Here is an 84,501-nt window from a genome sequence, read left to right on the forward strand (position 1 = left end):
CCGAGGGCGATGCCCCCTCCCCCGACTACAACGTGGCGCCCACCAAGCAGGTGCTCGCCGTCGTCGAGCGCCACCCGCGCGACGACGAGGGCAACCCGGACCCGGACGTCCTGGAGCGCAGCATCCGCGTGATGCGCTGGGGCCTGGTGCCCCACTGGGCCAAGGACCTGTCCGGCGCGGCGAAGATGATCAACGCGCGGGCGGAGAGCGTGCTGGACAAGCCCGCCTACCGCGACTCGGCCGCCAAGCGGCGCTGTCTCATCCCGGCCGACGGCTGGTACGAGTGGCAGCCCGGCGAGGGCCGCAAGCAGCCGTACTTCATCAACCCCGGCGACGGGTCGAGCCTGGCGATGGCGGGCATCTGGTCGGTGTGGTGGCAGCAGGACGGTGACGAGCGCAAGCCGATCATCACCTGCGCCGTGCTCACCACCGACGCCATCGGCGAGATGACCCAGGTCCACCACCGGATGCCGCTGGTGCTGCCGCCCGACCGCTGGCACGACTGGCTCGACCCCGACAGCGCCGACCCGAAGTCGCTGCTCACCCCCGACCTGGACCTGGTGAACTCCTTCGAGCTGCGGCCGGTGTCGATGAAGGTCAACAGCATCAAGAACAACGACCCCTCGCTCGTGGAACGCGTGTCGCTGACCGAGGACCAGGCGCCCGAGCCCACCCTGTTCGAGCTGAAATGACCTCTCGGATCGAGCTGAAATGACCTCTCGGACCGTCCAGACGCCGTACGGCCCGGCGCGGGCCGAGCTGCACTGCGCCCCCGAGGGCCGGGCGGGCCTGCTGCTCGGGCACGGCGCCGGCGGCGGCATCGCGGCGCCGGACCTGGTGGCCGCGACCCGGGCGGCGGTGGACGCGGGCGTGCACGTGGCCCTGGTCGAGCAGCCCTACCGGGTGGCCGGCCGCCGCGCCCCCGCGCCCGCGAAGCAGCTGGACGCGGCGTGGCTGGCGGTGGCCGAGGACCTGGGCGAGACGTGGTTCGACGAGGTGCCGCTGCTGTTCGGCGGCCGGTCGTCGGGGGCGCGGGTGGCGTGCCGGACGGCGGCGGAGGGGCAGGCCGTGGCGGTGCTGTGCCTGGCGTTCCCCGTGCACCCGCCGGGCAAGCCGGAGAAGTCCCGGCTGGACGAGCTGGAGGGCGTCGAGGTGCCGGCGCTGGTCGTGCAGGGCGAGACCGACCCGTTCGGCCGGCCCGATCCGGCGCACCACCGGGAGGTGGTGCTGTTGAAGGGCGACCACAACCTCAAGGCCGACCTGGAGGGCGTCGGGCGGGCCGTGGGCGAGTGGCTGGACCGGATCCTGCGCCCGCTGGGCTGAACTCGGGCTTGGGCGGTTCCAGGTGGCGCTCTGGTTTCAGGCGGCGATGTCCGCCACGACCGCCTGGGTGAGCTTGACCAGCTCGTCCGGCGCGATCTCGACCTCCAGCCCGCGGCGGCCCGCGGAGCAGTAGATGGTGTCGAAGCCGCGCGCGGACGCGTCCAGGACCAGCGGCAGGCGCTTCTTCTGCCCGAGCGGCGAGATGCCGCCCGCGACGTAGCCGGTCGCCCGTTCCGCCGCCGCGACCTCGGCCATCCTGGCCTTCTTGCCGCCGACGGCCGCCGCCAGCGCCTTGAGGTCCAGCTGGCCCGTGACGGGAACCACACCCACGGCCAGCTTGCCGTCCACCTCGGCCACCAGCGTCTTGAACACCCGTTCGGGTGCGATGCCCAGCGCCTCGGCGGCTTCCAGCCCGTACGACTCGTGGCGGGGGTCGTGGTCGTAGGCGTGCAGCTTGTGAGCCACCTTCTGCTTGTCCAGCAACGCGGTGGCGGGCGTGCCACGTCCGGCCATGAGCGCGGACCCTAGCGGATCACCGGTCGGGAATGTCGGCGCGCGGGCGCGCGTTGTGGCTGGCGTGGCAACCGAGGTGATGGAACAGCAGGTCAGCAGGCCCGTCGGGGCGCGACCGCCGCGTGGCTCGGCTCACTGCCGTCCGGGCGACCGCCGCGTATCCTCGAACGCGTCCCAGACAGCTTCGACCACCAAGAGGTGGGAAGGGAGCGCGGTGCCAGCCACGCGAACGCAGGACACGCCCACGGACGAGACCACGGCCGAGCGTGCGGCGAGGTTCGAACGCGACGCGATGCCGCTGCTCGACCAGCTGTACTCGGCGGCCCTGCGGATGACCCGCAACCCGGCGGACGCCGAGGACCTGGTCCAGGAGACCTACCTCAAGGCCTACGCGGCCTTCGCGTCCTTCTCGGAAGGCACGAACCTCAAAGCCTGGCTGTACCGCATCCTGACGAACACCTACATCAACGGGTACCGCAAGAAGCAGCGCCAGCCGGTCCAGCAGCCCACCGACGAGATCACGGACTGGCAGCTGGCGCAGGCCGAGAGCCACACGTCCACCGGCCTGCGCTCGGCCGAGATGGACGCGATGGACCGCCTGCCCGACTCGGACGTCAAGGAAGCCCTCCAGCGGCTCCCGGAGGAGTTCCGCATCGCGGTGTACCTGGCGGACGTCGAAGGCTTCGCCTACAAGGAGATCGCAGACATCATGGGCACCCCGATCGGCACCGTGATGTCCCGGTTGCACCGGGGCCGCAGGCAGCTTCGCGACCAGTTGGCCGACGTCGCCCGGGAGCGCGGCTTCCTCCGCGGCGCCCAGCAGGAGGTGGCGGGTCGATGAGCTGCGGCGAACCGCACGAGACGGACTGCTCCGAGGTCCTGTCCGAGGTCTGGCTGTTCCTGGACCACGAGTGCGACCAGAAGCGGCGCGAGCTGCTCCAGACGCACCTGGAGGAGTGCCACCCGTGCTTGGAGGAGTACGGGATCGAGGAGCACCTCAAGGCCCTGCTGGCGAAGAAGTGCGGGGGTGAGCACGCGCCGGAGGAGCTGAAACGCCGGCTGCGGGCCCGGATCCGCCAGACGACCTCCGACGGGCGGGTGGACGTGTCGTTGGACGCGTCGCTGGACGTCGAGGTCGTGCGCAAGGCCGACGCCTGAGGTCCTGACGACGTTCTGAGGACGTTCTGAGACGTTCTGAGAACGGCGAAGGCCCCGGAGCGGGTGCTCCGGGGCCTTCGCGCACGCCAGGTGAAAATCAGGCGTTGGGGCGCTTCCCGTGGTTGGCGCCGCCCTTCTTGCGGTCGCGGCGCTTGCGGGCACGCTTCGACATGGGGATCTCCTCGTAGCTCAGACTGCCTGGACACAGTGTCTCACCCGGTCACCCGCACCGGCCGCGGGGCCTGGACCGTGGTTGGATTGGGACTGCCGAACGCCGCTGCCGGGAAAGGGGTAGAGCTGTCCACGCTCACCGACCTGCTGGCCGAACACACCAAGCTCTCGGGTTCGGCCGTCGACCACCTCCAGCTCGTGGTGGCCGAGTGGCAGCTGCTGTCCGACCTGTCCTTCGCCGACTTCCTGCTGTGGGTGCCGCTGGACGACACCACGTTCCTGTGCGTCGCCCAGGCCCGTCCGACGACCGCGCCCACGGCGCACCCCGAGGACGTGGTGGGCAGCACGGTGGACGTCGAGGAGCACCCGCAGCTGCGCCGCGCCATGACCGAGTCGCGCATCTGCCGCGAGGAGGACCCGCGCTGGCACCTGGGCGTCCCGGTGCGCCGCGAGGCCATCCCGGTGCGCCTGGGCCGCGAGGTCATCGCGGTGCTCAGCCGGAACACGAACCTGGCCGTGCCCCGCGTGCCGAGCCCGCTGGAGATCTCCTACCTGGGCAGCGCCGCGGACCTGTGCCAGATGATCTCCGACGGCACGTTCCCCACCACCGAACCGTCGCCGGACGTGCACACCAGCCCCCGGGTCGGCGACGGCCTGATCCGCCTGGACGCCTCCGGCGCGGTGGTGTTCGCGAGCCCCAACGCGCTGAGCGCCTACCACCGCATGGGCCACGCGTCCGACCTGGTGGGCGTGCACCTGGCGCCGTTGACCCGGTCGCTGATCGGTGACCCGTTCGACGCCACGGAGGTCGCCCAACGCATCCGCATGGCGTTGGACGGGCAGTCCAGCATGCGCATCGAGGCGGAGAGCCGGCGTGGCGCGGCGGTGCTGTTCCGGGCGTTGCCGTTGCGGCCGAGGGGGTCGGCGGCGGGCGCGCTGGTGCTGTGTCGGGACGTGACGGAGGTGCGCCGGCGGGACCGGGCTCTGCTGTCCAAGGACGCCACGATCCGCGAAATCCACCACCGGGTGAAGAACAACCTCCAGACCGTCGCCGCGCTCCTGCGCCTCCAGAGCCGCCGGACCAGCAGCGAGGAGGCCCGCGAGGCGCTGGCGGAGTCGGTGCGGCGGGTCACGTCCATCGCGATGGTGCACGAGACGCTGTCCATGTCCGTGGACGAGCGGGTCGACCTGGATGACGTGGTGGACAAGGTCATCCCGATGATGTCGGACGTGGCCGCCACCGAGTCCCAGGTGGTGGTGCGTCGGGAGGGGCCGTTCGGGATCGTGCCGGCCGAGTTGGCGACGCCGTTGGTGATGGTGTTGACCGAGCTCGTGCAGAACGCGTTCGAGCACGCTTACGCCGCTGGTCAGCGGGGTGAGGTGGTTGTGCATGCGGAGCGGTCGGCCAAGTACCTGGACGTGGTGATCTCGGATGACGGCAAGGGGTTGCCGCCGGGGTTTTCGTTGGAGCGGACGGATCGGCTCGGGTTGCAGATCGTGCGGACGCTTGTTGAGTCGGAGTTGCGAGGGAGTCTCAGCTTGCGGCGGCGCCCCAAGGGGGGAACGGAAGCTGTGCTGCGCGTCCCTCTTCGGCCTCGGCGCTGACGCTCTTGGGGCGCTTCGCTTCTCTGGACGCCCTTCCTGTGGCTGGCAGCTACGCGGAGCGCCTGCGGCGCGAAGAGCGCGCCTGCGCCCCCCTCCGCGCCACAGCCGCCCGCCACGCCGCACACCGCAGCCGCACACCGCACCGCAGCCGCCCGCTGCACCGCAGGCGCACAGTCCGCGCCACAGCCGCACGCCGCCCTCGGTGCGCAGCTGCCCGTCGCCCCGCCGTGCGGCTGTGGCGCGAGGGTGTGGGGTGTGGCTGTGGCGCGGTGGGGAGCGGGGCCGGCGGGCTGGTGGGTGGTTAGGCGGTGGTTAGTACCCCGCAAGGGGCGCTGTGAGGGCGGCGTTAGACTTGGGGCCGTGCACACGTGACGACCTACCTCAGCGGAGTCACGTGGTCATGCGGGAGGGTGTGCAACACAACGAAAGAGCCCGACACCTGGCACGGTGTCGGGCTCTTTCTTCAGGTGCTTGTGCGCAGGGCGCTCAGGCGTTGCTGCGGGCCCGGGTCCGGGCGTTGCGGCGCTTGAGGGCGCGGCGCTCGTCTTCGCTCATCCCGCCCCACACGCCGGCGTCCTGGCCGCTCTCGAGCGCCCACGCGAGGCAGTCCGAGACGACAGGGCAACGGCGGCAGACGGTCTTCGCCTCGGCGATCTGGAGCAGCGCGGGCCCACTGTTCCCCACGGGGAAGAACAGCTCGGGGTCCTCGTCGCGGCAGATCGCGCGGTGGCGCCAGTCCATTGGAACTACTCCTCAGCTAGGCGCGCGCGTCAAGGCGCGCCGGTCGTCAGCGGTCGGTTTTTGGGGTGCTTGTGAATGCTTTCACGAACGGCCCGGATGTCAAGGGGTTAGCGCTGACCCGGTGGCCGAACTCACCCGAAAGATCGACTGAGTTCATCCAGGCTTTCACTCTTGAGTGTCTACGCAGGCCACGACATCGCGGATGGGTAGCGACACGGTTACACCACGGTCACACAGCAGTGGTCACACGGCAACCGTGAGCGCCTTCGGCACCGACGTGAACTCCACCTCGGTGCAGAGGCCGAGCAGGTCCCCGTCCACCTGGAGGTTGACCGGCACCCGACTCGTCACCCGGACGAACCCGACGTCGTCGCGACGCAGCAGGTTCCCGCCCTTGGGGTTCCCATCGGTGGCCAAAAGATGCGTCACATACCGGGCGATCGTCGGCAGACCCAATCCGTGCAGGGCGAACACGCCCAGACCGCCGTCGAACGACGTGCTCGGGTTGAGGCGGATCGCCTTGTCGCCCAAGTACGTCCACGGGTCGGTGTTCGACACGAAAGCGAGTCGAACGCCTTCGAAGGGCTCCTCGTCCGGGATGTGCACGGTGAGGTTCGCCGGGCGCCGGCGCTGGGTGACGTAGCTGGCGAACGCCGCGCGCACGTACAGGGCGGGGGAGGCCTCGCGGCCCTTGGCGCGTTGCGCCTCGACGCCGGCGACGACGTCGGCGTCCCAGCCGACGCCCGCGTTGAAGGTGAACCAGCGGTCGTGCGGCTCGTCCGCGCCGGACCTGGCCGAGGAGACGTGCCCCAGGCCGACCTTGCGGCTCGTGCCGTGCTCGATGGCCTGGAGGAGGCGGTAGGTGGCCTCGACGGGGTCGCGCGGCAGCCCCAGCGCGCCGGCGAAGACGTTGGCCGACCCGCCGGGCACGACGCCCAGCATCGGCACGCCCGGCCGCACGCCGTCGCGCAGCATGCCGTTGACGACCTCGTTCACGGTGCCGTCGCCGCCGTGCGCCACGACCAGGTCGTACGCGTCCAGCACGGCCTGCGCCGCGGCGTCCGCCGCGTGCCCGCGGTAGGTCGTCTCGACGATGTCGAGCTTCACATCGCTGGCCAGTGCGTGCGCCAGCACGTCCCGGCCGGCAGGCGTGGTCGCCGTCGCCTGCGGGTTGACCACCAGTAGTGCGCGCACTAGAGCAGAGTAGGACAGCGCGTGACCTGGGACAGATCGCGCGTCACCCGGTAGGAGTGTTCTGAGCGCACGGAAGTGGTCTACATCTCCTTTCCGCCAACTCTGCGGTTGCCCACCGACAAGTGCACCCCGGCCCGACCGCCGGCTTGCCGAAAGAGCTGCGTCGATCTTCGCCCCCGCGGCGGTCGAACGGGACTCGCCAACCGGGTGGCCTACGATGCGTGACGAGTACGCACGGTGAGGAAAGGCCCAGCGTGACGAAGCAAGAGCAGGTCCCGCGCGCGGTGCGCGGCGCAGGTGTGCTGACCGCGCTCCAGGGTCTCGCCGGGGTGGTCTTCACGGTGGCGCTGGTGGTGCGGGCGTTCAGCGCGCCGGAGGCGGGGAACGTGCTCGGCGAGGCCGCGTACTTCGCCGTGTTGAGCGCGGGTGTGCTCGCGGCGGGCGTCGGGCTGGTGCTGGGCAAGCACTGGGCGCGGACGCCGTCGGTCGTGGTGCAGCTGCTGCTGCTCGGCGTCGCCTGGTACATGTACGGGCCGTCGGGGCGGCAGCTGTGGGGCGCGCTGCTCGGGCTGTACGTGGTCGTGGTGCTGGTGATGCTGTTCAGCAACCCCGTGCGGCGTTGGGCTCTGGGCCTGGACGAGGACTGAGCGCGGCCATTCGGACCCAGACCATCGGCTGGGCGTCGGCCAACGATCGGCGGGTGTTACCAGTCACTCCAACGAGTGACGCTGTGAGTGGTGATATCACCACTCCCTGCGTTCGTTGAGGTGACGAATCGATGCGACTGAACCGCGCCCTGTCCGCGGTGGTCGGAGCCGCTACCGCGCTCCTGTCCGCACTCGCCCTGACCACCCTCGCCCCGGCCGCCGCACAGGCCGAGGACGTCCAGCCCTACATCATCGGCGGCGGCTACGCGAACAACGCCCCCTGGGCCGCCCGCCTGTTCCGCAACGGCCAGCAGAACTGCTCCGCCACGATCATCGCCCCGCAGTGGGTCCTGACCGCCCAGCACTGCGTGGCCAGCTCCGGCACGTACAGCTTCCGGATCGGCAGCCTGGACCAGACCACCGGCGGCACCCTGGCCACCGCCACCCGGATCATCCAGCACCCGTCGGCCGACCTCGCGCTCGCGCAGCTCGACCGGTCCGTCTCGGGCACCTACGCCCCGCTGGGCACCACCACGGCCGTCCAGGTCGGCCAGACCGTCCAGCTCTACGGCTGGGGCGCGACCTGCACCAACCAGCCCGAGATCAACTGCCAGTCCCGCTACCTCAAGTACGCCAACACGCGCGTGACCTCGGTCAACGGCCGTGACTACCGCGGCGGCATCGCGATCTCGGTGTCCCGCATCGACGGCATCGCGGCGGGCGGCGACTCGGGCGGCCCGATGTTCGCCACCAGCCCGGTCGACGGCCGGTACTACCAGGTGGGCGTCGCCTCGACGAGTGACCGCTCCACCCGCTCGAACTACACCGCCGTCACCCGCTACCGCGACTGGATCCGGTCCTACGCCGGCGTGTGACGAAACGGCTCTCCGGCCGAGGGGGTTGACCCCCTTCCCCTGCATCGCCCCCTCGGCCGGGGCACCACCTGGTTTGGATTTCGAGCGGTTCACCAGTCACAATCACCCTGCGTGTTCACGTTTGGCGGATGGACACGAACGGAGTAGCCCGGATACGGTTCGGCGGGCTTTCACGCGCTCCGGCAGCGGCAGGGTGAGGTGTGCGGTGCAGAACCCCCCGGGGAGGGAGTCGGCGAACGACGCCGAGCGCCCCAACGTGGCCAGGCTGTACGACTACTACCTCGGCGGCGCGCACAACTTCGCGGTGGACCGCGAGTTCGCGGAGCAGTCCATGAAGGTCATCCCGACCGCCGAGATGGTCCAGCACACCCGAGCGTTCCTGCGCCGCGCCGTCCGCGTGTGCGTGGCCGCGGGCATCCGCCAGTTCCTCGACCTCGGCTCGGGCATCCCCACCGCGGGCAACGTCCACGAGGTCGCCCAGCAGGTCGACCCGACGTGCCGAGTGGTGTACGTCGACAACGAGCCCGTCACCGCCGCCCACGGCCGCACCATGCTGCGCGACAACCCCAACGTGGCGATGGCCGAGGCGGACCTGCGCGACCCGGACGCCGTGCTGGCCTCACCGGAGGCGAAGGCGCTGCTGGACCTGTCCGAGCCGGTGGCCGTGCTGATGGTGGCGATCCTGCCGTACTTGAGGGACGAGGACCGCCCGGCCGAGCTCGTCGCCCGCTACCGGGAGGCGATGGCGCCCGGCAGCTACCTGGTGGTCAGCCACCTGACGGCGGACGTGCAGCCGGAGATGGTGGAGAAGCTGGTCGCGGTGGCGGCCGAGACGATGACCCCGATCATGGCCCGGTCCAAGGCCGAGATCGAACCGCTGCTGGCGGGCTTCGACCTGCTCGAACCCGGGCTGGTGCTGGCCACCCGGTGGCGCGGGGAGAGCGCCGCCGAGTCCGGCGCGGAGACGGTGAGCTACGGGGCGGTCGGCGTCCGCCGCTGACCTGCGGTGCTGCCCTGCCTTGCGCCGGACCTCCCGGTGTGGCGGGAGGTCCGGCGCGCGCCTTGTGCAGGCCCGGATCAGGCCGCAGCGGGGCCCTGGTAGCGGGCGTCGCCGAAGGCCAGGATCGGGTAGCCGATGATCCCGAACAGCCACAGGCCGAAGAACCCGAACGCGCCGCTCTTGCCGAACGACTTGGCGACGTCCAGCGACACGATGATCGAGACGATCAGGTTGACGAACGGGATGATCATCAGGATCAGCCACCAGCCCGGCCGTCCGGCGACCTTGAGCAGCACGTAGATGTTGTAGAACGGGATGATCGCCGCCCAGCCGGGCTGACCGGCCTTGGCGAACACCTTCCACATCGCCGCGATCATGAACACCGCGATCGCGAGGCTGATGATGATGGGGACAACACCCACGGAGGCGTCGGTCTGGTTCACCTTCGGAACTTCCTTCCGGCCGACCGCGGCAAGGGCAGGGTCTGCCCCATCGGGGGTCCGCAGCCGGTCACGGCGCGGGACGATGTCAAGGCCTCGTCAAGTTCGTACGGGAAACCGGATTGTGTTCGCCGTTTCGTGAGGGTTTCGAGATCAGCCGTCGACTTTTCCGAGGTCGGTGAGGGCCTGGTCGGTGAGGCGGTAGACGGTCCACTCGTCCATCGGGATCGCGCCGAGCGACTTGTAGAAGCCGATCGCGGGGGCGTTCCAGTCCAGGACCGACCACTCCAGCCGCTGGTAGCCGTTGGCGACGCACTCCTGCGCCAGGGCCTGGAGCAGCGCCTTGCCCAGGCCGCCGCCGCGCTGGGTCGGCTGGACGTAGAGGTCCTCCAGGTAGATGCCGTGCGTGCCGCGCCAAGTGGAGAAGTTCAGGAACCACAACGCCATGCCGACCACACGACCGTCCACTTCGGCCACGTGCCCGAACAGGGCGGGGTTGTCCCGGAAGAGCGCGGTGTGGAGCTGGTCGACGGTCAGCCGGCACTCGTGGCGGGCGCGCTCGTACTCGGCGAGTTCCTCGGCCAGGCCGACCATCGCCGGCACGTCCTCGGGCCGCGCGCGGCGGATGCGGTCGTCAGTCACCGTCGACCTCCCAGGCGGGCACGTTCAGGCGGCGCACCTGAGGGTCGCCGCGTTCGTCACCGAGCACGGTCAGCCCGGCCGGGTCGAGTCCGAAGTGGACGCCCTCGCTGGGCGGCAGGTTCAACCAGGTGGCGATGAGCACCCGGCTGAAGTGCCCGTGCCCGATCAACACCACGTCCCCGCCCGGCAACGCCCGCTTGGCGCGCTCCAGCACACCGATCGCGCGCTTCTGGACGTCACCGTGGCTCTCGCCGTTCGGGATGGTGTGGCTCCACACCGTCCAGCCGGGGACGGTCTCCCGGATCTGGGGCGTGGTGAGCCCTTCGTAGTCGCCGTAGTCCCACTCGGCGAGCTCCTCGGTGCGCCCAGCCTCGAGCCCGGCCAACTGAGCAGTCCGCCAAGCCCGCTCCCGCGGACTCGACAACACCAACGCCGGCGGCAGATCCGTCCCCCGCAACCGCGCCAACACCGCCCCAGCCCGCCGAGCCTGCTGCTCCCCTTCGGGCGTGAGCGGAACATCAGTCCGCCCAGTGTGCCTCCCGCTCTGAGACCACTCGGTCTGACCATGCCGCAACAGGTACACGTGGGAACTCACGCATCCGATCGTAATGCGACCGCCATGAGGTCGCTGTTGCCGAAGATCACACGCGGTTACCGTCACAGCGTGCGCGACATCCTGGAGAGCGTTTTACGCCTGCAACCCGAGTGGAGCTCGACCAACACCCCCGCGATGCAGCGGCGAGGCGAACTCGTGCGACGCGGCGTCGCCGGCTGGCTCAGCGAGCGGGTGGAGAGGATCAACCGAACGCTGCCGACACCCATCGACGACCTTCAAGTGGAGGCCCGCGACGCGACCGGGCTCAAGAGCGAGATCCCGTGGGCGCGTGTCTACTCGGCGGGTCGCTCGCCGTCCGCCACCAAGGGTTGGTACCTCGTTTACCTCTTCGACGCGCCAGGTACGAAGGTCTACCTCTCGCTGATGCAGGGAACCACGCAATGGCTCAACGGCGAGTTCCGAGCACGTCCCCAGGCGGATCTCCGGTTGCAGGTGGACTGGGTGCGCAACGCACTCGCGAAGGAGTTGAGCGTCCGTTTCGCGGAGTTCGACGACATCGCTCTCCGGGCACGGAAATCGCAACTCGGCCCGGCTTATGAGGCTGGCAGTGTCGCGGCGTTCGAATACACCCTCGACGCGCTGCCCAACGAGACCGAGCTGGAGAGTGATCTGGCCTACATGCTCGCTGTGCTCAGCGACCTCTACGAGCGTCTCGACACCGCGATCGACCTGCCAGGGGCGGTGGCGCCCGAGGTTGCGGACGCGGTCGTCGTCGGAGATCGGGCGGCGGGGCGGCGGAGGAGTGGGCAGGGGTTGCGGCTCAATGCCGCGGAGCGGGTCGCGATCGAGCGGCGGGCGGTGGAACTGGCGGTCGAGCACCTGAACGGGCTCGGGTACCGGGTGAAGGACGTCGGTGCGATCGAGTCCTACGACCTGGACGCGCGGCGCGGGGACGAGCACCTGTTCGTCGAGGTCAAGGGGACGACGAGCACGTGGGGCGAAGACAGCGAGATCATCCTCACCCGCAACGAGGTCGAGCTGCACCAACGCGAGTACCCCAACACCATGCTCGTCGTGGTCAGCTCCATCCAGCTCGACCGCAGTGGCGATCCACCGACGGCCCAGGGTGGCATCCTGCACGCTGTGCACCCTTGGCAGCTTGATCCCGACCGCCTCATCGCCATCACCTACCGCTACCCAGCAGGCCCGGACGTGACCGCGTGAACGTCGAAGCGATCACCGCGAGGCTGGCAGTCCGGTTCGGCCCGGAGGTCGCCGAGTGGTGTGCGGCAGCACCCGCGTTGACCGCTCGGGTCTCCTCGCAGTGGGGGCTGGAGGTGGGTGACCTCATCGACGACGGTGGGTCTTCGGTGGTGCTGCGGTGCACGTGGACCGATGGGACGCCGGCGATTCTGAAGCTCACTCCCGACCAGGGCTTCCTCGCGTCCCAGGCCGAGATGTTGCGGTCGCTGGCCCCGTCCGGGCGGGTGCCGGCGGTATTCGCGGTGGCGGAGGAGGCGATCGTGCTGGAGGCCGTGGTGCCCGGCACCGAGGCGTCGCCGACGCCGGAGCAGTGGGGCGAGTTGGTGAAGGCGCTGCACTCCGTCCCACCGCCACCGGACCTGACCCGCACGCTCCGCGGTCGGGTGGAGGAGTTCGTCGTGCGCATCGGCCGCCGGGCGGCGGAACCCGCCATCGCGGCCCGCGTGTCGCCGGAGTTGTGGGACCGGACCGTGGCGCGGTGCCGGGCGCTGCTCGACTCACCTACCCGGGAGGTCCTGCTGCACGGCGACCTGCACCCGGGCAACGTCCTCGACGGCGGCGCGCTGGGGTTGGTGGCGATCGACCCCAAGACGTGCGTGGGCGACCCGTGCTTCGACGCGATGGACTACGTGGTCGAGGGTGCGGGGAAGGAGGGGGTCGAGGTGCGGTGCGCGGCGGTGGCGGAGGCGTGCGGGCTGGATCCGGAGCGGCTGCTGGAGTGGTCGCGGGTGAACGCCACCCTGGCGGCGATCGGGCGGTTGACCTGGGGAGACGGGTCGGAGGAGGAGCTGGCGGAACTGCTCGCGTTCGCCCGGTGACCCCCGGCTCAGGCGCCACCCGACCTGATCGTGAGCTGCACGGTCCTCGGGTTGGCGGTGACGTGGAACTCCTGGAGCGCCCACCGGTCGATGAACTCACCGACCTCCGGCGGGAGGGAGAGGCGGACGGGCCGGCGCGAGTGGCGGGCTTCGACGAGCCTGGCTACCTCGACCGGTAACACCGTGTGCACGTCATGCTGGACCTCAAGGTAGGGCAGGAGCAGCAGCAGGCGCAGCGGCGTCAGCGGCCCGACGCTGAGCTGGTAGTCGAGCCGGTCGGGCGGGTCGTCGTGCCACGGGCCGTGCGGCAGCCAGGGCAGCTCCGCGTCCAGCAGCACCCCGACGTCGAGCTCGGGCTCGTCCTCCAGCAGCATCCGCTCGGCGAAGCTCGTCGAGGGCGGCGCCACCTCGTACAGGACCCGGGGGCCGAACTCCCGGACGACGTCGGCGAGCGGTCCCCTGCCGTACAGGATGGTGGCCCACGGCTCCGGGCGGCGCACCGGGTCGCCGGGCAGGTCGGCGCGCAGGTCCCACCGGACCAGCTCCGCCGTCGTCCCCTCTTGGGCGGCGACCGCCCGGTCGAGCACCGCCCGCGCGGCCCGGCGGATCGTGGGCAGGTTCTCCGGCAGGCTGTCGTCGAAGAGGTCGTAGACCGGGTTCACCAGGTCCTGCCAGTCCGGGCCGGCGGCGGGCGTGAGCGAGCTGTAGTAGCCGAACACCCGGTGCCGGCCGACGACGGCCGCCGCCACCGTGCGCCGGGTGATCGCCGCGGTGACGTCCGGGACCGGCTGCACGAAGCCGAGCGCGGTGGCGGCGAAGGAGCGCGCCGCGTCGTCATCGGCGGACAGCGCCATCCGCAACAGGTCGCTCGCGCCCTCGTCCTTGCGCTGTTCGTAGAGCTGGAGGGCGAGCTGGCAGACGATCTCACTGCGTCGCCGCTGCATGAAGTGGTGCAGGGCGTTCCACAGCTCTTCCGTGGTGTCGTTGGTCCGCACCAGGTGCTCGGCGGCGAAGTACTCCATGAAGGTGCGGTGGGTGAACCCGTAGAGCGACTCCACGCCGTCGGAGCCGGTGTCGGTGAGGATCCACGGGCGACCGGTGCAGAAGGTGACGAAGTCCTCGGCGTTGTCGGCGGCGTCGTCCGGGTCGAACCCCTTGTCCATCAGGTAGCGGGTGAGGACGACGACGATCCGGCCCCGCCCCCAGGCGGCGCCGGAGTTGCCCGCGGTGAGCTGCTTCCAGGCGAGGAAGCCGACGGCGCTGCGCAGGCGACCGCGGAACTGCGTGGCCGTCTGGAGACCCCGCTGCCGGTCCCAGCGGTCGAACAGCAGGATGGCGCACTTCTCGTACACCTGGGCGAGGTTCGTCGGGATGTAGCGCTCGCTGGAGTACATGGCGCACAGCAGCGCCAGGAGCAGCGGGTTCGCGCGCAGCTCGGCGATGGCCTCGCTCTCGGCGAGGAACGACTCGGCGAGCGGGCTGCGTTCGGACTCCGGGGTCGAGTCGTCGAGGGCGAACCACTTGACGGCGTACTCGGCGACCTGCCCGTCCGCGAATTCCTCGATCGTGCGCGTGGTGAAGAGGTCGTGGGCCAGCGGGGCGTCGTCGTAGCCGATCTTGCGGGCGGTGACGATCAGGGGCACGGACGGGTGAAGTCGCGCGAAGCCCTCGATGAGCTTCGCGAACCGCCGGCGCAGCTCGGGGTCGACCAGTTCGTCGACACCGTCGAGCAGCACGACCGCGCGTCCGTTCCCGAGCAGGTACTCCACCGCGTCCTTCGGCGGCGGCAGGTTGTACGGCTCGGAGCACAGCTTCTTCAGGTAGCGGGTCAGCTCCTGGCCGCCTTCGCGGAAGGAGTCGGTGTGGTCGCGCAAGGTCAGCAGGAACGGCACCCGCCCGTCCTGGGCACTGGCGATTTCGTAGGCGAGTTTCGCGACCAACGTGGATTTCCCGGCACCCGGATCGCCCAGGACGACCGTGCGCCGTCCAGCGAGGGCCAGTTCCTCGAGCCCTTGCAGCGAGGGTTCCACGTAGAGCTTCGAATAGGGGACGGAACGGCTGATGCCCAGGTGGGGCATGCGCATGTCGCTGTGCATCTTCGCGATCAGGCCGCGCAGCCGGTCGGCGAACCGGTGCAGCTTGGCCACGGAGCCGACCCGGGACAACAGCCGGGTGTTGTTCACCGCCGCGGCGGCCAAGTGCCCCACCGTCGCCGCGGTGACGGGGTCGACGGCCGCCTTGGTCTTGTCCCGCACCTCGGACTCGACCGCGATGGTCAACGCGTCGAAGGTCAGGTCGGCGCCGGTGGTGAGCACGGCGGCGTCGAGGTGGGGCATGGCGTGGCGGAGGCCGAGCCGGATCTCCTCGCGCAGCGTCGGCCCGATCTCGTCGGGGCGCTGGTCGTTGAGGAGGCGCCACAGCGCCATCTGGTGGGCGATCTCCTCGAAGTCCGGCGAGGTGAGGTAGTGCGCCAACGCCTGGGCTTCGGCGGAGGTCAGTTCGAGCACGAACGCGTCCGCGACAGCAGCAGCCGTAACCGCCCTGCTCCGGTCCCGCACCTGCGCCACCCGCACGCGGTGCCGAGTCCCCTCGAACAGCTTCTTGCCCACGGTGGCAGCGGCACGGCCGGCAGCGGCCTCCAGGCCCGACATTTCACGGATGGTAGCGGCACCGGATGCGGGATCGCCCTGGTTCGCGGCGAGCCCGATCAGCCGACGAATCCTCGCAGCGCACACCTACGGGTGGCGGTGCTCATGTACCTCAAGGCGCCGCCGTTGGGGAAAGACGCTGCTCCCATCGCGCTGAGGATCATGCAGCGCACTATGGAGTCGACCTTGGCCGGCGTGATTCCCGTGGTACTGGATGGGCGGCGTGGAAAGCTGTTCGAGGTGCCGCAGCGGGGAGACCTGGCGCGGTTCGACCCGCTTGACGGCGACCGAAGACGAAGAACGGCGCTGACCAGACGGAGGAGTTTCCGCTGGTCAGCGCCGTTGTCGCGCAGGGGTCAGGCCGCGGCCTTCGTCTCCCAGAAGATCTTGTCGATCTGGGCGATCAGGTCGAGCAGCTCCTGGCCCTTCGCCGGGTCCATTGAACCCTTGGTGCCGGCGGCGCCCGCGGCCTTCGTGGCGCGGTTGAAGAGGTCGTGCAGCTCGGGGTACTTCTCGAAGTGCGGCGGCTTGAAGTAGTCGGTCCACAGGACCCACAGGTGGTGCTTGACCAACTCGCTGCGCTGCTCCTTGATCAGGATCGCGCGCTCGCGGAACTCGGGGTCCTCGTTGGCCTGGTACTTCTCCTGGACCGCCTTGATCGACTCCGCCTCGATCCGGGCCTGCGCCGGGTCGTAGACACCGCACGGGAGGTCGCAGTGCGCGGTGGCCTCCAGTAGCGGGCGGCGGAGAATGCGCGACAGCAGTCGCATTGTTCCTCCCTGACAGTGGATGCTCCGACGTGCCGAACCCTACTCCGGGGCCTCGGACCGAGCAGGTGGAGGTGATCGTTGGCACGCGCCGAACCCAGGCCGTTGCCGCTGGTGCGGGTGACCGGGCCGTCGATGTACCCGACCCTCCGGACGGGGGACGTGGTGGTCCTCGAAGCCTCCCGACCGCCCCGGGTGAACGATCTTGTGCTGGTCAGGTGGCCTGCGCGGCCCGGGCAGCTGTCGGTCAAGCGGGCGATCAGGACCGACGGGGACGGCTGGCACGTCGAGGGGGACAACCCGTTCGCGTCTACGGACTCGCGCACGTTGGGCGCGGCCGAGGTGCTCGGGGTGATCCGGTTCCGGCTCTGGCCGCGCCCCCGGAGGCTGCGTTAGGAGCGCAGCTTCGCGTACCAAGCCGTGCACTCCTCATAAGAGGGGAGCAGGCCGGAAGCAAGAGCCTCGTCGAGGGAGGGGGCGGCGGCGTCCTTCGGGGAGAGGACCGGAGTAACGTCCGCCGGCCACGGCAGGTCCAGGGTCAGCGGGTGGAGGGCGCGTTCGGCCTTGGGGTTGTAGCCCTCCGTGCACAGGTACGACGTGACGGTCCCGTCCTCCAGCGCCATCAGTGCGTGCCCCAGGCCCTCGGGCACGTACACCGAGTTGAACCGCTCCGGCGACAGCTCCACGGCGTCCCACTGCCCGAACGTCGGCGACCCCACGCGGATGTCCACGATCACGTCCAGCAGCCGCCCGCGCGGGCAGTGCACGTACTTGGCCTGGCCGGGCGGCACGTCGGCGTAGTGCACCCCGCGCACGACCCCGCGCCGGGACTCGCTGTGGTTGGTCTGCGCGACCCGCAGCGGGTGGCCGACCGCCTCGACGAACGCCGTCTCCTGGAACGGGGCGACGAACAGCCCGCGCTCGTCCGGGAACACCGATGGGGTGAACTCGAAAACGCCTGGAATTTTCAGCTCGCGTGCCTGCATGGCGCTCACCCTAGGAGATCGGAGGTCTTGACCGATCCTGCCTGGGAAAACCGACCGGTCGGTGCAGAAAACCGGACGTACGTTCTCCTATATGCCCTCTGACCTGCGGAAAAACTGTGATCCCCGCCGCAGACACGATCGGCCGGCGCTGTCATAGTTGCCCGCACCGCCCGCCCAGGGCCGCCGTGCAGACCGCGCGGACCGGCTCGCAGCCAGGCCCCGAAGATCCGCGTGACAACGCCGGTCCCGGTGCGCCGAAGCAACTCGCGCACCGCAGGAGGGACTCCCGTGACCGCATTGAACGACCTACCCCAAAACGAGCAGACGCTGACTTCGCAACTGACCGACGAAGAGATCTTCCGGGCCCACGAGGGCGGCAAGCTGGGCGTGGGTGTGACCGCTTCGCTCGCCGACCCGCGCGCCCTGTCCATCGCCTACACCCCGGGCGTCGCCCGGGTGAGCCGCGCGATCGCCGAGGACGCCTCGCTGGCCGCCAAGTACACCTGGGCGCACCGCCTGGTCGCCGTGGTCAGCGACGGCACCGCCGTCCTCGGCCTGGGCGACATCGGCGCGAGCGCCTCGCTGCCGGTCATGGAGGGCAAGGCGGCGCTGTTCAAGACCTTCGGCGGCCTCGACTCGATCCCCCTGGTGCTGGACACCACGGACGTGGACGAGATCGTGGAGACGCTGGTCCGGCTGCGCCCGTCGTTCGGCGCGGTGAACCTGGAGGACGTCGCCGCCCCGCGCTGCTTCGAGCTGGAGCGGCGGCTGATCGAGGCCCTCGACGTGCCGGTCATGCACGACGACCAGCACGGCACCGCCGTCGTCGTCCTGGCCGCGCTGCGCGGTGCGAACACCGTGCTGGACAAGGACATCGCGAACCAGCGGGTGGTCATCTCCGGCGCCGGCGCGGCGGGCGTGGCGTGCGCGAAGATCCTGCTCGCGGCCGGCATCGGCGAGGTCACCGTGGTCGACTCGCGCGGCATCGTGCACACCGGGCGCGCGGGCCTGAACCCGGTCAAGGAGGAGTTGGCCGCGGTCACCAACGGCTCCGGCCTGCGCGGCGGCATCGCGGACGCGCTGCGCGGCGCGGACGTGTTCGTCGGCGTGTCCTCCTCCCGGGTCGAGGAGGAGCTGATCGCGAGCATGGCGGGCGACTCGATCGTGTTCGCGCTGTCCAACCCCGACCCGGAGGTCCACCCGGACGTCGCCGGGCGGCACGCGGCGATCGTCGCCACCGGGCGCAGCGACTTCCCCAACCAGATCAACAACGTCCTCGCGTTCCCCGGCATCTTCCGGGGCGCCCTGGACGCGGGCGCGAAGCGGATCACCGAGGGCATGAAGCTGGCCGCCGCCGACGCCATCGCGGCGGTCGCCTCCGACGACCTCGCGGCCGACCGGATCGTGCCCAGCGCGCTGGACCCGCGGGTCGGACCCGAAGTCGCCGCGGCCGTGGCCTTGGCAGCTCGACAGGACGGAGTAGCCTGACGTCGGAGTCGGAGTTGGGAGACCTCCGGCCGCATCCGCCCGTTCGGCTCAACGGACCAGCGAAACCACGAACGTATTGTTTCGTTAGCCCGAAGAGGGGTGGGCGATGACGCTCCGAAGCGATACCGTCCCTCTCCTCGGGTGAATATTGCCCGCGGAGGGGGACGCCGTATTCGGGTGCGGTCCGGGCCGGTTCATCCCTGCCGTTGTCACGGGAAGGTGGGACCGTGCCCAAGCGGGTTGGACTGGACACTGCACGTCCCGCGCCACCGGTCGCGCTGGACGGTGTCCCACTCACCGAGGGTCCCTCACTCCTGGTAGACCCCAAGGGTGTCGTCATGCGGGCCAACGACGCCGTCGCGGCGCTCGCGAAAGCGCGTTCCGCGGGCGACCTGGTCGGCCGCGCCCTGGGTGAACTCCTCGTCGGCACCGCCCCGGACCTGCGGCTGAGCCAGTCCGACGGCGGTCTGCTGCCGGTCCGCGTGGTGCGCAGCGCCGTGCCGGGCACCGGTCTGCACGCCGTGCTGCTGGTCGACGTCTCCGACCTGGCCAAGGCCGCCGACGAGCTGCGCGACGAGCAGCGGCGGCTGCGCACCGTGCAGCGGGTCGCCCAGATCGGCTCGTGGGAGTACGACCCGACCACCGGCGTCACCGTCTGGTCGGAGTCGCACTACGAGATGCTCGGGCTCAAGCCGGGCGAGGTCACGCCGGGCGCGCAGGCCGTGCTGGACGTCGTGCACCCCGACGACTACGACATGGTCGCGGGCTACTGGGCCAACCGCGAGCTGGACGGCAACCCGATCGACATCGTCTACCGGATCGTCCGGCCCGGCGGCGACCTGCGCTGGATCCGGGGCGTCGCCGAGGCCAAGCTGAGAGCCGACGGCCGGACCCAGTTCATCACCGGCTACATCCGGGACATCACCTCCCAGCTCACCACCGACCGCGCCCTGGAGACCGAGCGGGGCAGGCTGCTGGAGGCGCAGCGCATCGCGCGCATCGGCAGCTGGAGCTACGAGATGCCCACCAAGGCCGTGCACCGCAGCGAGGTGCTGCTGGAGATGTACGCCGACCTGGGCATCGCGCCCGACAGCGACCTGTTCTGCGGGGTGCACCCCGAGGACCGGCCCGAGCTGGAGTCCCTGCGCCGCGAGCTGCTGCACGCCAAGGACGACCAGCCGTTCGAGGCCGAGGTGCGCAGCGAGTTCGGCGACCGCGTCTACATCTGCCGCGCGCGGGCCGAGTTCGAGTCCGGCCGGATCGTCCGCGTGCACGGCACCATCCAGGACGTCACCGAGGCCCGCGCGCTGGAGCGCCAGCTGCGCGACGACCGCCGCCGCCTCGCCGACGCGCAGCGCGCCGCCCAGCTGGGCGTGTGGGAGTGGAACCTCCAGACCGGCGACGTCGTGTGGTCGGACATGCTGGCCGACCTGTTCGGCGTGCCGCGCGACGAGCACACCCGCTATCAGACCTACCTCGACCTCGTGCACCCCGACGACCGCGGCTGGGTGGACGAGCTGTGGCAGCAGCTCGCGACCGACCAGGTGCCGGTGCAGTGCGAGCACCGGATCATGCGCCGCGACGGCAAGGTCCGCGTGTTCCGCAGCCACGGCGTGGTCGTGCAGGGTCCGGACGGCAGGCCGCTGGCCGTGGGCACCGCGCAGGACATCACCGAGCAGCGCGCCGCCGAGACCCGGATGAAGCGCTCCAGCCAGCGCTTCGCCGACCTGGTGCAGCTCACCCCGGTCGGCATCGGCCTGTTCGACGAGGCCGAGCGGCTGGTGGACGCCAACGACGCCCTGTGCGACCTGCTCGGCATCGACCTGGAGCAGCTGCGCGGCATGACCGCGGCGCAGATGACCCACCCCGACGACCAGGAGAACCGGCTGCACTCGGTGAGCCGCATGACCCAGATGGGCGCGGACCGGGTGCACAAGATCCCGCAGCGCATCCTGGTCCGGCCCGACGGTGAGCGGGTCTACTGCGAGCTGCACATCGCGTTGTCCGTGCAGGACGACGGCCGCCGGTTCTGGCTGACGGTCTTCCAGGACATCACCGAGCGCCGCCGCACCGCCGAGGCCCTGCGCCACCAGGCCACGCACGACGAGCTGACCGGTCTGCCGAACCGGGCGCTGGTCAAGGAGATGCTGACGACCCTGCTGGATTCCGAGGACCGCTCGCAGGTCGCGGTGTTGTTCTGCGACATCGACAACTTCAAGCGGGTCAACGACTCCCTGGGCCACGACGCCGGTGACGAGCTGCTCGTGGCGCTGGCGCGGCGGTTGGAAGGCGGCCTTCCCGAGGGCTGCACGGCGGCTCGTTTGTCCGGTGACGAGTACGTGATCATCTGCGAGAACCTGGACAAGGTCGGCGGCGTGGACGCGCTGGCCACCAAGGTCGCCGGGTTGCTGCGCACGGCCGTTCCGGTGCACGGGCAGCTGGTGCGGGTGTCGGCGTCGATAGGCGCCGCTGTCCCCAACGGGTCCCGTGCGACCGGCAACGACTTGCTGCGGTTTGCCGACGCGGCGATGTTCGAGGCCAAGCGGTCCGGTGCGGGTCGGGTGTCGCTGGCGTCGGCGGCGTTGATCGCCTCCGCCGACCGGCAGGTCCACCTGGAGGGCCAGCTGCGGGACGCGTTGGCGCACGACGGTTTGGCACTGCACTTCCAGCCCGTGGTGGGCGTGGACGGGTCGGTGCAGACCGCCGAGGCTCTGGTGCGCTGGCCGCACCCGGATCGCGGGCTGCTGCCGCCGGACATCTTCCTGCCGGTGGCCGAGCAGGGCGACCTGCTGCGCGAGCTGGACCGGTGGGTGCTGCGCACGGCGTTGAAGGAAGCCGCGACCTGGCCCGCGCCCAACGACCAGCCGGTGTCGGTGGCCGTGAACCTGGCCGGGTTGGTGCCAGGTGACCCGGAATTCGTGGACATCGTGGCCAACGCGATCGCCGAGGCCGGCATCCCGTGGGACCGGGTGGTCCTCGAACTGGTCGAGACCGCGCTGGTGGACCTGCCCTCGCGGGTGCGGCAGTCGATGGACGAGCTGGTCGGGCGCGGCATCCGGTTCGCCGTCGACGACTTCGGCACCGGCTACTCGTCGTTGGCCCGGTTGAAGGACCTGCCCGCGCAGATCATCAAGGTGGACCGGCGTTTCGTGTCCGGTGTCGGCAACGACTCGTCGGACTTCGCGGTCGCTCGGGCCGTGGTGGACATGGCGCGGGCGATGGGCCGCAAGTGCGTGGCGGAGGGCGTGGAGACCGCGACCCAGTTCCACGTGCTGCGCGGTGTCGGCGTGGACGCGTACCAGGGCTGGCTGTTCTCCAGGCCCGTGCCGCCCAAGGAATTCCGCGCTGTGCTGGCACTTGGTCCATTGCACATCCCCAGGGCCGGCTGATCCGCAATACTCCCCGGCGGTACCTGAAGGGGAGACTTGTGGAACCGGAACGGATGATCGCCGACCTGGAGGCGCGGGCGACCGACCTGGCGCGCCGGTCGGAGGAGATGCAGCAGCAGATCCAGCAGACGTCGGCGACCCTGCGCTCGCCGGACGGGGCGGTGACCGTGACGGTCGCGCCCAACGGGTCGTTGCAGCACATCGAGTTCTCACCGCGCGTGGGGGACTTCTCGCACGTCCAGCTCGGCCAGGTGGTGATGACGACCGTGCGGCGAGCGCAGGCCCAGGCCGCGTCGCAGGTGGCGGCCATCGTCGAGCCGGAGTTCGGCGGCACGGAGGCGATGGACTTCCTGACCTCGTTCATCCCGCAGGTGGAGGAAGAACCGCCACCGCCCGCGCCGACCGAGGAGGGCAGCGTCCTGCGCGACACCGGCTGGGGCGCTGGGCCGTCATCCGGCTGGGGCACACCACCTCCACGACCGGCCCGTCCTGCGCGGCCTTCGGCACCCGATGACGACGACTTCGGGGGGTCGGTGCTGCGATGAGCGGGTTCAAGGTGCAGGCCACGCAGTTGCGCACGTTCGCCGGTGGGCAGCAGGGGCGGCAGGGGGAGATCGAGGCGGTGGCGAACAGCGTCGCTGCCGTCGACCTGGGCGGTGACACGTTCGGGCAGCTGCTCCAGTTCTTCGCCGGCGATGCTCAGGAGGCAGCGGCGCAGACCGTCGAGGCGATCAAGGCTTTGGCGGCGGCGCACGGCCAGGCTGCCGACGACACGATCCTGACGGCAGTGGACTACGAGAACGTCGAGGACGGCAACCAGCAGACCTTCAGCGGGGGTGCGTGATGGCAGACGGACTTCTGACCGGGTTCGCCACCGGCGACGACGCGGGCTTCTGGGCACCCGACAACTTCGCGGGGGCAGGGCCGGCCGAATCGGTCGTCCAGTTGGCCGACTCCTTGAAGCGCGCCGGTGAGGGCGACTTCGCCGAGATCGGCATGAACTTCGCCGCCGCGGGCCTCGACGTGCTGAGTGCGGCGATCGACCCGCTGGGCACCCTGGCCACGGCGGGCATCGGGTGGCTCATCGAGCACATCAGCTTCCTGCGCGAACCACTGGACTGGCTCGCCGGCAACAGCGACAAGATCAAGGCCGCGGTCGCGACGTGGAACAAGGCCGCCCTGGAGTTGGACCGCATCGCGCAGGACCAGCACAACGCGGTCGAGACGCAGGTCAGCGGCTGGGAGCAGGGCGCGGCCGACAGGTTCCGCGCGAGCCAGGGACGACTCGTCGGCGAGACGCTGGCCATGAGCCGGGCGTGCGTCGGCGTGGCCGAGCAGGTCGCCACGGCGGGCACGATCACGGCCGCCGTGCGAGGCATGATCCGCGACCTGATCGCCATGTTCATCTGGGAGGTCATCCGGAACGCGGTCATCGCGCTGGCGTCGTCGTGGGTGAGCTTCGGCAGTTCGCTGGCGGCGTTCGCAGCGTGGACCGTCGGCCGGGCCGCGGTGCTGCTGGGCAAGATCACCAAGCAGCTCGCGAAGCTGATGCGCCTGGTCATGCGGATCGCCGGCAGGCTGAAGGGCCTGTTCGCGAAGGTCGGCGACATGCTCAAGGGCTTGGCCCGGTTCGGCAAGGGCGGGCGCGGCGCGGGCGGTGTCACGCGGGCGGCCGACGCGCCGGCGGCACCCCGGTTCCAGGGCCTGGACGACGCGGCCAAGCGGATGGAGGACTGGGGCAACTCCCGGCCGTCGCTCGCGGACGCGGGCAACAAGGCCAAGGAGGGGTTCCGGGAGTTCGGCACCGGCTACCGCGACGCCGGCAACACGTGGAACAAGATGACCGAGCGCGCCACGCTGCCGGGCGCCAACCAGTACCAGGGCGCGGCCGACGCCTACGCGCCGTTCAAGCCCATCACCCGCCCCGACGGCACCAGCGTGTCGCCGCACTCCGTGCCCGACGTCATGGGCGGCGGGTTCCAGACCAAGATGGGCGCCGACATCCTGCGCGAGACGTCCAAGCAGGACGAGTTGGAGAGCGAGGGCGTGCCGAAGGAGCAGCGGGGCACCTTCAAGCGGATGACGGGACACCTGGACGGATGAGCCGGAAGGGCTATGTCGCCATCGCTGCCGTCTCGCTGTTCTTGTCGATGGCTTATGCGTTCCTGTACGACTCCACGCTGCCGGCCTGGCTGTTGATCGTCCTGTTCCTGATCGGGTTCTGCGGGGTCCTGTACCCCCTGTTGCGGCTGCGGCCCGTGTCGTTGTTCCTGGCCATCCCCGTCTTGACCGCCGTGTACAGCCTGACCCTCGTCTACGGCCCGCCGGTGTGGTTCTCGCAGTTCGCCGAGGTGCGTGCGGATTGCGACGTGGTCGACTCGAGGCAGGTGAAACGGACGAAGAGCCCGAACTACACGGTCCTGGTCATCGAGTGCGGTGATCGCCGCGTCGATTACAGGCCCACGGAGCAGGCCTGGTGGCACGTCGGCAAGGTGGGCGAGAAGACCTCGATGGCGTTCGACCGGACCGGTCTGATGAAACCAGTGCACCCGTCGACCTTCGCCTCGCCGGGGATCGGGTGGCTGGCGGTGCCGGGCGCGGCGGTGTTGGGACTCGCGTTCATCGGCTTCGTGGCGGTCTGGTCGCGGAAGAAGGCGGCTGCTCAGCCCCACCGAGAGGGCGAGGCGTCCAACCAGGCGGAACTGGAGAAACGATGAGCGGGGACGTGAGGTCGCGCCGGGCGCTGTGGGGATGGCTGCTCGCGCTGTCGCTGGTCTGCCTGCTCCTCGCCGGGTTCCTCTACACGGTGGCGAGCGCGTGGACGCTGCTCTTCATCCCCCTGGGCTTGGGCGGAGTGGTCCTGTTCGCCGTGGCGTCGGCGAAGCTGCGGCCGGGAGCCAAGGCGCTGTTCATCGTCGCGTTGTTCGCAGGGATCCTGGTGATGGGCGCGTCGCTGTTCACCGCCCGCTCGGTCTGGCTCTCGGCCTTCGGCGAGCAGCGGCAGTGCGACCTGGCGGTGCGCGAGTACCAGGAACCGAAGCGCGCCAACCGCACCTTCACCGACTACACCCTCACCTGCGGCGACCTCAAGCCGCAGTGGGACGTGCCGGAGAACCTCGTGGTCAAGGCCGGCCCGCGCACGATGGTGGTCGACCCGACGGGCTTGGTGCAGGCGGCGCCGACCGAGGAGGTCTCCGCCGGGCGCAACTGGGGTTTCGCCGGGGTGGCGTTGGTCGGCTTGGTGTACGTGCTGCTGGTGGTGTTGGTGCCGGTGCGGAGTGAGCGTCAGCCCCACTGAGCCGGAGGTGGTGGGGCGAGGCCGGGTTGGGGTGGGGCGAGGCCGGGTTGGGGTGGGCTGTTGCGGCGGCTTGCTCGGCCTACCGCCGGGAGGGCGGCGATGACGGTGGGGATCAGCCACGCGAAGACGCAGACGGCCGGCACCAGCACCCAGGCGCTCATGCCGAACGACAGGATGCGGATGCACGCGTAGATGTAGTAGATGGTGCACAACGCGCCCAGTGCGACCAAACCCCAGCGGACGCCCGGCACGCGGAACACCTGGACCAGCGCCAGGAGCAGCACCACGGACGCGATGATCATGGAGATGGTGATCGCGAAGTCGAGGTTGCGGGTGACGTGCGGGGAGACCGCGGCGCCCAGGACCGAGCTGTGGATGTGCGGGGACGGCGGTTTGCCCTCCCAGCTCAGGATGGCCGCGATGTAGGTGTAGATCACGATCGGCAGGAAGAGCAGGCCGGCCACGACGGCCGACGCGGTGCCGGGTTTGCGCGGTGGGCCTGGTTGGCCGGGGTACTGCGGCGGCATGCCCGGCATACCAGGTTGGCCCGGCATGCCTGGCATACCCGGCTGGCCCGGGAACGGGCCGGGGCCGGGCTGACCGGGGTAAGGCTGGCCGATCGGGGGTTGGCCGGTGGGAGGTTGGCCGGGGTACTGCTGGGGGTATGCGCCGCCCAGGGGTGGCTGGCCCTGGTACTGCTGGGGTGCGCCGGGGTGTGGCTGTTGTGGCCAGCCTTGGTTCGGGTTCATGTGCCGCCCTCCAGTTCCGCCCCGAAAGTTACCGGCGGCGCGCCGAAACCGAGAGGATTTCGGGTGATCTACCGCGATCAGCCGGTGGCGGACGCGCGGATCAGGGGCAGCAGGGCGGCGATCCGGTGCCTGGGTAGGTCGATCAGGCGTTCCTCCAGGTCGGCCTCCAGCCCCGGCTGGGCCGCGATGAGGTCGCGAGCCTCGCGCTTGGTGATGCGCAGCACGGTCGTCAGGGCCTCGCGCCACACGTTGCCCAGCTTGCCGTGCGCCCGCATCAGCACCTCCCGCACGGCGAGCCCACCCGCGTCCAACGTGCCCGCCAGGACCTGGTCCGCCACGACCACGCAGTGCTTGCCGTCCGGAGTGGACCGCAGGAAGCGCAGGGCGAACCTGGTGTCCACCAACGACGTCAGCTCCGCCTGACCCGCCGCGGACGACACGTTCGGGTGGTTGTTGGCCACCAGGGCGGCCATGCGGCCCGGTGAGCACGCCAGCAACGTCCGCAGCAGCCACGGACCTGGGTCGGCGGTGAGGTCGACGGCCAGGGACGCCGCGCCCTTCCCGACCGGCTCGGCCCACCCGGGCTGCCTGGGGCGGGGCGGGGGCGACGACTCCGGTCGGGGCGCGAGGTCCACCAGGGCCGCCAACGCCTCCGCGCTCGGTCCGGACGCCTCCACCGACTGGGGGCCGTGCGTGTAGATGCCGACCCGGCCCGGTGACACCGAGCGGCGGGCGGTCGGGCGGCACACGTACAGGTCGGCCGCGCTGCCGATGGCCTGGGCGCCGTCGAAGCGGTGGAACGCGGGCAGGATCGCCTCGAACACCAGCCCGAGCTTCTGCAACTCCTGCTGCACCTTCAACCCCAGCACCGGCGTCCGCTCGCTGAACCCGTACGCCAGCAGCACCCGCCCCGAGCCGGGGTCGGCCAGGCACTCCACCGCGCGACCGGCGAACAGCGCCATCCCCTCCGGCGTGTACGGCGGGTCGCTGAACACCAGGTCCGCCGACCCCTCCACGGTCGGCGGCAGCCCGAACCGGAAGTCCGCGTGCAGGGTCCGGACGCGACCGCCCGAGCGCCGCTCGACGTACTCCAGCAGCCGGTCGTCCACGTCCACGACGGTCACCTCGACGTCCGGGTCGACCGACGTCACCGCGAGCGAGGTCAGGTCGTGGTCGCCCAGGCACACCAGGGTCCGGCCGGCCAGGTCGTACTGCGAGTCCAGCCACAGCGCGCGCTTCAGCGCCGTCTCCGCGGTGGCCTGCACGTGGTCCAGCGCGGACAGCGGCGGCGGCACGTCGGCGATGTCGGCCAGCAGGGACCGCAGGTGTGCGGTGTTGCGCGACACCAGGGCGTCCACGGGGTCGCCGGGGTCCGCGTCGGCCATCAGGTCCGCGTACTCGGCCACCCGGGACGGCGTGATGCGCATCCGGTCGCCGTTGGTCTCCAGGTCCGCGTCGAGCGCTTTCAGCAACTCCTGCACGGTCCGGCGGGGCACTGCGGGCACCCGAACCAAATCGGCGAGGGTGTGCCAGTCGTCACCCAGCAGGGACAGCACGCGGCGCAGCTTGCGGGAATGCACGCCGCGGGCGTCGAGCAGAGCACGGACCAGTTCGGTTGCCACAACCGGAGCAGCCTACCGACCGGATGGTGAAACGCCGTGCCGCGGTCCGTCGAACGGGCTAGGGTTTGATGTCCGGTGGCCGAGACGCGGCCCCGCGGACCGGCAGCCACGGGGAGGACACCGGTGTGATCGAGTTCCGCGACGTGACCAAGCGGTTCGACGACGGGACCATCGCGGTGAACGGCCTGTCCCTCGTGGTCGAGGCCGGGACGATCACGGTGTTCGTCGGCCCGTCCGGCTGTGGCAAGACCACCTCGCTGCGCATGGTCAACCGCATGATCGACCCCACGTCCGGCACCGTCCTGGTGGACGGTAAGGACGTGCTGGCCGTGGACCCGCCGACGCTGCGGCGCGGCATCGGGTACGTCATCCAGCAGGCGGGCCTGTTCCCGCACCGCACGGTCCTGGACAACGTGGCCACCGTGCCGCTGCTGTCGGGCTGGTCCAAGGCGAAGGCCCGCTCGCGCGCGGCCGAGCTGCTGGAACTGGTGGGCCTGCCCGTCGAACTGGGCAAGCGCTACCCCGTGCAGCTCTCCGGCGGCCAGCAGCAGCGCGTCGGCGTGGCGCGGGCGCTGGCGGCGGACCCGCCCGTGCTGCTGATGGACGAGCCGTTCAGCGCTGTGGACCCCGTGGTGCGCGAGGGGTTGCAGGACGAGCTGCTGCGGTTGCAGGCCGAACTGGACAAGACGATCGTGTTCGTCACCCACGACATCGACGAGGCCGTGCGCATCGGCGAGAAGGTGGCGGTGTTCCGCGAGGGCGGCATCCTGGCGCAGTACGCGCCGCCCGCCGAGCTGCTCGCCCGCCCGGCCGACGACTTCGTGGCCTCCTTCGTGGGCAAGGACCGCGGCTACCGCAGCCTGTCCTTTGTGGACCCTTCCGGCGTGGAGGTGGGCACCGTGAAGACGGTGTCCGAACCGACCGCGGCCGGCGAGTGGCAGCTGGTCGTGGACCCCGACGGGCACCCGCAGGGCTGGGTCGCGCCGGACGGGGACGTGCTGCCCGGCGGCTCGCTCTACGCGGTCGGCACGCCGATCCGGGGCGCGCTGGACGCCGCGCTGTCCTCGCCGTCCGGCCTGGGCGTGGCGGTGGACGAGCACGGCCGGTACGCCGGAGTGGTCACCGCGCGGCAGGTGCTGGACGTGATCGAGAGCCGGCGCCGTGGGTGAGCTGGCCCAGTACCTCGGCGACGCGGGCACCCGCGCCGCGCTGCTGTCGATGCTGCTCGACCACGTCGTGCTCTCGTTGCTGCCGCTGGTGTTCGCGATCGTGCTGGCCGTGGTGCTGGGGCTGGTGTGCCACCGGTACCGGCGGGTCAACGGGTTCCTGGTCGGACTGTCCAACGTGGTGTACACGATCCCGTCGCTGGCGCTGTTCGCGATCATCCCGGCGGTGATCGGCACGCAGGTGCTGGACCCGGCCAACGTCGTGATCGCGCTCACCGTCTACACCACCGCACTGCTGGTGCGGCCCGTCGTGGACGCTCTGGACGCCGTGCCCGCGCACGTGACCGCCGCCGCCACCGCGATGGGTTTCCGGCCGTGGCGGCGGTTCCTGACCGTCGAGCTGCCGCTGTCCGTGCCGGTGCTCGCGGCGGGCGTGCGGGTCGGGTCGGTGAGCAACATCAGCCTGGTCAGCGTCGGCGCCCTGATCGGCACCGGCGGCCTGGGCACGCTGTTCACCGACGGGTTCCGGCAGCGTTATCTGGCGCCGATCGTCGTCGGGATCGTGCTGACCCTGGTGCTCGCGCTGGTGGTCGACCTGCTGCTGGTGGCGCTGCGCAACGCGCTCACCCCGTGGGCGAGGGCGGGGCGCGCATGATCTTCCTCGACGCGTTCGCGTGGCTGTTCGACCCGGTGAACTGGACGGGGACCAAGTCGATCCCGGTGCGCGTCGGCGTGCACCTGCTGTACTGCCTGGGCGCGGTGCTGGGCGCGAGCGCCATCGCCGTGCCGCTGGGGTTGTACGTCGGGCACACCGGGCGCGGCGGGCTGCTGCTGGTCGGCGGCAGCAACGCGCTGCGCGCGCTGCCCACGCTGGGCCTGGTGACGTTCCTGTACCTGGTCGCCGGCGGCGGGCAGGTCGGTGTGCTGATCGGCTTGATCGTGCTGGCCGTGCCGCCGATCCTCGCCGGCACGTACGCGGGCATCCAGGACGTGGACCGCGGCGTCGTGGACGCCGCCCGCGGCATGGGCATGACCGGCGCGCAACGCCTGTGGCGCGTGGAACTGCCCAACGCGCTGCCGCTGCTGGTCGGCGGCGTGCGCAACGCGACCTTGCAGGTCGTCGCGACGGCGTCGGTCGCCGCGTACGTGGGCATCGAGACGTTGGGCCGTCCGCTGCTGGACGGTCTGCGGGTCTTGGACTACGGGCAGTTCGTCGGCGGCGCGGTGCTCATCGCGCTGCTCGCGGTGCTGCTGGACGTGCTCCTGGCACTCGCGGGAAAGCTCGTCGTACCAAGGGGTTTGCGGCTGTCGGCACGCCCGAGGCGCCGCGTCAAGCAGGTCGAAGTGGGAGGAAGCACGGCATGAAGCGCACGTTGGCCGTCATCGTCGCGGCGGCTTTCGCCGTTTCCGCGTGTGGGTCGAAGGACGACCTGAGCGGAGCGAACCAGCCGTCCACCGCGGGCGAGGTCGTGGTCGGCTCCGCCGACTTCACCGAGAACAAGATCCTGGCCGAGATCTACGCCGGCGCCCTGAAGTCCACCGGCGCGAAGGTGACGGTCAAGTCCGGCATCGGCGCCCGCGAGCTGGTCGTGAAGGCGTTGCAGGACAAGTCGCTCGGCGTGGTCCCGGAGTACACCGGCAACCTGCTGAACTACTTCGACAAGTCCAACACCAAGACGGCGTCGGAAGAGGTCTACACGGCCCTCAAGTCGGCGGCCCCGTCGGGCCTGGAGGTCTTGGAGAAGTCGGCCGCGGAGGACAAGGACGTCCTGGTGGTCACCAAGGCCACCGCGGCGTCGGGCGTGAAGTCCATCGCGGACCTGGGCGAGGGCAAGTACGTCCTGGGCGCCGCCGGCGAGTGGGCGCAGCGCTGGCAGACCAAGATCAAGGACCTGTACGGCGTCACGTTCAAGGAGATCAAGACGACGGACGCCGGCGGTCCGGTGACGGTGGACGCGCTGAAGAACGGCACGGCCCAGGTGGCGAACCTGTACACGACGTCGGCGGACATCAAGGCCAACGACTTCGTGGAACTGGACGACCCGAAGAGCATGTACCCGGCGCAGAACATCGTGCCGTTGCTGCGCTCGGACGCGGTGGATGCGAAGGGTAAGGAAGCGCTGAACAAGGTGTCGAAGGCGCTGACCACGGAGAACCTGGCTGAGTTGGTGAAGAAGGTCGACATCGACAAGCAGACGATTGCCAATGTGGCTGCGGAGTTTTTGAAGACCGTGCAGCTGTAGGGTTTTGTCGGGAGAAGGCCGCCGGGCACGCGTCCGGCGGCCTTTTGCTTGCGCCGCTCAGCGGCGGTTTGCTCGACGCCGCGCAGCGGCGCTTTCGCCGCGCTCCGCGCGGCGGTGGTGTTAACCACAAGGGAGGGGCCTCGTGTTCCCCACCGTATGGCCCGCCCGAAGGGCTACCACAGATTTCCCCGGTGCAGCCGAAATTTTTGTGAGGAACGAGCAAAAAATTTAGCGGCACCCGGGAAATCTGTGGTTGGCTTTGCCGGGTCATGCGGTGGGGAACACGACGCTCCTCCCGACCCCCATCGGTGGTTCGCCCGCCGGCAGGCGCTTTTGATCTTTCGAGCGCTCCGCGCGTTCTCAAGCGCGAAGCGCGTTCGAGCTTGCGAGCGCGGAGCGCGTCCTGTTCGGACCCGCGAAGCGTGGGCTTGAGAGCGAAGCGTTGATTCTAAAGCTTGGGTTCAAGTGGTCGGAGCGACACATGAGATGATCTTGTCGACGGAAAGAGGTCGATCGCTTCATGTCGTTGTCTCCGCTGGCCCTGACCGAACGGGAAACCATCTCCCGAGAGCTCGCGCAGGGCAGGACCCACCGGTCGATCGGCCGGCTTCTCGGACGGCACCACACCGTGGTCTCCAACGAGATCGCCCGCAACGGCGGCGCGCAGGCCTACCGGGCGGTCGCCGCACACGACCGCGCCCTCGCCCAGCGCGCCCGACCCAAGCCGCGGAAACTCGTCGCCGACCGACGGCTGCGGGACTTCGTCCGCGACGGCCTGCGCGCCCGCTGGTCGCCCCGCCAGATCAGTGCCAGGCTCGCGAAACTCCATCCCGACGACCCGGGCATGCGCGTGTCACACGAGACGATCTACCAGACCCTGTACCTCCAGGCCCGCGGCGAACTCCGCCTCGAACTCGCACTCGCCCTGCGCACCGGCCGGACCAGGCGCATCAGCCCCCGCCGCACCGACAACCGCGGCCGTATCCCCGGCATGGTCTCCATCAGCGACCGCCCGAAAGAGGCCGACGACCGCGCCGTCCCCGGCTTCTGGGAAGGCGACCTCATCCTCGGCAAAGCCCACAAATCCCAGATCGCCACCCTGGTCGAACGCACCACCCGCTTCGTCATGCTCGTCCACATCCCCTACGACCGGCGCGCCGAACGCGTCGCCCACCTGCTCGCCCGCGCGATGGAGACCCTGCCCGAGTTCCTGCGCAACAGCGTCACCTGGGACCAGGGCAAAGAAATGTCGGCCCACGCCGCCTTCACCGTCCGCACCGGCATGCCCGTCTACTTCTGCGACCCCCACTCACCCTGGCAACGCGGCAGCAACGAGAACACCAACGGCCTCCTCCGCCAATACTTCCCCAAAGGCACCGACCTGTCCGTCCACACCCAGGCCGACCTCGACACCGTCGCCCACGAACTCAACAACCGCCCACGACAAACCCTCGACTGGGACACCCCCGCCGAAAAACTCAACGAACTCCTGCTCAAGCACGGTGTCGCTCCCACCACTTGAACCCAAGAAAGATTAAAAGAGCCTCGCCGGCGGGCAGGCCGCCAAGGATGACGGAAAAGAAAGGGCGGGAGCTTCTTCCGTCATCCCCGTATGGCCTGGCGGAGCCAACCACAGACTTCCCCGGGTGCCGCTAAAACTTTTTGCTCGTTCCTCGCAAAAACTTTCGGCTGCACCCGGGGAAATCTGTGGTAGCCCTTCGGGCAGGCCATACGGGGATGACGGAAGAAGCCCAGGTAGGAGGTTTGCTGCGCTAGCTACTTCGGGCGCCCTGCGGGCGCGAAGAGCGGTTGCGGTGGGGGCGGGTGGGGTGGAAGGGCTTTGGGTGGACTGGTTAGGAGTGGTGGCCGCCGATTCGGGTGGTTAGGGCGTTGGCGGTGTGGCGGACTTCTGTTGCCAGGTCTGGCCAGGTTTCGCCGCACTCGGTGTCGCATACGTGTCGGAAGGTCACCGTGATGGCTGCGATTGGGCGTTCCCCGTGGTCGAAGACCGGGGCTGCTACCGAGGCGAAGCCTGCTGTCACGTAGCCGTCTTCCACTGCCCAGCCGCGGCGGCGTTCGGTGGTGAGGAGTCTGCGGAGGGTGGGCAGGTTGTGGGGGCCTCGGCCGGTTCGGTCCACGAAGGTTGTCGTGCCTGGGAACAAGGCCCTGACCTGGGCGTCTGGTAGGTGCGCGAGCATGGCTCTGCCTGACGCCGTCAGGTGGGAAGGTAGGCGGACGCCTACGTCCGAGACGATCGTGGAGGGGCGGCGGGGTTGTTCGCGGAGTAGGTAGAGGGACTCGGCTCCGTGCAGGACGCCCAGGTGGGCGGTTCGGTCGACTGTGTCGACCAGGCGTCTGAGGAGGGGTCTGGCCAGGCGTTCCAGGGGGTCGTGGCGTAGGTAGGCCGAGCCCAGTTCGAAAGCCGCGACGCCTAGGCCGTACCTCCGCTCCTCGGGGAAGTGGGTGGCGAAGCCGGCTTCGGCCAGTTCCGAGAGCAGGTGGTACGTGGTGGACCTGGGGAGGGAGAGTTCTCGGGCCACGGCTGCTGCCGACAGGGGTCCGGGGCGGCTGGCCAGGAGGCGTAGGACGGCCAGGCCGCGGCGCAACGCCGGTACGTCGCTGCTGGTGCCCACGGAACCCATTCTCAACAAACCGGGCTCAGCGCGCATTGGAGGGGTATGACGACCAGCTTCGAGGAGTTCGTGACCGCCCAGGTCACCCCGATGCTGCGCTACGCCACCGTGCTGACCGGCGACCCGCACCTCGCCCAGGACGTGGTGCAGGAGTGCCTCCTGCGCGCGCAGCAGCGGTGGAAGCGCATCGGCGGGCTCGACGCGCCGGCGGCGTACCTGAAGCGGATGGTCACCAACGAGTTCCTCTCGTGGCGCCGCCGCCTCAAACCGCACGTGCCGCTGTCCGACGTCGATCCCGGTGTGGACGACCCGACCGACCTCTACGACGTGCGTGACGCGATGTTGCACGCCATCGGCAAGTTGCCGCGCAAGCAGCGTGCGGCGGTCGTGTTGCGCTACTACGAGGGCTACGACGACCGCGAGATCGCGACCACCCTCGGCTGTTCCCAGACCACTGTCCGCAGTCACATCTCCCGTGCGCTGTCCGCCCTGCGCACGGTCGACCGGGTGAAGGAGGCACTGTGACCGACACGGAGAGCCTGATCCGCGACGCGCTGCTGCGCCAGGCCGAGCGCACGCCGCCGCCGGGGAGCGTGCTCGCCGCGCTGCACCGGCCGCGCCGCAGCCGCAAGCCGTTGTTCCTCGCGTTGGCCACGGCCGCGACCGCGGCGGCGGTGACCGTCGCCGTGACCGCGATCCCGAACCCGGCGGCGGAGAACGCCTCGCCCGGTGCGGCGCAGTCCGAGGTGCCGACTGAGAAGCCGGCCACCACGAGTGCGCCCGCCGGGCCCGTCGGGCAGACGGTGTCGCTCGAGTACGCCGCCTCCTGGGTGCCCGAGGGCCTGTTCGAGACCAGCCGCTCGTTCTCGGAGGGCCGCATCCAGCGGATCTGGGCCAAGAACCACGGCATGACCGGCGGGTCGGTGGTGTTCGAGGTCTCGCCGCCGGGCGAGAAGCTGCCCGAAGGGGAGAGCACCACCTTCAACGGCGGACCCGCCGTGCGCACCGAGGAGAGCCTGCACTGGCAGCTCGCCGGTCGCACGCTGTCGGTGCGCGTCCAGGGGCTGGGAGACCCGGAGGCCGTGGCGCGGCGCTTCGCCGAGTCGGTCCGGCCGGACCCGGCCCGCTACACGGCGCCGCTGCGCGTGGAGGGCATGACCACGCTGAACTACCTGGTGAAGGCGGCCGACGACTGGTCGATCGGCACGGTCCTGGACCCGGGCGGGCGGAAGTACTCCGTCATGCTCGCGACCAAGAAGGTCACCCCCCTGTGGCCGGTCACCACGACCACCCCGGTCAAGGCGCTGGGCCACGACGCGGTCTACGAGGACGGCCGGTACAGCTCGCTCACGGTGACGCTGGCCCCGGACCGGCTGCTGTCGATCGGCACCCTGAAGGACGACCACGTGCCGGCCGAGGAACTGGCCGCGGTGCTCCAACAGGTGATCTTCGAGCAGGACCCGGACATGTCCTGGGTCGGCCGCTGACCCACCCCGTCTGGGATACCAGACACCATCGGCCCGCTCCGGCTCGTGCGGAGCGGGCCGTCGCGTTGTGATGGTGCACATGCAGCAACCGGTGCACCTGGGTCCGAAGCCCCTGACCCGCGAGGACGTCCACGCCGTCGCCCGCGGCGACGCGCCCGTGGCGCTCACGGACGCGGCCCGCGAGGCGGTCACCACCGCGCGGGCGCACATCGAGCGCCTGGCGACGGCCGAGAAGCCCACCTACGGCGTCTCGACCGGCTTCGGCGCGCTGGCGGTGCGGCACATCCCGCCGGACCGCCGCGCCGCCCTCCAGCAGTCCCTGGTCCGCTCGCACGCCGCGGGCGCCGGGCCGGAGGTGGAGCGCGAGGTCGTCCGCGCGCTCGTCCTGCTCCGCCTGAAAACCCTGGCCAGCGGCCACACCGGCGTCCGGCTGGAGACGGCCGAGGCGATGGCCGCCATGCTCAACGCGGGCATCACGCCGGTGGTCCACGAGTTCGGCTCGCTGGGCTGCTCGGGCGACCTGGCCCCGCTGTCCGCCGCCGCGCTCGCGCTGACCGGCGAGGGGTACGTGCGGGACGCGTCCGGCGAGCTGGTGACTGCGGGGGACGCGTTGAAGGCCGCCGGCATCACCCCGGTGAAGCTGGCCGAGAAGGAAGGGTTGGCGCTGATCAACGGCACCGACGGCATGCTGGGCATGCTGGTGCTGGCGATCAAGGACCTGCACCACCTGCTCGACGTGGCCGACCTGACCGCCGCGATGAGCGTCGAGGCCCTGCTGGGCACCGACCGCGTGTTCGCCGCCGACCTGCACGCCCTGCGCCCGCACCCCGGCCAGGGGCGCAGCGCGCAGCGGATGGCCGAGATCCTGGCGGGCTCGGAGATCATGGAGAGCCACCGCGGCCCGGACTGCACCCGAGTCCAGGACGCCTACTCGCTGCGCTGCTCGCCCCAGGTGCACGGCGCTGCGCGGGACACCGTGGCCTACGCCGAGACCGTCGCCGACCGCGAGCTGGCCTCCTCCATCGACAACCCGGTGGTGCTGCCGGACGGCCGCGTGGAGTCCAACGGCAACTTCCACGGCGCCCCTATCGCCTACGTGCTGGACTTCCTGGCCATCCCGGTCGCGGACGTGGCCAGCATCGCCGAGCGCCGCACCGACCGGATGCTGGACGTGAACCGCTCGCACGGCCTGCCGCCGTTCCTGGCGGACGACCCGGGCGTGGACTCGGGCCACATGATCGCCCAGTACACGCAGGCCGCGATCGTGTCCGAGCTCAAGCGGCTGGCCGTGCCCGCGTCCGTGGACTCGATCCCGAGCAGCGCGATGCAGGAGGACCACGTCTCGATGGGCTGGTCCGCCGCGCGCAAGCTGCGCAAGGCCGTGGACGGGCTGCGGACCGTGCTGGCCGTCGAACTGCTGACCGCCGGCCGCGCGCTGGACCTGCGCGCACCCCTCAAGCCGGCGCCGGCGACCGCCGCGGCCGTGGCCAAGCTCCGCGAGCACGTCCCGGGTCCCGGCCCGGACCGCCACCTGGCCCCCGAGATCGCCGCCGCCGAAGACCTGATCCGAAGTGGAGCCCTGTAGATGGTGCAAGCCGACCGTGGCACGCAGCTGACCGCCCAGAACTGGCAGACCGAGGCGGCGCTGCGGATGTTCCACAACAACCTGGACCCGGCCGTGGCCGAGCGCCCCGAGGACCTGGTGGTCTACGGCGGCACCGGCAAGGCCGCCCGCGACTGGCCGAGCTTCCACGCCATCAGCCGCGAGCTCGCCGCGCTCAAGGCGGACGAGACGCTGCTGGTGCAGTCCGGCCGCCCGGTGGGCGTGATGCGGACCCACGAGTGGGCGCCGCGCGTGCTGATCGCCAACTCGAACCTGGTGCCGGACTGGGCGAACTGGCCCGAGTTCCGCCGCCTGGAGGCCGAGGGCCTGACCATGTACGGCCAGATGACGGCCGGGTCGTGGATCTACATCGGCACCCAGGGCATCCTCCAGGGCACCTACGAGACCTTCGCGGCCGTGGCGCGCAAGCGGTTCGGCGGCACCCTTCGCGGAACGCTCACCGTCACCGCGGGCCTGGGCGGCATGGGCGGCGCGCAGCCGCTGGCCGTCACCATGAACGAGGGTGTCGCGCTGTGCATCGAGGTCGACCGGCAGCGTGCCGAGCGCCGCGTGGAGACCCGCTACCTGGACGAGATCGCGGACGACATCGACGACGCCATCGCCCGCTGCCTCAAGGCGAAGGCCGACGGCCGCGCGCTGTCGGTGGGCCTGATCGGCAACGCCGCCGAGGTGCTGCCCGAGCTGCTGCGCCGCGAGGTGCCGGTGGACGTCGTCACCGACCAGACCTCCGCGCACGACCCGCTGGCGTACCTGCCCAAGGGCGTGTCGGTGGAGGACTGGCACGACTACGCCGCGAAGAAGCCGGACGAGTTCACCGACCGGTCCCGCGAGTCGATGGCCGACCACGTCGAGGCGATGGTGGGCTTCCAGGACCGGGGCGCCGAGGTGTTCGACTACGGCAACTCCATCCGGGGCGAGGCCAAGCTGGGCGGCTACGAGCGGGCGTTCGACTTCCCCGGCTTCGTCCCCGCCTACATCCGGCCGCTGTTCTGCGAGGGCAAGGGTCCCTTCCGCTGGGCGGCGCTGTCCGGCGACCCGGCCGACATCGCCAAGACCGACGCGGCGATCCTGGAGCTGTTCCCCGAGAACGAGCAGCTCGCGCGGTGGATCAAGATGGCCGGCGAGCGGGTCGAGTTCCAGGGCCTGCCGGCGCGGATCTGCTGGCTGGGCTACGGCGAGCGGCACCTGGCGGGCCTGAAGTTCAACGAGATGGTGGCCTCGGGCGAGCTGTCCGCGCCGATCGTGATCGGCCGCGACCACCTCGACTGCGGGTCGGTGGCCTCGCCGTACCGGGAGACCGAGGCGATGGCCGACGGCTCCGACGCCATCGCGGACTGGCCGCTGCTCAACGCCCTGGTCAACACCGCCTCCGGCGCGACCTGGGTGTCCATCCACCACGGCGGCGGCGTCGGCATCGGCCGGTCGATCCACGCGGGCCAGGTGACGGTGGCGGACGGGACCGAGTTGGCGGCGCGGAAGATCGAGCGCGTGCTGACCAACGACCCGGGCATGGGCGTGATCCGGCACGTGGACGCGGGCTACCCGGAGGCTTCCGAGGTGGCGTCGGCGAAGGGCGTGCACATCCCGATGGCGCACCATGACTGACCTCGCGGACATCGCCGACGTCGGCCGGGACGCGCGGCGGGGCGGCTACTCGCGGCACGGGTTCGACCGGGTCGAGCTGGAGTTGCGGCAGTGGTTCACCGAGGAGGCCGGGCGGCGCGGGCTGGACGTCGTGCCCGACCGCAACGGCAACCTGTGGGCGTGGTGGGGCACGCCGGGTCCGGGCGCGGTCGTGACCGGCAGCCACCTGGACTCCGTGCCCGGCGGCGGCGCGTTCGACGGGCCGTTGGGCGTGGTGTCGGCGTTGCAGGCCGTGGACGTGCTGCGCGCTCGCGGGTTCCGGCCGTCGAAGCCGATCGCGGTCGTCGTGTTCGTCGAGGAGGAGGGCGGGCGCTTCGGCGTGGCCTGCCTCGGGTCGCGACTGATGACCGGCGCGATCTCGGCGGAGGCGGCTTGTCGGTTGACCGACCCGGACGGGGTGTCCTTCGGCGAGGCCGCGCACCAGGCCGGGTTCGACCCGTTGCGGATGGGACGGGACGACCTGGCGCTGCGCAACATCGGCCAGTTCGTGGAGCTGCACGTCGAGCAGGGGCGCGGGCTGGAGGTGCCGGTCGGGGTGGCGTCCTCGATCCTGGCGCACGGGCGGTGGCGGTTCACGTTCACCGGCGAGGGCAACCACGCCGGGGCGACCCTCATCGAGGACCGGCGTGACCCGATGCTCCCGGCGTCGCAGCTGGTGCTGGCGGCGCGGCGGGCGGCGACCGCCGGGGCGCGGGCGACCGTGGGCCGGGTCGTGCCCAATCCCGGCGGCACCAACGTGATCGCGTCCTCGGTGGACGTGTGGCTGGACGCCCGCGCCGCCGACGACGCCCGCACGCGCGAGGTCGTGGAGGCGATCACGGAAGCTGCTTCCGTTGCTGCGCGGGAGGAAGGCTGCGAGGTGCGGGTCACCGAGGAGTCGTACGGCGACACCGTGCACTTCGATGCCGCGCTGAGGGACGAGATTTCCGGTGTGCTGGGCGGGGTTCCGGCGCTGCCGACCGGGGCCGGTCACGACGCGGGCATCCTCGCCGGGCACGTCCCGACCGCGATGCTGTTCGTGCGCAACCCGACCGGCGTGAGCCACGCGCCGGCCGAGCACGCCGAACCCGACGACTGCGCGGCCGGCGTCGTCGCGCTGGCCTCGACGCTGGAGCACCTGGCGCGATGAAGAGCTTCTGGTGCGAGCGGGCGTGGCTGCCCGACGGGGTCGCGTCCCGCGTGCTGGTCCGGGCGGACCGGGGGCGGATCGTGTCCGTGTCCACTGTGGACACGATCCCGCTGGGCTGCGAACGCTTGTACGGCATGGTGTTCCCCGGGTTCGCCAACGCCCACTCGCACGCGTTCCACCGCGGTCTGCGCGGCCGGACGCACGGCGACGGCGGCACGTTCTGGACGTGGCGCGACCGCATGTACGAGCTGGCCTCGTCGTTGACGCCGGACTCGTACCTGCGGCTCGCACGGGCGGTGTACGCGGAGATGGCGGTGGCCGGCGTAACGGCGGTGGGGGAGTTCCACTACCTGCACGACGGCGGCAACGAGATGGGCGAGGCGCTGCGGCAGGCCGCCCTCGACGCCGGCATCCGCATCACCCTGTTGGACGCTTGCTACCTCGCCGGTGGCATTGGACAGCCCGTGTCCGGTGTGCAGGAGCGGTTCTCCGACGGCACTGGCGAGAAATGGGCCGCCAGGGTGTCCGACCTGCGCGAAGACGACAACACCCGGATCGGTGCGGCGATCCACTCCGTGCGCGCTGTGCCACGTGAAACGTTGTCGCTGGTAGCGGGCGCGTTCCCCGATCGGCCGCTGCACGTCCACCTGTCGGAGCAACCGGCGGAGAACGAGGCGTGCCTGGAGGCCTACGGGCTGACGCCCACGCGGCTGCTGGCCGAGGCGGGCGCGCTGTCGCCCCGGCTGACGGCCGTCCACGCCACCCATCTGTCCACTTCGGACATCGACCTGCTGGGGTCGAACGGCGTGGGCGCGTGCTTCTGCCCGACGACGGAAGCCGACCTCGCCGACGGCATCGGCCCGGCCCGTGAGCTCAAGGACGCCGGCAGCCCGCTGTCGCTGGGCAGCGACCAGCACGCGGTCGTCGACCCGCTGCTGGAGGCTCGCGGGCTGGAGCACGGCGAACGCCTGCGCACCGGGCAGCGCGGCCGGTTCGCGCCCGCGGAGCTGGTGGCGGCGCTGACCAACCACGCCGCGCTCGGCTGGGACGCCGGCCGCATCGAGGTCGGCGCGCCCGCGGACCTGGTCGCGGTGCGGCTGGACTCGGCCCGCACGGCGGGCTGCGCGGACGAGCAGGTCGTGCTGGCCGCCACCGCGTCCGACGTGTCGGTCGTGGTGTCCGGTGGCAGGGTGGTGGCTCGGAACGGGGTGCACGAGACCCTCGGCGACGTGGGCAGGCTGTTGACGGAGGCGCTGTGAGCACGCTCATCACCGGCATCGGCGAGCTGACCACCAACGACCCGGACCTGGGCCGGCTCACCGACGCCGCCTTGGTCCTGGCCGATGGCGTGGTCGCCTGGGTGGGGTCGGCGGCTTCGGCCCCGGCCGCCGACACGCGCGTGGACGTCGAGGGCCGGGCCGTGCTGCCGGGGTGGGTGGACAGCCACACGCACCTGGTGTTCGCCGGTGACCGCACCGCCGAGTTCGAGGCGCGGATGGCCGGAAAGCCTTACACCGCAGGCGGTATCGCGACGACCGTGAACGCCACCCGGGCGGCGTCGGACGACGAGCTGTCGGCGGTCATCCGGCGGCACGTGGCCGAGGCGGTCGCGCAGGGCACCACGTACGTGGAGACCAAGACCGGGTACGGCCTGACGGTGGCGGACGAGGTGCGGTCCGCGCGCATCGCGGGCGAGCACGCCGACGAGGTCACGTTCCTGGGCGCGCACCTGGTGCCGCCGGGTGCCGACCCGGATTCCTACGTGGCCCTGGTCGCCGGCGAGATGCTGGAGGCCGCCGCGCCTTTCGTGCGGTGGGCGGACGTGTTCTGCGAGCGCGGTGCGTTCGACGAAGACCAGTCCCGCACGGTCCTGAAGGCCGCCGCCGCTCGTGGTCTGGGCCTGCGCGTGCACGGCAACCAGCTCGGCGAGGGGCCGGGCGTGCGGCTGGCGGTGGAATTGGGCGCGGCCAGCGTCGACCACTGCACTTATCTGTCCACTTCGGACATCGACGCGTTGGCGGGCTCGAACACCATCGCGACCTTGCTGCCGGCGTGCGACCTGTCCACCCGCCAGTCCCTGCCGCCGGCCCGTGAGCTGCTGGACGCCGGGGCGACCGTGGCGCTGGCGAGCAACTGCAACCCGGGCAGCTCTTACACGACGTCGATGGCGTACTGCGTGACCACCGCCGTGCTCCAGATGCACATGTCGGTGGAGGAAGCCGTGTACGCGGCCACCCGTGCAGGCGCCCTGGCGTTGGACCGTTCCGACCTCGGGCACCTGGCGGTGGGCGCGCGGGCGGACGTCCACGTGCTCGACGCGCCCAGCGCGACCCACCTGGCCTACCGCCCCGGCGTGCCGTTGACGCACGCAGTGTGGCGGAAGGGAGAACGCGTCCGGTAGGCCCGACCCTCGCCGGGCCTACCGGAATGCGTCAGCGGACGATCTCGATCTCCCGCTCGTCGTACAAGGTCGACGGCTGGCCGGAGGTGTTCAGGTAGCCCCGAGCCCACGTGACGCCCTTGCGGAACGGCTCCTCGTAGGCGAGGGCGTCCAGCACGACGGTCTGGGCCTGGCCCGTGCAGGACTGGATGTTGGCTGAGTCGCCACCGCGCGCGATGGCGCCGCCGGAGCGCTGCACCAGCTCGATGCCGACGTACGCGTACTGACCCGGCGTGCACACGACCGTCACCGACACCTTGACGGCGGCTCCGCGCGCCTCCAGGGTCGCCGGCGATTCGACTCTGACCGCGCCCACCGAGGGCGACTGGGCGGCCACGTCCGCGCTGCCCGGCAGGACGGACGCGAGCACGGCCGCGCCGGCCACGGCCACCACGGCGGCGATCTTCGGGATGCTCTTCACACGATCTCCTTCTCTGGCGGATGAGGTGGAGCAGCCAGGCCGACGAACAGCCCGGCGGTCAGGAGGACGACGGGCAGGTGCCACAGGAAGTCGAACCCGCTGTGCACCACCAGCACCGCGACCGCGGCGACCGCTCCCGCCCACGGCCCGGTCGCCCGCCGCCGCACGGTGAGCACCACCGCGACCAGCACGCACGCCACCAGGCCGAGTCCGATCACGCCCAACTCGACGAGCACCTGCACGTACTCGTTGTGGACGTACCGCATGACGCGCGCATCCCCGTCCGCCCGCGTCCACACGAACAAGCCACGCCCCGGCCCGACTCCGATCACGGGGTGCGCGGCGACCAGGTCCCAGGCAGCGCCCAACGCACCCGCGCGGTCCGGCGAGGTCAACGACAGCCGCCCGGTCAGCAGCGACTCCAGGCGCGTGGCACCGAGCACCCCGGCCGCCAGCAGCCCCACCGCCAACACGGCGACCCGGACCTTCCCGCCCGCGCGCTCCAGCAGGTGGGCGCCGAACACACCCACCACGAGACCGGCCACCGCGAGCAGCACCTGTGCCGGGCGCGCGACCTGGAACGAGGGGGCCAACGCGGCCAACGCGACCAGCGCACCGACCAGCGGCGCGGCGACGTTCTTCACCACCACGCGCGGTCCGGCCGCGACACACGCCACGAGCAGCCCCACGACCAGCGCGAGCACCCCGGCCCGGCTGAGCGTCGCACCCAACCCGACCAGCAACAGGCACACGACCGAAGCGTGCTTACCGGTGACGACCGCGTACACGGCGACCGCGGCCAGCAGAGCGGCGGCGGCGTTGGGGTAGGTCAACGTCGAGGAGGCCCGCGCCAGCCCGTCGGCCACCACCGACCACGAGGGAATCCGCCACACCACGGCGACCCACCCGGTGACGGCGACCCCGACACCGATCCAGACCAGGACGTCCCCGCACAACTCCTGCCGCACCACGACGGCACCGGCGAGGAAGCACCCCACGGCGGCCACCGTCGGCAAGGCGGACCCGATGTCGCCGGCCATCCCACCCCGCACGAGCGCCCACAACGCCAACGCCCCACAAGCCGACACCAACGGCCCACGAAGGGGAGTGGTCCGAAGTGCCAGGACCAGGGCAAGACCAGCCAGAGCGCCGGACAGCACCCGTCCGGGCAGGTAGTAGCCGCCCTGGGCCACCACGGCCGCCGCGATGGCGCCGAGGAGCAGCAGGACGTGCGGCGGTAAGGCGACCTCGTCGCGGACAGCGACGCGCGCGCGAACACCCCCCATACAAGGCCCTCCCCAGCCTCGCCCCCGCCACCGGGGCAGCGGGTTGCGGGGATCGTAACCGCCAATCCGCCCGATCGGGATTCTTTGTGGACAACGGCAGGCGACGAAACGGCGGCACCTGCACCCCCTAACGTGTGCGCATGGCTTTCCGTGGTCTTCCTGGCACAGCAGAGCAATTGGCTGCGGCGGCGCGGACCTGCCCGGTGTTCGTCGCCGCTCGGACGCTCGCCGACTGGGTGGGAACCGGCCGGGACGTCACCACCCGGCTCGTCCTGAAACCCGCCGCCGCCGTCGAGGTGTGCGACCTGCTCGGCATCGAGCTGCCGTCGCGCAAGCCCCGCAGCGCCCTGGACATCCCGCCGCTCATGACGGTGTGGGCGGTGGCGGTCACCGCGGGGCTCATCGAGGTGGATCGCGGCCGTGTGCGACCCGGACCCGCCTTCGCGACCTGGGAGGAGCGGGCGGAGGACGTGCTGGAGGCCTGGACCCGGTGCGCCCAGGACGCCTTCGGCCTGGTGGACGAGATGGACGAGGACGACGTGGCCCACCTGGCCGTGCTGGCCACCCTCCACGAGAACGCGGACGCCGTCCCGCTCGACGACCTGAGCCGGTCCGTCGACGAGGTCTGCGGCCCCGATCTCTTCGCCACCGGCCGCGCGAGCGTCTCCGCGATCGCCCAGCGGCTGGCCGAGTTCGGCATCGTCGTCGCGGGGGAGGACGCCGTCGAGCCGACACCCCTCGGCCGCCACTTCACCGACGTGGTGTTCCGCCAGGGCGCGCCGGCCACCGACGTCGACGCCGAGGCGTTGATCGGCGCGGTGAGTGGTCTGCCGTCCAGGCTGGCGGTGCTGCTGTCCCGTCCGTGGCTGTCGTCCCGCGATCCCGAGGCAGCCGCCCGGGAACTGCTCGCCGTCGCCGCGCGTGCGTCCGGCGAGCGGCGGCTCACCGCCATCGTCCTGGTCGACGAGTGCGGTCCGGAGGCGGAACCCGCGTGGCGCGAGTGGGCGCGCGACGACGGCTTCGGCGCCTACGCCCGGAGCTGGTTGGCGGACGCGGCCGGTACCGAGCCGAGCGAGGACGACAAGGCGTGGCTGACGGTGGACACCGTGGTCACCGCGCTGGACGCGCTGCCGCCGGGGTTGCCCCCCGTGCTGGTGGCCGAGGCGGCGTGGGCGCAGATCGGCGGCGATCCGTCGTTGGTCGTGCCGCTGCTCGCGAAGTGCGGCCACCCGGACGCGCCCCGGCTGGTGGCACTGCTGGGCGACGCCCCGGTCGTGCGCATGGCCGCCCCGCCGCCACCGCGCCCCGATCGCGTCGGCGTCGGGTACGAGCTGGAAGTCCGCCTGCTGGAGGTGGCGAACCCGCCGGTCTGGCGGCGGCTGGAGGTCCCCGCCGGTCTCAGCCTGGGCGGGCTCCACGAGGTCGTCCAGGCTGCGATGGGCTGGGAGAACGCCCACCTGCACGAGTTCGCCCACCGCACGGGCCGCTACGGCGTGCCGGACGCCGACCTGGGGCACCAGGACGAATCGGCCGTGGCGGTGTCCCAGGTGCTCGCGGAGGTGGGGGACCGGATCGCCTACAGCTACGACTTCGGCGACGGCTGGGAGCACGACATCACGCTGAAGAAGATCGTCCCCGCCGGCGACCCGGTGTGCACCGCCGGCGAGGGCGCGTGCCCGCCGGAGGACTGCGGTGGCCCGTGGGGCTACGAGGACCTGAAGGCCACCCTCGCCGACCCGACCGCCGAAGGCCACGCCGACCTGCTCGACTGGCTGGGCCTGAGGTCGGGCGCGGACTTCGACCCGGCCCGGTTCTCCACCGAGGACGCCAACCGCGCGCTCAAGCGTCTGGCCTGACAACGCGAAAGGGGGCACCCGCCGTGGCGGGTGCCCCCTTTCGCGTGCTCGGTGCTCAGTCCTCGAAGTCGTCCTGGTCGTCGCGCGCCAGGTAGGTGGCCAGGCGTTCGACGGCCGTTTCGAACTCCGGGTTCGCGTCGACGAAGGCGCGCAGCCGGTCGGCCAGCCAGGCGAGGGTCACTTCTTCCTCGCCCCGCCGGCTCTCCAGCTCCTCGATGCCGCGATCGGTGAAGTACATCGCGGCCTACTCGAACGCCTTCGAGATCAGCTCGCGCTGCTCGACCTCGTGGACCTTCGACGAACCCGCCGACGGCGCGGCCATCGGGCGGCGGGACACGCGCTTGAGCGTGAACCGCGACGGCAGCAGCTCCGGCAGGGCCAGGCCCAGGAACGGCCACGCGCCCTGGTTGGCCGGCTCCTCCTGGACCCAGCGCAGGTCGGTCGCGTTCGGGTAGCGCTCCAGCGCCTCCGTCAGCTTCCGCGCGGGCACCGGGTAGAGCTGCTCCACGCGCACCACGGCCGTGTCGTTCAGGCCGCGCTTCTCCTGCTCCGCCAGCAGCTCGTAGTACACCTTGCCGCTGCACAGCAGGACGCGCTGCACGGCCTGCGGGTCGGCGGCGTGGGCGTCGTCGATGACCGAGTTGAAGCGGTCGTCGACGAAGTCCTCCACCGGGCTCGTCGCGGCCTTCAGGCGCAGCATCGACTTCGGGGTGAACACCACCAGCGGCCGGTTCACGCCGTCGAGGGCGTGGCGGCGCAGCAGGTGGAAGTAGTTCGCCGGGGTCGACGGCACCGCGATGGTCATCGAGCCCTCCGCGCACAGCTGGAGGAACCGCTCGATGCGGCCGGACGTGTGGTCCGGGCCCTGGCCCTCGTGGCCGTGCGGCAGCAGCAGCACGACGTCCGAGCGCTGGCCCCACTTCGCCTCACCGGACGAGATGAACTCGTCGATGATCGGCTGCGCGCCGTTGACGAAGTCGCCGAACTGCGCCTCCCACAGCACCAGCGCGTCCGGGTTGGCCACCGAGTAGCCGTACTCGAAGCCCAGCGCCGCGAACTCCGACAGCACCGAGTCGTAGACCATGAACTTGCCCTGGTCGTCGGCGAGGTGCTGCAACGGGGTGTACTCGTCGGACTTCTTGCGGTCCACCAGGGTGGCGTGCCGCTGCACGAACGTGCCGCGCCGCGAGTCCTGGCCCGCCAGGCGGACCGTGCGGCCCTCCAGCACCAGCGACCCGAACGCCAGCAGCTCGGCGAACGCCCAGTCGATGCCGCCCTCGCGGGCCATCTTCGCGCGCCGCTCCAGCACCGGCTTGACGCGCGGGTGCGGGGTGAAGCCCTCGGGCAGGTCCACGTGCGCGTCGGCGATCTTCTCGATCGTCTCGCGCGGGATGCCGGTCGGCAGCTTGTTCGGGACCTGCTGCTCGGCCTCCACCGACGGGGACGCCTTGATCGGGTGCTTCTCCAGCTCGCGCACCTCGTTGAAGACGTGCTCCAGCTGCGAGGAGAAGTCCTGGAGGGCCTTCTCGGCCTCCTCCACGGAGATGTCGCCGCGGCCGATCAGCGACTCGGTGTAGATCTTGCGCACCGAGCGCTTGGTGTCGATCACGTCGTACATCGCCGGCTGCGTCATCGAGGGGTCGTCGCCCTCGTTGTGGCCGCGGCGGCGGTAGCAGACCATGTCGATCACGACGTCCTTGTTGAACGCCTGCCGGTAGTCCACCGCCAGCTTCGCGACCCAGTAGCACGCCTCCGGGTCGTCGCCGTTCACGTGGAACACCGGCGCGCCGATCATCTTCGCCACGTCGGTCGAGTACTTCGACGAGCGCGAGTGCTCGGGCGCGGTGGTGAAGCCGACCTGGTTGTTCACCACGACGTGCACGGTGCCGCCGGTGCGGTAGCCGCGCACCAGGGCGAGGTTCAGGGTCTCGGCCACGACGCCCTGGCCGGCGAACGCGGCGTCGCCGTGCAGCGCGACCGGCAGCACGGTGAAGCCCTCGCCGCCCTTGTCCAGCATGTCCTGCTTGGCCCGGACGATGCCCTCCAGCACCGGGTCCACGGCCTCCAGGTGCGACGGGTTCGCGGTCAGCGACACCTTGGTCTCGCCGTCGCCGAACATCCGGAAGTACTTGCCCTCGGCGCCCAGGTGGTACTTCACGTCGCCGGAGCCGTGCGCCTGGCCCGGGTCGAGGTTGCCCTCGAACTCGCGGAAGATCTGCGAGATCGGCTTGCCCACGATGTTGGCCAGGACGTTGAGCCGGCCGCGGTGCGGCATGCCGATGACGACCTCGTCCAGCTCGTGCTCGGCGGCCTTGTCCAGGACGGCGTCCAGCAGCGGGATGACCGTCTCGCCGCCTTCCAGCGAGAACCGCTTCTGGCCGACGTACTTGGTCTGGAGGAACGTCTCGAACGCCTCGGCCGCGTTGAGCTTGGAGAGGATGTACTTCTGCACGGTGGCCGGCGGCTTCTCGTGCGGGACCTCGACGCGCTCCTGGATCCAGAGGCGCTCCTCCGGGTCCAGGATGTGCATGTACTCGACGCCGACCGTGCGGCAGTACGAGTTGCGCAGCACGCCCAGGATGTCGCGCAGCTTCATCCGCTCCTGGCCCGCGAACCCGCCGACCGGGAACTCCCGGTCCAGGTCCCACAGGGTCAGGCCGTGCGACAGGACGTCGAGGTCCTGGTGGCTGCGCTGGCGGTAGTTCAGCGGGTCCGTGTCGGCCATCAGGTGGCCGCGGGTGCGGAACGCGTCGATCAGCTCGATGACGCGGGCGGTCTTGTCGACCGCGCCCTCGGGGATGTCGGCGACCCAGCGGATCGGCTCGTAGGGCAGCCGCAGCGACGTGAAGACGTCGTCGTAGAAGCCGTCCTCGCCCAGCAGCAGCTGGTGGATGCGCTTGAGGAACTCGCCGGACTCGGCGCCCTGGATGATGCGGTGGTCGTAGGTGGAGGTCAGCGTGATGATCTTGCTGACGCCCATCTCGACCAGGGCCTGCTCGCTGGTGCCCTGGAAGTGGGCGGGGTACTCCATCGCGCCGACGCCGATGATCGCGCCCTGACCGGCCGTCAGGCGCGGCACCGAGTGGTTGGTGCCGATCGTGCCCGGGTTGGTCAGCGAGATCGTGGTGCCGGAGAAGTCCTCGGTGGTCAGCGAGCCGGACCGGGCCTTGCGGATGAGGTCCTCGTAGGCCTGCCAGAACTGCGTGAACGTCATGTTCTCGCAGCCCTTGATGGAGGCGACCACCAGCGAGCGGGAGCCGTCCTTGCCGGGCAGGTCGATCGCGAGACCGAAGTTGACGTGCTCGGGCGTGACCACGAACGGCTTGCCGTCGACCTCGGCGTAGTGCCGGTTCATGTTCGGGTACGCCTGGAGCGCCCGCACCACCGCGTAGCCGATCAGGTGGGTGAAGGAGACCTTCCCACCGCGGGTCCGCTTGAGGTGGTTGTTGATCACGATGCGGTTGTCGGCCAGCAGCTTCGCGGGCACGGCGCGCACACTCGTCGCGGTCGGGACGGTGAGCGACAGCTCCATGTTCTTCGCGATGGCCGCCGCCGCGCCGCGCAGCTGCTTCTGCTCCGCGCCGGCCGTGGGCTGCACCGGCGTGGCCTTGGCGGCCTGCGCGGGCGCCGGCTTCGCGGGAGCGGCCTGCTGCGGCTTGGCCGCGGGCTTCGCGGGCTGCGGCTTGGTCGCGGTGGCCGTGGGGGCCGCCGTGCCGTTGTCGGTGGCCGTGGTGGTGGTCGTGGACGCCGCCGCCGTGGCCGCGCCGTTGCCCGACCGCTGCGTCGACTTGTAGTCGGCGAAGAAGTCGTGCCAGGCCGGGTCTACGGACGACGGGTCGGCGAGGAACTGCTCGTACATCTCCTCGACCAGCCACTCATTGGGGCCGAACTGTGAAGCAGGACTGCTGCTGGACACGGCTGGCGCTCGCCTCTATCCATCTCGCTCTTGGTAATGACTCACTCATGGTCAGGCTAGTCCCCCGTCTGGTGCAGTTCATACACAGGAGGGGCCGGGCAAGGAGTGCTCGATCACAGGATCGATCCGGAGGTGGGTCACGTTATGGGTGCTTGAGCTGTTCTTGATGTATCAGCCCTGGTCCTGCTCGGGTCCGGGTGAGACCCGAAAGCTCCCGACGAGGATGCCCCACCCGGCCGGCACTTCGGGCCGCGGAGTGTCGAGCGCCACGAGTTCCCAGGACCGGCCACCGCCGGTCGGCCAGAGGTGACCGCCCAGGTACGACGATCCCGGAGATCGGGCGAACCCCTTGTGGCGCAGCTCCGCGATCGCGCCCTCCAGGTCCACCTGTTTGCACTCGTCCTGGATGTGGGTCTTGCCGTGGAACCGCGCCCCGCGGAACGTGCCGGTCCGGACCACGCAGCCGGTGAGCCCGAAGTCGAGCAACGTCGCGCCGCTGAGGTCCAGGTCGAACTCGCCGGGCCAGTGCAGCGGGTTGGGGGCCGGGATGGAATACCAGGGGCCGACGGTCGGTCGGAGTCGGGCGGTGGCGATGCGCTGGGCGGTCAGCCGGACCTCGCGTTCCTGGGTGCGCTCCCGGTGGCCGTCGTCGGTCGGGTCGGTGGGCGGGTCGTAGGGCATGCGGAGGTAGGCGCACAGCAGGTCGAGGACGGTGCGGCGGTGGGACGGGTTGCCGTCGCCGAGGCGGGCCAGGGTGTGCAGGGCGGCCAGGCGGACCGGGGCCTTGTCGGAGCCGAGCTGTTCGGCGGCCTGGGCGTACAGGTCGGTGACCCGGCGTTCGGCGGCGTCCTCGATGGTGTGCTGGTGCTCCCATCGGCGCTGGTCGAGCTCCAGTTCCTGGGTGCGCTGGCGGCGTGCGGCCAGGTAGAGCGCGAACAGCCCGCCGCCGCCCACGGCGATGCCGGAGGCGACCTTCACGGCGTCCAGGCGGGCGGTGGCGAGGTCCTTGCCGGTGAGGTTCTGATCGCCTACCCACCACCACAGCGCCAGCAGGACCGCGGTCGTGGCGAGGGCGACCAGGGTGGCGACGACGGGGACGGTCCAGCGGGGTAAGGCGCGCTTGTCGGCCATGCCGGTGATGTCGGCTGGGGGCCTCTCCGTGCTACGGCAGCCCGCTGAGCTGCTTGTTCAACGAAATGGTTGACAACGCTGGCGGGCGGTCGTACGGTTTGTTCAACCGAAAGGTTGAGTAAGGAGACGGCAGTGGAGGATCGGCTTTCGCGGGTGTTCGCGGCGCTGGCGGACCCCATCCGGCGGGACATGGTCGCCCGGCTCGCGGTGGCGGACGCGACGGTGAACGAGTTGGCCGAGCCCTACGCCGTGACCGTGCAGGCGGTGTCCAAGCACCTCAAGGTGCTGGAGGACGCCGGACTGGTCAGTCGGAGTCGACAGGCCCAGCGGAGGCCGGTGCACCTGGAAGCGGAGGTGTTCGACCTGATGACCAAGTGGATCGAGCGCTACCGGCGAGAGGCCGAGCAGCGGTACCAGCGGCTCGACGCCGTGCTCGCCGAGATGGCCGACGAACAGCAGACCCAGACCCTGGAGGAAGACGCGTCATGAGCACCACCACGCACCACGAGACCACCATCGTGGCCAACCCCGACCTGCCGACGATCGAGCTCGTCCGCGAGTTCGACGCGCCGCCCGCGGCGGTGTTCCGGGCACACGTCGAGCCCGAGCTGGTCAAGAAGTGGCTGGGCCCGCGCCGGCTGGAGATGGAGATCGACACCTGGGACGCCCGCACCGGCGGCGAGTACCGCTACGTGCACCGCGACGAGCAGGGTGAGTACCGGTTCTACGGTTCGTTCCACGAGGTCCGGCCGGGCGAGCGGATCGTGCAGACGTTCACCTGGGAGGGCTACCCGGACGGCGTCAGCCTGGACACCATGACCTTCGAGGACCTCGGGAACGGCCGCACCCGCCTGCGCGGCGTGAGCGTCTTCGACTCCAAGGAGGGCCGCGACATGGCCCTGTCCAGCGGCATGGAGGTCGGCATCAACGAGGGCTACGAGCGCCTGGACGAACTCCTGTCCACCGAGAAGTGACCACCCCCAACCCGCCCGGAGTGCCACACGGCATCCCGGGCGCGTTGGCGTGCGGTGACAGGACGCGCGAACTCACCCAGCACGCCGGGCCGCGCTGGGCTGAGGTGGGCCGGGCTAGGTCGGGCTGGGCTGAGGTGGGCCGCGCCGGGCAGGGCTGGGCCGGGCCGGGCTGGGCTGCGCCGGGCTGGGCCGGGCTGGGCTGGGCCGGGCTGGGCTGCGCCGGGCTGGGCTGCGCCGGGCTGGGCTGCGCCGGGCTGGGCTGCGCCGGGCCGGGCTGCGCCGGGCCGGGCTGCGCCGGGCCGGGCCGGGCCGGGCTGGGCTGGGCTGGGCTGGGTCGGGCTGGGCCGGGGTGCGCTGGGCCGGGGTGCGCTGGGCTAGGCCGGGCTGAGCGGCGCTGCGGCTGCGCTGGGCTGGGTTGGGGGCGCGCTGGGTTGGGCTGGGGGTGCTGCGCTGGGGCGGGGTGGGCTGGGGCGGGGAGTTAGCGGGTTGGGGTGGGTTGGGGGGTGGTTGTGCTGTGGGACCACAGGCGGGCGTAGGGGCCGTTGGCTGCTAGTAGTTCCTCGTGGGTGCCCTGTTCTGCGATGCGGCCCTCGGAGAGCACGACGATTCGGTCTGCCCTGGCCGCTGTGGCCAGGCGGTGGGCCACGACGAAGGTTGTTCGGGAACCCGCAAGGTGGTCGCCGGCGGCCAGGACCGCCGACTCCGTTGATGGGTCCAGTGCGGCCGTTGCCTCGTCGAGCAGGAGCAGGGACGGCTGGACCAGTTCGGCTCGGGCCAAGGCGATGAGTTGGCGTTGGCCGGCTGACAGGTTCTGGCCACGTTCGCCCACCTGCTGGTGGAACGCCGACGGCAGGGCGGCCACGGTTGGCAGGGCGCCGACCGAGCGCACGGCTCGCTCCACCTCCGCGCGCGACGCCTCGGGCCGGCCGTAGGCCACGTTCTCGGCCACGTCGCCGCCGAACAGGTGTGCCTCCTGCGGCACCACGCCCAGGTGTCGCCGGAACTGGCCCAGGTCGTAGGAGCGGAGGTCCACGCCGTCCACCAGCACCTGGCCCTCGGTCACGTCGTAGAACCGCGCCACCAGCTTGACCAGCGTGGACTTGCCCGCGCCCGTCTCGCCCACCAGGGCCACGGTCTCGCCGGGGGACACGTGCAGGGACACCCGGTCCAGCGCGGGCCGGGACGTGCCGGGGTAGGTGAACGTGACGTCCCGCAGTTCCACCTCGCCGTGCAGCACCGGCACCGGAACCGGCGAAGGGGCGGGCGGCACGCTGGTCGGGGTGCGCAGCAGGTCGCCGATCCGGCTCAGGCCCACGCGGGCCTGCTGGTAGCCGTCGAACACGCCCGACAGCTGGTACAGCGGCGCGAAGAACAAGCCCAGGTACAGCACGAACGCCAGCAGCACGCCCGGCGACAGCGTCCCCTCGGCCACCCGGTACGCCCCCACCACCAGGATCGCCGCCTGCGCCACCCCCGACAGCAGCGCCAGGAACGGGAAGTAGGTCGCGATGTACCGCTGCGCCCGGATGCGGGACCGCCGGTAGGCGTCGCTGCGCTCCGCGAACGCCTCCGCCGACCGCGCCTCCCGCGTGTACGCCTGCGACACCCGCAACCCGGACACGTTCTCCTGGAGGTCGGCGTTCACCGCGCTGATCCGCTCCCGCGCCTGCGCGTACGCCCGGGACGACAGCCGCTGGAAGATCACCGTGGCCACGGTCAGGATCGGCAGCACGGCCAGCGCCACCAGTGCCAGCGACGGGTCGGTCACCACCAGCGCCACCGCGATGCCCACCACGGTCAGCACGCTGATCACGAACGTGGTCAGCCCGGTCTGGAGGAAGCTCGACAGCGCGTCGACGTCCGTGGTCATCCTGGTCATGATCCGGCCGGCCATCTCGCGCTCGTAGTAGTCCAGCCCCAGCCGTTGGAGGTGCGCGTAGCTGCGCACCCGCAGCAGGTACAGCAGCCGCTCGCCGACCCGGGACGTGACCACCGCGCCCGCCGCCGACGACAGCCACCCCAGCCCGACCAGGACCAGCCCGATCCCGGCCGCGAGCCACAGCCGCCCGGCGTCCTGCCCGAGCACGCCCTGGTCCACGCCCAGCCGGACCAGGTTGGGCAGCAGGATCGCCAGCGCCGAGTCGACCGTCAGCAGCCCGCCCACGCCGAGCATCGCCCACCGCACCGGCCGCAGCAGGGTCCGCAGCCGGAACCCGGGATCGGGGGCGCGTGGGTCCTCGCCGTGCAGCTCCGGTGTCTCCGTGGCGGGCGGCAGCGCGTGCACCCGTTCCATCAGCTCCGGTGTCGGCGGTGTGCCGCCGAGCAGCGCCGACGTGCTCCGGCCACCGCGCGTCCCCTTGGGGACAGCCGCCCCGGAGGTCCGGTTCACCGCTCGCACGACCAGCTCGTCCTCGTCCTCCTCCGACGACGGCCACAGCTCCGGTGTCACGCCGTCCGGACCGGGCTCGAGCGCCGCGTCCGCCCGCGGGTCGACCTGCTCGATCGCCTCCCCGGGACCGGCCAGCAGCTCCCGGTACAGCGCGCACCGCTCGTGCAGCTCGGCGTGCGTGCCCACGTCGACCACCCCGCCGGCGTCCAGCACCGCGATCCGGTCGGCCAGCGCCAGCGACGACCGCCGGTGCGCGATCACGATCGTCGTCCGCGAGGCCGTGACCTGCGCCAACGTGTGGTGGATCGCCGCCTCCGTAGCCGCGTCCACCGCCGAGGTCGCGTCGTCGAGCACCAACACCCGCGGATCGGACAGCAACGCCCGCGCCAGCGCCACGCGCTGCCGCTGCCCGCCGGACAGCGTCAGGCCGCGCTCGCCCACCACAGTGTCGTACCCGTTCGGCAGCGCCGAGATGAACTCGTGCGCCTCGGCCGCCCGCGCCGCCGCCTCGACCTGCTCGTCGGACGCGTCCGGCAGCCCGTAGGCGATGTTGGCCCGCACGGTGTCGGAGAACAGGAACGCCTCCTCGAACACCACCCCGACCGCCCGCCGCAGCGACTCCAGCCGCACCTGCCGGACGTCGACCCCACCGACCCGGATCGCGCCCTCGTGCACGTCGTAGAACCGGGGCAGCAGCAGCGACACCGTCGACTTGCCCGACCCCGCCGTGCCCACCACGGCCAGCGTCTCGCCCGGCGCGACCTTCAGCGACACCTCGGACAGCACCGGCTCGCTGCGCGTGTACCCGAACGTCACCTCGTCCAGCTCCACCGACACCGGCCCGTCCGGCACCTCGGCGGACCCGTCCACCACGTCCGGCTGCGAGTCGATCAGCTCGTACACCCGCTCCACGCCCGCGCGGGCCAGCTGGGCGGTCACCATCAGGCTGGACAGCAGCCGGGTCGGCCCGACCAGGTTGGCCACGTAGGTCGCGAACGCCAGGAACGTGCCCAACGACACGTCGCCGCGCAGCGCCAGCCACCCGCCCAGCGCCAGCACCGCCACCTGCCCGACGAACGGCAGCGCCGTCAGCGTCGCGGTCGGCTTGGACGTGAGCCGCGCGGCCCGCATCCGCTCCGCGAACAGCACCCCGGCCCGTTCCTCCAGCCGGGCGACCTCGCGCTCCTCCTGCCCGAAGCCCTTCACCACCCGCACGCCGGTGACGGTCTCCTCGACGTGCTGCGCCACGTCCGCCGCCCGCTGCTGCGCCGACCACGTGGCCGGGAACAGCGTGAGCCGGCTGCGCCCCGCGACCAGCGCGACCGCCGGCACCACCACCAGCGCGATCACCGTGAGCAGCGGCGACAGCCAGAACATCGCCACCAGCGCCGCCACCGCGAACACGACCGTGCCGAACGCCAGCGGTGTCATCGACAGCAGGCTGTTGACCAGCTGGAGGTCGGTGATCGACCGGGACACCACCTGCCCGGTGCGCAACGCGTCCTGCTTCGGCCCGTCCAGCCGCTGCACGGCGTGGAACACCGCCTGCCGCAGGTCGTGCTGCACGTCCACGGCCAGCCGCCCGCCCAGGAACCGCCGCACGAACGCCGTGCCGAACGTGAGCAGCTCCAGGCCGACCAGGAGCGCGGCCAACCAGCCCAGGCGGGCCGTCTGGCCGGCCATCGCGTCGTCCACCGCGACCTTGATCAGCAGCGGGCCGACCGCCTGGAGACCCACCCCGACGACGGCGGCCAGCACCGACCACACCACGAGCGCCCGGTGTTTCCAGCAGGCGGTGGCGAGGCGTCTGATCCAGCCCTGGGTCTCGTTCACGAAACCAACACTAGGTCGGACCACGCGAGGCCGCGTCGGCCTGTCGCGCCGCGTTTCCCGCCGATCACGTTCTTCGATCGGCGGGAAACGCGGCGCGATGGGCCGACTTTCAGGCGGCCGAGCCGACCCGACGGAGTCGGGTCAATTCAACACAGCCATAAGCCCGATCAAGATCACTGGATCAGGTGATGTCCTTGCGCTGCGTAGCCGCCCAGCCGCCGAGGAAGAAGATCGCCGTCCACGCGAGGAAGATCAACCCGCTCAGCCACCAGTCGAACGCGCCCAGCGCGCCCGCGAACGCCCGCATCACGTCCACCAGGTCCTCGGGCACCACGCCGGCCGTCGACAGGAACAGCGACGACGCCACCGAGCCGGTCAGGCCGTTGACCGCGCCGTTGGGCAGGAAGCCGATCACCTCCGGCACGCCCTGGATGCTCAGTACCAGCTGGATGCCGTTCTCGATGACCAGCATGTACAGCAGCAGCACCACCGTCGTGCCGACCACGCTGGTCAGCAGCGCGCCGACGCCCACGCCGAACATCGTCATCAGGATCGACGACAGCACGCCCACCCCGGCCAGTGCGAGCCACCCGCCCGCGTCCGGCAGCGTGTTCGCGTCCGAGGTGAGCGCGATGCCGATGCTCACCGACGCCACGATCGCGACGCCGTAGATGGCGCCCCACAGGACGTAGACCACCAGCTTGGCGCTCAGCGCCGACACCCGGTTGGGCGAGGTCAGGAACGTCGTGGTGATCGTCTTGCGGTTGATCTCGTTCGCGATCGCCAGCCCGCCGAAGATCATCGGGAAGATGGTGGCCACGTTGATGCTCCGGGCCATCCCGAACAGCGACACCTTCCACTGCGACGGGTCGATGCCGATGATCTCGGTCAACTGCTCCGCGTCGGAGGAGTTGATGGTGTCCATGAGGCCCTTGCCGATGAGCCCCGTGGCCAGCGCCCAGCCCAGGGCGATCAGCACGGTCGGGATCATCAGGCCCCACCACAGGCCCGTGGTGGTCGTCTTGCGGAACTCCGACTTGATCAGGTTGCCCAGCATCACGCACCGCCCCCGAGTCCGCCCTGCCCCTGGCCCTGCTGGTAGGGGTTCTGCTGCTGGTACGGGTTCGGTTGCTGCGGGTAGCCCGGCGGGGGTGTCGGCGGTTGCTGGTAGCCCGGCGGGAGCTGGGGTTGCTGCTGGTAGCCCTGCGGCTGCTGCTCGTAACCCTGCTGCTGGTAGCCCTGCGGCGGGGTCTGGTAGCCCTGCGGCGGCGCGTAGTAGCCGCTGCCCTGCGGTCCCGCGTACTGGTTGGGGCCGGAGGCCGCGTACTGGCCGTTGGTCAGCCGGAAGAACAGCTGCTCCAGGTCGGCCTTCTCCTCCTGGATGCCGTAGATCGACACGCCCGCCTTCAGCGCGAGGTCGGCGACCTGCTTGCTCTCCACGCCGGTCACCGCGATCCGGCCGTCCGGCAGCTGCTCCAGGGTCGTCACGCCGTCCGCGTGCAACGCCGCGACCAGCGCGCCCGTGTCCGACGGCTGGACCAGCACGCGGCTCTGCTGCGAGTCGCGCAGGTTGGCCAGCGGCCCGTAGTACATGGTCTGGCCGCGGGAGATGATCACCACCTGGTCGACGGTCTGCTCGACCTCGGCCAGCAGGTGGCTGGAGATCAGGACGGTCCGCCCGCTGCGCGCGAAGGACTGGAGGAACGACCGCAGCCACGCGATGCCCTCCGGGTCCAGGCCGTTCGCGGGCTCGTCGAGCACCAGCACCTGCGGGTCGCCGAGCAGCGCGGTGGCCAGCGCCAGCCGCTGCTTCATGCCCAGCGAGAAGCCGCCCGCCTTGCGGTCGGCCGCCTGCCCGAGCCCGACCAGGCCCAGGACCTGGTCGGCGCGCTGGTCCGGCACGCCGATCGCCGACGCGTACACCCGCAGGTGGTTGCGGGCGGTGCGCTTGGGGTGGAAGCCCTGCGCCTCCAGCACCGCGCCCACGACCCGCGCGGGGTTGCCGAGCTGGTGGAACGGCCGGCCGTTGATCAGGCCGTGGCCCGCGGTCGGCGTCACCAGGCCGAGCAACATCCGCAGCGTCGTCGTCTTGCCCGCGCCGTTCGGTCCGAGGAAGCCGGTCACGGACCCCGGTTCCACCGTGAAGCTGAGATTCTGCACCGCTGCGACCGGACCGAACTGCTTGGTCAAGCCCTGCACCACGATGCGGCCACTGCCGTCGTGCACGCGTCCCTCCTGGATAGCGCCTGTGCGCGCCATCCTGCCTTAGGAAGGTCAATCCGGGAGCGCATGTCGTGGTTTCGACACCACGACCGGGATCTCGGTGGTCGGTTCGCTGTCCAGGCGGCCGGTGTCGTGCCGGAAGGGATTGCGCAGCGGACGCCGGCGCTCGCGGTGCGGCAGACCCTCCCCGATCAGGTGCTGGTGGGCCATCGCCCACACCTGGCAGGGCCACTTCCGGTGCCGCAGCACACCCGGGCAGGCGCGGCAGCGGCCGTCGGGATCGGGCTGGTGCACGGTCAGCAGCAGGCGCCAGCAGTCGGCCAGCCGGTTGATCTCGGCGCGCGCGAGCGGCACCAGCGCCTCGGCGGCGCCCCGTTCGACGACCTCGTCCAACTGGGCCAACCGGCGCAGCACCGCGGCGCGCAGTGTCTCGTCCACCTCGTTCACATCCTGTCGGCGGCCTGGTCCAGCAGGCGGTGCAGCCTGCGGGTCTGGGTGACCGAGAGCACAGCCGACTCGCCCGGCGGCGCGACCAGCAAGACCCGGTCGTCCTCGACCAGCACGGTCATCGAGCGGTCCCGCCCGAAGGGGTCGTGGCAGTCGATCCAGCCCTGTGGTTCAGCCATGTGCGCTCCGATCGGAGGTGTGGCGTGGCGGTGGCGGGGTTCTGCTCTGACCATCGGCCGACCGGGCGTCGTGACTTACCTGTTACCCGCGGAATTCACTCGATCGCTTGAGGGAGGACACAGAACGTGTCCTGTTGGGTCAAGAATTGTGCGCAGATGGCTGGGGTGGCTGGGCACGGGCTGCCGGCGCCCGCTAAGATTGGCTTGCGCGACCCGCTCCCAGTGACCCCCAGGCTGGTTGAGCGGGTCGCGTTTTTAGCGCTCACATGCGAGAAGGGGCGCCCACCCGGTGGTGGACGCCCCTCCTTCGTGGAAGCCGCTCAGACCTCGAACGGCGTGTAAGCCAGGTCGTGTGCTGCGGCGACCGGCTCGTTGGTGAGCTGGCCGTCGTGCACGTTCAGGCCCAGGGCCAGGGACTTGTCCGCCCGCAGGGCCGCCTGCCAACCCTTGTCGGCCAGCGCCACGGCGTAGGGCAGGGTCACGTTGGTCAGCGCGTACGTCGAGGTCCGCGGCACCGCGCCCGGCATGTTCGCCACGCAGTAGAACACCGACTCGTGCACCTGGTAGGTCGGGTCGGCGTGGGTGGTGGGCCGCGAGTCGGCGAAGCAGCCGCCCTGGTCGATCGCGATGTCCACCAGCACCGAACCCGGCTTCATCTGCGCCACCAGGTCGTTGGACACCAGCTTCGGGGCCTTCGCACCCGGCACCAGCACCGCGCCGATGACCAGGTCGGCCTCGCGCACGGCCTGCTCCACCGAGTACCGGTTGGACGTGACGGTGCGCAGCTGCCCCCGGTAGAGGGCGTCGATGTGCCGCAGCCGGTCCACGTTGGTGTCGAGGATCTCCACGTCCGCGCCCATGCCCACCGCGATGGTCGCCGCGTTCAGACCGGCCACGCCGCCGCCGATGACGACCACGCGCGCCGGGTGCACGCCGGGCACGCCACCGGGCAGCACGCCCCGGCCGCCGGACGGCTTCATCAGCGAGAACGCGCCCACCTGCGGCGCCAGCCGGCCCGCCACCTCCGACATCGGCGCGAGCAGCGGCAGCGCGCCGTTGGCGGTCTGCACGGTCTCGTACGCGATCGCGGTCGTGCCGGACGCGATCAGCGCCTCGGTCAACGGCCGGTCGGCGGCCAGGTGCAGGTAGGTGAACAGGGTCTGGCCCCGGCGCAGCAGCGGGTACTCCCGCGCGATCGGCTCCTTGACCTTGAGCACCAGGTCGCCCTCGGCCCACACGTCCTCGGCGGTGGCCAGGACCTTCGCGCCGGCCGCGAGGTACTCCTCGTCGGTGATGGCGGACCCGAGGCCCGCACCCGCCTCGACGAACACGTCGTGGCCGCGCAGGGTGAGCTCGTGGGCGCCGGCGGGGGTCAGCGCGACGCGGTACTCGTGGTTCTTGATCTCGCGGGGTACTGAGATCCGCACGGTGGGCTCCTCACAGGCGTTGTTACGCCCAAGGTCCGGTACTCCGGATCCACTGTCATCGTGCTGGCAGCACCAACCGGCAGGGGTCCGATTGTGTCGAGCGCACAACTCTGGACGCGCGTTGACACCGCGGTGACGGGGACTTAGCGTGCTCGGCGACCGCCCAACTGAACATCGGCCGGGGTGCCCGCACGACGGGCACCGGAACCCGAGCGGGAGAGTCCCCGGCACGTCCGGGGCGCCGAAGGAGCAAGTACCCCGCACACTCTCAGGCAACGAGAACCGCTCGGGCGAGGCGACTCTGGAAAGCGTGCTTCACGGCGCGCACCCACGGTGCAAGCCGCAGCGACGCGGCGAAGCTCTCAGGTCCCAGGACAGAGTGGGGATCTGACCCGACCGTGGCCTCAGGAGCGCTGAAGATGACCTTTCCGGAGAACCTGCTCTACACCGCCGAGCACGAGTGGGTGGACTGGGCGCCGGGTACCCAGGACCCCGTGGCGATCGGCATCACCTCCTACGCGGCGGAGTCACTCGGTGACATCGTGTTCGTGCAGCTGCCGACCGTCGGCGAGCACGTGAAGTCCGGCGAGGTGTGCGGCGAGCTGGAGTCCACCAAGTCCGTGAGCGACCTGTACGCGCCGGTCAGCGGCGAGGTGGTGGAGGTCAACGAGGCCGCCGCCGACGACCCGTCGCTGATCAACAACGACCCGTACGGCGCCGGCTGGCTGTTCAAGGTGCGCGTCGAGGACGCGACGGGCCTGCTGACCGCCGGCAAGTACGCGGAACTGACCGGGGACTGACCCGCCGTGGCGATCAGCGTCTTCGACCTGTTCTCCGTCGGCATCGGGCCGTCCAGCTCCCACACGGTCGGCCCGATGCGCGCGGCCACGATGTTCGTCGCGCGCCTGGGGCACCGGCTGACGTCCGTGGACCGGGTGCACGCCCAGCTGTTCGGCTCGCTGGGCGCGACCGGTCACGGTCACGGCAGCCCCAAGGCCGTGCTGCTGGGGTTGGAGGGCCACAAGCCCGAGGAGGTCGACCCGGTCGAGGCCGAGGGGCGGGTGGCGGCGATCCGCGCCACGAAGCGGCTGCTGCTCGGCGGGGTCCGGGACATCGCGTTCGACGAGGACACCGACCTGGTGATGCACCGGCGCAAGTCCCTGCCGCTGCACCCCAACGGGATGAGCTTCACGGCGTACTCGGGCGGCGAGGTGCTGGACGAGGCCGTGTACTACTCGGTCGGCGGCGGTTTCGTCGTCGACGAGAACGCCTCAGGCACCGACCGCATCAAGGCCGACGAGACGGAGCTGGCCCACCCGTTCAAGACCGGTGACGAGCTGCTGGCGCGGACCCGGGAGACCGGCCTGTCCATCTCCGAGGTCATGCTGGCCAACGAGCTGTCGTGGCGCACGGAGGCGGAGGTCCGTTCGGGCCTGCTGCACATCTGGGGCGTCATGCAGGAGTGCGTCGAGCGGGGCTGCACGGAGACCGGTGTGCTGCCGGGCGGCCTGAAGGTCCGGCGGCGGGCGGCGGAGATGCGGCAGCGCATGGCCGCCGAGCACTACGCCACCGACCCGTTGCGGGTGATGGACTGGGTGACCCTGTTCGCCCTGGCGGTGAACGAGGAGAACGCGGCCGGCGGCCGGGTGGTGACCGCGCCGACCAACGGCGCGGCCGGCATCGTCCCGGCGGTCCTGCACTACTACACCCGGTTCGTGCCCGGCGCGTCCGACGACGGCGTGGTGCGGTTCTTGTTGACGGCGGGCGCGGTGGGCGTGCTGTTCAAGGAGAACGCGTCCATCTCGGGCGCGGAGGTCGGCTGCCAGGGCGAGGTCGGCTCGGCGTGCTCGATGGCGGCGGGCGGCCTGGCCGAGGTGCTGGGCGGGACGCCGGAGCAGGTGGAGAACGCGGCCGAGATCGCGATGGAGCACAACCTGGGCCTGACCTGCGACCCGATCGGCGGCCTGGTGCAGATCCCGTGCATCGAGCGCAACGCGCTGGCGTCGATCAAGGCCATCACCGCGGCCCGGATGGCGCTGCGGGGTGACGGATCGCACTTCGTGTCGTTGGACAAGGTCATCAAGACCATGCGGGAGACCGGCAAGGACATGAAGGTCAAGTACAAGGAGACCGCGCGCGGCGGTCTGGCGGTGAACGTCATCGAGTGCTGACATCCGGGCCCCGACCAGTGACGGGCTCCACCTCGGTAACGCGGGTGGAGCCCGTTCGCGCGTCTGTCCGGCCAACTCCCGTGATTCGCCTGAACGGACACACGACCACCCGCCGGGATTCGGCCGGCACCTGCGCGTCGCCGGACCGAGTGTGCCGTAATAGCTGACCACGTCAGGCTTGCTCGGGCTCCTGTTGTCGGCCTATGGCGTGGTGCCGTCACGGCGTTCGACCGAACGACCAGTGGCGTGCTCGGCGGACGCTTGACGCCTCCGCCACCCCGGGCTCGTGCGGCCCGGGGTGGCGGTTCAGCGTCGGTTCGGGATCTGGAAGACGCCGACGCCCTCCAGCAGGCCGCCTATCTCGTGGGCGGCCTCCAGCGGGGACAGGCGGGCGTAGCCGGCCAGGTCCCAGAACTCCGGGTTCTGGCCCGGTGCGCCCACCGAACGCTCGGCGTCCGGGCGCTCGATGCCCAGGGCCACGCACACCGCCACCGCCACCTCGCGCGGGTCGGCGAAGAGGGCCAGTTCGGCGAAGACCCGGCCCGGCGACGCGCCCAGGGCGAAGCGGCGCCGGGCTGCCGAGATCAGGGACTCCATGCCCTCCACTGTGCCACGCCAGGTCGCCACCAGCAGGTCACGAGCACAGCACGTCCACGAAGACGGTCCTGTCCTGGTTCAGGTTCGAGATCCGCACCGACACCGTCCCCGGGCCGCTGAGGTGCTGGTTCTGCACGTCCACGCGTTCCACATGGCAGCCCGGCTGGTGGTCGACGGTGATCCTGTGGACGCCCGTCTCCACGGCCTCCACGTGCGCCTCGTGGAACACGTACAGGTCGGGCGCGTAGTACGACCACTTGGTGTTCGACGCGCCGTTGGTGTCGGTCCACGTGATCTTCTTGCCGTCCAGCGGGCCGACGGTGTCCCAGCGGTTGAAGCGGGTGTCGATCTCGACGATGACCTTGTCGCCGACCTTGAAGTTGTCGGTCTTGCTGTGCGCGGGGATGAAGCCGTGGCGGTTGCCGCCCGTGCTGCCGCAGTCCACGACGGCGAGGCCGTTGGCGACGCCGAACTGCGCGCAGCCGAGCAGGAAGTCCTCGACCGTGGTGACCCAGACCTTGTACACGCCGCCGTTGTTGGGGGTGTCCAGGTACGGGAACAGCTGCACGGTGGTGGCGTCGTGGTCGACGTCGGTGCCGGTCACGTGCTCGCAGGTGGTGTCGACGACGCCGGTGATGACACCCCCGGACACGGTGAACTGCCGGCACGCGGCCGGGTCGGTGGACAGCAGCACCTTGCCGCTGGGGTCGGTCACCTGGAAGACGTAGGTGCCGTCGTCGAGGCCGGCGGCGTCCTGCGGCGCGCCCGGTCCGGGGCCGCCGTCGAGGTAGACGTCCTGCTTGGTGGGGAAGTGGTTGAAGTTGACCTCGCTGCCGTCCGGCAGGGTCGTGAAGATGGCCCCGGAGGGGGCGTGGGCGTGTGCGGTACCCACCGGTACGAGGAGTGCGGCGGCTAGGGCGGCGACCGCCCCGGCCGCTCGTGCGAGTGGTCTCATGTCCGGTCTCCCGACGAGTGCGGAGGGCCGGAAGGCGTGTCCGCGACGTCGGGGAGCCTTCCGGCTACCGGTCACCCCTACGCGACCGGCCCCGACGCCGCGGCAGCCGACGATACGCTCGGTGACGAGGAGCGCATAGGGGGCGAAAGGCCCGAACCGGGCAGCGGGGACGACGCTGCGGTGAGGGCGGAACCGTGCGGTGATCAGGGCAGAACGGCCTCGATGGCCTTGACCACGTCGTCGTCCTCGGGCTCGGTGCGCGGGCGGAACCGGGCCACGACGTCGCCCTCGGGGGAGATCAGGAACTTCTCGAAGTTCCACTGAACGTCACCGGCGGCGCCGTCGGCGTCGGCGTGCGAGGTCAGCTCCGCGTACAGCGGGTGCCGGCCGGGGCCGTTGACCTCGATCTTCTCGAACAGGGGGAAGGTCACGCCGTAGGTGGTCGAGCAGAAGGTCGAGATCTCCTCGGCCGTGCCCGGCTCCTGCCCGGCGAACTGGTTGCACGGGAACCCGACCACCGAGAACCCGGCCTCGCCGAAGCGCTGCTGGAGTCGCTCCAACCCGGTGTACTGCGGCGTGAGACCGCACTTCGACGCCACGTTGACCACCAGCAAAGCCTTGCCCCGCAACGATCCCAGGCTGCTCGGCTCGCCGGCGAGGGTGTTCACGGCGATGTCGTGGATGCTCATGCCTCCACCCTACGGGGGCGGAAAACGGTGACCACGACTCGTAGGCCGAGTAGCACGCTGATGACCAGCAGGTTGTAGCCGAAGACCTGGTACAGCGTGATGTCCGGGCCGACCTGCGGGCCACCGTCGACACCCAAGAGCAGCACCGCCATCAACCCGGCGGTCGCGCCGAGCACGGTGAGCATCACCTGGTGCAGCAGGGAAGTCACGAACTGGCGGTCCCGGTCGTCCGCGAACAGCCGCATGTTGAGCCCGAGTCGGCCCTGTTCCAGCGCGCTGGAGATGCGTTCCGCCCGCCGGGGCAGGCGCTTGAGCAGCGGGAGCATGGACGCCAGTTCCGCGGACACCGTGGTGCGCAACGACTCCGGCGTCAGGCGTTCGCTGAACTGCTTGTCCGCGAACGCCCTCGACTCGACCACGATGTTGAACCCCGGCGACAGCGCGCCCAGCGTGCCCTCGACGGTGGCCAGCGCCCGGAACACCGCGGCGATCTCCGGCGGGATGCTCAGCCCGTACCGGTAGACCAGCTTGAACAGGTCCCCGAACATCTCCACGTCCGGTCGCATCCCGGCGCTCAGGTGCCGGGCCATGAACTGCCCGAGCGCGCGTTCCAGCTGCTGCTCGTCGATCTCGTCGGGCCGGGCCACCAGTTCCAGCAGCGCGTCCCGCAGACCGGCGGGGTCGCCGTGGTCGATGGCGAGCAGCATCTTGCCCAGCGCGGACCGCAGTTGGGCGTCGATGCGGCCCACGGAACCGAAGTCGAGCAAGCCCAGGCGGCCGTCGCGCAGCAGCATGATGTTGCCGGGGTGCGGGTCGGCGTGGAAGACGCCGTTGAGCATCACCTGGCGCAGCAACACGTCCAGCAGCGACCGGGCCAGTCCGTCGCGGTCGACCGAGCCCAGCGGGGCCGACCGCAGCGGCACGCCGTCGAGCCGGTCCATCACCAGGACCCTCGCCGTGCACAGGTCCTCGTGCGCGCGCGGAAGGACCACGCCGTCCTCCCCGGACGCCGCCCGCACCGCCACCAGGTTGCGCGCCTCGACCCGGAAGTCCAGTTCCTCGCGCAGCGCGGCGGAGAACCCGGCGGCCAGGTCGCGCACGCCGATCGCGCGACCCCACCGGGTCCGGCCGTGCAGCGTGGCCGCGAGCCGGTTCACGATGTCCAGGTCGCCCTCCGCGACCCACCGCACCCCGGGCCGCTGCACCTTCACCACGACCTCCTCGCCGGACTTCAACCGCGCCCGGTGCACCTGCGCCACGGAGGCCGCCGCGATGGGCGTCTGGTCGAACTCGGCGAACACGTCCTCGGGCGCCCCGATCTCGGCCACCAGCACCTCCCGCACCGCGGGCCACGGCGCGGCGGGAACCTTGTCCTGCAACAGGGTCAGCTCGTCGACCACGTCCGCCGGCAGCAGGTCCGGCCGCGTCGACAGCACCTGGCCGAGCTTCACGAACGTCACCCCGGCCTCCTCCAGCGCCAGCCGCAACGACCGCGCGACCCGCGTGTCGGTGCGCTCCCGCCCGCGCAGGTAGGGGCCGAGGCCGTGGCGGAACGCGATCGCGGTGATGCGCGAGTACCGGCGGGCGCGCACGATCCGGGCACGGGCGGCCCGCCACCACTCGGTCGGCGGCGGGATCGAGCCGGTGGGCACGACGATCTCGGCGAAGGTCAGCAGCGCGATCATCATCAGCAGCGCGATGCCGAACTGGACGCTGCTCAACGCGCTCGTCGCCTCCTCGGGCGTGTCGGCCAGCGCGCCCGAGGTGATCGAGAGGCCGATCATGCACGCGAAGGTCGTGCGGATGAGGCCCACGCGGAGGCCGAGGATGCGTCGGGCGGCCAGCGCCATGCCCAGCACCAGCGCCAGGAACGTCAGCGGCACGCCGACGGTGTAGAGCAGGAAGTCGTCCATCAGTCCCCCCGAGCGGTTCTCGTCGGAGGATAGATCGGGGTACCTGAGACCCTGGGGCGTCGCGGGGGCTGAGGATTTGTGCGGCGAGCCGGAATTGTCTGGGCTGAAGCCGTTAAGTGTGCCCAATTCATGAATGTGAAGATTGTTGACGAATGTGACCGGAGTCTCTACCGTCATTTCACGGAAGGTTTTCGAAACCTTCAGACCCCCGCTGGGGGTCCACGACTTCGGCGGCGGTGTCGTGGGCCTCCAGCGGGTCCCATCAGCGGAAACGCGCTAGCCAGTCCAGAGCGGACGGCATGTGGCGCAACACGGAGATGTGCCCGTCGTCGGGGAAGAGGCGCAATTCGGCGCGGCACTGCCCGGACATCCACGTCGAGTGCGCCGCGGGTACCACGCGGTCCCGGTTTCCGTGTAGGAACAGCGCGGGGACGGTCAGCGTGGCCGGGTCGAAACCCCACGGGGAGACGTAGGCGAGGTCGTCGTCCACCAAGCCGCCGGGGCCGTCGGCCAGGGCCGGGCCGACCACCTGGCCGAACCACGACCAGTCACCGTTCAACGCCTCGACGTCGGCCTCGGTGAACTCGGGGTCGTACTCGACACCGGACGCCTCGTAGGCCTCCTTCTCCGCCCGCCCGGCCGCCGCCGCGCGCAACGACTCCACGCCGGACGCCGCCATGCCGGCGAACCAGTCCAGCCCGGCCGCGCCGAACGGGGCCATGCCGGCGGAGGCGACCACGGCGGACACCCGGTGCGGCAGCAGCACGGCGCAGGCCAGGGCGTGCGGGGCGCCGCCGGAGTGGCCGACCACGGCGAAGCGGTCCAGGCCGAGGGCGTCGGCGACAGCCTGCACGTCCCGGGCGGCGGAGGCCAGGTCCCGGCCCGGCACGCGGGTGGAACCGCCGTAACCGGGCCGGTCGTAGGACACCCAGCGCAGGCCCAGTCGGGCGGCGTCGGCGAACAGGGGTTCGGGCGGCGCGCCGGTGTTGGGGGTGCCGTGGTGCCAGAACACCGGGAAACCGGTGGTTCCCGTGTCGTGGGCGCGGAGTGTCCGGCCGTCCAGGGTCACGGTGAGCTCGGCTGCCACGTGGCCGAGCCTAGCGCTGGTGTTCGGTCAGAAGTCGAAGAGCGGGCCGGTGTGGGCGCGCATGACGCAGGAGTTCTCGTAGGTGGCGGAGAACTGCTCCGACTTGCCGCGCCAGCGACCGGACAGGCGGACCGTGACCGGGTCGTACTGCATGGTGCAGGCGATGCCCGGGTCGGGTTCCAGAGCGTTGAGGTCACCGTCCACATCGGACAGCAGCTTGCAGGCGGCCTCGGCGTCGGGGTGGCTGCCACCGGCCGGGTCGCAGGTCAGGTTCGTCATCCGCACCTGGGCCACCGCGCGGGTGGTCGTGAAGTTGAGCGTGGTGTCCGGCGCCGTGATGGCCACCGGGGCGAAGGCGGCCATAGCCGCCAGAACGGGGAGTGGTGCCATGTCACCACAGTGACGCGCCGGCAGGTGCATCCTCCAGCCAACTCACTACATCGTGTGACGAACCGGTTTCACACCGTTCGAGAGGTTTGAGGGGTTCAAGAGCGGCGCTTCGCCCTCAAGACGGACACGCCCGGCCCCCGCCGGCAGCCCCCGCTGACCGCCGTAGGATGTGATCCAGGTCACTTCCCCCTCGCCTGCCGGCCCCGCCAGGGTGGGTGGATGGGGAACACGGGTGTGCGCAGGGTTGCGTTGGCCAGTTCTGCGGGGAACGCGGTGGAGTTGTACGACTTCCTGCTCTACGGCACGGCCACCGCGCTGGTGTTCGACAAGTTGTTCTTCCCGTCCTTCGACCCGCGCATCGCCACGTTGTTGGCGTTCGCGACCTTCGGGGCGGGCTTCCTGGCTCGGCCGCTGGGTGGGGTGGTCATCGGGCACTTCGGGGACCGGATCGGGCGGCGGTCGATGCTGGTGCTCACCCTCACCGCCACCGGGGTGTGCACGGCCCTGATCGGGCTGTTACCCACGTACAACTCCATCGGCATCGCCGCGCCGATCCTCCTCGTGACCCTCCGCGTCATCCAGGGGTTCTTCCTCGGCGGTGAACAGGGCGGTGCCACGTTGATGGCTGTCGAGCACGCGCCGCCCGGCCGTACTGCCTGGTACGGGAGTTGGACGTTCCTCGGCTCGCCTGTCGGGCTGTTGCTGGCGAACGGTGCGATGGCGTTGGCCACGGCTGTCTCCGGGGACGCGTTCCTCGACTGGGGGTGGCGGATCCCGTTCCTGTTCAGCCTGGTGTTGGTCGGGGTGGGGCTGTACGTGCGGTTGTCGGTCGAGGAGAGTCCCGAGTTCCGGTCCGTCCAGCAGGAACGTGTGCGGATGCCGGTCGTGGAGGTGGTGCGGCGGTCGTGGCGGAGGGTGTTGTTGGGGGCCGGCGTGAATCTCGGGTTCAACATGTTCATCTTCGTGCTTGCCACGTTTGTCGTGTCGTACGGGACTCGGCAGCTCCAGATTCCGCGGTCGGTGTTGCTCAACGCGAGTCTGGTGGGGGCGGCGGCGCAGGCGGTGGCGTTGCTGGGGTTTGCGCGGCTGTCCGATCGGGTGGGGCGGTTGCCGGTGATGTTGGGTGGGGCGGGGTTCCTCGGGGTGTTCGCCTTGCCGTTGTTCTGGTTGTTGGAGACGCGGTCGCCGACCCTGGTGCTCGTCGCGTTGGTGCTGGGGTTTGCGGGTTCGGCGGCGTTGTTCGGGCCGATGCCCGCCTACTACGCGGAACTCTTCGGCACGCGCGTGCGCTACAGCGGGGTGTCGTTGAGCTACCAACTCGGCGCGGTGCTGGGCGGTGGGCTTTCGCCGCTGGTGGCGACGTGGCTGTTGGGGGTCACGCCTACGCGCGACTCGTGGCCGGTTTCCCTCTACCTGATCGCGGGGGCGCTGGTGAGTGCGTTGTGTCTGCTGGCGATCGGCGAGACGCTCAAGAAATCGCGATGACCGCGCCGGTCCGGGCGGACTCGAAGGCGGCCTCCACGACCTCCAGCCCTGCTATCGCGTCCGACGCGGGCACTGGGACGGCACCGGCCGCGATACCGGCGTAGAAGTCCTGGTACGCCCCGCGTTCGGTCTCGACCGGTTCGCCGGACAGCGTTCCCCACGCCTCCTCGGGGTCGGCGCCCCATCCGGTGCCGCCGGGGAGCGCGCCGGCCTTGAGCAGGTCCTCCTGGGGGTCCATGCCGCGTTTCACGTACGCCGCCGACGAACCGAGGACCCGGAACCGGGGACCGAGGTCGGCGGCCAGCGCGGACGCCCACAGGTGCGAGACCGTGCCGTCGTGGTGGGTGAGTGCAAGGAACGCGTCGTCGTGAGCCTGGGCACCGGGGCGGAGGGTGCGCACCTCCGCGTACACCGACGCGGGACGGCCGAACAGGGCCACCGCCTGGTCGACCAGGTGCGTGCCCAGGTCGTAGACGATGCTGCCCAGGTCAGCCGGGTCGCCGGACTCCTTCCACGACTCCTTGACCTCCGGCCGCCACCGCTCGAACCGCGACTCGAACCGGTGCACCCGACCCAGCGCGCCCTCCCGCACCAACCGGGTGACGGTCCGGAAGTCCCCGTCCCACCGGCGGTTGTGGAACGGCACGAGCCGCAGGCCCCGCGCTTCCGCGAGCGCCGCCAGGTCGCGCGCCTCGGCGGCAGACCCGGCGAACGGCTTGTCCACCACCACGTCCACGCCGTGCTCCAGCGCGGCGCGGGCGTGGGTGGCGTGGTGGCGGTTCGGGGTGGTCACCACCACGAGGTCGAAGTCCCGGCGCCACACCTCGTCGATCGACCCGAGCACCTCCACCTCCGGGTACCGCTCCCGCACCTGCCGCTGCCGCTCGGGGTTGCCCGTGACGACGGCCGAGAACGCCAGGCCCGGCGTGGTGGCGAGGAACGGTGCGTGGAACGCGGCTCCGCCGAGCCCGTAGCCGATGAGTGCGGTGCGCATGTCTCCAAACCTTAGGCTTCCCACGACGTGGACGCCCTGTCGCGGCCCGTCACCCAGCGCTACTTTCGGTGCCATGAGCCCGCTCGTGACCCGTCGGCACGTGGACTACGTGCGCGTCACCAGCATGGCCTGTCGTCTGGGCTGATCGACCCCGCACCCGCACCGCGCCCTTCTTCGGCGTGCCCGAAAAACCCCTCGGCAGGAGCACAACCATGTCCTGGTCCTTCGCCACCAAGCAGGTCCACTCCGGAGCGTCGCCCGACCCCGCCACCGGCGCGCGGGCGACCCCGATCTACCAGACCACCTCCTACGTCTTCCGCGACACCGCGCACGGCGCGGCGCTGTTCAGCCTGGCCGAGCCTGGCCACATCTACACGCGCATCAACAACCCCACCCAGGACGTGCTGGAACAGCGGATCGCCGCGCTGGAGGGCGGGGTGGCGGCGGTGGCGTTCGCGTCCGGCCAGGCCGCCGAGACCGCCGCGATCCTGAACCTGGCGCGGGCCGGCGACCACCTGGTGTCCAGCGCTTCCCTGTACGGCGGCACCTACAACCTGTTCCACTACACCCTGCCCAAGCTGGGCATCGAGGTGTCCTTTGTGGACGACCCGGACGATCTCGACGCGTGGCGGGCGGCGGTGCGGCCCAACACCAAGCTGTTGTTCGCGGAGTCCCTGGCCAACCCGCGGAGCAACGTGCTGGACATCGAGGCGGTCGCGGAGGTCGCGCACGCGGCCGGGGTGCCGTTGGTCGTCGACAACACCGTGCCCACGCCGTACCTGCTCCGGCCGCTGGAACACGGCGCGGACATCGTCGTGCACTCGGCCACGAAGTACCTCGGCGGCCACGGCACCGCGGTGGCGGGCCTGGTCGTCGACGGCGGGACGTTCGACTTCGGGGACGCCGAGAAGTTCCCGGACTTCACCGAACCCGACCCCAGCTACCACGGGCTGCGGTACTGGCCCGTGCTGGGTCACGGGGCGTTCGCCGCGAAGCTGCGGGTGCAGGGCCTGCGGGACACCGGCGCGGCGATCGCCCCGTTGACCAGTTTCCTGATCCTGCAAGGGATCGAGACGCTGTCGCTGCGCATCGAGCGGCACGTCGCCAACGCGCGGGCGCTGGCCGAGTGGCTGGAGGAGCGCGACGAGGTGGAGAAGGTGCACTACGCCGGGTTGCCGTCGTCTCAGTGGTACTCGTTGGCGCAGAAGTACTTGCCGCTGGGCGCGGGCGCCGTGGTGTCGTTCGAGCTGCGCGGCGGGGCCGAGGCGGGCAAGGCGTTCGTCGACGGGGTCGAGCTGTTCAGCCACTTGGTGAACATCGGTGACGTGCGCAGCCTGATCGTCCACCCGGCGAGCACCACGCACAGCCAGCTCACGCCCGACGAGCAGGCGATCACCGGCGTGACGCCGGGACTGGTGCGGCTCTCGGTGGGCATCGAGGGCGTGGAAGACCTCAAGGCGGACTTGGAAGCGGGCTTCCGCGCCGCCAAGTCCGTGCGGTGAGGATCGGGTCCACTGTCGGGGAGACCCCTCCCGCTGCCGGCGGGTGGCGGGAGGGGGACCCGAACGGGCGACGGCAGTGGTTCACCGGCGCACTGCCCGGCCTGCCGCTGCGGATCGCCTACGAGACGTGGGGGACGCTGAACGCCTCCCGCTCCAACGCCGTGCTCGTGCTGCACGCGCTGACCGGGGACAGCCACGTCGCCGGTCCCGCCGGTCCCGGGCACCCGACGCCGGGGTGGTGGGACGGCCTGGTCGGTCCGGGGCGGGCGGTGGACCCGGGTTCGTGGTTCGTCGTGGCCCCGAACGTGCTGGGCGGGTGCCAGGGCACCACCGGTCCGGGGTCGACCGCCCCCGACGGCCGGCCGTGGGGCAGGCGGTTCCCGTCGGTGACCGTGCGTGACCAGGTCGCGGCGGAGGTGCTGTTGACGGACTTCCTGGGCATCCCGTCGTGGGCGGCGGTGCTGGGTGGCTCGATGGGCGGAATGCGAGCGCTGGAATGGGCGATTTCCGTACCTGATCGAGTGAAGTCCCTGTTGGTGCTGGCGGCACCCGCCGCCTCGACCGCCGACCACATCGCGCTGGGGTCGGCCCAGCTGCACGCCCTCGCGCTCGACCCCGTGCGCGGCATGGGCGTGGCCCGGCGGATCGCCCACCTGAGCTACCGGTCGGAGCCGGAGCTGGCGGCGCGGTTCGGGCGGAACGTCCAGGAGGACGGCCGGTACGCCGTCGAGTCGTACCTGGACCACCACGCCGACAAGCTGGTCCGCCGCTTCGACCCGGACAGCTACGCCGTGCTGACCCGCGCCATGAACGGCCACGACGTCGGCGCGGGCCGCGGCGGCGTGCGCGCGGCCCTGTCCCGGGTGACCGCCCGCACCACCGTGGCCGGCATCGACTCCGACCGCCTGTACCCGCTCGCGCAGCAGCGGGAGATCGCGGCGGGGATCGCCGGGGCGGACTTCCGGGTGGTCACGTCCCCGTACGGGCACGACGCCTTCCTGATCGAGGTCGACCAGGTCGGAGCGCTGGTGAGCGAACTGCTCAAGGACGGCGGGCGCTAGTGCGACAGGTTCGTGTGGGCTGCTCCATTCGTGGCGCTTCCCGATTTCTGCGTTGTCGAGCCGGTCGACGCTCCCTTGGACTTGTCAGGCTGCGGGGTCGTGCGAACGGCCGTGCACCTAGGACGGCGCCGTCACGAGGAAGCCACATGCCGGATCTGACAACGCTCCTGCTCACGGCGGCTGCCTCTGCGGCAGTCAAATCCGTGGTGCCCCTGGCGGCCAAAGCTTCGATGCCGGCCTGGCGTGCGGCAGCGGAGTCCACACTCACTCAACCGGCCCGGTTGCGCGGGCTCAGGCAATGGGCCGGTGCCGCCGAGGTGCGCAAACAGGAACGTGCGCTGGCTAAATTCCTGAACGGCCGGCTGTGCACTGGCCTGGTGGAGGTCTACGCCCTGGGGTACGCCAGTTCATCGAAAGCTCCACTCGAGAGCAGCCAACTGCGAGCGATGTTCAAAACAGAGTTGGCACGGAGCCTCAAACGCGAAGAAGCCGAGGTCGAAGCGTTGGCTGACCGACTGTGGAACGGCTTGACCGCGGTCGTCAAACGTGGCATCGACGAGCTGAAGGACAACGGAGCGTTCACTCCTGGCGACATGTTGCTGATCTCGCGGCTGAACCAGCGGCAGGAGGGGCGGAGCGTCGTGACCTCCGCGATCGCAGAACGACGGACCCTGTCGGCGGACCACCGCAGGGTGCAGGACGCCATAGACCTCGTGGACACCATTCGGAGGGAAGGTCGGCGGGCTTATTCGGAAATGCTTATGCCCCATGCGCGTGAGAGTCATCGCGTGCCGATCGACGATCTGTACGTCCCGCGCAGGATGGCGACTCTGCCGGTGGACTGGTACTCGACCAAGTCCTGGGCCCGGCAACCGGATGCCAACGGTGTCGTGGTCAACGAGTCCGAGTTGTCCGATCGCAGGTTCGTGCTCATCGGTAGCCCGGGGGCGGGGAAGACCACTTTCGTTCGCCGGCTGCTCTTCCGAACGTGCCAGGACGACGTGGATCCGGTTGCGCCACTGCTCCTGGAACTGAAGAACTGGACGGAGAACTCGGGCAGTCTGGTGGAAATGCTGCGTGCCCGGCTTGAATCCAGCCTCCAGATACCCGCCGCGAGCGAGGCTGTGGTCGACGCCCTCGTACTCGGCCTTGTTACAGTGGTGTTCGACGGACTCGATGAAGTCACGGACATCGCTAGGCGGCGAGCCTTGGTCCGTGCGATCGAGTCGTTCTGTCGACGTTATCCGTTGGCTGGGGTTGTCGTTTCCTGTCGTCGAGAGGGGTACGAGTCCGCTCCTCTGGATCCGTTGGCCTTCCCGGCGTACCAAGTGCCCGACTTCACCTACGACCAGGTCTTGGATTACGCCACGAATTGGTTCAATCTGATAGCGCGGTTCGAAGGTGTCGACCCCGTGTCGATGAGGAACCGGTTCATGTCCGAAAGTGTGCACGCTGCGGAACTGCGCAGCAACCCGTTGATGCTGTCACTGCTTTGCATCCTTTACCAGTATGAAGGCTACATACCGGAAAACCGTTCCCAGGTCTACGAGGAGTGCGCTGAACTCCTATTCGGACGGTGGGACCGTGTGCGCGACGTCCGGACCGCCATCAGAGCCGACGCGCGCGGGCACCACCTGGTCGAGGAGATCGCCTACTACTTCTTCACGCACCAGAAGAGCCAAGGTGGAGAACGCCGACGCGTACTGCACAACCTGATCAAGAGCTACGTCATCGCCAACCTCAACGAGGACGAGTTCCAGGCATCAAACTACGCCGAGAACTTCCTTGACCACTGCGCCGGACGCGCGTGGCTGCTGACGGCCACCGGCACGTCGGATCGGGGCGAGCGCGTGTTCGCGTTCAGCCACCGCACGTTCATGGAGTACTTCGCCGCCTGCTACCTGGCGAGGCATGCCGAGCACGCCCAGGCGCTCGCGGAGGCGTTGAGACCGGTGGTCGAGGCTGGTGCGAGTGAGGTGATCTGTCAATTGGCCATCGACCGCTTCGGGGAGCGGATCGCCGGCGGAACAGATGATGTCTTGCGTTTCCTTGTCTTCAAGAGTTCCACGCTCGAGGTGAGGTACGATGGTCTGTGCCTGCGGTTCGGGGTGCGTTCCCTGGAGTTCCTGCAACCCGTACCGAGAACGGTACGGGCGCTGGTCAAAGCGGCGTTGCGTGATTTCGCGCGATCGGATGGGGCGCTGCACAACACAGCGGTAAGCCTAGTGCCGAAGCGTTACGCGGATATCGTCGAAAAGGTGTGTGAGTCGGTTCTGTCCGACGCGAAAACGGATCGCACGCCCTCAGAACTGCTGCGGGGTGTGCGGACGTACCAGAGCATCAGTCGTGCGCCGACCGGGAAGAACATCCCCTGGTACGTCGAAAACGCGCGAGAGGTGCTCGTCGGCAAGGTGCTGACCGGAGTGGTGTCGGTGCCGATGTTCCGGCGGGCAGCCGGCCGCGGTTGCCTGGCGGACATGAGCAGGTCGGGAAGTGCGGAGAAGGTGTTGCTGGGGCCGCTGCCGATCGCGCTCCGGACTGCGGCCGAGACGGGGTTCGTCTCCGAGCCCCTGGAGGCGATGCTGCGATTGGTGGTCCGAGACCCCGCTGCGCTGATGCCAATGGGTGGCAATGCCCTCTTGGAGTTCGCAGGGCTCCTGTCAGACGTGCCCGAGTGGACCATGGTCCAAGTGCTAGGTGCTAAGACCGTGGTGGCAAAGCAACCCGTCGTGGGGTTCGCTCACGTCTGCGTCGCTGTCGCGCTGGAAGCGGTGCAGCTTGGATTTCCGGTATCCGCAGGTCAAGCGCTTTCAGTCGCGTTCGACGTCGACTTCCCGGAAGACGCGTTGGAGGACCAGTCGGCGGACGACCTCGTGAGGCTGATCATGGAGTCGCCTTACCTCGAGCTCTCGAACGCATGGCGGTCACGAGTGCTTCGAGTGTTCGCGCGAGCTAAAGCTTGAGAAGGGGGCGCGGTTGCCCGCGCCCCCCGGTGTTCTCGCTGGTCAGAAGCCTGCGGTGATGCGGGTGAACTCCCAGTCCGGCTGGGCGATGCCCGAGCAGTTGGAGGACACCTGGCCGTCGCAGCCGCCGCGGTCCCGGTTGACCGCCCAGAACGAGAAGCGGCCCAGGCCGTTGGACTTGGCCCAGTCGCGCAGGGCGGTCCAGGTGGCCGTGGTGGTGAGCTCGCGCTGGTCGGACAGGCCGTTCATGCCGGAGATGCCGGTGTGGCTGTACGCGACCGCGTCGGACCACCCGAACGTGGCCTTCAGCTTGTCCTTCAGGCCCACGGTGGCGTTGATCGTGTCGGTCCGGATGTCCGAGCTGCCGAAGTCGAACGGCATGATCGTGAAGATGTCGATGTTCGCGCCCAGCGCCGCCGCCCGCTCGATGAGCCGGTTGCCCCACGAGTTCGGGCCGGTCCGGGTGGTGCCGAACGTGACGATCGTCTGGATGCCCGGGTTGTTCTGCTTGACGATCTTGAGGGCTTCGAGGATGCGGTCCTGGACGGTCGCGTTCTCGAACTCGTCGGTGTTCTCGATGTCGATGTCGATCGCCTTCAGGCCGTAGGCGTCGATCACCTTCTGGTACGCGCCCGCAAGCGCTTGCGGGGTGGTGCAGTTCGGGCCGAGCTTGTTGCCGCTCCACCCGCCGAACGACGGCACGATGTCGCCGCCGGCCGCCCGGATCTGCGAGATCGCCGTGGCGTCGATGCCGCCGGTGAGCGGGCGGTTGCCGTCCCAGGCGGGGTTGCAGCCGCCGGAGGACAGCACGAACGCCATCGTGAACCACTTGACGCCGGTCATGCTCATGATCGTCTGCGGCGCCGGCGGGTTGCCCCAGCCCAGGAACAGGTAGGGCGCGCCCCGGCCGCCCGGCGCCGGGCCGGACGTGGTGGTCGCGGACACCTGGTTGGACGCGGCCGAGGCGTTGCCGGCGGCGTCGCGGGCCTTGACGGTGAACTGGTAGGTGGTGTTGGGGGACAGGCCGGAGACGGTCGCGGTGGTGCCGGTGACCGTGGTGACCGAGGTGCCCCGGTAGACGTCGTAGGCGGTGACGCCCACGTTGTCGGTGGCGGCGTTCCAGGCCAATGACACCGAACTGCTCGTGGTGCCGGTGACGCGGAGGTTCGTCGGCGCGCTGGGCGCGGTCGTGTCGCCGCCACCGCCACCGGTGCAGGGAGCGCCGTTGACGGTGCAGTTCAGCGGCGCCCCGGAGCCGGTGCCCACGAAGCCGAAGCTGGTCGAGGCGTTGACTCCGACGTTGCCGTTGTACTCGCGGTTGGTGGCGACGTAGTGGTCGCCGGTCCGGGTGACCAGCGCGTCCCAGTACGAGCCGAGGGACGTGCCGGCGGGGAGGTCGAACTCGACCCTCCAGGACGTGATGGCGCTGGGGCCACCGTTGCTGATGGTGAACTTGCCCTCGAAGCCACTGCCCCAGTCCTGGGTCTTGGCGAAGGTGGCGGTGACCCCCGGTGCGGCCGAGGCGGTCGGCACGACCAGGGCGAGGGAGGAGAGGGCGAGGGCGCCGGCTGCGAGCAGGGCACCCGTTCTCGTTTTCATGAGGGACTCCTCGGCGGGATCGGCAGGGTAATCGCGCCCACCGGGGAGACTGGTCTAGACCACCGAGATTGTCAATGCTCCTTCCGAAGAACGCGGTGGGGGGTGGGTTGAGGCGGGCCGGGCCGGGGCGGGGGCGGGGCGGAGGGCGGCGGCGAGCGGCTCAACGCGCCGAGTCGTCCGCGAGCCGGGTGCCGCCCGAGCCACCCGCGCCCGCCGCCCCACCCGTCCGCCTCACTCGTCGAGCGCGGCCTCGATCCAGGACGCCACCGCCAGGTCGCGCACCTCGCACTCCAGCGCCAACTTCACCGTCCACCGCAGCGCCTGCAACACCACCGTCGCCAGCTCCTGCGGCTGTCCGTTGGCCAAGGCGATCTCGATCTGCTCCGCCGCCGCCTCCTGGTCGCCGTGCACCTCGGCCAGCAGCGTCCGGATCGCCGTGCGGACCGGTGGGTCGGCGTCGTCGATCGGCACCTCTTGGCCGTCCTCGTCGAAGACCTGCATCTTGACCGGGGTCGCGCCGCCCGAGCCGAGGGCCGCCACCATGTCGCTGCACTCGGAGAACAGCAGCAGCACCAGTTCCCGGATCTCCTCGTTGCCCTCCGGGGAGCCGCTGAGGTAGCCGGTCACGAGGTCGACCGCGACAGCGTCCTCACCGACCTTGGCGGCGGCCAAGGCTTGGCCTGCGACGGCGGTGAGCCGTGCCCAGCGGTCCGGGTCCTGCTGCGGGTGCATTCAGCCATCTTCCAACACGGAGTAGGGGTGCACAGCTCTGTCGTATTGCCTACCCGGTCGTGATCGGGTGCCGCAACGGCTTGCCGTGCCGTCCTCGGGGTGCTACCCGGGTATGACACACCCCGGTGTCATGTGCCGCCCGCCGGGAGCCACCTAGCATCGGGGCGTGATCCGCACATTCCTGCGGGTAGTGCTGCTGCCCGACCGCACGCGGGTCTTCGGCGACTCCCGCTTCCGGCGCTTCGGCCAGGCCGCCGTCCTGGTCTACGGCCTGGTCCTCGCCATCGGGATCAGTTCGGCCTACGTGCAACGCGAAGAGCCCGACGGCTGGTGGCCGCTGCTGTTCGCGATCGTGCTGGGCACGTTCGCGCTCCTGCTGTTCACCCCGCTGGGCGCGTGGCGGCTGGCCACCGCGGGTCTGTTCGCGATGCGTCTGCTGATCAGCCACGAGCCGGCGATCCTCGGTGACTGGCAGTGGTGCTGGTACCTCCCGGTCCTGGTGACGGTCGGTCTGCTGTACGGCGGACGGGTCGTGTTCGTGGTCGCGGCGATTACCACGGGTGCTGTGTACCTCGTGGGCACGATGGGAAACCTCGACTACTTCCCGCCCACCCTCCTCTTCCTGAACGTGTTCCTGCTCCTCGCCTACGCCTTCGGCGCGCGCGGCCGGGCCGAGCAGCGGTTCCACACCGAGCGCGACGCCAAGGCCGCCCTGGTCGAGCGCGCCCGCATCGCGCGTGAGATGCACGACGTGGTCGCGCACCACATGTCGATGGTCGCGGTCCGCTGCGAGACCGCGCCCTACCGGATCGCGGGCCTGCCCGAAGCGGGCCTCAAGGAGTTCGCCGAGCTGGGTGACGCCGCCCGCGCGGCCATCGCGGACATGCAGGGCCTGCTCGGCGTGCTCCGCTCGGCCGACCAGCAGCCCGACCACGCGCCCCAGCCCGGCCTGGCCGACATCACCGCACTCGCCCCGAACGCCTCCGTGACCGGCGCCGACGTCCCGCCCGCCGTCGGGCTGACCGCCTACCGGGTGGTCCAGGAGGCCCTGACCAACGCCCACCGCCACGCTCCGGGGTCGACCGTCTCCGTGGTGGTGTCGGTGGTGGGCGAGGCGCTGGAGGTGTTCGTCCGCAACACCGCGGGCGGGCCGTCGCGGGGCGGGGGCGGTGGGCACGGCCTGGTCGGCATGCGGGAACGTGTGGCGGTGCACGGCGGCTCGGTGACCGCGGAGCCCGCGCCGGACGGCGGTTTCGCGGTGCGGGCACGGATTCCGTTGGGGGAGCGGTGATCAGGGTTCTGGTGGTGGACGACCAGGAGATGGTGCGGGAGGGGTTCTCGGCGCTGCTGGACGCCCAACCCGACATCGAGGTGGTCGGGTCGGCCGGTGACGGCGCGGCGGGCGTGGCCGAGGTGCGCCGCCTGCGGCCGGACGTGGTGCTCATGGACGTCCGGATGCCCGGCACGGACGGCCTCACCGCGACCCGCATGCTGGCCGACGACCCGGTGAAGGTGCTGGTCCTGACCACCTTCGACCTCGACGACTACGTCTACGAGGCCCTGCGGGCGGGCGCCAGCGGGTTCCTGCTCAAGCACTCGCCCGCGCGCGAACTGCTGGAGGCGGTCCGCGTGGTGGCCCGCGGCGACGCCCTGCTCGCGCCCTCGGTGACCAAACGGCTGATCGAGGACTTCGTGAAGGCGCGCTTGGCCCGCCCGGTCAAGCCCGCCGCCCTGTCCGCGCTGACCGAGCGCGAGACCGAGGTGCTGCGCCTGGTCGCCACCGGCCTGTCCAACACCGAGATCGCCGCGCACCTGGTGCTCGCCGAGCAGACGGTGAAGACGCACGTCAGCCGCGTGCTGATGAAGCTGGGCCTGCGCGACCGGGCGCAGGCGGTGATCGCGGCCTACGAGTCGGGCCTGGTGGTACCCGGGTAGCACCGGGAGATCGCTACCGCGGGGTGACGATCGGGCCGGGGTGGTCTCCCTAGTTTCCGGTGCATGCCGAAGAAGATCGCCCTGCTGGCCGCGCTGCTGGTGCTGGCCACACCCGGCGGCGACCCGCCCGTTCAGGAGCGGGTCGCCGTGCACGGGGACCCGGCGCACGCGCGGCACGTGGCGGTGGTCGTGCCGGGGTCCGATGTGGACGGTGCCCGGTTCGACGCCACGGTGGGCCGGATGGCCCGCGCGCTGCACGCCGAGGTCGGGCGGGACGACGTGGCGGTGGTCGCGTGGCTGGGCTACCGCACGCCTTCGGGACTGGGGGTGGACGCGGCGTCCGGCAGGCTGGCCCGCGCGGGCGCCGCGTCCCTGTCCCGGTACGTCTCGGGCTTGCCGGGCCGCGTGCACCTGATCTGCCACAGCTACGGCTCCGTGGTGTGCGCGCAGTCCGGGGTGCGGGTGGACGACATGGTCTTCCTCGGCAGCCCCGGCGTCCGCGTGCGCAAGGCCTCGGAACTGGGCACACGGGTGTGGGCGGCGCGCGGCGCGGACGACTGGACGCGGTGGGTGCCCAAGATCCGCCTCGCCGACCTGGGCCACGGCACCGACCCGACCGACCCGTCCTTCGGCGCGAAGGTGTTCGACACCGGCGACGCACGCGAGCACGACGAGTACTTCAACCCCGGCACGGCGTCGCTGCACGCCTTGAGCCGGATCGCGGTGGGGGAGGAACCATGAGGACACGGGATCCCGTGATCGACTCGGTGCGGGCGCTGGCGATCGCGGGGGTGGTCGTCGGGCACTGGCTGGTCACGTCCGTGGTGCTGGTGGACGGCGCACTCGTCGTGGACAGCCCGTTGCGGTGGCTGCCCGAGCTGTCCTGGGCGAGCTGGATCTTCCAGACCCTGGGCCTGTTCTTCTTCACCGGCGGTTTCGCGGCAGCCGGTTCCCGCACGCCTTGGACGCGCAAGGCTCGGCAGCTCGTAGTACCCGTCCTGGTACTGCTGACAGCCTGGACAACTGTCCTCTTCGGACTGTCACTCCGAGGGCTACCGCAGCAAACCGTGCTCACCATCGGATACCTGGTGGTCACACCGCTGTGGTTCCTGGCGATCTACGTGGTGTTGCTGGCCCTCACGCCGTGGATGCGGCGGCTGGGTTGGTGGGGCGCGGCGGTCCCGGCCGCACTGGCCGTACTGGACTTGGGCTGGGTCAACGCCCTGGCCGTGTGGTGGGTGCCGTGGCAGATCGGCGTCCTGGTGGCCGAGCGCGGGCAGCGGCGTTCGTGGGGTGCGGCGCTGCTGGCACTCGGCTCCCTCGGGCTGATCCTCTTGATCCACAACGGTTATCCGGCGAGCGCGGTGGGCGTGCCTGGTGCCGAGCGATCCAACCTCTTCCCGCCCTCACCAGCCGCTCTGGCGCTCGCACTGGCCCAAATCGGCGTGGTACTGCTGCTCCGGCCGAGGTTCCCGTCGAAGTGGCTCAACGCCCGTGCGTTGCCGATCTTCCTGACCCACCAGAGCGCGTTGCTCGCCGTGACCCTGGTCGGGGCCGCCTTCGGGCAGTTGCGGGGGCTGCTGACGCTGCCGTCCGACGCGCTATGGGTGCTGGAGCGCCTCACGTGGCTGCCGCTGTTCTGGGGCGTGACCCTGGTCCTGCTTCGGTATCGCCGCCAGCAGCGCCACGACGATCGTGGCCCCGTGCAGGGCGACCATCGCCTCCGTCGGGTCCAGGACCAGCAGCGGCGGGACGCAGGCCAGCGCGGTGAGCAGCCAGGGCCTGCGGCCGTGGCAGGTGCCGGCGTGGGCGGTGTGCAGGAGGTACCAGCCGAGCAGCAGGTGGATCAGGTTCTGCAACGGGTCGACCCGGAACACCACCAAGGTTCCGGACTCGCCCGCGAACCCGGTCACCACGAACCCGAGCACACCCAGCACGCCGAACCCGACCCCGAGCGTGACGGCGAGCCGGGCGCGGTGGGTTTCCCTAGTGTGGCAGGCGATCACAGCGGCGGCCCGCTCGAACCGGTGGAACAGCAGCAGGACCGGCAGGAGGAGCAGCACCAGCACGGTCAGCCACCGGGGGACCGCCGAGGGGGCGTCCAGCAGGCCCAGCAGGGCGACAACGGCGGCCAGGGCCGTCAAATAGGCCAGGTAGACAGTCATCGGGGCGCGGCGCGCGTAGTCCACCACGTTCCAGGGGGTGCGACCCGCGAGCCACGCTGACACCCGGTCACGCGCGAGCAGCACCACCGCGATCTGGCCGAGACCCAGCACCAGCAGGCAGACCGTGGGCGGGCTCAGGTTGGACGTGTGCTCACCCGGAACGGCCATCATCGTGCGCGGGTAGCCGCCGAACGCGATCAACGCGAGCAGCACCGGCACCACCAGCAACGCACACGTCACCAGCACCCGCCGCGACACCCGACGCAGCCCGTCGTACTGGAACCCGAGCTGTTGCAGGAACAGCGCACCCAGCACAAGGTTCAGATAACCGCCCGTGCGCCACTCAAAGCCGATGCGCAAAGCATCCACCATGATCATGAAGGCCAACAGCACAACCGGCGTAACCAGCCGCGCATTCCGATGCAACCAAGCCATAACCGGCGTAGCCGCCACCGTCACCAAGTAAAGGCCGAGGAACCACAACGGATGCGCGATAAGCCGGCCAAACGTCTCCACCCGATCCTTCGGCACGTCGAGCAACTCGAGCGGAAGCGGCAACACCAACCAAGCCAGGACAAACGCCAACACAGGCCGCAACAACCACGTGATCCGCCCCGCAAGGTACCGCCCATACCCGCCACCCTGCCGCTGCACCGCCAACCACCCGGCAAGGTTCGCGTGCCCACCCGCGAAGTAGAACAACGGAATCGTCTGAAGGACCCAAGTCAGCAGCCAAAGCCAGTTCGCACTAACCCCAGCCCACTGCGTAACCGTCAACAACGACTGCCCGACCACCACCAACCCAAGGCTGGCCAGCCGCAGGAAGGTCGAAAACCGATCCTCAACCACAGCCTCGGCGACAACCCCAGGCGCCACGTCCCGCCGCCGAGTCAGCCGCGCCACCAGCAGAAAGACGACAACGGCACTACCAAACCCCCACGCCAACACAGGCTCATGCCCAGGCGGCCCCCACCGCTGCCGCCAGGAGTTGAACTCCAACCCAGCCGCATACAGCCCAGCCACCACATGGCAGCGAGTGGCATTCCCCCGAGGATTCAGCTCGCACTGCCTGTGCATATCAGCGGACAACCGAGCATCCAACGCCTTACGAGCGTCAGGCCCCAACGGCTGCCCTTTGTGCTCGGCATACCGAAGCAGGTCATACCCAAGGTCATGGGCCCGACAGGCCACCCCGAAATCCCACTCGGTATCCCCCGCAGGCCCAGAACACCCACCGGACGGATCAACAGCCCGCGCAGTCCCATCCAACGCCGTCACCGAAACAGGCGACCGCCCAGTCACCTGGTTGAAGTCGGCAGGAAACCCACCCAACGGCGACACCGCATCAGGCGAGGTCATGGCCTGAACAGCCACCCCAGCGGTAGCCACATCCCCCACAAGCGGACGCCCATCAGCAGCCCCAGCAGGCCGAGAGGCAACCACCCCACACACAAACACGGCCACCGCGATCAACAAAACCCGAAACCAAGCCGGCAGCCGGAGCAACCACCGCACCCCCGGCCACCCGTGGAGGTGGTTCACACTGCCGTCACCCATCGGTTGTCCAGGTTACGGACCCCCAAACACCCCCACCAACCGCCCTACCCCCCACCACCCAGTGGTGCTACCCCCACCCACACCACGACCGGGCAACGCACACCCGCACCACCCACATCACCGCCTCGGCACCACACCACCAACCGGCACCACACCACCAACCGGCAACGCACCACCCACACGCCCACAGCTCAAGCCCCGTCGGTCCCACCCGCCGGCCGCAGGCCCACGTGCCCAACAGCACACCGGCCGCGCCGCTTTCGCGCGCAGCGCGGCCCTCGCGCGCGCAGCGCGCGGTAGGTGTCACCTACAAGTGGAGGGCCTCGGTTCCCCCACCGTATGGCCTGCCCGAAGGGCTACCACAG

76 protein-coding genes, 1 pseudogene and 1 riboswitch (1 of these 78 cut by a window edge) are annotated in these 84,501 nt (G+C 70.6%); of the genes and pseudogenes, 43 read left to right on the top strand and 34 right to left on the bottom strand.

Features of this window, described 5'->3' with window-relative positions:
• Positions 1 to 692: the 3' portion of an SOS response-associated peptidase gene (locus WBN91_RS08400; RefSeq protein ID WP_337725872.1), read on the top strand. 70 nt of this gene lie to the left of the window's left edge; 692 of the gene's 762 nt are visible here — the last part of the coding sequence; its start codon lies off the left edge, out of view; it ends in the stop codon at positions 690 to 692.
• A 19-nt stretch (positions 693 to 711) separates the two neighbouring features.
• Positions 712 to 1,323 carry an alpha/beta hydrolase family protein gene (locus WBN91_RS08405; RefSeq protein ID WP_337725871.1) on the top strand — a complete coding sequence of 204 codons (612 nt, stop codon included), beginning with the start codon at positions 712 to 714 and terminating at the stop codon, positions 1,321 to 1,323.
• A 36-nt stretch (positions 1,324 to 1,359) separates the two neighbouring features.
• On the opposite strand, the gene ybaK is transcribed toward WBN91_RS08405, so the two are convergent.
• Positions 1,360 to 1,836, bottom strand: coding sequence for a Cys-tRNA(Pro) deacylase (gene ybaK / locus WBN91_RS08410; RefSeq protein WP_337725870.1), 477 nt, complete (start codon positions 1,834 to 1,836; stop codon positions 1,360 to 1,362).
• A 214-nt stretch (positions 1,837 to 2,050) separates the two neighbouring features.
• Here ybaK and WBN91_RS08415 point away from each other — a divergent pair, with 214 nt between their 5' ends.
• Both WBN91_RS08415 and rsrA read left to right on the top strand, forming a co-directional pair.
• A complete protein-coding gene (locus WBN91_RS08415) occupies positions 2,051 to 2,677 on the top strand; it encodes a sigma-70 family RNA polymerase sigma factor (RefSeq protein WP_337725869.1) in 627 nt (208 codons plus the stop codon).
• Positions 2,674 to 2,994 carry a mycothiol system anti-sigma-R factor gene (gene rsrA / locus WBN91_RS08420; protein WP_337725868.1) on the top strand — a complete coding sequence of 107 codons (321 nt, stop codon included), beginning with the start codon at positions 2,674 to 2,676 and terminating at the stop codon, positions 2,992 to 2,994. Before WBN91_RS08415 ends, rsrA begins: the two co-directional genes overlap by 4 nt.
• A gap of 97 nt (positions 2,995 to 3,091) precedes the next feature.
• On the opposite strand, the gene WBN91_RS39135 is transcribed toward rsrA, so the two are convergent.
• The gene (locus WBN91_RS39135) at positions 3,092 to 3,166 is read right to left on the bottom strand and encodes a 50S ribosomal protein bL37 (protein WP_096498094.1); all 75 of its coding nucleotides are present in this window, start codon (positions 3,164 to 3,166) and stop codon (positions 3,092 to 3,094) included.
• 125 nt (positions 3,167 to 3,291) lie between these two features.
• Here WBN91_RS39135 and WBN91_RS08425 point away from each other — a divergent pair, with 125 nt between their 5' ends.
• On the top strand, positions 3,292 to 4,770 hold the full coding sequence (locus WBN91_RS08425) for a histidine kinase N-terminal domain-containing protein (RefSeq protein WP_337725909.1): 1,479 nt from the start codon (positions 3,292 to 3,294) through the stop codon (positions 4,768 to 4,770).
• Positions 4,771 to 5,256: 486 nt separating this feature from the next.
• Here WBN91_RS08425 and WBN91_RS08430 read toward each other — a convergent pair whose 3' ends face one another.
• Both WBN91_RS08430 and WBN91_RS08435 read right to left on the bottom strand, forming a co-directional pair.
• Positions 5,257 to 5,511 carry a WhiB family transcriptional regulator gene (locus WBN91_RS08430; protein WP_015104912.1) on the bottom strand — a complete coding sequence of 85 codons (255 nt, stop codon included), beginning with the start codon at positions 5,509 to 5,511 and terminating at the stop codon, positions 5,257 to 5,259.
• 243 nt (positions 5,512 to 5,754) lie between these two features.
• Complete coding sequence (locus WBN91_RS08435; protein WP_337725866.1) at positions 5,755 to 6,705, bottom strand: diacylglycerol/lipid kinase family protein; 951 nt, start codon at positions 6,703 to 6,705, stop codon at positions 5,755 to 5,757.
• Positions 6,706 to 6,959: 254 nt separating this feature from the next.
• On the opposite strand from WBN91_RS08435, the gene WBN91_RS08440 reads away from it, so the two are divergent.
• The 3 genes from WBN91_RS08440 to WBN91_RS08450 all read left to right on the top strand — a co-directional run bounded on the left by WBN91_RS08440 (position 6,960) and on the right by WBN91_RS08450 (position 9,227).
• A complete protein-coding gene (locus WBN91_RS08440) occupies positions 6,960 to 7,352 on the top strand; it encodes a hypothetical protein (protein ID WP_337725865.1) in 393 nt (130 codons plus the stop codon).
• Positions 7,353 to 7,483: 131 nt separating this feature from the next.
• Complete coding sequence (locus WBN91_RS08445; RefSeq protein WP_337725864.1) at positions 7,484 to 8,227, top strand: S1 family peptidase; 744 nt, start codon at positions 7,484 to 7,486, stop codon at positions 8,225 to 8,227.
• A gap of 205 nt (positions 8,228 to 8,432) precedes the next feature.
• Complete coding sequence (locus WBN91_RS08450; protein WP_337725863.1) at positions 8,433 to 9,227, top strand: SAM-dependent methyltransferase; 795 nt, start codon at positions 8,433 to 8,435, stop codon at positions 9,225 to 9,227.
• A 77-nt stretch (positions 9,228 to 9,304) separates the two neighbouring features.
• On the opposite strand, the gene WBN91_RS08455 is transcribed toward WBN91_RS08450, so the two are convergent.
• The 3 genes from WBN91_RS08455 to WBN91_RS08465 form a co-directional block, all read right to left on the bottom strand.
• Complete coding sequence (locus tag WBN91_RS08455) at positions 9,305 to 9,670, bottom strand: DUF5684 domain-containing protein (RefSeq protein ID WP_337726378.1); 366 nt, start codon at positions 9,668 to 9,670, stop codon at positions 9,305 to 9,307.
• Between the two features lie 150 nt (positions 9,671 to 9,820).
• On the bottom strand, positions 9,821 to 10,309 hold the full coding sequence (locus WBN91_RS08460) for a GNAT family N-acetyltransferase (RefSeq protein WP_337726379.1): 489 nt from the start codon (positions 10,307 to 10,309) through the stop codon (positions 9,821 to 9,823).
• The gene (locus WBN91_RS08465; protein WP_337726380.1) at positions 10,302 to 10,904 is read right to left on the bottom strand and encodes a histidine phosphatase family protein; all 603 of its coding nucleotides are present in this window, start codon (positions 10,902 to 10,904) and stop codon (positions 10,302 to 10,304) included. The genes WBN91_RS08460 and WBN91_RS08465 overlap by 8 nt, the downstream gene beginning before the upstream one ends.
• 69 nt (positions 10,905 to 10,973) lie before the next feature.
• Between WBN91_RS08465 and WBN91_RS08470 the strand changes: the two genes are divergently transcribed.
• Positions 10,974 to 12,089 (top strand): MrcB family domain-containing protein, encoded by a 1,116-nt coding sequence (locus WBN91_RS08470; RefSeq protein ID WP_337726381.1) that lies wholly within the window; start codon positions 10,974 to 10,976, stop codon positions 12,087 to 12,089.
• The gene (locus tag WBN91_RS08475) at positions 12,086 to 12,946 is read left to right on the top strand and encodes an aminoglycoside phosphotransferase family protein (RefSeq protein WP_337726382.1); all 861 of its coding nucleotides are present in this window, start codon (positions 12,086 to 12,088) and stop codon (positions 12,944 to 12,946) included. Before WBN91_RS08470 ends, WBN91_RS08475 begins: the two co-directional genes overlap by 4 nt.
• A gap of 8 nt (positions 12,947 to 12,954) precedes the next feature.
• Here the strand turns inward: WBN91_RS08475 and WBN91_RS08480 are convergent, their stop codons facing one another.
• Positions 12,955 to 15,597, bottom strand: coding sequence for an NACHT domain-containing protein (locus WBN91_RS08480; RefSeq protein ID WP_337726383.1), 2,643 nt, complete (start codon positions 15,595 to 15,597; stop codon positions 12,955 to 12,957).
• 353 nt (positions 15,598 to 15,950) lie between these two features.
• Entirely contained in the window at positions 15,951 to 16,364 is a 414-nt protein-coding gene (gene sodN / locus WBN91_RS08485) for a superoxide dismutase, Ni (RefSeq protein ID WP_121225524.1), read from the bottom strand.
• A gap of 78 nt (positions 16,365 to 16,442) precedes the next feature.
• Between sodN and WBN91_RS08490 the strand changes: the two genes are divergently transcribed.
• On the top strand, positions 16,443 to 16,757 hold the full coding sequence (locus tag WBN91_RS08490) for a S26 family signal peptidase (protein ID WP_337726384.1): 315 nt from the start codon (positions 16,443 to 16,445) through the stop codon (positions 16,755 to 16,757).
• On the opposite strand, the gene WBN91_RS08495 is transcribed toward WBN91_RS08490, so the two are convergent.
• Positions 16,754 to 17,347: a dTDP-4-dehydrorhamnose 3,5-epimerase family protein gene (locus WBN91_RS08495; protein ID WP_337726385.1), complete on the bottom strand. Its 594-nt coding sequence runs from the start codon at positions 17,345 to 17,347 to the stop codon at positions 16,754 to 16,756. The two genes, WBN91_RS08490 and WBN91_RS08495, sit on opposite strands and share 4 nt — an antisense overlap.
• A 288-nt stretch (positions 17,348 to 17,635) precedes the next feature.
• Between WBN91_RS08495 and WBN91_RS08500 the strand changes: the two genes are divergently transcribed.
• The 7 genes from WBN91_RS08500 to WBN91_RS08530 all read left to right on the top strand — a co-directional run bounded on the left by WBN91_RS08500 (position 17,636) and on the right by WBN91_RS08530 (position 25,522).
• The gene (locus WBN91_RS08500) at positions 17,636 to 18,835 is read left to right on the top strand and encodes an NAD(P)-dependent malic enzyme (RefSeq protein WP_337726386.1); all 1,200 of its coding nucleotides are present in this window, start codon (positions 17,636 to 17,638) and stop codon (positions 18,833 to 18,835) included.
• Between the two features lie 227 nt (positions 18,836 to 19,062).
• Positions 19,063 to 22,224, top strand: a complete 3,162-nt coding sequence (locus WBN91_RS08505; protein WP_337726387.1) for a sensor domain-containing protein — start codon at positions 19,063 to 19,065, stop codon at positions 22,222 to 22,224.
• Between the two features lie 38 nt (positions 22,225 to 22,262).
• Positions 22,263 to 22,769: a YbaB/EbfC family nucleoid-associated protein gene (locus tag WBN91_RS08510; RefSeq protein WP_337726388.1), complete on the top strand. Its 507-nt coding sequence runs from the start codon at positions 22,263 to 22,265 to the stop codon at positions 22,767 to 22,769.
• Positions 22,766 to 23,068, top strand: coding sequence for a type VII secretion target (locus WBN91_RS08515; RefSeq protein WP_337726389.1), 303 nt, complete (start codon positions 22,766 to 22,768; stop codon positions 23,066 to 23,068). The genes WBN91_RS08510 and WBN91_RS08515 overlap by 4 nt, the downstream gene beginning before the upstream one ends.
• Positions 23,068 to 24,327 carry a WXG100 family type VII secretion target gene (locus WBN91_RS08520; RefSeq protein WP_337726390.1) on the top strand — a complete coding sequence of 420 codons (1,260 nt, stop codon included), beginning with the start codon at positions 23,068 to 23,070 and terminating at the stop codon, positions 24,325 to 24,327. The genes WBN91_RS08515 and WBN91_RS08520 overlap by 1 nt, the downstream gene beginning before the upstream one ends.
• Entirely contained in the window at positions 24,324 to 24,941 is a 618-nt protein-coding gene (locus WBN91_RS08525; protein ID WP_337726391.1) for a hypothetical protein, read from the top strand. Before WBN91_RS08520 ends, WBN91_RS08525 begins: the two co-directional genes overlap by 4 nt.
• Positions 24,938 to 25,522 (top strand): hypothetical protein, encoded by a 585-nt coding sequence (locus WBN91_RS08530; RefSeq protein ID WP_337726392.1) that lies wholly within the window; start codon positions 24,938 to 24,940, stop codon positions 25,520 to 25,522. Before WBN91_RS08525 ends, WBN91_RS08530 begins: the two co-directional genes overlap by 4 nt.
• Here the strand turns inward: WBN91_RS08530 and WBN91_RS08535 are convergent.
• Both WBN91_RS08535 and WBN91_RS08540 read right to left on the bottom strand, forming a co-directional pair.
• Positions 25,510 to 26,049, bottom strand: coding sequence for a hypothetical protein (locus tag WBN91_RS08535; RefSeq protein WP_337726393.1), 540 nt, complete (start codon positions 26,047 to 26,049; stop codon positions 25,510 to 25,512). The two genes, WBN91_RS08530 and WBN91_RS08535, sit on opposite strands and share 13 nt — an antisense overlap.
• Before the next feature lie 299 nt (positions 26,050 to 26,348).
• Complete coding sequence (locus WBN91_RS08540) at positions 26,349 to 27,893, bottom strand: bis-aminopropyl spermidine synthase family protein (RefSeq protein WP_337726394.1); 1,545 nt, start codon at positions 27,891 to 27,893, stop codon at positions 26,349 to 26,351.
• 68 nt (positions 27,894 to 27,961) lie between these two features.
• On the opposite strand from WBN91_RS08540, the gene WBN91_RS08545 reads away from it, so the two are divergent.
• The 5 genes from WBN91_RS08545 to WBN91_RS08565 all read left to right on the top strand — a co-directional run bounded on the left by WBN91_RS08545 (position 27,962) and on the right by WBN91_RS08565 (position 32,824).
• Positions 27,962 to 29,062, top strand: coding sequence for an ABC transporter ATP-binding protein (locus WBN91_RS08545; protein ID WP_443217680.1), 1,101 nt, complete (start codon positions 27,962 to 27,964; stop codon positions 29,060 to 29,062).
• A 49-nt stretch (positions 29,063 to 29,111) separates the two neighbouring features.
• Entirely contained in the window at positions 29,112 to 29,714 is a 603-nt protein-coding gene (locus WBN91_RS08550) for an ABC transporter permease (protein ID WP_443217682.1), read from the top strand.
• A complete protein-coding gene (locus WBN91_RS08555; RefSeq protein WP_337726397.1) occupies positions 29,711 to 30,424 on the top strand; it encodes an ABC transporter permease in 714 nt (237 codons plus the stop codon). The genes WBN91_RS08550 and WBN91_RS08555 overlap by 4 nt, the downstream gene beginning before the upstream one ends.
• Positions 30,421 to 31,302, top strand: a complete 882-nt coding sequence (locus WBN91_RS08560; protein WP_337726398.1) for an ABC transporter substrate-binding protein — start codon at positions 30,421 to 30,423, stop codon at positions 31,300 to 31,302. The genes WBN91_RS08555 and WBN91_RS08560 overlap by 4 nt, the downstream gene beginning before the upstream one ends.
• A gap of 520 nt (positions 31,303 to 31,822) precedes the next feature.
• Positions 31,823 to 32,824, top strand: coding sequence for an IS30 family transposase (locus WBN91_RS08565; protein WP_337726400.1), 1,002 nt, complete (start codon positions 31,823 to 31,825; stop codon positions 32,822 to 32,824).
• A gap of 331 nt (positions 32,825 to 33,155) precedes the next feature.
• Here WBN91_RS08565 and WBN91_RS08570 read toward each other — a convergent pair whose 3' ends face one another.
• Complete coding sequence (locus tag WBN91_RS08570; protein ID WP_337726401.1) at positions 33,156 to 33,935, bottom strand: IclR family transcriptional regulator; 780 nt, start codon at positions 33,933 to 33,935, stop codon at positions 33,156 to 33,158.
• A 45-nt stretch (positions 33,936 to 33,980) separates the two neighbouring features.
• Here WBN91_RS08570 and WBN91_RS08575 point away from each other — a divergent pair, with 45 nt between their 5' ends.
• The 7 genes from WBN91_RS08575 (at position 33,981) to hutI (ending at position 42,220) form a co-directional block, all read left to right on the top strand.
• Positions 33,981 to 34,460, top strand: coding sequence for a SigE family RNA polymerase sigma factor (locus WBN91_RS08575; protein ID WP_337726402.1), 480 nt, complete (start codon positions 33,981 to 33,983; stop codon positions 34,458 to 34,460).
• Positions 34,457 to 35,422: a hypothetical protein gene (locus tag WBN91_RS08580; RefSeq protein ID WP_337726403.1), complete on the top strand. Its 966-nt coding sequence runs from the start codon at positions 34,457 to 34,459 to the stop codon at positions 35,420 to 35,422. The genes WBN91_RS08575 and WBN91_RS08580 overlap by 4 nt, the downstream gene beginning before the upstream one ends.
• Before the next feature lie 79 nt (positions 35,423 to 35,501).
• Positions 35,502 to 37,007: a histidine ammonia-lyase gene (gene hutH / locus WBN91_RS08585; protein ID WP_337726404.1), complete on the top strand. Its 1,506-nt coding sequence runs from the start codon at positions 35,502 to 35,504 to the stop codon at positions 37,005 to 37,007.
• On the top strand, positions 37,008 to 38,651 hold the full coding sequence (hutU, locus tag WBN91_RS08590) for a urocanate hydratase (protein ID WP_337726405.1): 1,644 nt from the start codon (positions 37,008 to 37,010) through the stop codon (positions 38,649 to 38,651). It abuts the gene before it with no gap.
• Positions 38,644 to 39,819, top strand: coding sequence for an allantoate amidohydrolase (locus WBN91_RS08595; protein ID WP_337726406.1), 1,176 nt, complete (start codon positions 38,644 to 38,646; stop codon positions 39,817 to 39,819). Before hutU ends, WBN91_RS08595 begins: the two co-directional genes overlap by 8 nt.
• Positions 39,816 to 41,078, top strand: coding sequence for a formimidoylglutamate deiminase (locus tag WBN91_RS08600; protein ID WP_337726407.1), 1,263 nt, complete (start codon positions 39,816 to 39,818; stop codon positions 41,076 to 41,078). Before WBN91_RS08595 ends, WBN91_RS08600 begins: the two co-directional genes overlap by 4 nt.
• Positions 41,075 to 42,220 (top strand): imidazolonepropionase, encoded by a 1,146-nt coding sequence (gene hutI / locus WBN91_RS08605; protein WP_337726408.1) that lies wholly within the window; start codon positions 41,075 to 41,077, stop codon positions 42,218 to 42,220. The genes WBN91_RS08600 and hutI overlap by 4 nt, the downstream gene beginning before the upstream one ends.
• Positions 42,221 to 42,251: 31 nt before the next feature.
• On the opposite strand, the gene WBN91_RS08610 is transcribed toward hutI, so the two are convergent.
• Both WBN91_RS08610 and WBN91_RS08615 read right to left on the bottom strand, forming a co-directional pair.
• Complete coding sequence (locus WBN91_RS08610) at positions 42,252 to 42,680, bottom strand: hypothetical protein (RefSeq protein WP_337726409.1); 429 nt, start codon at positions 42,678 to 42,680, stop codon at positions 42,252 to 42,254.
• On the bottom strand, positions 42,677 to 43,966 hold the full coding sequence (locus WBN91_RS08615) for an O-antigen ligase family protein (RefSeq protein WP_337726410.1): 1,290 nt from the start codon (positions 43,964 to 43,966) through the stop codon (positions 42,677 to 42,679). The genes WBN91_RS08610 and WBN91_RS08615 overlap by 4 nt, the downstream gene beginning before the upstream one ends.
• 140 nt (positions 43,967 to 44,106) lie before the next feature.
• Between WBN91_RS08615 and WBN91_RS08620 the strand changes: the two genes are divergently transcribed.
• Positions 44,107 to 45,822, top strand: coding sequence for a plasmid pRiA4b ORF-3 family protein (locus WBN91_RS08620; protein ID WP_337726411.1), 1,716 nt, complete (start codon positions 44,107 to 44,109; stop codon positions 45,820 to 45,822).
• A 55-nt stretch (positions 45,823 to 45,877) separates the two neighbouring features.
• Here WBN91_RS08620 and WBN91_RS08625 read toward each other — a convergent pair whose 3' ends face one another.
• The 3 genes from WBN91_RS08625 to WBN91_RS08635 form a co-directional block, all read right to left on the bottom strand.
• Positions 45,878 to 46,060 carry a DUF6104 family protein gene (locus WBN91_RS08625; protein WP_121225573.1) on the bottom strand — a complete coding sequence of 61 codons (183 nt, stop codon included), beginning with the start codon at positions 46,058 to 46,060 and terminating at the stop codon, positions 45,878 to 45,880.
• 6 nt (positions 46,061 to 46,066) lie between these two features.
• The gene (locus WBN91_RS08630; RefSeq protein ID WP_337726413.1) at positions 46,067 to 49,738 is read right to left on the bottom strand and encodes a multifunctional oxoglutarate decarboxylase/oxoglutarate dehydrogenase thiamine pyrophosphate-binding subunit/dihydrolipoyllysine-residue succinyltransferase subunit; all 3,672 of its coding nucleotides are present in this window, start codon (positions 49,736 to 49,738) and stop codon (positions 46,067 to 46,069) included.
• Between the two features lie 171 nt (positions 49,739 to 49,909).
• On the bottom strand, positions 49,910 to 50,869 hold the full coding sequence (locus WBN91_RS08635) for a pentapeptide repeat-containing protein (protein ID WP_337726414.1): 960 nt from the start codon (positions 50,867 to 50,869) through the stop codon (positions 49,910 to 49,912).
• Positions 50,870 to 51,001: 132 nt separating this feature from the next.
• Here WBN91_RS08635 and WBN91_RS08640 point away from each other — a divergent pair, with 132 nt between their 5' ends.
• Together WBN91_RS08640 and WBN91_RS08645 are read left to right on the top strand one after the other, a co-directional pair.
• A complete protein-coding gene (locus WBN91_RS08640; protein WP_337726416.1) occupies positions 51,002 to 51,358 on the top strand; it encodes an ArsR/SmtB family transcription factor in 357 nt (118 codons plus the stop codon).
• The gene (locus WBN91_RS08645; RefSeq protein WP_337726417.1) at positions 51,355 to 51,843 is read left to right on the top strand and encodes an SRPBCC family protein; all 489 of its coding nucleotides are present in this window, start codon (positions 51,355 to 51,357) and stop codon (positions 51,841 to 51,843) included. The genes WBN91_RS08640 and WBN91_RS08645 overlap by 4 nt, the downstream gene beginning before the upstream one ends.
• Before the next feature lie 478 nt (positions 51,844 to 52,321).
• Here the strand turns inward: WBN91_RS08645 and WBN91_RS08650 are convergent, their stop codons facing one another.
• From WBN91_RS08650 to ald, 6 genes are all read right to left on the bottom strand, one after another.
• The gene (locus WBN91_RS08650) at positions 52,322 to 56,065 is read right to left on the bottom strand and encodes an ABC transporter ATP-binding protein (RefSeq protein ID WP_337726418.1); all 3,744 of its coding nucleotides are present in this window, start codon (positions 56,063 to 56,065) and stop codon (positions 52,322 to 52,324) included.
• A gap of 181 nt (positions 56,066 to 56,246) precedes the next feature.
• Entirely contained in the window at positions 56,247 to 57,122 is an 876-nt protein-coding gene (locus tag WBN91_RS08655) for a hypothetical protein (RefSeq protein ID WP_337727612.1), read from the bottom strand.
• Complete coding sequence (locus tag WBN91_RS08660) at positions 57,122 to 58,291, bottom strand: ABC transporter ATP-binding protein (RefSeq protein WP_337727613.1); 1,170 nt, start codon at positions 58,289 to 58,291, stop codon at positions 57,122 to 57,124. Before WBN91_RS08660 ends, WBN91_RS08655 begins: the two co-directional genes overlap by 1 nt.
• A gap of 48 nt (positions 58,292 to 58,339) precedes the next feature.
• A complete protein-coding gene (locus WBN91_RS08665; protein ID WP_337727614.1) occupies positions 58,340 to 58,726 on the bottom strand; it encodes a hypothetical protein in 387 nt (128 codons plus the stop codon).
• A gap of 5 nt (positions 58,727 to 58,731) precedes the next feature.
• Complete coding sequence (locus tag WBN91_RS08670; protein ID WP_121225589.1) at positions 58,732 to 58,914, bottom strand: hypothetical protein; 183 nt, start codon at positions 58,912 to 58,914, stop codon at positions 58,732 to 58,734.
• 320 nt (positions 58,915 to 59,234) lie between these two features.
• Positions 59,235 to 60,341, bottom strand: a complete 1,107-nt coding sequence (gene ald, locus WBN91_RS08675; protein ID WP_337727615.1) for an alanine dehydrogenase — start codon at positions 60,339 to 60,341, stop codon at positions 59,235 to 59,237.
• A gap of 203 nt (positions 60,342 to 60,544) precedes the next feature.
• Positions 60,545 to 60,636: riboswitch (glycine riboswitch) on the top strand.
• A gap of 124 nt (positions 60,637 to 60,760) precedes the next feature.
• Here ald and gcvH point away from each other — a divergent pair.
• Complete coding sequence (gcvH, locus tag WBN91_RS08680) at positions 60,761 to 61,141, top strand: glycine cleavage system protein GcvH (protein WP_337727616.1); 381 nt, start codon at positions 60,761 to 60,763, stop codon at positions 61,139 to 61,141.
• A gap of 6 nt (positions 61,142 to 61,147) precedes the next feature.
• The gene (locus WBN91_RS08685) at positions 61,148 to 62,512 is read left to right on the top strand and encodes an L-serine ammonia-lyase (RefSeq protein WP_337727617.1); all 1,365 of its coding nucleotides are present in this window, start codon (positions 61,148 to 61,150) and stop codon (positions 62,510 to 62,512) included.
• Positions 62,513 to 62,818: 306 nt separating this feature from the next.
• On the opposite strand, the gene WBN91_RS08690 is transcribed toward WBN91_RS08685, so the two are convergent.
• The 6 genes from WBN91_RS08690 to WBN91_RS08715 all read right to left on the bottom strand — a co-directional run bounded on the left by WBN91_RS08690 (position 62,819) and on the right by WBN91_RS08715 (position 68,143).
• Positions 62,819 to 63,109 (bottom strand): hypothetical protein, encoded by a 291-nt coding sequence (locus WBN91_RS08690; protein ID WP_337727618.1) that lies wholly within the window; start codon positions 63,107 to 63,109, stop codon positions 62,819 to 62,821.
• A 37-nt stretch (positions 63,110 to 63,146) separates the two neighbouring features.
• The gene (locus tag WBN91_RS08695) at positions 63,147 to 64,064 is read right to left on the bottom strand and encodes a hypothetical protein (protein WP_337727619.1); all 918 of its coding nucleotides are present in this window, start codon (positions 64,062 to 64,064) and stop codon (positions 63,147 to 63,149) included.
• 203 nt (positions 64,065 to 64,267) lie between these two features.
• Entirely contained in the window at positions 64,268 to 64,753 is a 486-nt protein-coding gene (locus WBN91_RS08700) for a glutathione peroxidase (RefSeq protein ID WP_337727620.1), read from the bottom strand.
• Positions 64,750 to 66,666, bottom strand: coding sequence for an ABC1 kinase family protein (locus WBN91_RS08705; protein WP_337727621.1), 1,917 nt, complete (start codon positions 66,664 to 66,666; stop codon positions 64,750 to 64,752). The genes WBN91_RS08700 and WBN91_RS08705 overlap by 4 nt, the downstream gene beginning before the upstream one ends.
• Positions 66,667 to 66,928: 262 nt before the next feature.
• Positions 66,929 to 67,753, bottom strand: coding sequence for an alpha/beta fold hydrolase (locus WBN91_RS08710; protein WP_337727622.1), 825 nt, complete (start codon positions 67,751 to 67,753; stop codon positions 66,929 to 66,931).
• Positions 67,754 to 67,780: 27 nt separating this feature from the next.
• On the bottom strand, positions 67,781 to 68,143 hold the full coding sequence (locus WBN91_RS08715; RefSeq protein ID WP_337727623.1) for an SSI family serine proteinase inhibitor: 363 nt from the start codon (positions 68,141 to 68,143) through the stop codon (positions 67,781 to 67,783).
• 219 nt (positions 68,144 to 68,362) lie between these two features.
• Here WBN91_RS08715 and WBN91_RS08720 point away from each other — a divergent pair, with 219 nt between their 5' ends.
• On the top strand, positions 68,363 to 69,628 hold the full coding sequence (locus tag WBN91_RS08720) for an MFS transporter (protein ID WP_337727624.1): 1,266 nt from the start codon (positions 68,363 to 68,365) through the stop codon (positions 69,626 to 69,628).
• On the opposite strand, the gene WBN91_RS08725 is transcribed toward WBN91_RS08720, so the two are convergent.
• A complete protein-coding gene (locus tag WBN91_RS08725) occupies positions 69,612 to 70,622 on the bottom strand; it encodes a Gfo/Idh/MocA family oxidoreductase (RefSeq protein ID WP_337727625.1) in 1,011 nt (336 codons plus the stop codon). The genes WBN91_RS08720 and WBN91_RS08725 overlap by 17 nt on opposite strands.
• A gap of 212 nt (positions 70,623 to 70,834) precedes the next feature.
• Here WBN91_RS08725 and WBN91_RS08730 point away from each other — a divergent pair, with 212 nt between their 5' ends.
• From WBN91_RS08730 to WBN91_RS08740, 3 genes are all read left to right on the top strand, one after another.
• The gene (locus WBN91_RS08730) at positions 70,835 to 72,124 is read left to right on the top strand and encodes a bifunctional o-acetylhomoserine/o-acetylserine sulfhydrylase (RefSeq protein WP_337727626.1); all 1,290 of its coding nucleotides are present in this window, start codon (positions 70,835 to 70,837) and stop codon (positions 72,122 to 72,124) included.
• Positions 72,121 to 73,185: a homoserine O-acetyltransferase MetX gene (gene metX / locus WBN91_RS08735; RefSeq protein ID WP_337727627.1), complete on the top strand. Its 1,065-nt coding sequence runs from the start codon at positions 72,121 to 72,123 to the stop codon at positions 73,183 to 73,185. Before WBN91_RS08730 ends, metX begins: the two co-directional genes overlap by 4 nt.
• Before the next feature lie 146 nt (positions 73,186 to 73,331).
• On the top strand, positions 73,332 to 76,148 hold the full coding sequence (locus tag WBN91_RS08740) for an NACHT domain-containing protein (protein WP_337727628.1): 2,817 nt from the start codon (positions 73,332 to 73,334) through the stop codon (positions 76,146 to 76,148).
• A gap of 42 nt (positions 76,149 to 76,190) precedes the next feature.
• Here WBN91_RS08740 and WBN91_RS08745 read toward each other — a convergent pair whose 3' ends face one another.
• On the bottom strand, positions 76,191 to 77,747 hold the full coding sequence (locus WBN91_RS08745; RefSeq protein ID WP_337727629.1) for a cellulose binding domain-containing protein: 1,557 nt from the start codon (positions 77,745 to 77,747) through the stop codon (positions 76,191 to 76,193).
• Between the two features lie 231 nt (positions 77,748 to 77,978).
• Positions 77,979 to 78,479, bottom strand: coding sequence for a hypothetical protein (locus WBN91_RS08750; protein WP_121225634.1), 501 nt, complete (start codon positions 78,477 to 78,479; stop codon positions 77,979 to 77,981).
• A 166-nt stretch (positions 78,480 to 78,645) separates the two neighbouring features.
• On the opposite strand from WBN91_RS08750, the gene WBN91_RS08755 reads away from it, so the two are divergent.
• The 4 genes and pseudogenes from WBN91_RS08755 to WBN91_RS39140 all read left to right on the top strand — a co-directional run.
• The gene (locus tag WBN91_RS08755; RefSeq protein WP_337727630.1) at positions 78,646 to 79,770 is read left to right on the top strand and encodes a sensor histidine kinase; all 1,125 of its coding nucleotides are present in this window, start codon (positions 78,646 to 78,648) and stop codon (positions 79,768 to 79,770) included.
• Complete coding sequence (locus WBN91_RS08760) at positions 79,767 to 80,414, top strand: response regulator transcription factor (protein ID WP_337727631.1); 648 nt, start codon at positions 79,767 to 79,769, stop codon at positions 80,412 to 80,414. Before WBN91_RS08755 ends, WBN91_RS08760 begins: the two co-directional genes overlap by 4 nt.
• 63 nt (positions 80,415 to 80,477) lie before the next feature.
• Positions 80,478 to 81,155, top strand: a complete 678-nt coding sequence (locus WBN91_RS08765) for an alpha/beta hydrolase (protein WP_337727632.1) — start codon at positions 80,478 to 80,480, stop codon at positions 81,153 to 81,155.
• Positions 81,152 to 82,009: pseudogene (locus WBN91_RS39140) on the top strand (acyltransferase family protein); the annotation flags it as partial. The gene WBN91_RS08765 and the pseudogene WBN91_RS39140, both read left to right, overlap by 4 nt.
• Before the next feature lie 6 nt (positions 82,010 to 82,015).
• Here WBN91_RS39140 and WBN91_RS08770 read toward each other — a convergent pair.
• Positions 82,016 to 84,136, bottom strand: coding sequence for a phospholipase A2 (locus WBN91_RS08770; protein WP_337727633.1), 2,121 nt, complete (start codon positions 84,134 to 84,136; stop codon positions 82,016 to 82,018).
• Positions 84,137 to 84,501 lie beyond the last annotated feature (365 nt).

Origin of the sequence: Saccharothrix sp. CCNWYY140, from assembly GCF_037401995.1 — a bacterium.
GTDB lineage: Bacteria > Actinomycetota > Actinomycetes > Mycobacteriales > Pseudonocardiaceae > Actinosynnema.

Coding starts and splice junctions, on each gene's coding strand:
- WBN91_RS08545 (WP_443217680.1), top strand. CDS start 27,962: ATGTCCGGTGGCCGAGACGCGGCCCCGCGGACCGGCAGCCACGGGGAG.
- WBN91_RS08615 (WP_337726410.1), bottom strand. CDS start 43,966: ATGGGGGGTGTTCGCGCGCGCGTCGCTGTCCGCGACGAGGTCGCCTTA.
- WBN91_RS08575 (WP_337726402.1), top strand. CDS start 33,981: ATGACGACCAGCTTCGAGGAGTTCGTGACCGCCCAGGTCACCCCGATG.
- WBN91_RS08495 (WP_337726385.1), bottom strand. CDS start 17,347: ATGCAGGCACGCGAGCTGAAAATTCCAGGCGTTTTCGAGTTCACCCCA.
- WBN91_RS08715 (WP_337727623.1), bottom strand. CDS start 68,143: ATGGCACCACTCCCCGTTCTGGCGGCTATGGCCGCCTTCGCCCCGGTG.
- WBN91_RS08480 (WP_337726383.1), bottom strand. CDS start 15,597: ATGTCGGGCCTGGAGGCCGCTGCCGGCCGTGCCGCTGCCACCGTGGGC.
- WBN91_RS08635 (WP_337726414.1), bottom strand. CDS start 50,869: ATGGCCGACAAGCGCGCCTTACCCCGCTGGACCGTCCCCGTCGTCGCC.
- WBN91_RS08720 (WP_337727624.1), top strand. CDS start 68,363: ATGGGGAACACGGGTGTGCGCAGGGTTGCGTTGGCCAGTTCTGCGGGG.
- WBN91_RS08705 (WP_337727621.1), bottom strand. CDS start 66,666: ATGGACGACTTCCTGCTCTACACCGTCGGCGTGCCGCTGACGTTCCTG.
- WBN91_RS08750 (WP_121225634.1), bottom strand. CDS start 78,479: ATGCACCCGCAGCAGGACCCGGACCGCTGGGCACGGCTCACCGCCGTC.
- WBN91_RS08560 (WP_337726398.1), top strand. CDS start 30,421: ATGAAGCGCACGTTGGCCGTCATCGTCGCGGCGGCTTTCGCCGTTTCC.
- WBN91_RS08695 (WP_337727619.1), bottom strand. CDS start 64,064: ATGAGACCACTCGCACGAGCGGCCGGGGCGGTCGCCGCCCTAGCCGCC.
- WBN91_RS08655 (WP_337727612.1), bottom strand. CDS start 57,122: ATGCTGGGCAACCTGATCAAGTCGGAGTTCCGCAAGACGACCACCACG.
- WBN91_RS08730 (WP_337727626.1), top strand. CDS start 70,835: ATGTCCTGGTCCTTCGCCACCAAGCAGGTCCACTCCGGAGCGTCGCCC.
- hutU (WP_337726405.1), top strand. CDS start 37,008: ATGGTGCAAGCCGACCGTGGCACGCAGCTGACCGCCCAGAACTGGCAG.
- WBN91_RS08740 (WP_337727628.1), top strand. CDS start 73,332: ATGCCGGATCTGACAACGCTCCTGCTCACGGCGGCTGCCTCTGCGGCA.
- WBN91_RS08770 (WP_337727633.1), bottom strand. CDS start 84,136: ATGGGTGACGGCAGTGTGAACCACCTCCACGGGTGGCCGGGGGTGCGG.
- WBN91_RS08430 (WP_015104912.1), bottom strand. CDS start 5,511: ATGGACTGGCGCCACCGCGCGATCTGCCGCGACGAGGACCCCGAGCTG.
- WBN91_RS08765 (WP_337727632.1), top strand. CDS start 80,478: ATGCCGAAGAAGATCGCCCTGCTGGCCGCGCTGCTGGTGCTGGCCACA.
- WBN91_RS08565 (WP_337726400.1), top strand. CDS start 31,823: ATGTCGTTGTCTCCGCTGGCCCTGACCGAACGGGAAACCATCTCCCGA.
- WBN91_RS08595 (WP_337726406.1), top strand. CDS start 38,644: ATGACTGACCTCGCGGACATCGCCGACGTCGGCCGGGACGCGCGGCGG.
- hutH (WP_337726404.1), top strand. CDS start 35,502: ATGCAGCAACCGGTGCACCTGGGTCCGAAGCCCCTGACCCGCGAGGAC.
- WBN91_RS08405 (WP_337725871.1), top strand. CDS start 712: ATGACCTCTCGGACCGTCCAGACGCCGTACGGCCCGGCGCGGGCCGAG.
- WBN91_RS08445 (WP_337725864.1), top strand. CDS start 7,484: ATGCGACTGAACCGCGCCCTGTCCGCGGTGGTCGGAGCCGCTACCGCG.
- WBN91_RS08690 (WP_337727618.1), bottom strand. CDS start 63,109: ATGGAGTCCCTGATCTCGGCAGCCCGGCGCCGCTTCGCCCTGGGCGCG.
- WBN91_RS08700 (WP_337727620.1), bottom strand. CDS start 64,753: ATGAGCATCCACGACATCGCCGTGAACACCCTCGCCGGCGAGCCGAGC.
- WBN91_RS08645 (WP_337726417.1), top strand. CDS start 51,355: ATGAGCACCACCACGCACCACGAGACCACCATCGTGGCCAACCCCGAC.
- WBN91_RS08520 (WP_337726390.1), top strand. CDS start 23,068: ATGGCAGACGGACTTCTGACCGGGTTCGCCACCGGCGACGACGCGGGC.
- WBN91_RS08550 (WP_443217682.1), top strand. CDS start 29,112: ATGCTGCTCGACCACGTCGTGCTCTCGTTGCTGCCGCTGGTGTTCGCG.
- WBN91_RS08515 (WP_337726389.1), top strand. CDS start 22,766: ATGAGCGGGTTCAAGGTGCAGGCCACGCAGTTGCGCACGTTCGCCGGT.
- WBN91_RS08555 (WP_337726397.1), top strand. CDS start 29,711: ATGATCTTCCTCGACGCGTTCGCGTGGCTGTTCGACCCGGTGAACTGG.
- WBN91_RS08670 (WP_121225589.1), bottom strand. CDS start 58,914: ATGGCTGAACCACAGGGCTGGATCGACTGCCACGACCCCTTCGGGCGG.
- WBN91_RS08600 (WP_337726407.1), top strand. CDS start 39,816: ATGAAGAGCTTCTGGTGCGAGCGGGCGTGGCTGCCCGACGGGGTCGCG.
- sodN (WP_121225524.1), bottom strand. CDS start 16,364: ATGCGACTGCTGTCGCGCATTCTCCGCCGCCCGCTACTGGAGGCCACC.
- rsrA (WP_337725868.1), top strand. CDS start 2,674: ATGAGCTGCGGCGAACCGCACGAGACGGACTGCTCCGAGGTCCTGTCC.
- WBN91_RS08745 (WP_337727629.1), bottom strand. CDS start 77,747: ATGAAAACGAGAACGGGTGCCCTGCTCGCAGCCGGCGCCCTCGCCCTC.
- WBN91_RS08625 (WP_121225573.1), bottom strand. CDS start 46,060: ATGTACTTCACCGATCGCGGCATCGAGGAGCTGGAGAGCCGGCGGGGC.
- WBN91_RS08620 (WP_337726411.1), top strand. CDS start 44,107: ATGGCTTTCCGTGGTCTTCCTGGCACAGCAGAGCAATTGGCTGCGGCG.
- WBN91_RS08525 (WP_337726391.1), top strand. CDS start 24,324: ATGAGCCGGAAGGGCTATGTCGCCATCGCTGCCGTCTCGCTGTTCTTG.
- WBN91_RS08535 (WP_337726393.1), bottom strand. CDS start 26,049: ATGCCGCCGCAGTACCCCGGCCAACCAGGCCCACCGCGCAAACCCGGC.
- WBN91_RS08725 (WP_337727625.1), bottom strand. CDS start 70,622: ATGCGCACCGCACTCATCGGCTACGGGCTCGGCGGAGCCGCGTTCCAC.
- gcvH (WP_337727616.1), top strand. CDS start 60,761: ATGACCTTTCCGGAGAACCTGCTCTACACCGCCGAGCACGAGTGGGTG.
- ybaK (WP_337725870.1), bottom strand. CDS start 1,836: ATGGCCGGACGTGGCACGCCCGCCACCGCGTTGCTGGACAAGCAGAAG.
- WBN91_RS08530 (WP_337726392.1), top strand. CDS start 24,938: ATGAGCGGGGACGTGAGGTCGCGCCGGGCGCTGTGGGGATGGCTGCTC.